Genomic DNA, 114,041 nt, shown 5'->3' on the forward strand with positions numbered 1-114,041 from the left:
GACTGCAGGCGATATCGCCGAGATCGTCCCGCAAAATCCGCCAGACCTGGTGGAGGCCTGGCTACGCCGGCACCAGCTGGACGGGGCACGCCTGATCGACGATCGCGCGTTGCGCGACTGGCTGGCCAGCGCACGACTCCCCGCCGACGGCGATGTGGCCAGCGGCGAGGCCGTCGCCAGCACCATCGACGCGCATGCGCTGGTCCGCAGCCTGGTGGCGCTACCGCATCGCGACTACTCGCTGGCGTCGATTCCGCAGCAGGGCCATGTCGAACTGCTGGTTCGCGAACACCGGCATGCCGATGGTGGGCTTGGCCTGGGCAGCGGCTGGCTCTGCACACATGCGCCATTGCATGCGCCGATCGCGCTGCGCATCCGCCGCAATCCCGGCTTCCATCCGCCGACACCGGATCGGCCGATGGTGCTGATCGGCAACGGCACCGGCATTGCCGGCCTGCGCGCACATCTGTGCGCACGCATTGCCGCCGGTGCGCACGACAACTGGCTGGTGTTTGGCGAACGCAACGCCGCGCACGACGCGCTGTACGCCGACGAACTGAGGCAATGGCAGCAGGACGGCCATATCGCGCGGCTGGACCTGGTGTACTCGCGCGACAGGGATCCAGCGCTACGCTACGTGCAACACGCGCTGGCCGCGGCCGCCGACACCCTGCGGCGCTGGATCGACCGAGGCGCCTGCCTCTATCTGTGCGGCAGCCTGCGCGGCATGGCTCCGGAGGTGGACAGGACGCTGGACCGCATTCTGGGCCCCGATGTCAGGCTGCAACTGCTGCGCAGCGGCCGGTATCGCCGCGATGTGTACTGAGCGCGGCTGAGGGCGCGTAGCGAACCGTCGTCGGGTGGGTGTGGACGGTGCGCTCAGAACCGGAGTATACGAGTGATACATGCCGATGCCGGGCACCGGCCACGCCCGCCTGACCACCGCACACAGGCAACGATAAAGGCAACCCATGCGACCGAGGCCGGCCTACGCCGGCAATGTTCCCGGATGCATCGGCGTTGTCTTGCCGCAGCGAGGTGCCGCCGGTAGCTCAGGCGAGCTGGCTCACCCGTATCGCCAGCAGCTCGCCGCCGCCATCGAGCAGGTATCGGGTGCGCGTGGATGCGCTCAGCCAGGCCGTGTCTCCGGCAGCCAGCGGCGGCAGCCCGCTATCGCGTCCGAAGCTGGCCTGCCCGGCTAGCAGATGGATGGCCCAGGCACTGTCCCGATCTGCAAAGAACATCATGCTGCCGACCAACGGCCGGTGCAGGAGCTCGGCCCGCAGCAGGTCGCGCCGCCACATCAGGTTGAAATCCTGTGTCGGGCCATCCAGCAGCGTGGCGCGCACCGTGTCTTCCCCGGCAAAACGCACCCGCTGATACGGCGGCAGCAATTCGACCCGGCGATCGCTGCCTGCTGCGCAAGCCGGCGCCGGGATGGCATGGCCAGCCGGATCCAGTGGGGCGCCGTCTTGCAGGCCGCCACCCTCACTGCCGGCAGCAGCGCCGAAGTCCAGGCGCATTCCGTTGCCCCGCAGCAGCACCAGTTCACGATCGACGTCCGGGAATGCGGAAAACGCGGCGTTCTGCTCGATCTCGGCGATCGACAGGCGCAACGCCCAGCGTTGCGCGTCGCCGAGTCGCAGGATTTCGCGGGTCCAACCCAATCGATTGCGCCAGCGCTCGCGGTGATATTCGATGGCCGGAATCACCCGGCTGCTCAGGTCTGTCAGCTGCATCGACACATTGTGCCTCAGCCGCAGCGCGCCACGCCGACATGCTGGCGTGCTGGCGTTGCGTCATCAGGGGCAGCCACTGCGTCACTGCCCGATGCATCAGGTCTCATCGCCACGGCATGCGACCCGTGGACACCGCTGTGCGGCGCATGCCGCGCCGGGCACGCTGCCACGCGACAGCAACAAGCGACAAGCGACAGTAACGTGCGCCAGGCGGCGCGAGGGGTGCATCGCTCGCCGCACGCAGTCGCGTCCGCTCGGATTCGGCCGAGCCAGGCCAGAGCAAGCCCGGCACCGCGCCTGCCAGACGCGCATGCCACAAACGAAAAACGCCCGGCTGCACGTCCAAGTGCAACACCGGGCGATTCCACGTCCTTGTCGGCTTCCAGCCATCCCCCGGACATCCTGTCCAGTTAGGTTGCGGCCACGCATCCTCGCGTCGAACCGTATCCCGGATCCGTTCCCCTCAACGCCGTCCCACCGGTTTCACCGCCGCCCCCTTGGCAGCCTTCTTGGCGGGCGCCATCGTGGCCCCCACTTCGATCAGGTCGCGATTCCGTTCGACCGTCTTGAGTCCGATGCCCTTGACCAGCGCCAGTTCCTCGGCGCTTTTGAAGGGACCGTTTGCCTGACGGTGCTCGACGATCGCCTCGGCTTTTGATCGCCCGACGTTCAGCAGCACCTTGTCCAATTCCTCAGCAGACGCGGTATTGATGTCCACCCTCTCCAGCGCGTACGCATTCGAGGACAGCAGCAATGCCAGCAGCAGGGACTTCAGGACTACGGTAAATGACTTCATTGCAACGCTCCTTGTGGCTTGGGTGATGGTTCCTGGCCGGCATTCTTGCCAGCGGAGCCAGTGTCCCGCGCCACATGCAGCCATCCTATCGCCGGCCGACTCTCCGAACAGCCGGTGAACTGCGCGCCGCCTTGTAGGAAAATTCCTACCCAGACGGCGGGCGTAGAATGTGCCATCACGTCTGCATTCGGAGCCTTCATGGACAGCGCCAAGATCGACCAGTTCGTCAGTGACACCTGGGACCGCGAAATCGTCCCGCAGCTGGTCGATTACATCCGTATCCCCAACAAGTCGCCAATGTTCGACGCCGACTGGGTGGCCAACGGCTACATGGAGCAGGCCGTGGGCCTGATGGAACGCTGGGCGCGCGCGCAGGCGATCGACGGCATGCAGGTCGAGGTGGTGCGCCTGCAAGGCCGCACGCCGTTGATCTTCATCGAGATTCCGGCCACTGGCACCGAGTCCGGCGACGACACCGTGCTGCTCTACGGCCACCTGGACAAGCAACCGGAAATGACCGGCTGGGATGCCGACCTTGGCCCCTGGGAGCCGGTGTTGCGCGAGGACAGGTTGTACGGCCGCGGTGGCGCCGACGACGGCTACGCGATCTTCGGGTCGCTGGCGGCGATCCTGGCGCTGCGTACCCAGGGCCTGCCGCATGCGCGCTGCGTGGTGCTGATCGAGGCCTGCGAAGAGTCCGGCAGCTACGATCTGCCCGCCTATGTGGATCATCTGGCCCAGCGCATCGGCAAGCCGTCGCTGGTGGTCTGCCTGGATTCGGGTTGCGGCAACTATGAGCAGCTGTGGTGCACCACCTCCTTGCGCGGCCTGACCGGCGGCAACCTCAGCGTGAAGGTGCTGGAGGAAGGCGTGCATTCCGGCGATGCCTCCGGCGTGGTGCCGTCCAGTTTCCGCCTGCTGCGCCAGCTGCTGTCGCGCATCGAAGACGCAACCACCGGCCGCATCCTGCTGGACGGCCTGCATGTGGAAGTGCCCGCTGAGCGGCTGACCCAGGCCAGGGCCGCTGCGGCCACGCTGGATACCGCGATCTTCGACAAGTTCCCGATGGTCGATGGCCTGGCGCCGATGCACGAGGATCTGACCGAGCTGGTGTTGAACCGGACCTGGCGCCCGGCGCTGTCGGTCACCGGGGTGGACGGCATGCCGCCGCTGGCCTCGGCCGGCAACGTGCTGCGCCCGCATACCGCGGTGAAGCTCTCGCTGCGGTTGCCGCCGACCGCCGACGGCAAGGCCTGTGGCGAACTGCTCAAGGCCGCCCTGCTGCGCGACCCGCCCAATGGCGCGCAGGTGAGCCTGGAGCTGGAAAAAGCCTCCTCCGGGTGGAATGCGCCGGAGATGGCGCCGTGGCTGGCTAAAGCCATCGACGATGCCAGCCAGGTGTTCTTCGCCAAGCCGGCGATGTACATGGGCGAAGGCGGCTCGATCCCGTTCATGGGCATGCTCGGCGAGAAGTTCCCGGGCGCGCAATTCATGATTACCGGCGTGCTGGGGCCGCATTCCAATGCACATGGGCCGAACGAGTTCCTGCACATCCCGATGGGCAAGCGGGTGACGGCCTGCGTGTCGAAGGTGATCGCCGAACATCACGCCGCCTGCCTGCGTGGGGAAACCAGCGGCTCGCCGGTGGCTGCCGATAGCGGCACCCGGCATGGTGGGCACGGCTGCTGCTGAGTCCTGGGATTGGCCCTTGCATGCGGTTGGGTGACAAGGTCATCGGACGGGCGGCGGTGTTCGGGGTCTGGGTGAGAGGCTGTCGATTGGGATTGCCTGATGATCCTCTCCTCGCCCCAACCCGTCTCCCGGCGGGAGAGGGGCTTTTTGTTGGTGCTGCGCTTCTTCCGTGCGGACCTCGCTGACTTCTCGCGGCTCGCGCCACCACGTTGCGGCTCATGCTCCACCAAGCCGCCGGCGTTGTGCGCGCAGCGCGAGTGGACAGCATCCGAGATGCTAGTCTGCCGATCCCGTTCGCTCTGGTGCTGCAATGAACACAGTGTTTGGTAGCGACAGCTGGCTCTACATCCTGCTGGTCGGGTTCGTGGTCGGGTTGCTGGCGCGCTTCATCACCCCGGGAACGCAGCGCCTGGGCTGTCTGCTGACCATCGTGCTGGGCATTGCCGGTGCGGTGGTGGCGAGCTGGTTCGGGCGCTACATGGGCTGGTACCGCCCGGGCGAGCCGGCCGGATTCCTGGGCGCGGTGCTCGGCGCCATCGCCATTCTCGCGCTGCTGCGGCTGTTCAGCGGCAGCAAGCGCTGAGCGCTGCCTCCATCACCTCACGAGACAGCCACCACAGATGACGTCTTCCCCTTCAGACACCGCGCGCGACGCGCTTCGCCTGCAGTGGGCGCGCCATGCGCTCGACGATCCGCACGCCACCTTGCAACGCGCCTCGGTCGATGCGGGATTCCGCAGCTATTGGCGCACCAACGGACACGGTGCGCAGCGCATCCTGATGGATGCGCCGCCGCAGCTGGAAAACGTGGCGCCGTGGTTGCGGATGCAGGCGCTGCTGGGCGTGCATGGCGTGCGCGTGCCGCAGGTAGTTGCGCAGGATCTGCAGACCGGCTTCCTGTTGCTGGAGGACCTTGGGGTACCAACCCTGGCTCAGGTGCTGACCGAGGCCAATGCCGACGCGTTGCTGGACGGTGCGGTTGCGCAACTGCTGTTGCTGCAGGCGATCCCGCCGCCTGCCGATAGCGGCAGCTTCGGCGAGGCCCTGCTGCAGCGCGATGCCGGATTGTTCGAGGAATGGTTCCTTGGCAAACATCTGGGCGTGCAGCTGGACTGCGCACATGCCGAGCAGTTGCAGCTGGTGCAACGCCGCTTGATGGACAACGCGCTGGCACAGCCGCAGGTGTTCACCCATCGCGATTTCATGCCGCGCAACCTGATGCCTGTACCCGATGGCCCGGCGGTGCTGGATTTCCAGGATTGCGTGATCGGCCCGATCGCCTACGACCCGATCAGCCTGTTCAAGGACACCTCGGTGAGCTGGCCGATCGCCCGCGTGGACGGCTGGCTGGCGCGCTACCACGCGCGCGCTAGTGCGGCAGGCTTGCCGGTTCCGCCGCTGGCGCAGTTCCTGCGCGATGCGGACTGGATGGGCGTGCAACGGCATCTGAAGAATCTGGGCATCTTCTCGCGCCTGAGCCATCGCGATGGCAAGCACTGGTATCTGGACAACGTACCGCACTTCATCGCCTATCTGGACGAGGTGCTGCCGCGCTACGCGGAGCTGGCGCCGTTGATCGATGTGCTGGAACAGGTCGTCAAGCCTGCCCTGGCCGCGCACACCGCGCAGGCCACGCCATGAAGGCGCTGATCTTTGCCGCAGGCTGGGGCGAGCGGATGCGTCCGCTGACCGAGCGCACGCCCAAGCCGTTGCTGGCGGTCGGCGACACTCCCCTGATCGTCTGGCATCTGCGCAAACTCGCCGCGCTGGGCGTGGACGAGGTGGTGGTCAATACCTCCTGGCTGGCCGAGCAGTTTCCGCAGGTCTTGGGAGACGGCAGTACGCTCGGCCTGCGCCTGCACTATTCCTTCGAGGGCGCTGCACCGTTGGAGACTGGCGGCGGCATGCTGCATGCGTTGCCGCTGCTGGGCGATGCGCCGTTCCTGCTGGTCAACGGCGATATCTGGAGCGACTTCGACTTTGCGCGCCTGTCGCGCGCACCGGCCGGGCTGGCGCAGTTGGTGCTGGTCGACAAGCCTGCCTATGCGGCCCACGCCGACTTCGCCCTACAGGCCGACGGCAAAGTACGTGCGGATCTGCCTGCCACCCACACGTACGCCGGTATTGGAGTGTTCCGGCCGGCACTGCTGCACGACTGGCAATCCGTGATCGGGCCATTGCCTGAGCAGGCCGGCGCGACGCCGCGGTTTGCGCTGGCGCCCATCCTGCGCGCGCAGATGGCGGCAGGCTTGATCGATGGCATCCTCCATTCCGGACGCTGGACCGATGTCGGCACGCCGCAGCGGCTGGCGGAACTGGATGCGCAGTTACTGCGTGACCGCGGCTGATCGCAACCACGCTGCTGCAACGCCGGCCGCGCACCGTGCATTGCTTGAATCACCCACACCGACCATCTCGATGGTCCTTGCAGCCAACTCAAGGGCCGTCACTCCGGCTCTTATCCATGCGCACCGACCATCCCGACGGGTCCTTGCCCGCCTACCGTCGCGGGACCTTACGCGGCATGGATGCCGCGTAAGAGCCTACAGGGACGTACTTGCGGCGTGTCCTGCGATGGTGGGCGGGCAAGGGCCTTGCAGCAGAGCCACAGACCAGCTGCTCTGCAAGCTCCAGACGATGTGCCATGAGCGCCTGGACACTGCGATAGGTGCGCGGATGGCAAGCGCTGAGCAGCTCGTGTCCGCGTAGCGGTGAGCGTGGCAACTCTGTCAGGTGCTCGAAGACCCGCGATCCTCCAGGACCCGCCGCAAAAACGGCACGGTGATGCGGCGCTTGGCGGCCAGCGATTCGCGATCAAGCCGTTCCAGCAAGGCCACTAGGCCGGCCAGTTCGCGCTCGCTGTGGGTCAGCAGCCAGTCGATCGCCGCGTCGTCCAGCGCGAGGCCACGTCGCTGTGCCCGGTCGCGCAGCACCGCCGCGCGCGCCGCGTCGTCGAGCACCGGTAATCCGATGCGGATGCACTGCGACAGCCGCGAGCGCAGATCGGGCAACACCAGCGCCAGCCCGTCGGGCATCTGCCGCGCGGTATAGAGCAAGGTACTGCCGGCCGCGCGCGCGCGGTTGTGGAAATCGAACAGGGCCACTTCGTCGTCGCGTTGCCCGGCGATGCTGTCCACCCCGTCCAGCGCCACCAGGCTGCGCCCTTCCAGCGCTTCAAGCGCATCGCGCAGGCGGCCGGCAGCGGCGTGCAGCGGCAGGTAGGCCGGCGCGCGCCCGGCCTGCTCGGCCGCCGCGCACAGCGCCAGCGCCAGATGCGTCTTGCCGGTGCCGGCGGGACCGGACAGATACAGCCAATCGCTCACCTGCCCGGCGGCCAGGGCCTGCAACTGGGCAAGCAGGCCGTCGGGCGCGGCGATGTAGCTGTCCAGGCGCTGGTCGGGTGGCGCACGCAACGCCAGCGGCAACTGCGGCACGCTCACGACCGATCTGCGTCCTTGGTCGGGTCGATGATGACGCTGCGTTCGGGCGTGGACTGCAGCACGATGCCGGCCCGCTGGCCCGCATACAGATCGCTGCGGGTGTACTGCTCGTGCGCGTAGCGCAGCAGCACGTTGGCCACCGCAGCCACCGGCAACGCCAGCAGCATGCCGAGGAAGCCGAACAGCTGGCCACCGGCCATCACCGCGAAGATCACCGCCACCGGGTGCAGGCCGATTTTGTCCCCGACGATGCGCGGGGTGAGCACGTAGCTCTCCAGCAACTGGCCGACGGTGAACACCACACCTACGCCGATCAGCAGTTTCAGGTCCAGCCCCTGCGCCTGCACGATGGCCGCCAGCAGCGCCAGCACGATGCCGGTGGTGGCGCCCAGATAGGGAATGAAGCTGATGAAGCCGGCGATGATGCCGATCAGCAGCCCCAGGTTGAGCCCGATGATGGACAGGCCGGTGGCGTAGATCGCCCCCAGCGCCAGCATCACCAGGAACTGTCCGCGGATGAAGCCGCCCAGCACGTCGTTGGATTCCAGCGCCAACCGGCTCACGGTACCGATGTAGGCGCGCGGGATGACTGCCGCCACCCGCTCCACCAGCCGGTCCCAGTCACGCAGGAAGTAGAACGCCAGGATCGGCAGCAGCGCCAGGTTGATCACCCAGGTCACCATCGCAAAGCCCGAACGCGAGACGTAGCCGAAGAAGGTCTTGGCTGCGCCGCCGGCCTGTTCCCAGTGGCTGCGGATCCAGTCGATCAGCCGCTCCGGATCCAGCCAGGCCATCAGCTGCACGCCGGTCTTCGCCTCAAGCCACGGAATGGCGGTGCCGATCGCCCAGTTGCGCATCTGCGGCAGCGCATCGATCAGGGTCATGATCTGGCGTTCGATCATCGGCACCAGGATCATCAACGCCAATACGAACAGCAGCGTCGCCAGCACGAACACCAACACCACCGCCACGTTGCGCGAACGCCCGGCCCGCTCGATGCGGTCCACCAGCGGGTCGCCCAGCCAGGCCAGCAGCAGCGCCAGCACGAACGGGGTCAGGATCGGGGCCAGCAGCGAGACCACCCACAGCACGCCGACGATCACCGCTGCCCATTTGAGGCGGCGCAGGAACAGGGCGATTTCGGCTTCGGGAGTCAAGGTCATTTCAGGCGGTACTCGGCGTGCTCGTTGTCGAGAATGATCGGGCCCTCGGTCGGTACCGAAACCGAGACCAGGGGACTGTTGTCGCCGAGCATACGGTTGAGCCCGGAAATGCCCGTGAGCAATTCCAGGTCCACTTCCATGCGGTCGCCATTAGCGCTGACCGGGCGGATGCTGCGCACCACCGACACGCCCTGTAGCGCAGCGGCCACCCGCAGATAGTCGTCGGCGCTGTGAATGCCGGTAATCACCGCGCGATACACGCCCGGCACGCCTGAATCCACCCGCTTGGCGTAGCGCTTGACCAGTGCATCGGCGGCGCCATCGGCACCGGCGGCGATGGCGCGGCGGGCGTCGCCATCGCTGCTGGTCCAGCTGGACAGCACGTTGCCGTTGTCCACGAACACCCAATCGGCGGTCCAGCCGGCATCGCTACGGTAGAGCTTGCCGATCAATTGCATCGGCGGGCTGTACTTGGCCGAAGCGCGCGCCACGGCGGCGGTGTCCTTGCGCCAGATCGCACCGGCCAGCGCCTGCTCGGCGGCGGCCCCGCCTGGCAGGCCGAGCCGATAGCCGCGCTCGATGGCATGGTCGAGCACGCTGCGCGCGGCATTGGCCTGCGCCACGCCGACCAAGCGCGGGCCGCTGCCATCGTCGATGGCCAGCCACAGCACCGGCTTGGGGCGCGGCAGCGGCCAGACCGGCAAGCCCAGCGCGGCGATCAAGCCATCCACGTCCGATTGCCGGAACCGCGCAACCAGGGTCGTGCGGAAGGTGGGCGCGCCAGTGCGCGAGGTGCCCTGATCCTGGCGGTAGTCGTAGTGTTCGACGTAGTTGGGCGCGTTACGCAGCGCCTGCGGCACGCCGGGGCGGCTCATGACGCTGCGGTCGCCGGAGACCTTGCCCAGCACCGCCCCCAGCGCGCGCGCCAGGGCACCGGGGCGATCGGACTCGCCCTGGCTGTTGACCGGCACTTCGGCATCGTAGGCGCTCTGCGCCTTGGCGACATCGCCTTCGGTGCGCAGGTCTGCCTGCGCAAAGGCCGGAACGACGGGCATGGCGACCACGAGGGCGAGAAAGAAAGCGAGACTGCGGCGCATCGACGGTTCCATGGCGTAAGCGTATCCGGGTGAATTGTTGCCCGAATGGGACGCTAGCGCCAACGTGGCTGTTAAAATCGCCGCCTTTACCGCCGAGCCACCCACGCCCGTGACCAGCCCAACGCCTCCCACTCCCTCGCCCATGACCTACCGCGATGCGGGCGTCGACATCGATGCCGGCAATGCCCTGGTCGAACGCATCAAACCGTTGGTCAAGCGCAGCTTCCGGCCGGAGGTGATGGGCGGCCTGGGTGGCTTCGGCGCGCTGTTCGACCTGTCCGGCAAGTACAAGGAGCCGGTACTGGTCTCCGGTACCGACGGCGTGGGCACCAAGCTCAAGCTGGCCCAGCAACTGGGCCGGCACGACACCATCGGCATCGATCTGGTGGGCATGTGCGTCAACGACGTGCTGGTGCAGGGCGCCGAGCCGCTGTTCTTCCTGGACTATTTCGCCACCGGCAAGCTGGATGTGGACACCGCCGCGGCGGTGGTGGGCGGCATCGCGCGTGGCTGCGAGCTTTCCGGCTGCGCATTGATCGGCGGCGAAACCGCCGAAATGCCGGACATGTACCCGCCGGGCGAATACGACCTGGCCGGCTTCACCGTCGGCGCAGTGGAAAAATCGCAGCTGCTGGATGGCGCGCGGGTGCGCGAAGGCGATCTGCTGATCGGCATTGCCTCGTCCGGCCCGCATTCCAACGGCTATTCGCTGATCCGCAAGATCTACGAGCGCGCCGGCGCCCCGGCCGAGCATGTGCTGGACGATGGCACCAAGCTGATCGACGCACTGATGGCGCCGACCGCGCTGTACGTCAAGCCGGTGCTGGCCCTGCTCAAGGCGCATGGCGAGGCGATCCACGCCATGGCCCACATCACCGGTGGCGGGTTGACCGAAAACATCATCCGCGTCGTTCCGGACGGCCTGGGGCTGGACATCGACGCCACCGCCTGGACGCTGCCGCCGGTCTTCGCCTGGCTGCAGCGCGAAGGCGCGGTGGCCGATGCCGAAATGTGGCGCACCTTCAACTGCGGCATCGGCTTCGTGCTGATCGCCTCGCCCGAGCAGGCCGCCACGCTGGAGCAGGCGCTGGCTGCGCAGTCGCTGGCGCACTGGCGTATTGGCCAGGTGGTCAATGCGCAGGGCAACGAACGCGTGCGGATCGGCTGAGAGAAGACCTGCATGGACGCGCCCCCGATCGCCACCCCTCCTGCTGCCGCTGCCAGCGCCGAAGACCTGCAGCAGCTCAAGCTGCTGTCGATCTTCCACTACGTGCTGGCCGGCATCACCGGGCTGTTTTCGTTGTTTCCGTTGATCCATCTGTTCATGGGCCTCGCCATCGTGACTGGCCATCTGCCCATGGAGAGCACCAGTCCGGACGCGCCGCCAATGGACCCGCGCTGGTTCGGCTGGTTTTTCGTGGTGTTCGCGGCAGCGTTCATCTGCTGCGGCCTGACGCTGGCAGGGTTCATCGCCTATGCCGGCCGTTGCATCGCCCAGCGCAGGCGGCATCTGTTGTGCCTGATCGTGGCCGGCATTTCCTGCTCGTTCATGCCGCTCGGTACCGTCGTCGGTGTGTTTACGCTGGTGGTGCTGCTGCGTCCGCAGGTCAAGGCGTTGTTCGGCGCCGCCGCACCCGCCGCCTGAGATCGACGTGAGCATACCTGCGTTGCGCAGTCCCAAGCGCGTTGCAGTGATCGCCACGGTCGCGGTGTTCGTGGTCAGCTGGATCGCGTTGCGGTGGCCGGTCGAACAGGCCTTGCATAGGTCACTGACGGTGTTTGGACTAATCGCGCTTGTCAGGCGGCCGAAGCCTATAACGGCCAGCAGGGCGATAGCTGGGACGCGCATACCGACATGCTGCTGGCAACACTCGGCAGCCTGGCGGCCTACCCTGTAGTGAGGACAGTGTTCAATGCACGCGACTGACCGGCGCTTGCGCCTTGCGGTACTGGCCTCCGGGCGCGGCAGCAACCTGCAGGCCATCCTGGATGCGATCGCCAGCGGGCGCCTGCATGCCGAGGTGGTCGGGGTGTTTTCCGATCGGCCGCAGGCACCGGCCCTGCACAAGGTCGATGAGGCGCTGCGCTGGAGCGCCAGCCCACGCGATTTTGCCGACCGCACCGCCTTCGATGCCGCGCTGGGCGATGCCATCGCCGCCGCGCGGCCGGACTGGGTGGTCTGCGCCGGCTACATGCGCATCCTGGGCGAGCCGCTGGTGCGCCGCTTTGCCGGGCGCATGCTCAACATCCATCCGTCGCTGCTGCCCAAGTACCGGGGGCTGCACACCCATGCGCGCGCGCTGGAGGCCGGCGCTACCGAGCACGGCGCCAGCGTGCACCTGGTGGTGCCGGAACTGGACGCCGGCCGCGTGATCGCGCAGGCGCGCGTGCCGGTGCTGCCCGGCGACAGCGCCGAGCAGCTGGCCGCCCGCGTGCTGGCGCGCGAACACCCGCTGCTGCTGGCCACCCTGGAATTGCTCGCCGCAGGCCGCGTGCAGATCCACGGCGATGCCGTCCATCTCGACGGTCAGTGCCTGTTTACACCGCTGCGACTAGAGTCCGCTGACACCGCATTGAGCTGAATGCGGAGACGCCTTCCTCATCCTGTCTCGGACATCCTTGCGGCCCCGTGCCTCCTATCAGCGCATGAACGTCATTCCGATCGCTACCGCGCTGTTGACCATTGCCCTGCTCGCCCCGGCCGGTAGCGGCCGCGCGCAGCAACCTCCCGCCGCGCCTGCGCCGACGGCGCCCGGAGCGGCTGCCGCACCCCAGGCAGCGCTGGTGCCCCCCGCCGCGCTGCCCGCCAGCCCCTGGACCCCGCCGCCACTGGAACCGTTCGTGGCCACCTACCAGGCGTTCTACCGCGGCAAGGAGGCCGGCGATGCCACCATGCAGGTCAGCCATGGCGAGGGTAGCCAGTGGCGCATCGACATGTCGGTGCGCGGCCGCAAGGGGTTCGCCAGCATCCTGGGCCTGAACCTGGAGCAGAGCACGGTGTTCCGTGTCGACGGCGACACCTATGTGCCGCTGAGCCAGAGCACGGTGCGCAAGGCCATGTTCTTCGGCAAGAAGGTCACCGGCGTGTACAACTGGCAGGCCGGCACCGCGCAGTGGGACGGCGACCTGAAGAAAGAACGTCAGCAACCGATCCCGTTGCAGCCCGGCGACCAGAGCGCGCTATCGCTGAACCTGTCGCTGATGCGCGATGCGCAGCCCGGCCGCAACCTCAGCTATCGCTACGTCGATGTGGGCCGGGTGCGCAAGTACGACTACCGCGCCGCCGACACCACCGAAGTGGTGCAGGTCGGCGACTTGAGTTATGACGCGTTGCGTGTGTACCGCGTCAACAGCGGCGACAACGAAACCATCCTGTGGATCGCCAACGGGGTTCCGACCCCGGTGCGCATCCTGCAACGTGACAAAAACGAGGATCAGGTCGATCTGCGCCTGGTCCAATACCAAGGAACCTGACCATGACTCTCCTCCCCCGCACCAGCGCCTTGATCGCCGCCGCCGCATTGGCCCTGGCCAGCCTGCCGGCGCTTGCCGTGCAGCCGTTCGAGGCCGATTATTCGGCCAACTACATGGGCATGCAGGCCAACGGCACCATGACCCTGGCATCGGCCGGCGCCAACCAGTGGCGCTACACGCTGACCATCCAGAACCAGCTGGCCAACCTGACCCAGAGCACGGTGTTCGAGGAAGCCGGTGGCCAGCTGCGCCCGGTCAGCAGCAACGACACCTCCTCGATGATGGTCAAGCGCCGCAATGTCACCGCCAACTACGACTGGAAGACCAGCCAGGCGACCTGGAGTGGCGATATCAAGCCGGACCGTCGTGGCCCGGTCAAGCTGCAGCCCGGCGACATGGACGCCTTGCTCATCAATCTGGCAATCACCCGCGACCTGGCCGCCGGCAAGCCGCTGGACTACCGCATGGTGGACGAAGGCCGCATCAAGCCGATGAGCTACAAGGTGGTCGGCAAGGACACCATCACCGTCAACGGCAAGCAGGAGCAAGCCACCAAGATCTCGCGCGTGGATGGCGACAAGGAACTGATCGCCTGGGTGGTCAAGGACCTGCCGGTACCGGCGCGCTTGCTGCAGAAGGAAAAGGGCCAGGACGCGCTGGACCTGACCATCAAGTCGCTGCGCTAAGCGATCTGTGCCTGACGGAGCGCGCTGAGTTGCGCTCCTGCGCACGCGTACAGCGTGGACAACCGTCAATAGCGGTTTAAGGCGTGGTGAGCCGAGTGCGCGGTGCCCTCACCGCTCGCGGGACACGCCGTGAATCCGTCCGTGGAGGCTCGGTGGCGGCATCCATGCCGCCACACGGTCCCGCAAGCGGCGAGGACACCGCACCAGACAGTTGGCTGGCTGCTTTGTTGAAAGCGAGAGCAGCAACGGCCGGTTGAGGGCACGGCGAGGACACCACGTCAAACCCCTTGCGTGCATCTCGATTAAAGAACCAAGACGCCATGCCAGAGCGCTGAGTGTTGTTTGGTTGAAGCTCTGCACACCGACCATCATCACTGGTCCTTGCCCGCTCACCGTCGCGGGACCTTTGGCGGCATGGATGCCGCCAAAGAGCTTACATGGACGTACTTGCAGCGTGTCCCGCGATGGTGAGCGGGCAAGGGCCCTGCAGAACATTCGCAAATCAGCCGCTCTGCGTGGACTATCGGTGTTCCGCCAACCTATCGCCTCTCAAGGCTTGCCAGCAGCCTTGTCATCGCCGGTCATGAACACCGTCCGGCAATCCACCCGGATCTGCTCGTCATTCTTGCGCCAATAAAAAAGGGTCTTCGCGGATCACTGTGGGTGCAATCGAGCATTTTCGGGTAGCGCGGGCAGGAAGCTGGCGATGATCTTGAGCCTCAGGAACTCCTCGTCGCGATAGCCGTAGGCGCTGCGCTGGATGACCCGGATCTTGTTGTTGAGCCCTTCCACCAGGCCGAGGCTGACCTTGTTCTCCGGCCTGCAGTACGCCGCGATGCCGTCCCAGTGCCGCTCGATCATCCCCACGAACGTCTGGTAGGGCGCAAGCCGCTGCCAGCGCAGACTCTGCTTCCAGCGCTCGAAGAACTCCCGTGCACCTCGCTCGGTGCGGTAGCTCCACAGCTGCCCGAAGGACTCTTTCAGCAGGTACGCCGTGTTCAGACGTTTGTTGGCCGCCAGCAACTTGGCGAGCGCCTTCCGACCGTCCAGGGTAAGGTTTTCGCGATTGCTCAGCAGGGTGTAACGCTGGCCCTTGATGTAACTGCGATCCTGGCCTTGAAGGCGCTTGTACTCGTCGCGCCGCACCTGATCGAGCGCGTCGGACAGGTGGCGCATGATGTGGAATTTGTCGAACACGATGCTGGCGTTGGGCGCGTTCTTGCCCACCGAGTTGCGAAACGGCCGCCACATGTCCATCACCGCCACGTCGATGCCAGCACTGCGTTTTGGGCCCAATTCGGCGAAGAACTGGTCGATGTCCGCCTCGGTGCGCCCACTGCCGCCGAACCAGATCGGTCGGCCGCGCTCCAGATCGCTGACCACAACGCGGTAGTCATGGCCCTTGTGGATCGCGATCTCGTCGATGCCGATGGCGCGCGGCGCCGGCGTCCCCGCCCGGCGCACCTGCTCGGCCATGTACAGCTTGGACAGCTCCTTGACCGTGCTGTCGTGCAGGCGCTCCAGCTCAGCCACGGCCTTGTGCGTCATGCTTCGGCACAGATTGCCCACATGTAGGGCGAATCGCTCGGTGTAGCGCGGATTCTTGGCCAGCCAGTCCAGCCGCTCTACGTGCACGCCGCCGCACCCCGGGCAATCGACCCGCCAGCGCTCGAACTCCACGAACAGCATCCAGCCGGCCGCCCGCAAGTCGCGGGCGCGGCACAGGCGCTTGTCGTAGCGGCTGCGACACCGATGGCCACAGTTGGAACACACGGCCGTTTTTTTCGGCGCCGCAAGGTCACGATCCGCGCCTTCGGGGCGCCGAACACGCCCTTGAGCGTGGACTCCGCCGCGAAGCCAGGGAAGGAAAACAACTCACTCAGCCGACGGCCCGTTTTCATGCAGAACACCGCGTCAAGAAGTCAGCACAGGATGTACCACCTTCTGGGACGGTGGAAAGGGCCTGTTTCCAAGGCTCAACGCAGATTCAGGGGCCTCAAGGCACCCACACGAATCCGCGATGAGCCATAAAAAAGATCGCAATGGCGCTTGCCTTCCACGGTCTTTTTCACCGCCACCGCATAGAACGACTGCGCGATCTCGTCGCGACTGGCAGTGCCGTCGCCGTTCCAGTCCATGTCCTTGAATTCCACGCCCTGGGTAATCGCCATGCCCACGCTCCAGGCATAGGCCAACCACGCCAGGATCAGCACGATCACCGCCAGCAGGATCTTGCGCCGGGTGGTGAAACGTCCGCGCAGGATCATGCGCTGCGCCGGATGGTCGCGCCCAGCGCCCCCAGCTTCTCCTCGATGTTCTCGTAGCCACGGTCCAGGTGGTAGATGCGGTCGATGGTGGTCTCGCCCTCGGCCACCAACCCGGCCAGGATCAACGACGCCGACGCGCGCAGATCGGTCGCCATCACCGGCGCGCCACTGAGGCGCTCGGCACCGCGCACGATGGCGGTATGGCCTTCGACCTGGATCTCCGCACCCAGACGTAGCAGTTCGTTGACGTGCATGAAGCGGTTTTCGAAGATGGTTTCGTTGATGACGCCCACGCCGTCGGCCACGCAGTTGAGCGCCATGAATTGCGCCTGCATGTCGGTGGGAAACGCCGGGTACGGCGCGGTGGTCAGGTTGACCGCGCGCGGGCGCTTGCCCTGCATGTCCAGTGTGATGCTGTCGCTGGTGGTGGTGATGCTGGCGCCGGCCTCGGTGAGCTTGTCCAGCACCGCATCCAGCGTGTCCGGGCGTGCGCGGCGCACGGTGACGCTGCCGCCGGTCATTGCCGCAGCGACCAGGAAGGTGCCGGTCTCGATGCGATCCGGCAGCACCACGTGGTGCCCGCCCCCCAGACGCTCCACGCCCTGCACCACGATGCGCGGGGTACCGGCGCCTTCGATCTGCGCGCCCAGCGCGATCAGGCAGTCGGCCAGGTCGGTGACTTCCGGCTCCATCGCCGCGTTTTCAAGCACCGTGGTGCCTTCGGCGAGCACCGCGGCCATCAGCACGTTCTCGGTGCCGGTGACGCTGACCATATCGAACACGTAGCGGCCACCCTTCAGGCGCCCGTTGCTGGTGGCCTTGATGTAGCCGTTCTCCACGCTGATCTCCGCGCCCAGCGCCTGCAGACCCTTGATGTGCTGGTCCACCGGGCGCGAGCCGATCGCGCAGCCGCCGGGCAGCGATACTTCGGCAGTGCCATAGCGCGCCAGCAGCGGACCCAGGACCAGGATCGAGGCGCGCATGGTCCTGACCAGCTCGTAGGGAGCGACCTGGTGGGTCACCGAGCGCGGATCGACCAGGATCGAGCGGCCCTTGGCCAGCGTGCCCTCGTCGATGGTGACCTCTGCGCCCAGTTCGCTGAGCAGCTTCACCGTGGTGATGACGTCATGCAGGTGCGGCACGTTGCTGATCTCCACCGGCGCATCGGCCAACAGCGTGGCGCACAGGATCGGCAGCACGGCGTTCTTGGCGCCGGAAATATTGACTTCGCCATGCAGCGCTTGGCCGCCGGTCACTACGATTTTTGCCATGGGAATCTGAGAAATCCGAAAGTAAAGGTATGTCGGGGAAAACAAGTGTGGGACATATCGGCCCTGATGCACGCGACGCGGCGTTGGACGGGGATCGCGCAGCGCCGGGGACGCGCTGGGCGCAGTCGCCAGGCCAGCATGGACGGAACCAGGCAGGCGAAGCGAGCAGATACCCACCGCTTGCCGATCATGCCCCTCAGCCCGGCCCGGCCCGCCTGGCGGCGAGCGCGACGGCCGCGCTCAGCCTTCCTCGGGCGTCAGGGTCTTCAGCTGCAGCGCGTGGATCGCCCCGCCCATCAACTCGCCCAGGGTCGCGTAGACCATGCGATGCCGTGCCAGCGGGGCCTTGCCGGCAAAGGCCGGGCTGACCACGGTGGCCTCGAAGTGCACGCCGTCGTCGCCGTGCACGTCGACGCGGGCTTCGGGCAAGCCGGATTCGATGAGTTTACGGATGGTTTCGGCGTCCAAAGGGCGTTTCCTCATAAAATGAGCGCACATTCTACTCTTCACCCGGGTCCCGCATGGCCGTCTCGCACCTGCCTCCTGCCACCGTCAGCGACACCAGCCTGGTCGCCAGCGGCCAGCGCGTGCTCCAGATCGAGCAGGACGCGCTGGCCAGCGTGGGCGCGCGCATCGGCAGCGACTTCGCCGCAGCCTGCCGGCTGGTGCTGGCCTCGCGCGGGCGGGTGGTCGCCACCGGCATGGGCAAGTCCGGCCATGTGGCGCGCAAGATCGCCGCCACCCTGGCCTCCACCGGCACCCCGGCCTTTTTCGTGCACCCCGGCGAGGCTGGCCATGGCGACCTGGGCATGATTACCGAAGCGGACATCGTACTGGCGCTGTCGTATTCGGGCGAATCGGACGAGGTACGCATGCTGCTGCCGGTGCTCAAGCGCCAGGGCAACCCGATCATCGCCATGACCGGCCGCGCGAGCTCCACCCTGGCGCAGGCCGCCGACGTGCACCTGGACGTCAGCGTGCCGGCCGAAGCCTGCCCGCTGCACCTGGCCCCCACCTCCAGCACCACCGCCTCGCTGGCGATGGGCGATGCGCTGGCGGTGGCGCTGCTCGATGCCCGCGGCTTCACCGCCGACGACTTCGCGCGCTCGCACCCGGCCGGCAGCCTGGGCCGGCGCCTGCTGCTGCACATCACCGACGTGATGCACGCCGGCGAGGACCTGCCGCGCGTGCGGGAAGATGCCAGCCTGAGCCAGGCGCTGATGGAAATGAGCCGCAAGCGACTGGGCATGACTGCGGTGGTCGATGGCGACGACCGCCTGATTGGTCTGTTCACCGACGGCGACCTGCGCCGCGCGCTGGACAGCGATATCGACGTGCGCAGCGCCGGCATCGCGCAGGTAATGACGCGCAACCCGCGCACCATCGGCGCCGACCAGCTCGCCGCCGAAGCCGCACGGCTGATGGAGGACTACAAGATCAATGGCCTGATCGTGGTGGACGCGCAGCAGCGCGCGGTGGGCGCATTGAACATTCACGACCTGTTGCGCGCCAAGGTGGTTTAACAGGTTCAGCTTTCAACCGCCGGACCCCGTTCTCACCGATTCGTGCCGATGCCCTACTCTCCCCTGCAGCACCTTCCCGCCGACCTGATCGAGCGCGCCGCGCGCATCCGCCTGGCCTGCTTCGACGTCGACGGCACCCTGACCGACGGGCGCCTGTACTACGACCATGCCGGCAACGAGAGCAAGGCGTTCAACGTGCTCGACGGCCAGGGCCTCAAACAGCTGGAACATGCCGGCATCCAGGTCGCGCTGATTACCGCCCGCGCCAGCCTGTCGGCGGAAAAGCGCGGCCAGGACCTCGGCCTGCACGTGCAGATCGGGGTCAAGAACAAGCGCCTGGCGGTGCTGGCGCTGTGCCAGGAGCATGGCCTGTCGCTGGACCAGGTGTTGTTCATGGGCGATGACCTGCCCGACCTGCCGGCGCTGCTGGCGGTCGGCCTGCCGGTGGCCCCGGCCAATGCGCACCCATGGATTGCCGAACGCGTGCAATGGCATACCCGCGCCCGTGGCGGCGAAGGCGCCGCCCGCGAGGTCTGCGATACGGTGCTGGCCGCACAAGGCCAGGTTGAAGGCATCATCGAAGGGTTCTGCGCATGAACTGGAACTGGCGAACCACGCTGGGCGTGGTGCTGTTCGTGGCGGCGGTGGTGTCCGGCTGGTCGGCATGGCAGCAGCGCGCGCGCCCGACAGCGGTGGCGGTGGACCAATCACAGGCCGACTACGTGCTGCGCGACTTCGAACTGATCGCGCTGGACAAGCAGACTGGCAAGGAGTCGGTGACACTGCGGGCGCCGGAGATGCACCGCAACCGTGCCGACCGCACCTCGGAGGTCACCACCCCGGTGTTCCTGCTGCCCGACAACGCCAACCAGCCGTGGACGCTACGCGCCAAGACCGGCTGGATCAGCCCCAAGGGCGACGAGCTGAGGCTGCGTGGCAATGTGGAGGGCGACAGCCCGACCACTGGCCCGACGCCCCCGACCACCTTCCGCAGCGAGAGCCTGGACGTGTTCCCGCAGCAGAACCTTGCCAAGACCGCTGCACCGGTGACCATGACCCGGCCGGGTATCATGCAGAGCGGAGTTGGCTTCGAAGCCGATCTCAAGTCACGCCAGTACAAGCTCCTTTCCCAGGTCAAGACCCGTTATGAACCGAATGCTGCCCGCTAAACTGGCGTTTGCCGTCCTGCTGCTGCCCGCGATGGCGCTGGCCAAGACCAGCGATCGCAACCAGCCGATGGCCATCGACTCCAACGCCAACGATTGCAACATGCTCGACGACAGCGGCAAATGCCGCTTCACCGGCAATGTGGTGATTACCCAGGGCACGCTGGAAATCCATGCCGACACCGCCGACATCTTCCAGAAGGACGGCCAGACCGAGCGGGTGGTCCTCACCGGCAAGCAGGCCACGCTCAAGCAGCAGATGGACGACGGCTCGATGATGAACGGCCAGGCCGACAACATCGAATACAAGGTCGCCGACGAAATCATCATCCTCACCGGCAACTACAAGGTCGATTCGCCCAAGGGCACCAACGCCGGCCAGCGCATGGTCTACAACACCAAGACCGGCAACATGCAAAGCGGCGGCGACGGCAGCCGCGTGCGCACCATCATCCAGCCGAAGAACGCCGCGCCTGCGGCACCAGCACCGGCGCCGGCCGCCAAACCTGCAGCCAGGCCGGCCACCAAGCCGCAGGGGAACAAGTAATGCTGGTCGCCACCGGTCTGCGCAAGAAGTACAAGCAGCGCGAAGTGGTCAGGGAGTTCGGGCTGACGCTGGAAGCCGGCGAAGTGGTTGGCCTGCTCGGCCCCAACGGCGCCGGCAAGACCACCTGCTTCTACATGATCGTGGGCCTGGTCGAGGCCGATGCCGGGCGCATTGAACTGGACGGACGGGACCTGACCACCGAGCCGATGTACGCCCGCGCCAAGCTGGGCGTGGGATATCTGCCGCAGGAACCCTCGATCTTCCGCAAGCTCACCGTGGCCGACAACATCCGCCTGGTGCTGGAGCTGCGCGAGGAACTCGATAACGCCGGCCGCGAGAAAGAACTGGTCTCGCTGCTGGAAGAATTGCAGATCACCCACGTGGCCGATCAGCTCGGCGCCAGCCTCTCCGGCGGCGAACGGCGGCGCTGCGAGATCGCGCGCGCACTTGCCGCAAAGCCACGCATGATGCTGCTGGATGAGCCGTTTGCCGGCGTGGACCCGATCTCGGTCGGCGAAATCCAGCGCATCATCACCCACCTCAAGGACCGCGGCATCGGCGTGTTGATTACCGATCACAATGTGCGCGAAACCTTGGGAATCTGCGACCGCGCGTATATCCTCGCCGAGGGAGGCGTGCTGGCGCAGGGGGCACCGGACGCGCTGCTCGCCAATCCCGACGTCCGTCGCGTCTATCTGGGGGAGACTTTCCGCCTTTGAGCGTGTCGCCGCGCCCACATCCCGTCCAGTCAGTGTCTGCATGAAAGCCAGGCTCCAGACATCGCTAGGACAGCAGTTGGTCATGACGCCGCAATTGCGTCAGGCGATCAAGCTATTGCAGATGTCCAGCACCGAGCTGGAGCTGGAACTGGCCGAAGCGGTGGAGACCAACCCGCTGCTGGAGTGGGCCGACGAAGCCGCGCACGCGGCCAGCCAGGCGCCGGCCGAATCCGCATCGTCCTCCAGCGACGATACCCGGCACGAAGACGCCGCCCCTGCCGAACGCGACGACGACTGGTCGCAGGACGAGCTGCAATGGACAGGTTCGGGAAGCGGCGGCAGCTTCGACGACGACGACTCCGGCGATGCCGTCGAACGCGTGGCCGACTCCGAGACACTGGCCGACCATCTGCTCTGGCAACTTCACCTGTCGCCGCTGTCGCCGCGCGACCGCCAGATCGGCGCGACCCTGATCGACGCGCTGGACGAGGACGGCTACCTGCGCGAACCGCTATCGACCATCCTCGAGACCCTGGCACTGGGCGCGGCGGTCGATGAGGCCGAAGTCCTCACCGTGCTGCACCAGATCCAGCGCTTCGACCCGGTCGGCGTGGGCGCCCGCACCCTGGGCGAGTGCCTGGCATTGCAGCTGGCGGTGCTCGACCCGGCCACCCCGGGCCGCGCGCTGGCGCTGCAGATCGTGGCCGGCCCGCTGGAACGGCTGCCGCGCAGCGGCGTGGCCGGCCTGGCGCACGAGCTCAAGCGCCCGGCTGCCGACGTGGAACAGGCGGTGCACCTGGTGCGCTCGCTGGACCCACGCCCGGGCAAGCAGATCGGCGAGCTATCCCAGGACACCTATGTGGTGCCCGACTGCGTGATCTGGCGCCAGCGTGGAGTCTGGCGCGCATCGCTGGCCGGCCGCTCGCAGCCCAAGGTCACCATTCACCGCGGTTACGAGAACCTGATCCGCAGCTGTGGCGAGTCCGACGCCGGCTATCTGCGCGGCCAACTGCAGGAAGCGCGCTGGCTGCTCAAGAGCCTGGAGGCGCGCGGCGAGACCTTGTTACGGGTGGTGCGCTGCCTGCTGCAGCACCAGGCCGGATTCCTGGAATTCGGTGCACAGGCACTGCGGCCATTGACCCTGCGCGAGATCGCCGGCGAACTCGGCCTGCATGAATCGACCATTTCCCGCGCCATTGCCCGCAAATACGTGCGCACCCCGCGCGGCACCATCGCGTTGCGCTCGTTCTTCGCCTCCGGCATCGACACCGACAGCGGCGGCGAAGCCTCCAGCACGGCCATCCAGGCCATGATCCGGCGCCTGATCGAGGCGGAAAACCCGCGCAAACCGCTATCTGACGCCAAGCTGGCCGAGCTGTTGAAGACTTCCGGCGTACCAGTGGCGCGGCGCACCGTTGCGAAGTATCGTGAGGCCATGAACATTTCCGCCTCCCACGAACGCGTGCGCATCGCCTGACGTTGCAATCACCGCAACGCCGGCGCGTGCCGGGTTTGCCGGAGTACCGGAACGGTTCATTGGCCCACCGACCAATGGAGGTATCCGATGCGTATCGAGACGTATGGCCACCAGCTTGAAGTGACCCCCGCCCTGCGGGAGTACGTGGCAAGCAAGCTGCAGCGACTGCAGCGCCATTTCGACCAGCACTGCGAAGTCCGAACGCAGCTGGCGGTCCAGAAACCGGACCATCACGTGGTCGCCACCGTCAACCTCCCCGGCCGCACCCTGCACGCCGACGCCAGCGGCTCCACCATGTATGCGGCCATCGACCTGCTGGTGGACAAGCTCGACCGGTTGGTGCTCAAGCACAAGGAAAAGAAATGTAACCACCACGCGCGCGAGGTGCGCGACAATCCCGCATGACGCTTCCCGCTTGATGCCCTCATGCCCTTAACCGATCTGATGGCGGCCGTGCGCACCGTGGTGTCGCCGGCCGCCGATCGCGACGCCCTGCTGCATACCGCCGCCGAGCTGCTGTCCTGCCGCCAGGCCGGCACCGACGAGCTCTACGCCAACCTGTGCGAGCGCGAGGCCTTGGGCAGCACCGCCATCGGCCATGGCATCGCCATTCCACATGGCCGATGCTCCAATCTCACCGAACCACGCGGCGCCCTGTTGCGACTGGAGACCCCAGTTGCCTTCGGTGGCGGCGAGCCGGTGGACCTGGTGTTTGCGATGGCGGTACCGGCGCACTACACCCACCAGCACCTGATGCTGCTGTCGGAACTGGCAGAATGCTTTTCCGACGCCGGTTTTCGCCAACGGCTACGCGATGCGCCCGATGCGCAGGCCCTGTTGGCCCTGCTCAACGACGCCCCGCTCGCACAAGCCGGCGCGGCATGAATTCCGCCATTACCGCACGCGAACTGTTCGACCAGCAGCGCGACAAGCTGGCGCTGCGCTGGGTGGCCGGCCTCAAGGGCGACCAGCGCCAGATCCAGGCCGGTAGCAACAATGCCCGCCGCCCCTCGCTGGCCGGCTATCTCAACGTGATCTACCCCAACAAGGTGCAGATCCTGGGCAGCGAGGAGTTGGCCTGGCTGGATTCGCTGGATGCGCGCCAGCGCTGGGAGACCATCGAGAAGATCATCCAGGTGCAGCCGCTGGCGCTGGCGATCAGCAAGAACCAGTCCTGCCCGGAGGATCTGCGCGCAGCCGCCGACGAATCCAATACGCCGCTGTGGATCTCGCCCAAGCGCGGCCACGAGCTGCTCAACCACCTCTCCTATCACCTGGCGCGCACGCTGGCGCCGCGGGTCACCCTGCATGGCGTGTTCATGGAGATCTATTCGATCGGCGTGCTCATCACCGGCGAGGCGGGCTCGGGCAAGAGCGAGCTGGCGCTGGAACTGCTCAGCCGTGGCCACCGTCTGGTGGCCGACGATGCCCCCGAATTCACCCAGATCGCGCCCGACGTGCTCGACGGCACTTGCCCTGAACTGCTGCAGGACCTGCTGGAAGTGCGCGGCCTGGGCGTGTTGAATGTGCGCGACATGTTCGGCGACACCGCCGTGAAGAAGAACAAGTACCTGCGCCTGATCGTGCACCTGACCCGGCCGATGACCGAGCCCACCCCGTCCGGCTACGAGCGCCTGACCGGCGATTCCGGCAGCCGCCATGTGCTGGACCTGGACGTGCCGCTGATGACCCTGCCGGTGATGCCCGGGCGCAACCTGGCGGTGCTGACCGAGGCGGCCACGCGGCTGCATATCCTGCGCACCAAGGGCATCGACCCGGCGGCGATGTTCATCGCCCGCCATAGCAACCTGCTGGAGCGCCGCATCCCATGAATACGGCGCCCTCCTCGCTGATGATCGTGAGCGGGCTGTCCGGCTCGGGCAAATCGGTCGCGCTGAAGACCTTCGAAGACCTGGACTACTACTGCTCGGACAACCTGCCGGTGGAGCTGCTGCCGGATTTCGTGAAGAGCCGCCTGCGCGGCAATCCGATCGGCGACCAGCGGCTGGCGGTGGGCATCGACGTGCGCAGCCGCAGCGACCTGACCCAGCTGGCACAGTGGCGCCAGGCCGCGCAGGAATACGGCATCGAGGCGCGCCTGCTGTTCTTCGAAGCCAGCGATGAAGCACTGGTCAAGCGCTACGCCGACACCCGCCGCCGTCATCCGCTGAGCCATCTTGGCCTGGCACTGCCGGAGGCGATCACCCGCGAGCGCCAGTTGACCGAGCCGCTGCGCACGCAGGCCGATGCCATCATCGACACCAGCGCGCTCAACGTGCACCAGTTGCGCCGCCGCGTGGTCACCGAATTCGCGCTCGGCTCCAACGACCGGCTGTCGCTGCTGTTCGAATCGTTCGCCTACAAGCGCGGCGTGCCGGCCGAAGCCGATTTCGTGTTCGATGCGCGCGTGCTGCCCAACCCGCATTGGGACCCGGTGCTGCGCCCGCTCACCGGCCGCGATGCCGGCGTGCGCGACTACCTGGACAACGAAGCGGACGTGCAGCGCTACAGCGCGCAGATCGTGGACCTGCTCGACACCTGGCTGCCGCGCCTGCGCAACGACACCCGCAGCTATGTAACCATCGCCTTCGGCTGCACCGGCGGCAAGCACCGTTCGGTCTACATGGCCGAACGCATGGCCCGGCATGCGCGCGAACAGGGCTGGCCGGAAGTGGCGACGTTTCATCGCGAGCAGGATTGAGGGGCTGGGAGTCGGGAATCGGGAATCGTAAGAGCGGTATCCGGGGGTCTATTGCTGCATGCGCTCGCGGAGAAGTCGCGGATGCCAGATCGTTTTTGAATCTGGTTGTTCGTGGGTGGCTTGGGTTGGGTGGGTGCTGTGGCAAGTCGCCGCGCTGCATCCGGCGCTGCTGGATTGCTGATCTGCCTGAAACGTTGCTTGGCGCTTTCGCGCTATTTGCTCGCGACGTTGCGTTCAAGGCCTGGCTGTGGCATCGGTCATGCGTCGCCCTACTCCCCTGCCCCTGTCGTAGGTACTGCAGCGCTCGCTTGCGAGTTGGTCTGCCTTGGCAATGCTGCCTACATCACGGATCGGTGCACCGCAGGCTGAAAAACGCGGTCGCTGCGCAGGGCCACACCGGTCGCTGCGATGGAGCTAAACGGCTATTCAGTTCGCAACACATCGGTGCGGGCAAACGCTATCGCGTAGTCATGCCGACCTGTTAACGTCTGGACATGGCCTGTGGCATTCTCCTCATTACTCATCCCGGCATCGGCGCAGCGTTGTTGAGCGTGGCGACGGGGCTGTTGCGGCATTTGCCGCTGAAGACCGAAGCGTTCGAGGTACCGTTCGATGCAGACCTGGACGCCTTGCTGCCCCAGGCCTCGTCGGCAATGCGACGGGTCGACAGCGGCGACGGCGTACTGGTCATGACCGACCTGTATGGCGCCAGCCCCAGCAATCTCGCCACCCGGTTGGCAAAGCTCGGCACGCCGGTTCGTCGCGTGTCCGCGCTGAGCCTGCCGATGCTGCTGCGGGTGATGAATTACCCCGAACAAGGTTTGCAGGAACTGCCCGCCACCGCGGCGGCAGGCACCCGCAACGGAGCGATCATCGACGATGCTTGAACGCGAACTCATAGTCTCCAACCGACTCGGACTGCATGCGCGGGCGACCGCCAAGCTGGTGCAGACGCTGTCGTCCTTTCGCAGCAATGCCACCCTGGCGGCCAAGGGCCGCGAAGTGAACGCCAAGAGCATCATGGGCGTGATGTTGCTGGCCGCCGGCCAGGGCACCAGCGTGGTGGTGCGGTTGGACGGCGAAGACGAAACCGAGGCCTTGCAGGCCCTGGTGGAGTTGTTCGAGCGCCGTTTCGACGAGGATAGCTGAGCATGCGCGGCGTCGGTGCCGTAGCGACCGACACGGCGCGGCTGCGCCAGGGCCACGCATGAGCCTGCGTTTGCGCGGGCACGCTGCCGCACGCGGCAATGCGCTCGGGCGCGCCCGTGTGCGCCAGAGCCACGCGCTGGAAGTGGCCGAGCAGCGCGTGCCGGCCAGCCAGGTGGAGGCGCAGTTGCAGCGCCTGCATACCGCCATCGAAGCGGCACGCGGCGAGATGCAGCAGTTGCGCGACCGCCTGCATGGCGCACTGGCACGCGAGGTGGGTGAATTCCTCGAACTGCATGCGCTGCTGCTGGACGACCCCGAGCTGTTGCAGGGGCTGGATGAGCTGATCCGCACCCATCGCTACAGCGCCGACTACGCCCTGCGCGTGCAACGCGACCGGCTGGCGGCGGTGTTCGACGGCATCGAGGACGCCTACCTCAAGAGCCGCATGGACGACCTGGACCATGTGATCGGGCGCATCCATGCGTTTCTGCATAAGCGCGCGCCGGATCTCAAGGGCGTGGCCGGCGAGATCCTGGTCTGCGACAACGTCGCCCCGTCCGAACTGGCGCAACTGCAGGCGCAAGGCGTGGTCGGCATCGTCACCACCGCCGGCAGCGCGTTGTCGCATAGCGCGATCCTGGCACGCAGCCTGCACCTGCCGCTGGTGGTGGGGGTTGGCGAGGCGTTGCAGCGGATCGACGATGGCGACGTGCTGATCGTCGATGCCGGCTCCGGCCAGGTGATCGTCGATCCCAAGCCCGAGCATTTGCGCGACTATCGCGAGCGCCTGCGCGCGCTGGCCAAGGAACAGCGCGAGCTGGGGCGGTTGCGCTCCAAGCCCACGCGCACGCGCGACAACGTCGACATTACCCTGCTGGCCAATGCCGAATCGCTGGAAGACGTGGCGCGCGCGCATGCGCTGGGTGCCAGCGGGCTGGGGCTGTATCGCACCGAATTCCTGTTCCTGCAGCGCAACGAACTGCCGGACGAAAACGAGCAATTCCAGGCCTACCGCGACACCGTGCTGGGCATGAGCGGCCGCCCGGTCACCATCCGCACCCTGGACCTGGGCGCCGACAAGGCCGACCGCACCGGGCTGACGCTGAGCGACGAGGACAACCCGGCGCTGGGCCTGCGCGGGGTGCGCCTGTCACTGGCCCGGCCGGCGGTGGCACAGACGCAGCTGCGCGCCATCCTGCGCGCCTCCGGCTACGGGCCGGTGCGCATCCTGGTGCCGATGGTCAGCGGCCGCGAAGAGATCCAGTTGCTGCGCAAGCAGCTGAAGAAGCTGAGCGTGCAGTTGCGTGCCGAAGGCCACGAGATCGCCGAGCACATTCCGCTGGGCGCGATGATCGAAGTGCCTGCCGCGGCGCTGGCGTTGGACTGCTTCATTGACGATATCGATTTCCTGTCGATCGGCACCAACGATCTGGTGCAGTACCTGCTGGCAGTGGACCGCAACAACGAGGCCCTGGGCGAGTTGTATTCGCCGTTGCATCCGGCGGTGCTGCGGCTGATCGCGCAAGTGATCGCCACCGGGCGTAGCTATGGCAAGCCGGTGGCGGTGTGCGGCGAAATCGCTGGCGATCCGCGCTTCGTGCCGATGCTGCTGGCGCTGGGGCTCACCGAGTTCAGCCTGCACCCGGCCACCTTGCTGGAAGTCCGCCGCGCCATTCGCGACATCCATCTGGGCGAGCTACGCGTGCATGGCGAAAAGTTGCTGCGCGCGCGCGACCGCAAGGGCATCGAGAAGTGGTTGGCGGCCATCGCACACGGCGGCAGCGGCAAAAGCAGCTAGCACAGCGCTGCTGCACCTCCTTCTCCCGCCTGCGGGAGAAGGTGCCCGCAGGGCGGATGGGGGGCCGCGCCGACACTGTATGTTTCGTCACCGTGTGCAAGCGATAATGCCGCGCTGACCCAGCACCGCGTCTTCCACTGACGCGTCCACTCTTCCGGGGAGCCGCGCATGGCCGAAGCCGTCCGCCACGACAAGACTGCGCGCCAGCTGCGATTGCTGTCCGACGCGCTGGACAGCGGACGCCTGGGGCCGGTGCGCCGGTTGGTCAATACGCTGGCGCCGGCGGAGATCGGCAACCTGCTCGAGTCGCTGCCGCCGGGCAAGCGCGAGGTGGTGTGGGGGCTGGTCGATCCGGAAGACGATGGCGAGGTGCTGCTGCACGTTGGCGACGAGGTGCGCGAAAGCCTGCTGGCCGACATGGACCCGGATGAAATCGTCGCTGCAGTCGAAGACCTGGACATCGACGACCTGGCCAACCTGGTCGAGGACCTGCCCGACACCGTCATCGACGAAGTGCTCAAGTCGATGGACCGCGAGAATCGCGAGCGACTCGAACAGGTGCTGTCGTATCCGGAAGACACTGCCGGGCGCCTGATGAATCCGGACGTGGTGACGGTGCGCGCCGACGTCAACGTCGATGTGGTGCTGCGCTACCTGCGCCTGCGCGGCGAGCTGCCCGACCACACCGACCACCTGTACGTGGTGAGCCGTCGCCACCAGTATCTGGGCCGCGTGCCATTGGCGGCGCTGGTCACCCACGAGGACAGCACCCCGGTCAACCGGCTGATCGACGACGAGCAGCCGGCCATCGACGTGGGCGACGGCTCGGACGAGGTGGCACGCCGCTTCTCCGACCACGACTGGATCTCCGCGCCGGTGGTGGACGACAACAACATCCTGCTCGGCCGCATCACCATCGACGACGTGGTCGACATCATCCGCGAGCAGGCCGAGCACCAGGCGTTGAGCGCCGCCGGCCTGGACGAGGACGAGGACATGTTCAGCCCGGCACGGCGTGCGTTCCGGCGCCGCCTGATCTGGCTGGGCATCAACCTGTGCACCGCCTTCCTGGCCTCCAGCGTGGTCAGCCAGTTCGAAGGCACCATCGAAAAATTGGTGGCGCTGGCAGCGCTGATGCCGATCGTGGCCGGCATGGGCGGCAACGCCGGCACCCAGGTGCTGGCGCTGATGGTGCGGGGCCTGGCCCTGGGGCAGATCGGCTCGTCCAACGTGATGACGCTGCTCAAGAAAGAACTCACCGTTGCACTGATTAACGGCCTGTGCCTGGGGATCGGGCTGGGCCTGATCGTGCTGGTGTGGTTCCGCCAGCCGATGCTGTCGCTAGTGATCGGCACCGCATTGACGGTGAACATGCTGACCGCCGCCTTCGGTGGCGTGCTGGTGCCGGTGACGCTCAAGCGCCTGGGCTTCGATCCGGCACTGGCCGGCGGGGTGATCCTGACCACGCTGACCGATGTGATGGGCTTTTTAAGCTTCCTGGGCCTTGCAACGCTGATCCTGCTGCGCTGACCGCGTGCAGCAGCGCGCCTGCCTGCCGGCATCGGCCATCTTGGCGATCGCATGAATCGACGGCAGCCACCGCCGCCGCGTGACGTGCCAGCACACGCGCATGCGGTAATACTGCAGGCCTGTATTCGAGGGAGAGTCGTGCGTGATCTTACGTTGCGTCGTACTTGGACTGCTTGCGTTGATGCTTGCCGGCTGCTCCAGCATGGGTGAGCGTCGGCAGGATGGCCGCAGCGGCCACTTCGTCAGCCGCACCCTGCAGATGGAAGGCCGGCTGTATCGCTACCAGGTATTCGTCCCGGCTGCCAAGGCCGCGCGGCCGTTGCCAATTGTATTGTTCCTGCATGGCTCCGGCGAACGCGGGGACAACGGACGCGACCAGGCCGAGGTCGGGCTGGGTCCGTACCTGAGTGCGCATGCCGATCGGTTTCCCGCATTGGTGGTGCTGCCGCAGGTTCCCGAGAACGAAGAATGGCTGGGGGTCAATGCGCGCATGGCGATCGCCGCGCTGGATGCGGCCAGTGCCGAATTCGCGGCCGATCCGCAACGCACCTACCTCACCGGCATGTCGATGGGCGGTTACGGCGCCTGGGAGATCGGGCTGATGCAGCCGCAGCGCTTTGCCGCGATCGTGCCCATCTGCGGTGCGCTGAAGGCGCCACGCGAGGAGCGCCGCACGCTCTACGTCAGCCTGGTTGCCAAGGAAGCCGACCCGTACACCGCAGCGGCCACCCAACTCAAGCAGGTGCCGATCTGGATGTTCCATGGGGCCAATGACGATTCGGTGCCGCCACACGACGACCGCGCGCTGTACCGCGCGGCCAAGGGCGTCGGCGCGAACGTGCGCTACAGCGAATATCCCGACGGCAACCACAATGCCTGGGACGTGACCTACGCGGACCCGGCGATGTGGGAGTGGATGTTCAAGCAGCGCCTGCGCTGAGCGTCGGCAATCAATGGTGATAGCCGGTGTCGGCGGTGATCTTGCCGCGGAACACGCGGTACGACCACACCGTGTAGCCCAGGATCAGCGGCAGCAACATCACCAGCCCCACCATCGCGAACAGCTGCGAGGACGGCGGCGCGGCAGCCTGCCAAATGGTATAGATCGGCGGCACCAGATACGGCCACATGCCCAGCACCAGGCCGAGGAAGCCGAGCACGAACAAGCCCATTGCCAGCAGGAACGGCGGCGTGTCCGCTCGCCCTGGCTCGCTTGCGCGCCACAGCGCATAGCCCACCACGGCCACCAGCACCGGCACCGGCATCAACCACAGGTAATGCGCATCGGTGAACCAGCGTTCCATCACATGCGATTGCAGCGACGGTAGCCAGGCGCTGACCAGCCCGATGAAGACCAGCACGCTGAGCGTGAGTGGCCGGGTCAGTTGCCGCGCCAGCTGCTGCACATGGCCTTCGGTCTTGAGGATCAACCAGGTGCTGCCAAGCAATGCGTAGCCGAACACCAGCGCCGCACCGGTCAGCATCGCGAACGGGCTGAACCAGCCCCAGATACCGCCGACATAGCGGTCGTTCTCGATCGGCAGGCCCTGCACCAGCGCGCCCAGGATCACGCCCTGCGCAAAGGTGGCCAGGATCGACCCGGCGGCGAAGGCATTGCTCCACAGCCGCCGCGAGCGCTGCGCCTTGAAGCGGAACTCGAACGCCACCCCGCGGAACACCAGCGCCATCACCATCAACAGCACCGGCAGATACAGCGCCGACAGGATCACCGCATACGCCTTGGGAAACGCCGCCAGCAGCCCTGCCCCGCCCAGCACCAGCCAGGTTTCGTTGCCGTCCCAGATCGGCGCGGCGGTGTTCATCATCAGGTCCAGCTGCGCCTCGTCGCGGCGGAACGGCGCCAGGATGCCGATGCCGAGCACGAAGCCGTCCAGCACCACGTACATCAGCACGCCGAAGCCGATCACCGCGAACCACGCCACCGGCAGGAGAGTCGTCATGTCCATCAGGCAGCTCCATCGATCGGTTCGTCTGCGGCCGACAGCGGCCGTGCGGGCGTGTGTTCGCCGTGGTCCAACTGCGGTGCATCGTGCGGGGTCGGTCCGATCTTGCCGATCTTGACCAGGTACCAGATGCCCCAGCCGAACACGAACGCATAGCCGGCGACGTATACCGTCAGCGAGATCGCCGTCATCAGCGCCGACTGCGGGCCCACCGCATCGGCCGTGCGCAGCAGCCCGTAGACCACGTACGGCTGCCGCCCGATCTCGGTGACGAACCAGCCCGAGATCAGCGCAATGAAGCCGCTCGGCAGCATCCAGCGCCAGATCGCCAGCAACCAGCGCCACTGCACCAGCGTGCCGCGCCACAACGCAAACACCGACACCCAGGCCACCAGCAGCATCAGCGAGCCAATCCCGACCATGATGCGGAAGGCAAAGAACACCGGCGTCACCGGGGGGCGCTCGGCGGCCGGCACCGAGGTCAGCGGCGCGATGCTGCCCTCCAGACTGTGGGTCAGGATCAGGCTACCCAGGCGCGGGATCGCCAGCTCGTAATCGTTGCGCTCGGCCTGCGCGTTGGGCAATGCGAACACCACCAGCGGGACGCCCTTGCCCGCCTCCTCGGCATGCCAGTGCGCTTCCATCGCGGCGATCTTCATCGGCTGATGCTTGAGCGTATTCAAGCCATGCAGGTCGCCGACGACGATCTGCAACGGCACGGTGATGGCCGCGAACACCACCGCCAGCTTGAGCATGCGCAGGCCAGCCTCGCGATGCACGCCACGGTGCAGATACCAGGCCCCCACGGCCCCCACCACGAAGCAAGTGGTGATGAACGCGCCCAGTGCCATATGCGCCAGACGATACGGGAACGAGGGATTGAAGATGATCTTCAGCCACTCCACCGGATGCACGATGCCGTCGATGACCTCGTATCCAGCCGGTGTCTGCAGCCAGCTGTTGGAGGACAGGATCCAGAACGTGGAAAACAGCGTGCCCAGTGCCACCATGCAGGTGGCGAAGAAATGCAGGCGCTCGGAAATGCGGCCCCAGCCAAACATCATCACGCCCAGGAAGCTCGCTTCCAGGAAGAACGCGGTGAGGACCTCGTAGCTCAGCAGCGGGCCGATCACGCTGCCGGCGATCCGGCTCAGTTCCGGCCAGTTGGCGCCAAACTGGAAGGCCATCACGATGCCACTGACCACGCCCATGCCGAAGGACACGGCAAAGATCTTCTGCCAGAAGAAATACAGCTCGCGCCAGACCGGCAGGCGGGTGCGCAGCCAGCGCCATTCCAGAAACGCCAGCAGGCTGGACAGCCCGATGGTGAACGCAGGAAACAGCACGTGGAAGGCGATGACGAATCCGAACTGGATCCGCGACAACAGCAAGGCATCCATGGAGAAACCTCCAGGCAAATGGGAAGGCCACACGCGCGTCAGGTGCAGGGCGATGACCGCCATTGACGGCGGCAGTCGATCGCGACCGCTTGCACGACACCATGATGATAGTGACGCTTGAGCACGTTCCCGATGCGACACGGCGTCGCAGATGCGACAAACCGCCGTGCCTGGGGTGAACGCACACGGCAGGGACAACGCATGCATGGCCATCTGCAGGAGCGTGCCTGCGCGCGATGAGGCTTTCCCGGTAGCGCCTTGTCGCGCGCAGGCACGCCCCTACGGAGTAGGGTGTCGCTACTTGACTGGCGCTGGCGCTCAGCGCAGGCGGCGCATCCTGCGCGCGAGTTCGCTGACGATCGCAATGCCGGCAGTCAACGCCACCATCGACAGGAACTGCGTGCGCGTTTCGGCCGAGCTGGCCAGCAGCACGAAGATCACCGCCAGGATCGCCAACGCCAGGACAGTCAGAAATGGATAGCCGCGCATCCGGAACGGCAATACGGTGCCGGCGCGATCGGCGCGGGCGCGCAGGATCAGCTGCGACAGTAGCGAGATCGTCCACACCAGCAGGCAGGTGGCGCCGACGATATTGAGCAGCACCGGCAACACCTTGTTGGGATACAGCAGCTCCAGTGCAGCGGCCGCAAAGCCGAACAACACGCTGGCGATCACCGCCGTCCACGGCACCTGCTCGCGGCTGGTCTTGCCGAGCACGCGCGGCGCCTCGCCGCGTTGGGCCAGCGAGAAGATCATGCGCGACGCGCCGTACAGGTTGGCGTTGAGCGCCGACAGCAGTGCCACCACCGCCACCAAGGTGATCGCGGTGGCCGCGCAGGGAATGCGCGCCACTTCCAGCACCGCGGCGAATGGCGAGCTGAGCGCCTTGCTGGTCCACGGCACCACCGCCACGATCACGCTGATCGAACCGATGTAGAACACCAGGATGCGCCAGGCCACGGTACGGATGGTGCGCGCCAGGCTGCGCCCCGGGTCAGCGGTTTCGGCCGCCGCCACCGCTACGATCTCGGTGCCGCCAAAGGCGAACACCACCACCAGCAAGGCGGCGCCGACGCCGGCCAGGCCATTGGGCGCAAACCCGCCATTGCCGGTGAAGTTGGACATTCCCGGCGAGGCCACGCCGGGCAGCCAGCCGGCCAGCAACACAAACCCGATCAGCAGGAACACCACGATCGCCACCACCTTGAGAATGGCGAACCAGAATTCGAATTCACCAAAGTTGCGCACGCCCAGCAGGTTGATTGCGGTGAAGGTCGCCATGAACAACAGCGCCAGCAAGGGCACCGGCAACGCCGGCCAGACGGTCGCGAGCAGGCCGGCGGCGCCGACCGCTTCGGCCGCGATCACCACCACCACCTGGAACCACCATAGCCACCCCACCGTGGCGCCGGCGGTCGGGCCCATCGCATCGGCCGCATACACCGAGAAAGCGCCGCTGGCCGGCTTGGCGGCCGCCATCTCGCCCAGCGCGTTCATCACGATAATCACCAGGGCACCGGCGATCAGGTAGGACACCAGCACCGCCGGCCCGGCCGCCTGAATGCCGACGCCCGACCCCAGGAACAGCCCGGCACCGATGGCGGTGCCCAGGCCCATCATCATCAACTGCCGTGGCTTGAGGGCATGCCGCAATGCGGGCGCAGCGGTCGAAGCGTTCTGGGCAACAGGATCGGTCGGAAGCGACATGGACGGCATCGGGATAGGTAATAGCGCGACACGATACCGCGTCGCGGCGCCGGCCGCGCCTCTTGACGCCGATGCCTCGGCCAGGATGACGGGGCACGGCCGCGCAGTTGCGCATGCCGCTCGCACGCGTGCGATGACGCCAGGCCGCGCCAGCAACACGCTGTGGTGCGCTGCACACCAACCCGCGCAAATACCTCTGCCAGGCGATGCAACTGCCCCGCCTGGTGAACGGGCAACGCGACAGCGGGGCGCACCAGTCAGATGGGCCGGTGCTCGCGGCCACGTCCGCATGCACCGCGTCCTGCCAAAACGCGGGCGGGTATGCCGAGGGCACGCAGCGACCAGGTTGCCGCGCATGAAGATCCCCGGCGTGCCGGGGATCCATGGCGTGGCCGCTGCGCTGACGATTACTCCGCCAGGTTCTTGCCCGCACCTGCGGTGGCGATCACCTTGGCCTTGACCTGCGCGGCCGGGGTGACGGTGTAGATGTAGCCCAGCGGTTCCGGGAACACCTTGGAGCTGACTCAGTTGGTGGCATTGGCGTACGGCTTGCTGCCGTCTGGCGTGCTCCAGGTGATGCCGCTGCCGACGTAGTTGTTGATGAGGTCCCAGTAACCGATCTCGCTGCTGTCGCGCGAGGTCACCGGGTTCTTGATGTTCTCGAAGTGGTTGGACTCGATCTTCGCCACTCCGCCCATGCGCACGTTGATGCCGGAGGTGGTGACGTTGTTGAAGTAATTGTTGTAGATATGGCTCAGGCCACGACGCTGCAACGGCACGCGCGATTCCACGTTCTCGAAGCGGTTGTGGTGATAGGTGGTGCGCGCGGCCGCGTTCTGGGTGTCGCTGTCGCTGAAGCCGTTGAGCGCGACCTTCTGGTAATTGGGCTCATCGCGGATTCGTGTGGGTGCCTTGAGGCCCCTGAATCTGCGTTGAGCCTTGGAAACAGGCCCTTTCCACCGTCCCAGAAGGTGGTACATCCTGTGCTGACTTCTTGACGCGGTGTTCTGCATGAAAACGGGCCGTCGGCTGAGTGAGTTGTTTTCCTTCCCTGGCTTCGCGGCGGAGTCCACGCTCAAGGGCGTGTTCGGCGCCCCGAAGGCGCGGATCGTGACCTTGCGGCGCCGAAAAAAACGGCCGTGTGTTCCAACTGTGGCCATCGGTGTCGCAGCCGCTACGACAAGCGCCTGTGCCGCGCCCGCGACTTGCGGGCGGCCGGCTGGATGCTGTTCGTGGAGTTCGAGCGCTGGCGGGTCGATTGCCCGGGGTGCGGCGGCGTGCACGTAGAGCGGCTGGACTGGCTGGCCAAGAATCCGCGCTACACCGAGCGATTCGCCCTGCATGTGGGCAATCTGTGCCGGAGCATGACGCACAAGGCCGTGGCTGAGCTGGAGCGCCTGCACGACAGCACGGTCAAGGAGCTGTCCAAGCTGTACATGGCCGAGCAGGTGCGCCGGGCGGGGACGCCGGCGCCGCGCGCCATCGGCATCGACGAGATCGCGATCCACAAGGGCCATGACTACCGCGTTGTGGTCAGCGATCTGGAGCGCGGCCGACCGATCTGGTTCGGCGGCAGTGGGCGCACCGAGGCGGACATCGACCAGTTCTTCGCCGAATTGGGCCCAAAACGTAGCGCCGGCATCGACGTGGCGGTGATGGACATGTGGCGGCCGTTTCGCAACTCGGTGGGCAAGAACGCGCCCAACGCCAGCATCGTGTTCGACAAATTCCACATCATGCGCCACCTGTCCGACGCGCTCGATCAGGTGCGGCGCGACGAGTACAAGCGCCTTCAAGGCCAGGATCGCAGTTACATCAAGGGCCAGCGTTACACCCTGCTGAGCAATCGCGAAAACCTTACCCTGGACGGTCGAAAGGCGCTCGCCAAGTTGCTGGCGGCCAACAAACGTCTGAACACGGCGTACCTGCTGAAAGAGTCCTTCGGGCAGCTGTGGAGCTACCGCACCGAGCGAGGTGCACGGGAGTTCTTCGAGCGCTGGAAGCAGAGTCTGCGCTGGCAGCGGCTTGTGCCCTACCAGACGTTCGTGGGGATGATCGAGCGGCACTGGGACGGCATCGCGGCGTACTGCAGGCCGGAGAACAAGGTCAGCCTCGGCCTGGTGGAAGGGCTCAACAACAAGATCCGGGTCATCCAGCGCAGCGCCTACGGCTATCGCGACGAGGAGTTCCTGAGGCTCAAGATCATCGCCAGCTTCCTGCCCGCGCTACCCGAAAATGCTCGATTGCACCCACAGTGATCCGCGAAGACCCGGTAATTGTAGACATGGTTGTAGGACACGGTGACGTGATGCACGCCCTTCTTCATGTCGATACCGCCGTCGAAGGAGGCGTCGCCGGCACCGGAGCACTTGGTCAGCGAGGCAAACACGGTGTTGTGGTCCACCCAGATCCTGGACGGCTCACCGCTGGAATTGCCTTCCAGCGAAATGGAATCGGCATCCTCGCCACCGGGCAGCAGGCCGATGGTCATGTTCTGGATGATGACGTTGTGTGCGTTGCCCACCACGCGCACACCGAAGTTTGCCGCCGAGCCGTTCGCACCCTTGATGGTGACATTGCTCTTGTTCTTGATCTGTACGGTCTTGGCCGGCAGCTTCCATTGCGCGCAGACGTCCTTGATGGTGCCGAAGTCGAACTTGCCGGTGTAGTTGAGCACCAGTCCGCCGCTACCGGAATAACTGTCGATCGCCGCCTGCATCGCTTCGAAGCTGGCCACATTGACCGGTGTCTTGTTACCGCCGCCAGTGGTGGCGGCACCGTATCCAACCGGGCCTGCGATCGCGCCCGCGGCGCAGGCGGACAGTGCGAGCGCAATGGCGCCCTGAAGCATCTTGCTGGTCATGCAGCCTCTCCCAAAGAAGTCGATGAGCGACGCGTGGCACCTGCGCGATGGCAATGGCGACAGCGACGCGTTACGTGGGGGGCTGCATTCTTCGCGCGATTTAAAACATAAAACAATTATCCATCTCTGAAACTTTTACACACCCCGGTGTTCTCCTTGCAGGACATGCAAAAGAGACAGCACGGGACAGCGGGGACAGGACACCGGTACAACGCGTGCTCAAGCACGCCGCCGCACGCGCACGGCCTTATGCACGACCACGGCATGCTTCGTCCGGATGCGCAAGCGTCCGCTGCGATACACGCGCACGCGAACACACTGCACGCGCAATGGCATTGCCCGGCATCGATGCGATGTGCATGGCCACCATGGCCGATCCGTCAGCGACCGCCGCCCTGTGGTGGATTCGTCTGCAAGATGCCAGCCGGGCGCATCAGCACGTCACCGGCTGCACCGGCGCTTACCGCCTCCTGTCACGGCGGGATGCGTGCATCCCGCACGCGCCGTCGATGCGCGGTGACACGCTCGCCGCCCGCGCGCCTGCAGGACGCAGGCGACCGGGCGCTCAGACCGCGCGGCTGGCCGATGCCAACGCGCCGATCGGCGTGCCGCCTGGGCGTGGCGTGTGCCCATCGAGAAAATCGCCGACCAGGCGCATACAGGCCGTACGTTCTTCCACATGCGGCATGTGGCTGGACTGGGCGAAGACGTGCCAACGCGCATCGGGAATCAGCCGCGCATAAGGCTCGACGGTTTCCGGCGTGGCTTCGTCGTACTTGCCCGACAGCACCAGCGTGGGCACCATGATGCGATGCAGGCGTTCGACGATGCTCCAGTTGCGCAGGCTACCCACCACATGGAATTCGGTGGGGCCGTTCATGGCGTGGTAGACGGTGGGGTCGGCGTCGATGGCGGCGAAGATCCGCGCCACCTCGTCGGGCCAGGGCAGCACGCGGCAGACGTGGCGTGCGTAGAACACCTGGCTGGCAGCGCGATAGTCCGGATGGTCCAACGTGCCCGCCGCCTCGTGATGGTCCAGGACCGCCTGCACCTGCTCGGGCAGCTCGGCGCGCAGCCGCAGCGCAGCAGCCCGCCACAATCCCATCGACGCAGGCGAGTTGGCGATCACCAACGCGCGCAGTCCGGCCGGACGCCGCACTGCGTGCTCGGCCGCCAGCATGCCGCCCCACGACTGCCCCAGCAGCGCGTACCGTGCCAGCCCCAGGTGCGCGATCAAGGCCTGCAGCTCGTCCAGGAACAGGCCAACCGTCCAGAACCCAGGATCGACATCGGTCAGATGCGTGGAACGGCCGTTGCCGAGCTGGTCGTAATGGATCACCGCGCGGCCGCTGGCCGCCAGGTCCTTGAAGCTGTCGACATAGTCGTGCGTGCAACCGGGCCCGCCGTGCAACACCACCAACGGACAGGTATCGCTGCGCAGATCGCCGGTGATGCGGTACCAGGTGCGGTAGCCGCGGAATGGGACATGACCTTCGATGGACTGCATGACCTGCGCCTGCTCTGCGGCAATGATGAGCGCCGAGCCTAGCGGGCATGGCGCGCGGCGGGAACTGGCAAATGTCCCAGGTTGGCACGCCTTGCCGCCGTGGGCCGGTGCCGCAGCACGCACGCCGGCCTACGGCTCCAGCAAGCGATAGTGCATGCTGCGTACCACCGCCTCGACGCGGTTGCGCGCACCAAGCTTGCGTGCAGCCGAATTTAGGTGCAGGTTCACCGTGGCCGTGGATCGGTTCAGCGCGGCGGCAATGCCTTTGGCGGTGAGGCCCTTGGCAGCGTGATGCAGGCATTCGCGCTCGCGTCGGGTCAGCACGATGTGGTGGCAGCGGCGGTCCTGCGGGTCCATCAGCTCCTGGGCACGCGCCTGGAAGGCGTGGGCAAGCAACAGCAAGGGCGACCGCTGCGCCTCGGCCAGACATGGCGCCTCGGCGGCCGGCGCGCTGATAACGGCGCTGAAGGTCGCGAATGCGCCGCCCGGCAAGTGCAATGGCACGGTGATACCGGTGGCCATGCCGTTCTCGCACAGGTACCGCGTCACCTGGCGATGCTGGCCGCCCACGTATTCCATCCCGTGCACAGGACCATCGTTGCAATAGGACCACACGAACGATGCGCTGCGCCCGGTCGCGCGTCGCTGCACTGGATCGTGCTGGTAGTAGCCGTGTTCGCACCACACGTGCTGCATGTCGCCAGGTGCGTTGCGCTGCATGAACACCGTCGGCGTCATCAGCGCGCCCTCCACGCTCAACGGGACCGGCGCGTAGTCGTACACCAGCGACTGGAAGCCCAGCGCGCAGACCTCGTCGAAGACCCGGTCCAGGCAGGCGTCCAGCGTGTGCCGTGCCTGCAGGTCGTAGCCAAGACGGATCAGGGAATCGAACATGGCGGTCCTCGGGGCAGCGCGCTGTACAGGAAGGCATCCAGCCCGGGAAACCTAGCACTTTTACCAATGGATGGATGCAGCGGCCACATTATCGTCACACTACCGGCGGCGCAGTCAGCGGGCTTCGTCCGCGCGGCCGCATGCGCCGGGCACCATCACTCCTTACAGCGGACACCTGCATGACCGACACCCCACGCCGCGACGAGGCGGCCGCACTGGAACGCTTTGGCTATGCGCAGGAACTCAAGCGCCAGCTCACGCTCAAGGACCTGCTGGTCTACGGGCTGGTGTTCATGGTGCCGACTGCGCCGTTCTCGATCTTCGGCGGCGTGTTCGACATCAGCGCGGGCATGGTGCCGCTGACCTACGTGGTGGGCTTCGTGGCGATGCTGTTCACCGCGCTGAGCTACCAGCAGATGTCGCAGGCGTTTCCGGTAGCCGGCTCGGTATACACCTATGTCGGGCGTGGATTGAGCAGCGGCATGGGGTTCCTGGCCGGCTGGGCGATCCTGCTGGACTACCTGCTGGTGCCCACCCTGCTGTACGTGGTCGGCTCCAATGCAATGCACAACGTGCTGCCGGCTGTGCCGCAACCGGCGTGGATCGCGTTCTTCGTGGTACTCAACACGGTGGTCAATCTGCGCGGGATCGAAACCACCGCGCGGGCCAACCGGGTGTTCCTGTCTGCGCAGCTGGTGGTGCTGGCGGTGTTCGTGGTGCTGGCGACGCTGGCGATTCAGCGCGGCGTCAATGGCGCGCACTGGTCGCTGCGCCCGTTCTACAACCCGCAGGCATTTTCGCCGCAGTTGATCTTCAGCGCACTGTCGGTGGCGGTGGTGTCGTTCCTGGGCTTCGACGCAATCTCCACGCTGTCGGAAGAAACCCGTGGCGGCAATCGCGTGGTGGGCCGCGCGACCTTGCTGGCGCTGGTGCTGGTGGCTGGCCTGTTCGTGCTGCAGACCTGGTTGGCGGCCTTGCTGCAGCCCAACCTGCAACGCTACGTCGATGCGCAGGCATCCAATGATGCCTTCTTCGAGATCGGGCGGTTGATCGCCGGGCCGTGGCTGCAGATTGTCATCGCGTTGACGGTGGCCATCAGCGCGGCGATCGCCAACTCGTTGGTGGCGCAGGCAGCGACCTCGCGGCTGTTGTTCGCCATGGCCCGCGACGGGCAGATGCCGGCATTCCTGCGCCATATCCACCCGCGCACCGCAGTGCCGCAGCGTGCGATCCTGCTGGTGGCGGCGCTGAGCATGTTGCTGGGGCAAGTGTTCGTTGGCCAGATCGCACTGCTGTCTTCGCTCTGCAATGTCGGCGCATTGAGCGCCTTTGTGTTGCTGCACATTGCGGTGCTGTGGCATTTCCGTGCGCAGGCCCGCATCGTGCTGCACGGGCTGGTCCCGTTGATCGGCATCGTCATCCTGACCTATGTCGTGATCAACGCCGACCGGCATGCGCAACTCGGCGGCATGGCGTGGATGGGCATCGGGCTGACGGTGCTGGCATTGCTCAAGCGCAGCGGCCGCTCCACCCACTTCCGCGCCGGCGACACACGCGAGTAACCCTCGCCCACATGCCAGGCGCGTGAATCGGCAAACCGGCGCAATCCGGCACAGCCGCACGCCTGCAGCACCATCGCCGGCGATATCTGCACGCACCCGATCGCTACGGCGCCCGGGCTGCGACGCCTATGCGTTTCACTGCTTGGCGACGCCTTCATTCCGTCATGCATCGTGCACTCACCCGATGCGACGCGACGCGTTGCTGCGCCTGCATCAATGCGCCGCACGGCCGAGCGGTACGGTCACGCTACCGGTGAGCGTCATCGCTGCCATCGCGCAACGCGTTCGGTGACAACTTCATCCATTAACGAGATAGTTGGCACATATTCATCTTTGAAAATTGGTTAGCCTAACCGGGCGCCACCGTTGGCGCTGCGGAGCGCGGCCCCCGCCGCAACCCGCCATCCCCTGACGAAAAGGATGACCCATGAATCGCAAGAATGCGTTGTACCTGGCGCTGTTTTCGGCTGTTTCCGGTTCCGCGCTGGCAGTGCCGCCTACCGAAATGGATGCTGCGCCAGTGAGCTCGACACCACAGGCGGCCAGACTTGGCGCTGCGGTCCTCCAGTCGGCAACGCTGCGGGGCGGCATCCTGCCGACACGCGTGGCGCGCCTGGCGGCGCCCACCAGCCAGGAACTTGGCCGTGTCCGTGAACGGCGGATCGCACAGGTCAAACATGGCCAGCCGCTGCAGATCGGCTTCTCGCGTGCGCTGAAGCAGCCGTCGGTGAACCTGGCCAAGCTGGATTGGCAGATGGCCGGCGACGGTTCGCGTGTTGCCACCCTTGAGCTCAGCTCCGCGCAGGCCGCTTCGCTGCGTGCGGCGCTGGTGCTGCGCGGCACTGGCGCAACGCCCGGCGACCCGTCCAGGGTGACGTTGCGGTTTGCCGGCAACGACGGCCGTGTGTTCGAGCAGTCCGGCGCCAGCTTCATGACCGCCGGCGATGCCATCGGCTGGTCGCCGACGGTCAATGGCGACACGCTGTTGGTGGAACTCTCGTTGCCAGCAGGCCTGTATCCGGAAAACTTCAGCCTGAGCGTGCCGCAGCTCTCGCACCTGGACATCAGCCCCACCGCCAGCACGCGCGACATGATGACCATTGCCATCGGCGAAAGTGATTCCTGCCAGAACGACGTGGCGTGCCGCGCCAATCCCACCGCCGGCTTCACCAGCGCAACCAAGGCCGTGGCACGCATGGTATTCACTACCAGCCAAGGCTCGTTTCTGTGCACTGGCACCTTGCTCAACAACACCAATACGCCCAAGCGCAACCTGTTCTGGACTGCGGCGCATTGCATCAACACGCAGACCGTGGCCAATACGCTGCAGACCTATTGGTTCTACGACGCTGCACAATGCAACGGCAACACGGTCAGCTCGCAAGCGACCACGCTCAGCGGCGGCGCGTTCCTGCGCCATGCCAACACTACCCGCGACACTGCCCTGCTGGAACTGAAGACCGCACCACCCAGCGGCGCGTTCTACGCGGCCTGGAACAGCGCGGCGATCGGCTCCACCAACACCTCGATCGTGGGCATCCATCATCCGTCAGGCGACGTCAAGAAGTATTCGTTGGGCACGGTCAACGCGCTCAACGCGTCCATCGACGGCAAGAGCCCGCTGTATCGCGTGGTCTGGAACGATGGCGTCACCGAGGGCGGCTCCTCCGGCTCGGGTCTGTTCACCATTGCCAGTGGCGGCGCCTACCAGCTACGTGGCGGCCTGTACGGCGGCATGTCGTTCTGCACCGCGCAAAGCGATCCGGATTACTACTCGCGCTTCTCGGACGTGTATCCCTCGATCTCCAGCTTCTTCGGGCAATAAGCGCCCATGCACGTGGCAGGCGATCACCTCGCCTGCCATTTGCGATCGCACCCGCGCGCCGGTGCCCTGGCGCCAGCCGCGCAGCCGCTGGCGACAATCTGCTAGCGGGCCATGACCGGCGTGCGCGCTCCCCACACTTCCGGCCTTGCCTTGCAATAGCGTTCGATGAAGGCCTGCTGCGAGGGGAACTGTTCCACCGCGTGTTGGATCGGCTGGGCGATGCCGTCCAGCAGGCGTTGTAGGTCCTGGTCGGAAAACGCGCGTGTCAGCGGGTGATGGTGTTCCGGCATCAGGCCCTGCCCCATCAGCACGTGCGTCCAGGAATCGACACGAAACAATTCGTCCGCCGCCTGCCAGGCGTGCGCACGCTCGCGCCAGGCGCGCAGGCGCACGGCCAGCGACTCCGGCAGCTCTATCGCGCGGCATTGCCGCCACAGCGGTTCCTCGCGCTGGGTGGCGTGGTAGTGCAAGGTGACGAAATCGCGCACGTGCTCCATCTCGGCGCGGCTGACATCGTTGAACAGCTGCACCTGCGAGGGAGCGATGCCCTGCGCCGGGAACAGCGTCAGCAGCCGTACCACCGCCGAGATGGTAAGGTGGATGCTGATGGATTCCAGCGGCTCGATGAAGCCGCTGGCCAGGCCCAGCGACACCACGTTCTTGTTCCAGGCCTTGAGCCGGCGGCCGGTGCGGAATGGCACCATCCAGGGGTCTTTCACCGCGGGGGCGGCCACGTCGCGCAGCAGCTTGGCATGCGCCTCGTCGTCGGACAGGTGCCGGCTGGAAAACACCAGGCCGTTGCCCACCCGGTGCTGTAGCGGAATATGCCAGCGCCAGCCGGCTTCGTGCGCGATGGCGCGCGTATACGGCACCGGCGGGCCAAGCGCCTCGGTCTGCACCGCCACGGCGCGGTCGCACGGCAGCCAATGGCTCCAGTCTTCATAACCGGTATGCAGGGTCTGCTCGATCAACAACCCGCGGAAACCGCTGCAATCGATGAACAGATCGCCGGCGATCACCTGCCCGTCTTCCAGCACCAGGCTGGCGACATCGCCGCTGTCGGGCTGCAGCGTCACCTGCTGGACCGGCCCTCGATGCGCGTGACGCCACAGGCCTCGCTGCGCGCGCGCAGGAAGCGCGCGTACAGCGCGGCATCCAGGTGGTAGGCATAATTGACTGCCGGCTCGCGCGGCAAGGCGAAGCGGTCCACGCGCGAGGCCGCCGTTTCCAGGCAGTAATCGCCAAAGCTGCCGCCCATGCCGCGGCGCTGGCTCTCCAACCATAGATGATGGAACGCGCACACCAGCGTGCTCTGCCCGGTGATGCCGAACGGATGGATATAGCGATCGCCCTGGCGCAACCAGTGCTCGAAGGAGATCGAAAGCTTGAAGGTACCCGCTACCTCGCGCAGGAACTCCTGCTCGTCGATCTGCAGGAACCGGTGAAAGGTGCGGATCGGCGGCACCGTCGATTCGCCGACACCCACCGTGCCGATCTGCTCGGACTCCACCAGGGTAATGTCGAGCAAGTCGCGAAACTGGTGCGAGAGCGCGCAGGCGGCGATCCAGCCAGCCGTGCCACCGCCGGCGATGACCACCTTGCGAATCTGAGCCTGAGTCACTGCGAACTCCCATGGACTGGATGTGGAATGGCGGCTGCCATGTGCGGCGATCCTGTTCGGGACTGCAAAAGGGTTGCACGTACATCAATGCCAACATGGCCTGACGGCGCGCTGCCATGCGTCCTTCCAATGGACGGCGCAGTCATCCGGCAATCCGCATTGAACGCACTGCGTCCATCAGCGATTGAGCCTGCCGATCAGCATGGCGCGAAGCTGGCGCGCAAGGACGGGATCGATCGGTCCCAGCGCCTGTCGCGCCGGTTCGGGCAGATGCGCGCCGGCACGCTCGGCCGGGCCGAACACGTAGTAATCGAACAAGGCACGCCACGCGTCCTTCTCCGCCGCCGGGCGGTCGCGGATGGCCCACAGCGCGTGATACAGCGCCGGCATCGCCGCCGGTAATTGCGCCGGCGCCGTGCTCCACCAGTAATTGACCAGCACGTTGAACGGCTGCAGCGACTGCACGTGGTGCCACCACATGCTCGGGATGAACAGCGCATCGCCCGGCTCCAGCACGGCGCTGCGTGCATGCGGCTGGGCCTGTGCGAATCGCGGGTAGCGCTGCAGGTCGGGAGTGGCGATATCCACCATGCTCACCACCTGCCCGCCCGGCGTGGGATCCAGCGGCCCGGGGTAGAGATTGGCCACCTGCTCCGGGGGAAACAGCGTGAAGCGCCGCTGCCCAACCGCGCAGCACGCCAGGTTGTTGGGCGCATCGTAGTGGCAGGACGCGGTGACGCGATTGCCGATCCAGATGCTGGGCTGCACGTTGACGCCGCTGGCCGCCAGGTCCAGATCGTTGTGCGCACGCAGGCCCGGCAAGCCATCGTCGACAGGCAGCGAGGCCAGGTAGTAGGTCGGCGGCTGCAGGTCGTCGCGATGCGCGGCGATCGCGTCCAGCAAGCTGCCCAGGCTGCCGCGCTGCACCTCGAAATTCAGCGCGCTGCAGTCCTCGGTGTAGAACGGGCGGCCGGCGATTGCCGGCCCGCCATAGGAGTACTGCAAGGCACGCCCAGTGTCGTGCGCGCGCAGCTGGTGCATCGCCTCATCCTGGCTCCGCAGGCCGGCCTGCACCAGCGACCAATCGCGTGCGATTCCGCGCAACACCACCGGCTCGGCCGCCTCACAGAGTTCGGCCAGTGGCAGCGCCTGGGACCGGCAATCGGTGCGCTCGGCAATCGCGGTAGCAGCAGGGCCAGAATGTGCGGGTGCGGCCATACGATCAGGCATGGGCAGCGGCAGGCGCAGTGCGCGCGTGTTGCAGGCGGCGCTGCTTTTCGGCCATCAGGCGGCGCACGTTATGCAGCGATGCCAGCATCAGGAAGGCGCCTTCCAGATAGCCCGCCTGGTGCAATTGCTGCAGGGGCTGCGCGTGGAGTGCGGCAAGCCGCTCGCGGTCGATGGCGAACAGGCCGTCCAGGTGGGCGGCATGGGTGGCATCCAGCGCCACATCCAGGCGCACCGGCTGGATCAGGCCCAGGGCATCGAAAGCCGCCGCCATGGCCTGCCCTGCATCCATGCCCTCCCGAATGCCGCGCAGCACGCTGATGATGTGTTTCAGATACGGGCTGTGGCCGCCCTGCGGCAGGAACACGGCCTCGCCCTCGCTGCGGCTGACGCGCGGATGCTCCAGGTCGATATGGATCACCGGCTCCTGCACCAGCGCACCGTCGATCTGCTGTTCCTGGAAGCCGATCAGAAATGGCCCCTTGGCGACGATGCCGGGCAGATAGTTGGCGCTCCAGCGGCCCTCGTGCAGGAACAGGTTTTCATCCTGGGCAAAACCCAGCAAGGCCACCGATTGGTAGCGACCGGTGGCAGGTTCCTTGCGGAAGAACAGCGGGTATTCGCGCTGCAGGTCGGCGTACTCGGTCACGAACGCAGGCACCAGCCCGACCGCATCGCCGAACTCGGCAGCGAAGCGAAGGACCACGCGCACATCGTGGTGCGCCACGTTGTTGAGCACTGCATATCGCGTCATCTACGACTCCAGCAGGCATCCCCGGTGGGCGTCTGCACTGAAAGATTGGCGTGCGACTCACCCGCTGCACGCAACAGCCACCGAGCATTGCCAAAAAAACCCAGGCCGGCAAGCGGCAGGGCAGCATGCGCGTCGCGTCGGCGTCGCGGATTGCCCGGCACCTGCAGGCCCTGCCTGGTTGGAACGCGCAGCACCGCGATGTCTGCACGCCTGGCCAAGCGTGCGAATGACTTCGCACGGCGGTCGGGCCGGTTGCATCCGCCACCAGCAGGTGGCGGCCGCAACCGTTTGCGGCCTGCGGCGAACAAAGCAATTGCATGCGCCAGGCAGTCGTCGGCCGAGCGACGACCCGCCGACCGATGACCACGGTCGCGCCCGCCTGGCGGCGGACGCCATTGCCTTGCCACCGTCCCTAGAACGCGTAGCGCACACCCAGGGTATAGCGTGGCTGCTGGTCGATCAGGCGCACGATCTGCTTCTCCGAACGCCCATGCCAGCGCACGTCCTCGCCGGTCAGGTTGATCGCCTCGAAACCCACCGACAGCTGCTTGTTGAGCGCATAGCTGACGCTCAGATCGAACTGCTGGTAAGCCTCCACGTAGTACGGGTTGCGGTTGGAGGCATCCTGGTTGGCCGCGATCAGGTACTCGTCGCGCCAGTTCCAGGCCAGGCGTGCACTCCAACCGTATTTTTCGAACATCAGCATGACGTTGGCGGTGTCGCTCAGGCCGAGCAGCGCGAACTGGTCGCGGTCGATGACATTGTTGTCGAACGCCACGTCGCCTTTGACGATGGTGTAGTTGGCGTAGATGCCGAACCCGCTGCTGCCGAAGAAGTACTGCCCGCCCAGCTCCCAGCCGTGGATGTTGGCCTTGTTCTGGTTGATCGGCCGCGTGACATCGAATTGGTACAAGGGGTCGGCCGCCGTGCCGACCAGGTCGTAGGTGTTTTCAAGCGCCAGACTCTGCGCTGAGCTGCCGTTGTAGGCAGCCAGGCCACCGGTGGCGGCCGCATTGCGCAGCAGCGCGGTAGCGGCGAACAGCGAAGTGTCATTGGCCGAGCACGCCGCGGCCACGTCGTTGCCGGCCGCACCGACCTGCGCGGCGCACGCACCGCTCCGCAGGAACGCCAGCGCTGCCTGTGCATCCGGACCGGAGGTGGGGTCGGTCAGCCCATACAGGGTTTCACGCGAGACGGTGCTGCCGATGAAGTTGCTGACACGCTTGTTCCAGAACGTGGCCGACACGTAACTGGCATCGGCGAAATACCATTCCAGCGCCAGGTCGAGATTGTCCGATTCCAGCGGCGCCAGGGTCGGTGTCTGTGCATCGCCGCTGGCGCGGTTGGACGGGTTGATGAGGATCGAGCCGGCAGGCGTGTTGGGCGTCGGGCCAGCGAGCAGGTTGTTGTAAGGGGCGCGCGCAATGGTCTGGCCGAACGAGGCGCGGCCCTTCAGCTGGTCGGTGATATCGATGCTGAAGTCCAGGTTCGGCAGGATGTAGTTGTAACTGGTCTTCTCGCTGAAGGGCTGCTGCTCGGTGGAACGCAGCAGCTGGAAATCGTTGTTGGCCTGCCATTGCAACGCGACCGGTGTGGCTACCTGCGACGTGGATTCCACGTCGGTGCGCTCATAGCGCAGGCCCAGGCGCGTACTGGTGGTCATGCCGGAAATATCGCCGGTGAGTTCCAGCTGCACGTAGGCCGCACGGGTCTTTTCTTCGACCTGGTTGTTGGCGCTGTAGAGCGGGTTGTAGCGCGTGGCCGCACCGTACTGACTGCCGCCCCACAATGCCAGCTGGCTGGCGTCGCCGCGCCAGGCGTTGCGGGCAGCGCCGTTGGCATTGAAATCATCGAACATGCCGACGATGCTCACCGGCCGCAGCAATGCCGTCATGCCCGGCTCGTTGCCCGCGTTGGCCACGCCCCAGTCGCCCAGCGTGGAATAGTTGTCGCTGGTGAGGCGATGCATGGTGGTGTTGGAGGAGCTGACACCAAACTGGAAGCGGCCGTCGTCGAAGTCGAAGGTGCCGTCCAGGCGACCTTCCTTGGTCTCGGTCACCTGCTTCTGGTAGTAGATCCGCTGCACCTGCGAGCCGAGATTGTTGGTGGTGAAATCCGGGTTGACCACGCCGTTGGTGCCGGCCAGCGAATCGGCGACGCTGGGATACCAGGTGCGCGCGCCGATCGGCAAGGAATTATTGAACCACAGCTCCTGCGCCCATTGCCCACCGCAGGACGGGCCGTTGACGCAGTTGTTGGTGCCGGCGAAGCTGAAATAGGTCGCGCTGCCACCGGTCATCGGATCGTTCGGCAGGCTCTGGGTCTTGGAATTGTGCGCATCGAAGGCCAACTGGAAGCGGTCGCTCACCTGCCAGTCTGCATTGAAACCCAGCGAGCCAAGCGTGTACTTCTGCTCGTTGCGCTGTTGCTCCATGCCGAAGTCCTTGGCGCCATTGGGTACATCGCGCAGGTACACCGGCGTGGCCACGGTCTGGCCGGTATCAAAGGTCAGATTGGTGAAACTGTTGGCGCGTTGCAGCCAGATGCCCTGCTCGCCGCGGTCCTCGCGGATTTCGTTGGACGAGTACGTGTAATCCAGGGTCAGGGTCAGGCTGTCGCTGGGCGCGAATTGCATCACCGCCTGGCCGTTGATGCGCTCGCGCTGGAAGTCGGCGAAGGCGTAGCGCAGGTCGTTGGGCATGCCGTACAGCTGGCCGATCGCTGGCGCATTGGTCACCACCGTATCCGGCCGCAAGGCGGGGTCGGTGCCGGTCCAGCGCTGGATATTCCAGCGATTCTCGGTGGCCTGTACCGAGCCGCCATGACGCTTCTGGTAGCTGGCGCTCAAACCGATGCCGAAGGTCTTGTCCGGGTTGGTGTAGCTGAAGATGCCCGACAGTTCCGGCGTGAGCGAGTCGCCGAAGGGTTCGGAGCGGTCGGACATCATCTTGGCACCGGCATTGGCCACCACGCCCTCGTGGTTGAAGGGCTTGTCGGTCTGGATGTTGATGGTGGCGCCGATACCGCCGCTGAGCGCGGTGGCACGGCTGGTCTTGAACACCTCGATGCCGGTGATGGCTTCGGAGGCAAGCTGGGCAAAGTTGAACGCGCGCGTGCCTACGTCCACGCCGCCGATCGGCGTCTGCCCGGGCGCTCCGAAGGCATCGGCACCGGGAATCAGGCGGCCGTTGAGGGTGACGGTGTTGAACTGCGGGCCGAAGCCGCGCGCAGTGACCTGCGCGCCTTCACCATCGCGGCGTTCGATCGAGATGCCGGTAATGCGTTGCAGCGATTCGGCCAGGTTGGTATCGGGAAACTTGCCGATGTCTTCGGCGCTGATCGCATCCACCACACCGGCAGCGTCGCGCTTGATGCCCATCGACTGATCCAGGCTACTGCGGATACCGGTCACCGTCACGGTGTCGAGTGTGGTGGCGGCATCGCTGCTGGACTGCGACGCCGCAACGGGCGGAGCGACATCCTGCGCAAACGCGGGGTTGATGACGAGCAAGCCACCAACGAAGGTGAACATGGCCTTCGACTTGAAGCTGTTCAACGAACGACGCATCGATGTGTACTCGGGAGTGGAGTCCAACCGCCTACAGCCGTTATCGCGACATGCGACACGGCAGCATCCTGTCCACCGCCCGGAGGGCCGTGGCGAACGGTACTGCAGCACTTCAGTTCAATCCCCTAGCACGCTGGCCGACGACCGCCCCTTCGAGCATCGACCTGCGGTGTGCAGTAAGCGGCGACGATGGCAAGCGCTCGTCCCGCGAAGGCGCTGGCGCCCTGCAGACGTGTCAGCCAGTGATAGCGCTACCACGCGCTGCAGCCTAGTCACCCACAAAAGCGCTTGTCACCGTGCGTTGCAGCATAGTGATGCGCCTGCACGGTTACAGTGGAAATGACAGTCGCTAGAGCTCGTCAGGGGGCTCCAAGCGCAGCGCGGTTGTAAGCGTTACCACCCGATCGCGCGCAGCAGGACGTTGCGGGCAGTGAACGTTGCACGCTGCGACGCCCTGTGCAGCTGCGTGCGCGGCGACTGCGCAAACGCGGAGTGATCCAGACGCGCCATGCATCGCTGGGCACTGCGCGTACCGGGGCGCGCGGCAGCCACCAGGGCACCCTCCGAGGTGGGTGGAGTGCTACCGGGGCATTGCTGACGAGGCCGCTGGCCAGGGGAATCTCTCTTCCACCTTGCCCTGCCGCCGGGCAATGCAGGGGGAAGTGCGCCCGTCACACCGGGTGATCCGCTCCAGGGACCCGGCGCTACTGCAGTGCCTGCTCCGGCCCGGGCGCAGGCACTGCCACCGGGTCCATGATGCGGCTTTTCAGTACGCTGTCCTTGAAGAACCAGTTCTTTTCGCAGCGGATCGGCTTGCTGCCTTCAAAGAACAGCAACTCATCATCACCGGGCAGCTCCTTGATTTCCTGCGGCAGCATCAGTGCACGGCGTTCTTCGGTATAGCTGTAGGACACGTTGCTTGCGCCACCGCCGCTGCTGGTGGAGCGGTGCTGCCTGCCGATGGTTGCATAGCCCAGCATGTCGCTGTAGGCATTGGCATCTTCCTGCTCGCGCGGGGTGAACACGATGCTGGCCGCATGGTTGGTGATGAAGTTCTTCGCATCGTCGGCGCCATAGGTTGCACGCAACTGCGATTGACTCTGGATGATGCACAAATCGCGCACGCCGTAGCTAGGGATTGTCTGATCAACGCAGCCAGGAGACGGAAAAAGCCGTCCTGGGTCGCGTAAAACTCGTTCAGACCCTCGATTTTCGCCGTTTTCAGCGCATTTCCGAGGGTTTCCCCGGATTACAGACGCAACTCGGCCATCGCAGGCAATAAGTGCTTTCGCTTCTGCCACAGGTTCGACAGCGCAAACAGCGTCAACACCTGCGCGGTGTTCTTCGCCAAACCGCGATAGCGCACCTTGACGTAGCCGAACTGGCGTTTGATAACGCGGAACGGATGCTCCACCTTCGCCCGCAGGCTGGCCTTGGTGTGCTCCCAACGCTTTGCCCGCTTCAACGCGCGTTTGTTCTTGATCTGCTTCAACTTCGAGCGCTTTTCTGCGATCAGGTAGCGCAGCTTGCGCTTGCTCGCCATCTCTTCGCGCTTGTCCAGTCCGGTGTAGCCGCTGTCCCCGCTCACCGTGTCTTCCTTGCCGTGCAGCAGTTTGTGCGCCTGCGTGATGTCCGCCGCGTTGGCTGCCGTGCATTCCACGTGGTGCACCAACCCGGACTCATCATCCACGCCAATGTGCGCTTTCATCCCGAAGTAGTACTGGTTGCCCTTCTTGGTCTGGTGCATTTCCGGATCGCGTTCGCCCTGCTTGTTCTTGGTCGAACTGGGCGCAGCAATGATCGTGGCATCCACGATCGTGCCACCACGCAAGCTCTGGCCCTTGCGTGACAGATGCGCGTTCACTCGATCAAACAGCTTGCGTGCCAAGTCGTGCTGTTCCAGCAGATGCCGAAAGTTGAGAATCGTGGTCTCATCCGGCACCCCATCCAGGCCGCCGATCTTCGCAAAACGCCGCATCGACAACGTGTCGTACAACGCCTCTTCTGCCCCAGGGTCGCTCAGCGCATACCACTGCTGCAGAAAGTGAATCCGCAGCATCGTCTCCAGTCGATACGGCTGTCGACCAGGCTGGCCCGACTTGGGATAGTGCGGTTCGATCAGCGCCAGCAAGGCCTTCCAAGGCACCACCTGATCCATCTCGGCCAGGAACACCTCCCGCCGTGTTCGCTTGCGCTTGCCGTTGTACTCCGCGTCGCCAAAGCTCAGTTGCATCGAAATCGTCCGCTTGGATCGTCGGTCAATTGTCGCAGATCAGGCTGCTTTGTTCAGAGCGTCCCTAGCCGAGATCGAGATGCGCTTGGCCCAGACATCGACCCGACCCATGGCGGTGAATTCATCCATGAGCATCAGCATCTGATACTTGATGGCAGGATCTTCGTTGAGCTGCTTATCGAGATTATTTCCGATGACGGAGCTGAAGAAGATATTCAACAGCTTGCTGCTTTCATCCAGTTTCTGGGTGGGGATGATGACGTAGACGGTGGTGAGCCGTTTGCGGATCGCAGTGACGTCGATGTCGGTGGCATTGGTGGCGGCCGCCAGGATCGGGCTCAAGAACTGCTGCAACGGGGCCTGCATGGTGGCCATGACCGAGAAGAAGGTCTGTTCGGCCAACCCTGCGAGCGCGCTGAAGGTAGAGCGGGTCTGTGGGCTGAGGTAACTGTAGTTTTTATCGGTGAGTAGCATTTTCAACAGATCGTTGGTGCTCTCACCACCATCACCGCCCGTGGACAAGCGCAGTAGGCGCTCCAGGCTTGGAAAGAACGGGCCCTGGTTGGGATCGTCCACGCTATCGAAGCCCCGGCTGCGCATGGTGTCCCATCGCTCGAACATGAAACAAGCGAACGCCACGAATGCGGCGCGTGACTGGGTGACCCAGAAGCTATCCTTACCCGGTTCGTCCGGATACAGGATCGCGGCCATGGTCTGGATGGACGCGATGCGCTCGCGCGGATCGTCCGGCACCAGCGTCAGTGGGTTGAAGCGATGCGTTCTGCCATCGGTGGCGTACGGCGCCCAGACGTAGATCGCTTGCCCTTGCGAGGCCCGGTAGCCGCTGGTGGCCTTGAACAGTTCGCCCTTCAGATCGAGCACCACCATGGACTGCTGGTAGGTCAGCAGCACCGGGATGGCAATGGAGGTGGTCTTGCCCGAGCGGGTGGGGGCCACCACGATGACATGCAGCGCACCGTTGATGTAGATGGAGCGGCCCTTGAGCTTGCCGACCAGGATGCTCTCCGGCTTCTTATCGAGCATGCCGGCCTTTTGCAGATCCGCGACCGTGGCAAAACTGGCTTCCCCATGTAGGGATTGCTGCTTGCTCCTGAGCATCGGGATCAGCAGCAGCGCCCATCCGAGCAGGGGTAGGCCAAAGCCGAGGATGCCGGCGATCTTGATGCGAAGAACGTACGGTTTCACTTGCGGCAGGTCTAGCCCCCGCCAATATTCCAAGTAGGTCGTTGCTTTCAGCGGCACCTGCAGCTTCAGCAGCGCCAAAGTGATAAAGCCGGATAAATACAACCCGGCGACCAGTGCAAGGATCAACAAGATCGCTGCAACGCCCGCCTTTGCCTTGCTACTCATGCGCCCATCTCCGTATGTCGTTGCAGGCAGCGGTTGGACGCGTCGCGTGCCAGAGCCGGCAGGCGCGCACCCGCCGTATCACATGCCCATGCCGGGCTGCGACTGTGCTTGCGATTGGGCTTGCAGGCGGTCCTGGGCGATGATCTGATTGATGCGTGCATGCTCCAGATCGCCGGCCTGCGCCACCTGCATCGAGGCCTGAATCGACGGTGCCGGCTCGTGTATCGGCAGACACGCCAATCCCAGGGGATGGTCGTAACTGGCCGCATACACCGTGTCGCGCGCCACATAGAACTCGCCCTTCCAGCCGGGCTTGAAGTAGGACTCGTTCAGCGCTGCGGTGATCTGAGTCAGGCGCTCTTCCGAAAAATCGTGGCCCTGCTTCTGCATCCGCTCTTGCACGTCCGCATAAAGTGCATGCCGGGGATGGGCGGGGTCGCTGTAGGGCAGCAAATCTGGCGAGGGAGGCGCGCGCTCGCCGTTCTCGGTGGCGGTGGCCACCTGTGCCTCTTCGCGTTGCGCTTCGCGGGTTTTCTCGTCCTCGGCGCGTTTCTCTCGCTGCTGTTGCTGCAAGAGCTGCAGTTGCGATTGCTGCTCCTGCTGCAATTGCCACTGGCGTTGCTGTTCCATCGCTTGCGGGTGCATGTCCTGCTGCTGGCTGGATTGCGCGCTGGCAGGCGCCCTCGGCGCTGGCCGCGCAGACCCATCGTGCATGATGGGCACCTGGGCCTGGCGCTGCTGAGCATCCTGCGATGGCGCCTGCGCCTGATGGCGTGCCTCCACCTCGCCAAGTGCCTGTTGGATGTCGTCGGTACTGGTGGTTGCCGCAACACGCACCGCACCATCGGCGTCCCGCTTCAGATGCTGGATGGGACTGTCCACCGAGTATTGACCGGTCGCATCACGCTCCAATGCCAAAGAGCTGGTCGCTGCATCGATCTCGTTTGCCTCACGTGTACGTTGCACCGCTAGCTGGATTGCGCCTGCGGTCTGGGCATTGGGCGCAACGCCATAGGCGACATAGGTCGCCTCGGTATTGGCCTGATCTTGCTGCTGCAGGGTTGGCGTCTGCCGCGAGGGCATCTGTGCCATTGCCTGCATATGCTGCTCCAATGCCGGTTGCAAGCGCTCACGCGTCGCGTTGAGCTCCAGCGGGACATTGCCTTCGGCAGCAACACCGTCGTGCAGCCACTGACCCTGCGTATCGCGCTCATATTGCCTGCCGTCCGATGCTTGAAGCGAATCCGGGTTCAAGGCCGCCTGCACGGCAGCTGGCACTGGACCGAAATCGTTCCAGCCATTGCGCTGATGGGCAGCCTGATAGGTCGCTGCAATCGCAGCCGGACCTCGGGTGATATTCGCGTCCACCACTTGGGCTGCTTGTTGGTCAAGCGCAGCACTGCGCTCGGGGCTTGCCGGATCAACCGTCCAGACAGGTCGATCGTTCCTATCGACTTCGTCAGCGATCATCCGTGACCACCGGCCATTCGTCGGGTCATGCCGCCAATCCCGCGCGTAGAGATGCGCAGTATCTACCTCACTGTACGGCTGCACATAGGGATTACTGGATTGCACCTTGCCCAGCGCCTGCTCGGTCGCTTCGCTACTGGCGTAATAGTTCAGCTCGCGCGCTTTCTCGGGCAGTGCGAACATGGCCTGCTTCTGCAGCGAATCGACGCCGTCGTTTGGCAGGTTGGCCTTCTCTTGTCGAAGCCACTGGTTGCCATTGAACTCCCAGCTCACGCCCTGCTTGTCAGTCTGTGCATAGATCTGGCGGTTGTCCCACAGGGTCGCGGCCTTGTCGGCAGCGGCACTGAACAGATAGCCATCAGCCACCACCAGCGTGACCGGTCCTGCACCGGTTGTGCCAACAACCGCAGCGGCGGCGGCGCCTCCCGCCCAGCCGCCCACGCCTCGGGAAGCAAAGTGCAGTGCTTCCGAGCGCGCAGCGGTGAGGTTGTCTTGTGCCAAGAGTGTGCCAACACGCTCCCCGGCTTGTAATGCGTCGTAAGCGGTCGCGGCAACGCCCAAACCCGCAAGCCCTGCTGTCATCCCGACACGACGCAAGCCTGGGATTTCAGGTTCCGGCGTGGTTTGGGTATTGCGTCCCTGCCATTCATCCCAGCGTTGCTGACCCGCCAGGGCATGCTCGGTTGGCGGATTCATACGCTGACTGAGCGGAAGCGTGCTTTGGTCCAACGCCTTTGACGTCCCCTCAATCGACGTTCCCCGAAAATACTCCCTGTTATCAAGCCTCAGGACTTTGTTATCGCGTAGCGCATCATCACTGGCAGGGATGCGCAACATGCCTTCGTGTTCACGCGCACGGGCCACGATCAGCTCAAAGGCAGCTTGCTGACCGAGCCGATCTTTGACACCAACCAGCGCCTCACGCGGAAGCCCCTCAATCGAGGTGACGTTCGGATTGGCAAGAATGCGAGGCACTTCAATTTCGCCAAAGACACGGCTTGGCTGAGCGTCGCCTACGATGGCACGAACCTCACCCACGGTTGCATCGGCAAACCGTCCAGACGCGTCTGCCCAAGGACCTTGCGTGGGGTGGTAAAGCCACTCTGTGGCGGGTCCGCGATGAGATCCCTCTATCAGCTCACGAGGCGAAATTTCGTGGATGTCAGCGAGCGCGGTGTAGAACTCGCGGGAATTAAGAAATTTCGATGCCTGACTTTTATCGATAACCCGGATATCTTCCCCAGAATCGACCATCGATCCAATGACATCAGTCGACCAGATATCCTTCGCTGCTGGACCGCTGTAGAGAACAGTGACCTGGCCTGGAGCATTTGCATCCACATGTGCGGCAAGCGACCGCAGCGATTCTGGTGTTTGGTAATCGCCGGGGTTCTGACGAATCCTCTCGATTGCGTCCTGGGCAGATATTGTGTCATTCACACCGAGCACCCCTCATCTACTTCAAAAACGACGTGGTAGCCCGTATTTCTGGAATGGACGCCAAAATCCTTGTATGCGAGCAAGGCATCTTGGAGGTCAGCTATGAATTGGCCCTTGTCAACCTTAAGATGCGCGGGCAGTCCTTTCCCGTCATTGATCCACATCAGTCTCCAATGGGACCATCCGGACTGATCTCGCGCACCTCCACCGCCGATCAAATCCAGTCTCAGCGTTAAAATCTCGCCATGCCAATGGAATGAGAATTTTGTCTGGTTTCTGATTTCAATTTCAGCGCCCGCCCCATTTGCAACATTGCGAAGATACATATTGCGGTCACGGTCGATTGTCCAGTCTCTTGCATTGGTGCCACCGACCACGAAGTCCCTGTCGATCGCTTCCAGGTTATATTTAACAACATCCGACTCAGGAATAAACTCATTCAAAAATGGCATTTTTACTTCCCGACAATGGCTTGGAATTTTTCGTCAACAGCTAATTTCACCAGCTCTGAAGAGCGAAAGACAGCGTCTTAGTTTCGACCCTCGGCAGCAGCCGTTTAGTAAAGCAATTATCTTCGAAAGAATGATCTTCTCGCAGAGAACCGGGCTTGAGATCCTTCATAGAGAAAAACTTCCTTGTCAAAATACATCACTTTCCGCTCCTGCGGCAGCATCGATGCGCGGCGCTTGCCTGTCTCAGAGTGCGACACGCCGCTTTTTTTGCAACTCGTGTGCGACCGTGGTGTGGTGTGGCCGAGCACATATGAGTATTCACTTGCGTCTTTCTGCTCGCGACGGGCATAGGAGGCTTGTAAGGCATGGCCGTCTCAAGAGTCAAGTACAACTGCTGATTTGAATACTGCGATTTCTGCCTCCATCGCTTCCGCTGCGCTGACGCGGTGCGCTGATCGTAGGTGACGTTGATAACCACCGGCATCTTGATCCGTTCGTTGATCCCCAGCTGAATCAGGCTGGCCTGCAGCGCCAGTACCTCGGCACCACGGTCGCCGGGTTGCAGGTGTCCCTGATCGCTGGGCACAAAATTGGTTGGTACTCCTGCGATAGTAGACGAGCCGTTGTCAGTGCGTAGCGCTGGCGGTGTAACCGAAGGTCCGGTAGCCGGGATGGCTGGCGCAGACGCGTTGTCGACTCCGGGTGCACGCACGTTGACGGTGGCGAGCGTGGCAATCTCGGGCGCCGCGTGCGGCGGGACCTGCTGGGCGTTAGGCTGCGAGGGCTGCGCGGCCAATTGCGGCGGCGTGCTTTCAGCGTCAGTCGCCAATCCCTGCCCGCGCAGCTGTACCTCACGCAACGCCTGACGAATGTCCTCACTGCTGGTCACTGCGGCAACACGGTCCACCCCATCGGCATCGCGTTGCAGATGCGCAATCGGACTATCGGCGCCAAACGTGCCGGCCGGGCCACGTTGGAGTTTCATGGCGCCATCGCCGGTGAGTCCATGCGCTGCGCGCGTGCGCTGGGTCGCCAATTCGATGGCTTGCTGCCAATCCGGTTTGAGCTCGGTGCCCGTGATGCGATAGCGGTACAACGTTTCCTCGCGCTGTTGATCCTGCGGCGAGGGCCGCGATTGCGCGATGGCCGCAACGACCTGTGCATGCTCGGCCAGGGCCGGCTGCAGCAGGCGGAGCGTGGTCTCCAGTTCCAGCGCCACATTGCCGACGGCAACGCCACCCTCACCGGACCAGTGGCCCTCCGCATCGCGGTGATAGGCGTGGTCATCCGATGCGGTCAACGCATCTGGATTCGGCAGGGCCTGCCGGAGTGTGTCCGACAATGGCAAACCGGCGGGGGCCCAGCCGCTGCGCTGATAAGCCAATTCATAGCGCGCCGCAATTGCGCCTGGGCTGTTGGCGATGTTCCCGGCGATCACTTGCTGCGCTTGTGCGTCCAGTTCCGCTGCGCGCGCTGGCGCGGCGATATCGGTGCGATACACCGCGCTATCGGCGTCTGCGACCACACCGCTTTGCAGCGTGCGCCGCCATTGCCCATCGTTGGGATCGCGCGCCCAGTCGGCCGTGCTCAGGCTGGGCGGATCGGTGGTGTTGGCCGGCAAACGGTACGGATCCTGCGGTGCTGGAGCATCTTTCAGCGCCAGCGCGGCAGCGGCGTTGGTAGCCTGATAATTGAGTTCGCGAGCTTTGGCGTAGCTGGCCACGATCTGCGTGGAAGTGGGATTGTCCACGCCATCATCGGTGGTATCGGCCTTGCCCTCGCGCGCCCACGCGGTGCCGTTGAACGACCACCGCGTCCCCTGGCGATCGGTCTGGGTGTAGATGGCGCGGTTGTCGAGCAACTCGGCGGCTTTCTCCCCCGCCTTGCTCATGAAATACGCATCGACGGCGATCAAGGCCATCGGCCCGATTGCGGCGCTACTCAAAACTGGCGGGACGTCGGCGCACCCAATCGCAGCGCGCCGTCGCCATCGTCGGCCAATCGATCGTTCGGATTGCTCAACCGGCAACGCCGCAGCGAGAGACAGCCGCAGCCGATGCAATCGGTGAGCTGGTCGCGCAAGGCCTGCAGTTCGCCGATGCGTGCATCCAGCTGCTCGCGCCAGCGTGCGGACATGCGCGCCCACTCCGCGCGTGTGGGCGTGCGCTGATCCGGCAAGACCGAGAAGGCGTCCAGCACCTGCTGCAACGGCACACCTAACCGTTGCGCCACGCGGATCACTGCAATCCGCCGCAGCACATCGCGCGCATAACGCCGCTGATTGCCCGCGGTGCGCAGGCTGCGGATCAGCCCCTTGCGCTCGTAGAAATGCAGCGCCGATACCGCCACGCCGCTGCGCTTGGCCACCTCGCCCACCGACAACTCCCGCTGCATTGCCTTGACCTCAACCTTGGTTGAGGCAGGATGCTGCGCGGCCATGACCGATGCAAGCAGCACGGTTCTGCTCATGCCCACCCGCCCTGGATGTTCGATGCCCACCAATACCGCACCGCCCGCCGCACCGCTGCACGACACGCACCCCACTTCGATCCTGGCAGCGCCGTATCGCGCCGCCACGCTCGGCATGGTGGCGCTGGTTTCGCTCAATGCCTTCGAATCGCTGGCGGTGGCCGCCGCCATGCCGACCGTGGCGCGCGAATTGAACGGCTTGCCGCTGTACGCGCTGGCGTTCGGCGGCACGCTGGCCACCAGCGTGGTGGGCATGACTGCGGCCGGGCGCTGGAGCGACCGTCGCGGCCCCGGTGGCGCACTGGGCGCCGGGCTGCTGTGCTTCGTGCTCGGCCTGTTGATCGCCGGCCTGGCGCCGAGCATGCCGCTGTTGATCGCCGGCCGGCTGCTGCAGGGGTTGGGCGCCGGTGCCTATTCGGTGGCGCTGTATGTCCTGGTCGGGCGGCTGTATCCCGAACACCTGCGGCCGCGGGTGTTCTCGGCGTTTTCTGCAGGCTGGGTGGTGCCGTCGTTGATCGGGCCGAGCATCAGCGGCTTGATCGTGCAGCACGCCGGCTGGCGCTGGGTATTCCTGTCGGTCCCGCTGCTGGCGATTCCAGCCGGGCTGATGCTGTGGCCGGCCTTGCGCGGGCGCACCTGGTCGAACACCACCGCCACCGAATCGAATGCGGTCTTGGGCTGGGCGATCGGCGCGGCCACCGGCGTGCTCGGTGTGTACCTAGGTGGGCAACTGCACGGCATGCGTGCGCCGGTGGCGATGCTGCCGGCGCTGCTGCTCACGGTGTATTGCGCCTGGCAGTTGTTGCCGGCCGGCAGCTTGCGGCTGGCGCGTGGCCTGCCCAGCGTGATCGCACTGCGCGGTATCGCGGCGGCGGCGTTCTTCGGCTTCGAAGCGTTCCTGCCGCTGCTGCTGTCGCGTGAGCGCGGGTTGTCGCCATTGCTGGCCGGTGTCGCACTGAGCGTGGGTGCGTTGGGCTGGTTCAGTGGCTCGTGGTACCAAGGCCATAGCCGTGCCGGCTGGCCGCGACCGCGCCTGCTCCAGGCTGGAGCAGTGTTGATGATGGTGGGGATCGCGATCGGCGCAGGCGCGGTGTGGCCGGCCTTTCCGGTGCCACTGGCGATTGCCGGTTGGGCCTTGACCGGGCTGGGCATGGGGCTGCTGTATCCCAGCCTGTCGGTGTTGACCCTGTCACTGTCGCCGCCCGATCGGCAAGGAGCCAACAGCTCGGCGATGCAGTTGAGCGAAGCCATTGCGGTGGCCGGCATGCTGGCGCTGGCGGGCGCGTTGTTCGCCGCGCTGCTGGCATCGGCCACCATGGCCGCCTATCTGAGCGTGTTCGTGCTGGCCTGGCTGCTGGCGGTGCTCAGCCTGGTGGTGGCGCGGCGGGTCTGAGGCGCCACGCATGCGTGGTGGCGCACTTCTCCGCAACGGAAGGCGGGAGACTGACGCCCTGTTGATCGTGGCGTGCGGATGGCGCTGCCGCACTGTCGCCGCCGTTCGATGGGCATCGCGTGCATCGCCTGCACCGTTGCCCCAACCGACGATCTGATGCGCCCTCTCCTGCCGGCCCCGCATGCGACGCATCGATACGCGCGGGACCAGCGAAGACTTTGCCGATCTTGCCGGCATTGCCTCAATCAGCACGGCGGATACGTCACCGCAACTGATTGGTCATTTTTTCGCCACCCATCTTGACAGCGTTGCGGGCCGGGGCCTGCCGGCACTTGTCCACAGCCTTGTGCAACGTCCATCCACAGGGGGTGTGGAAAACCCGCACTGCCTCGCAGATCCACAGCGACTTGCCTGCGGTTGCGGGATGTGCGAGGCACCACCCTCAATCCAGGATCACATGCGGCACGAAACGCGAGGTGTCGCGCGTGATCGGGCCATCGTCGTCGCGCATGCCCAGCCCGGCCGGGCGGTCGGCCACCACCCAGCTGCCCACCAGCGCATGACGGCCATCGAACACCGGCAATGGATGGTGCGCCTGCAGGATCGCCGGCCCGTCCACATACGGCCCGTCGGTCTGTGCGGTCTCGCCCTGTGCGGTCACCAGGGAGATATTGGCGCCCTCGCGCGACAGCAGCGGCTTGCGCACCCAACCGGCGCTTGCCGCTTCGTTTGCCTGCGCGAAACGCGCGGGCAGCAGATTCGGATGGCCCTGGTGCCGTTCCCACAGCAGCGGCAGGATGCCTTTGTTGCTCAATACCGATTTCCAGGCCGGCTCGATCAGGCGCACGCGGTTGGCGATCAACGCCGGCCCAAAGCGCTCTTCCATCATGAATTCCAGCGGGTAGAGCTTGAACAAGGTCTGGATCACGCGGTCCTGCTCGTCGGTGAACCAGCCCTCAGCGCTCAGGCCGATGTCTTCGATGGCGACTTCTTCGGTCGCGATGCCCACCTGGTGCGCGCAGTCGCGCAGGTAACGCACCGTAGCGCGGTCTTCCAGCGATTCGCGCACGGCGGCGAAGTGCATTTGTGCGCCGACCGCGCCCTCCATCGCCAGCGCGCCCAGCGTTTCGCACAGCAGGTCCTGGATCAGGTTGTACTGGTCGCTGCCCTTGGGCAACGCCCCGGCGGCGATCTGCTGCTCCAGCCACAACCACTGGAAGTAGGCTGCCTCGTACAACGCGGTGGGCGTGTCGTAATTGAGTTCATACAGCTTGGCCGGGCCATCGCCGGAGTAGGCCAGGTCCATGCGGCCGTACAAATGCGGGTCGCGGTCGTTCCAGGAGCCGGCAATCCAGTCCCAATAGAACGGCGGGATGGCCAGCCTGGTCAGCAACTCCTCCGAGCCGACCACCTCACCCACCAACTGCATCGCCATGTCGTGCAAGTCCTGGGTGGGCGCTTCGATGTCGTCTTCGATCTGCCGCAACGAAAATGCGTAGTACGCGCGCTCGTCCCAGTACGGCTCGCCATCGATGGTGTGGAAATGGAAGCCGAGCGACTCGGCCTGGGTGCGCCAATCCGGGCGTTCGGCGATGGCGATGCGTTGCATGTCAGCCGCCGAACCCCGAACTGCGCCCGCCGCTGCCGAACGAGCTGCGTGCCGCTGCGCTGGAGCCGAAACCCGAGCGCGACACGGTGATCGCGCGCGTCGGCATGTCGATGCTGCCGCTGCGCCCGCGCACCGTACCGATGCGATTGCTAGCCAGGTCGCCATTGGGCTTGTAGAAACCGCCGCTACGGTAATCGCGATACAACGGAATTGCACCGCCATAGCGATAACCGCCACCACCGCTCATATTGCCCAGCGCATAGCCCAGCAGGAATCCGCCCATCGGCGGAACCCAGCTCTGCTGGCCCTGGTTCTGTATCGCAGTGCAACTGCCGAATTGTTCGTCGCACTCGTAGCGGGTATTGAAACGCGGCGCGGTCTGCTGGTGTTTGGCAGCCGCCTCATCGTAGGCCTTGAGGCATTGTTCGATGCTGCCCTGTTCCTGTTTGATCTGGTAACAGTCCGATGCCGATTGCAGCACTACCCCGGTTTCTGGCTCCGAGCCGCAGCCGGTGGCCAAGGCTGCCGGCAAGGCGGCCATCAGGGTGAGCTTGAGGTTGCGTGATCGCTTCATGGCGCAGGCTCCGTTACGGCGTGATCGCCGCGGCGTTGATCAGGCCCACAGCGATCGACACGCCGGCAGAAAAGATGCCCGCGGCGGTGACGTTGTCGGTGATCTGGCGCGAAATGCGCCCGGCCACCAGATTGGCCAGCAGATACGCCACCACCTGAATACCGCAGGCCACCAGGCCCCAGATCAAGGCATCGATCAGGCTCACCGAATGGGTGATGGCCGAATGCAGCGGCAGCGCCACGCCGATCAGGTTGCCGGCCAGCGCGGTGGCAGCGGCCACGTTGCCCTGCCGCAGCAAGGTGAAATCCTTGTGCGGGGTGACCAGGGTCACCAGCACCACCGAGACGATCAGCACGCCCAGGCCGGTGCCGAAGTAGGAAAGAAATGCCAGAAAGCTTTGCAGGTTGATCGGGTTCATGACAGGACCGGTTGAGGAAGGGGCGAGCGCTGGCTCAGGTGATGTCCAGATCGGCAACGGTGACGTCGATCCCGACCGCATAGGTAACGCAGAACTCGTTGGGGCCAGAATCCTCGCCGGTGACCAGCAGGAATTCCTCGCGCTGCAGCTCCGGTACCTGGCGGCTGTAGAGCATGGCGTAGTGGGTCAGGTCGCCGTCGCGACGCGGCGGCTGGTAGCGGTACAGCACTTCGTCGTAGGCGATCGGCGGAATGCGCGCGGCCTCGTCGGTAGACTGGGTGGCACGCTGCCAGCGCTTGCCGGCGTACTCGATCTGCGCCGCGCCCAGGTGCGGGTGCTGCATCACGAACTCCTGGAACGCCTGCTTGCTGGGCGGGTTCACCGTTTCGCAATACACGAACGCCTTCATCGCTTCCAGATCGCCGCCCACGGTGGTGACCTGCAGGAACGCATCGTCATCCAGATAGAAGCGGTGCAGCGAATACCCATCGCCCAGATCGACATGGCCGTAGCACGGAATGCCCTGGTTTCCGCCGGGGAGTTCGGCAATCATCGCGTCCGGCGCCATGCGGTACAGCGTGGTGTCGATGGCGACCTGCCCGCCCACGCGCAGCCCCAACGGCAGCGCATGCCCGATCGCGCCGGTGCCGGCGGTCGGCAATGCCGGTGGTTGTGGTTGGCCGAACAACTTGCTGAAAAAACTCATCGTCAGAGACCTTGTGGCGATGCAGGAAAGGAGGATTCGGCACGCAGCGCGGCCCATGCAATTGCCTGTGCAGGCACGCGCTGCTCTGCCAGGTAGTACAGCATGGCACCGGCGGCGACAGCGGTGCGTGCTGGCGGGTTCAAGCACAGCGCGCCGTCTGGCGCACGCAGGCCGAGCAGCAAGGCGCCACGTTGGCTGAAATCGGCCGCAAGCCGGCTGTAATCAAGCATCTGGACATGGGCTGGCACGGCCAGGCTGAACTGGGTGGGGCCATCGTCCACCGACAGCAGTTCGGCGGTGATCGCCGCGCTGCCGGGGTCCTGCGCGGCGCGGGCCAGGAGTTCGGCGGTCATCGGCCGCGTGCATTCGATCGACGGATAATGGCAGTTGACCAGCCGCGCAGCGCTGGCCGAATCGAAATGCGCCACCACATGTGCAGTCGGCGCGTGCGCCATCAACGCGAACACCGCCGCCAGGGTCTGGTCATCGGACGGCGGGTTGACGATGACCCGCGCCGCGCCGGCGATGCCGGCACGCAGATACACCTCGGTATGCGTGTAGGACTCGGCCGCGACGAAACGCATATGGTCGGGCATGGGGTTTTCGGCGATGCCTTCGGCCACCAGCACCACGCCCTCGTCGTCGGTGGCGGTATCGGACAGCAACAATTCCAGCAAACGGGTGGACGCCGCGCCCTGCCAGCCGATCAGGATGGTGTGCCCGCGCAACGCGTCGTAGGCCATCTTGCCCATGGAATGACGCCTCCAGAAGGTGATGAGCACTGCGCTGGTCTTGGCCAGCACCGTGGCGAACAACGCCACCGCGCCCGGCATCAGCACGAACGCGGCAACATAGCGCCCGGCCACCGACCCCGGCGACAGGTCGCCATAGCCGATGGTGGTGGCAGTGGTCATGTAGTAATACGGAAACGCGTCCAGGCCGACGAGCTTGTGCTCGCCGGCCAGCAGCAACAACACCCAGCTCAGGCCCATGTGCGCGAGCAATGCCAGCGCCACCATCCCCCAGCTGACGCGGCGCACATGGCGCCGCAAGACCCGGAACAACCGTCCGACAAGAATCATGGCGCGTCCTGTGCCCGGCGGGTGGGATCAGCTGTCGCTGCGCGGAACCTGCTGCACGTCGCGGACCTGGCCGACCAAGGGCGTAGTCCCGCTGGCATTGTCGTGGCCCAGTTGCGCGGCCGGCTTCTTGAAACGGGCCAGCACCGCAGCGGCATTAGATTCGCCTTCCATCAGACCAGCCGCGGCCAGGCGCCGGTTCAGATCGCCATCGCCGCTGGAGGCTTCGAGTTCTTCGGCCGACTCGATCCGCGCAGAGGTTTCCGCCTGCCGCGCCTTGATGCGTTCCAGAGACTCCAGCGCCGACCCCATCTTGCTGCTGGCACCGGAATGGCGCGCGGCGATGGCGGCCTGCGCCTTTTGCACGGCATCGGTGGCCTTGACCGTATCGATCTGCTGGCGCATGCCGCGCAGCTGGTTCTCGGTTTTCTGGATGGTGGCCTTGAGCGTGACCACCGACTGGTCGAGCGCGCTCTTGGAAGACTTGTCGCCGGCATCCTCGCTTTCCAGCGCGGCCAGCTTGGCGGCCACGTCGTGCGCCAGCGCTTCGTCGTTCTTGGCCAGCGCACCTTCGATATAGCGCGTGTACTCGGCCATCTTGCCGGCGCGCGCGTCGATCTTCTGCTGGGCGAGCTTGCTCTGCGCCATCAGCTTGGTCAGCTCCTCGCGCGAACGCGTGAGCTGGGCGCCGGCATCGCGCATTTCCTGGTCCAGGATGCGCAAGGCATTGGCGTCCACGGCCTTCTGGCCGGTTTCGTGTGCGGTCCCACGCAGCAGCGTGATCAGCTTGGAAAAGATACTCATGACAACGCCTTTATGAAAAAAACGGCTTGAGAGATTCGGCGGCATCCAGTGTATTGGCCGCCAGGGTCTGGATTTCCTCGTCGATCTGCTCGAGCGTGGACGAGGCCGACAGCTCGCCGAACACCACGTAGCTGTCCTTGCCCTCGACCTGGACCAGGCCCAGGTTGGAGAGTGGATTGAGCGGATTGAGCCGCAGGCAGGCGTCGTTGAACGCGGCCCGGTCGCTCACCTGCTCGGCATGCGCCAGCAACGTGGAGACGAAGATCTGCGAGCCGGAGGCGGCGACCTGGATCTGCATGTCGCCGTGATCGGCCAGGGTGAGGTTGATCGCCGGCTCCAGGCCGTCGATCAGTTCGACCTCGATCGGCTGTCCGCGGTAGCGCTCGGCCAACAGGCCGTGCAGGTCGACGGTGGTGTACTGCGTCATACGGTGTCCTGTCCTTTAGTCATGCAACCGTGGTCATGCGATGGGCAGACATACTACAGACTGTTCGCGACCGGCAGAAAGGCCCGCCCGGCCCGGCCATCCCGTGCCCGGCACCTGGATTGCGCGCACCACGGCACCGCCGTCGATGCCACCGGGCGCGACCGCCTCACGGATACAGCATCCGCTTGGTCCAGTGGCTGGCCGCGTCGGCCTCATAGCGCCAGCGCTCGTGCAGGCGGAAGCTGGCGCCGTACCAGAACTCGAACGCTTGCGGCACCACCCGAAAGCCTCCCCAGCCATCCGGGCGCGGTACGTCACGGCCTTCAAAGGTGGCTTCGACCTTGGCGATCGCCGCATCGAATTCGGCACGCGAGCCCAGCGTCTGCGATTGCAGCGACGCCCAGGCCCCGATCTGGCTCATGCGCGGACGCGAGGCGAAATAGGCATCGGCTTCGCCCGCGCTCACCAGCTGCACGCCGCCCTCGATGCGCACCTGGACGCCGGCCTCGCGCAGGCTGCGCCACAGGAACAGCAACGCTGCCTGTGGATGGGTCTGCAGGTCGCGCCCCTTGGCACTGTCCAGGTGCGTGTAGAACACGAAGCCGCGGGCATCGAAGGCCTTGAGCAGAACCGTGCGCGCGCTCGGCCGCCCATCCACGTTGGCGGTGGCCACGGTCATGGCGCTGGCTTCCAGCTCGGCGCTGTCGTGCGCCTCGGCGTAGAGCGCGGTGAAGGTGGCAAGGGCTTCGGCGTACAGATCGGGCATGACGGTGCGTGGCAGCCAGGTGGGTGCCCATTGTGGGCGCATCGTGGGCACTTGTCCCGGGCTTGACGACCGCGGCCTGCTGTTGCGGGCGCAGCGGAGCGATCCGCAACGCGGCAACGGCCGGCGCGGCGTGGCCGGGAGGATTTCAGCGCGCATCCATTGGCCCGGCACACGAGCGTGAATGCTAGGATCGCGGTGCATGAATCCCGCTCCCAATCTCGTGATGGTCGGCCCGATGGGCGCCGGAAAAAGCTGCATCGGCCGCCGCCTGGCCGAGCGCTTCGGGCTGGACTTCGTGGATGTGGACCAGGCCATCGTCGAGCAGGCCGGCAGCAGCATCCCGGCCATCTTCGAACAGCACGGCGAAGCGCGCTTCCGGCAGCTGGAAGCAGACACCCTGCAGGCGCTGCTGCAGCAACACAACAAGCTGGTCTCCACCGGTGGTGGCGCAGTGCTGGATACACGCAACCGGCAGCACATCCGCGAGCGCGGCTTCGTGGTCTACCTGCATGTCAGCGTGCCAGCCCAACTCACACGGCTGGCACGCGATCGCAACCGCCCGCTGCTGCAGCGCGCCGATCGCACGCAGGTGCTGCACGCGATGGCCGCCCAGCGCACTCCGTTGTACCAGGAGGTCGCCGACCTCACGCTGGAAACCGATCATTTCTCTCCCGCCGAGGCCACTGCGCAGCTGGTGCTGCGGCTGGCCGCGCAATGGCGCATGTCGAGTCCCCCCGCATGACACTTCCCCGTTCCTCGCGCAGCGTCGATGTCGACGGCGCAACCCCCTACACCATCACCATCGCCCCGGGCCTGCTGGCCGACGGCGCGCGCCTGGCCAGCCACGTCCGCGGCCGCCACGCGCTGCTGCTCAGCGACACCCAGGTGGCCCCGCATTACGCGGCCGGCGTGCGCCGTGCGCTGCTGCAGGCACGCCCGGAATTGCTGCTGGGCGAGCTGGTGATCGCCGCCGGCGAAGCCTCCAAGACCCTGGACAACTTCGGCGCGAGCATTGCGGCGCTGGCCGAGCTGGGCGCCACCCGCGACGCCTGCGTGTTCGCGCTCGGCGGCGGCGTGGTCGGCGACCTGGCCGGTTTCGCCGCTGCCTGCTGGATGCGCGGGGTGGATTGCGTGCAACTGCCCACCAGCCTGCTGGCCATGGTGGATTCGTCGGTGGGGGGCAAGACCGCCGTGGACATCCCGCAGGGCAAGAACCTGGTCGGTGCATTTCATCCGCCGCGTGCGGTGATCGCCGATACCGATACCTTGCGCACCCTGCCCGCGCGCGAACTGCGCGCCGGCCTGGCCGAAGTCATCAAGTACGGCGCCATCCGCGACCCGCTGTTCTTCCAGTGGCTGCACGCCGAACGCCGCGCCTTGCTGGACGGCGATGCGGCCGCGCTGGCGCAGGCGATCGCCCGCAGTTGCGAGCACAAGGCCGAGATCGTGGCGCGCGACCCGCTGGAAAAAGGCGAACGCGCCCTGCTCAACCTGGGCCACACCTTCGGCCACGCCATCGAAACCGAACAGGGCTACGGCGCGCCGGGCAACGACAATCTCAACCACGGCGAAGCGGTGGCGGTGGGCATGGTGCTGGCCGCCCACCTGTCGGCGGCGCTGGGCATGAGCACCCCGCAGGACACCGAAGCGCTGCGCGCCCTGCTGCGCGACTTCGACCTGCCGACCGAAATCCCGGCCGGCCTGGCGCCCGAGGCCTTGCTCGGGCGCATGCGGCTGGACAAGAAAAACCTGGCCGGACGCCTGCGACTGGTGCTGTGGCGCGGCATTGGCAAGGCCGAAGTGGTGCCTGACGTGGACGAGGCCGTGGTGCTGGAGATCCTGGCTGGCTAGGGCCTGCCCCGGCCAGCGATGGCAACGGAGGTGCGATGGGCACTCAGGCGCCTGGTAGGAGCGCGACCGAGCGCGACAGGCGTTCCCGGTAAAGCGCCATCGCGCGCAGGCACGCTCCTACGCGTCATGGGTTCCGAATTGATCGCCTCGTCCTGCTGCGCATCAACCGCCGCCTGACCACACACGCCATCACCATCCCGCCCCGTAGGAGCGCGCCCGAGCGCGATGGGCATTCCCGGGAAAGCACCGTCGCGCGCAGGCACGCTCCTACGCGTCCATGTGCTCCGAATCGATCGCCTCGCCCTGCTGCGCACCAACCGCCGCCTGACCACACACGCCATCACCATCCCGCCCCGTAGCAGCGCGACCGAGCGCGACAGGCATTCCCGGTAAAGCGCCATCGCGCGCAGGCACGCTCCTACGCGTCATGTGTTCCGAATCGATCGCCTTGCCCTGCTGCGCATCAACCGCCGCCTGACCACACACGCCATCACCATCCCGACCCGTAGGAGCGCGCCCGAGCGCGACAGGCATTCCCGGTAAAGCACCGTCGCGCGCAGGCACGCTCCTACGCGTCCATGTGCTCCGAATCGATCACCTCGCCCTGCTGCGCACTAGCCGCCGCCTGACCGCACACACCATCACCATCCCGACCCGTAGCAGCGCGACCGAGCGCGACAGGCGTTCCCGGGAAAGCCTCGTCGCGCGCAGGCACGCTCCTACGCGTCATGTGTTCCGAATCGATCGCCTTGCCCTGCTGCGCATCAACCGCCGCCTGACCACACACGCCATCACCATCCCGCCCCGTAGGAGCGCGCCCGAGCGCGACAGGCGTTCCCGATACGGCACCCACCTCGGTGCGAAACCTTCGCGCCCGGAGCGGTCGCACCGCCTCCGGCCCATGCCGCCTTCAGCAGTGCCCGGCTACAATCGGCGACATGCGCATCCTCCTGCAACACGATTCCGGCGGTCACCAGCCGCTTCGCTACGTCCAGCTGACCCTGCAACCGGATCTGTTCGGTGGCTGGGAACTGCTGCGCGAAAGCGGCCAGATCGGTGGGCGCACGCAGCTACGACGCGATCAATACCTGCTGCAGCACGAGGCCGACCGGGCATTCGAAAAGGCCCGCGACACCCAGCTCAAACGCGGCTTCCAACTCATTAACGGCGGCGCCGACGCGGCGCTTTGAGGACACCTGTGCTCATGCTCAAGAACGATCGTCTGCTGCGCGCGCTCAACCGCCAGCCCGTGGACCGCACCCCCGTGTGGCTGATGCGCCAGGCCGGCCGCTATCTGCCGGAGTACCGCGCCACCCGCGCACGCGCCGGCAGTTTCCTGGGGATGGCCAAGAACCCGGAGATCGCCTGCGAGGTGACCCTGCAGCCGCTGCAGCGCTTTCCGCTGGATGCGGCGATCCTGTTTTCCGACATCCTGACCATCCCCGATGCGATGGGCCTGGAGCTGTACTTCGTCGAAGGCGAAGGTCCCAAGTTCCGTCACCCGGTGCGCGATGCCGCCGCCATCGCCCGCCTGGGCGTGCCGGACATGGAAACCGAGCTGCGCTACGTGATGGATGCGGTGCGGCTGATCCGCCGCGAGCTGGACGGCGCGGTGCCGCTGATCGGCTTCTCCGGCAGCCCGTGGACGCTGGCCTGCTACATGATCGAAGGCGGCGGCAGCAAGGAATACGCGCGCATCAAGGCGATGGCCTTCAACGCACCAGACGTGCTGCACCATCTGCTCGGCACCGTCACCGATGCAGTGATCGCCTACCTGTCTGCGCAGCGCGCAGCCGGCGCGCAGGCATTGCAGGTGTTCGACACCTGGGGCGGCGTGCTGTCGCCAGCGATGTACCGCGAGTTCTCGCTGCCGTACCTGACCCGCATCGCGCGTGAGCTGGAGCGTGGCAACGGTGCCGAACGCACCCCGCTGGTGCTGTTCGGCAAGGGCAATGGCGCCTACGTGAGCGAGCTGGCCGCCAGCGGCGCCGAAGCGGTGGGTGTGGACTGGACCATCGCGCTGGCCGACGCCGCCCAGCGCGCCGGCGGCCGTGTCGCCCTGCAAGGCAACCTGGACCCGGCCACCTTGTACGGCTCGCCCGAAGCGATCCGCACCGAAGTCGGCAAGACCCTAGACAGCTACGCGCAAGGCAACGGCGGCTCGCGCGAAGGCCACGTCTTCAATCTCGGCCACGGCATGTCGCCGGACATGAATCCGGAGCACGTCGGCGTGCTGGTCGAAGCAGTGCAGACCTTGAGCAAGCGGTAACGCAGGATCCGGCCAGCAGCGCCCGAGCGTTGCTGGCCAGCGGCGGTGCGGGAGACGCACGCAGCAGACACCGCGCTGCGCCTGCCGACGGGGTTCGACTGCACGCATGCCATGAACACCGCATCACCCAGCGCATCCAGTGGGGCCACCGGTCGCAGGTGTCCTCGACCGCGCGCACGCCACGCAACGCCACATCACCGCCACTGACCGGCGCGGCCCGACGTCCAGGCACACAAGCCCGCGCGCCGCAGTCACTGCCGCATGCGCCAGCACCACGCAGCCACGCGGGCCGCGAAGGCCTGCCGCTCGCAACCACTCCCGCAAGCACCGCCGGCCCGCCCCGGCCGGGCATCGATGGCATCTCAGCCGCCACCGGCCGCCGCAGAGGCTTGCCCAAGCAAACGCGAGCTGCCAGCCCGGCCCCGACACGCACACCGACCGGCGCATTGCGCAGGGTGTTTGTGCAAACCCGGTTGCGATTGGCCAATGAATCGCCCGCACCACGTTCCAGATCACGGTGGTAATCGGCATATCGCTCTCAAGCAATGGCGGCGTTGCGTCGATAAGCCCGGCATTGCCGTCGTTTGAACCAATCCTGCGACGCGGAAGCGATCTACTGTTGATCCACGGTGATGCGGCGCCACCGCAACATATCTCCAGACCGGCAGGCTGCTTGCGGGACCTCGACACCGTCACGTTTGTTCAAGCGCTACACCCATCCGCCAACCAGGGAGTAACAGCATGGCATTTCCAACCGCCGTCAACGACCAGATCACCGACTCCGTCACACAAGCCAACACCAAGGTGCTGGGCGATGCCCCCGCCATCGCCATGGGCAACCTGTACCAGGCCACCGCACAGGCGCTGGCCAATGCAGCCCACAACGCCACCAATGCGCAGCAGCAGAGTTACGTCACCGCGCAATCGGCCACCACCATGGGCGTGGCCACGCTCTACTCCATCGATACCGCCACCACCGGGGTGGCGACCAAGCAGATTCTGAGCACAGGCGTGCCGGGGCTGACGTCGCGCTGATTCCAACTTTTTAGGAGAAACCAATGGCATTTCCCACCGCCGTCAACAACCAGATCACCGACTCCGTCACCCAGGTCAATACCAAGGTGCTCGGCGACGCCCCGGCCATCGCCATGGGCAACCTGTACCAGGCCACTGCGCAGGCGCTGGCCAATGCGGCGCACAACGCGACCAATGCGCAGCAGCAGAGCTATGTCACCGCGCAATCGGCCACCACCATGGGCGTGGCCACGCTGTACTCCATCGACACCGCCACTACCGGCGTGGTCACCAAGCAGATCCTGGGCGTCTGACCAACCGGCTGACGCCAAGGACACCCGCCAATGGCATTTCCCACCGCCGTCAACGATCAGATCACCGATTCGGTCACCCAAGCCAATCTGCAGGTCCTGGGCAGCGCTCCAGCTGCGGCCATGGGCAATCTGTACCAGGCCACCGCGCAAGCGCTGGCCAATGCAGCCCATAACGCAACGCTGGCGCAACAACAGATGTACGTCACCGCACAGGCAGCAACCACGATGGGCGTCTCGCTGCTGTATTCGCTCGATACAGGCACCCTCGGTGCCACCACCAAGAAGATTCTCGGCTAACCACGCCAACGCCGCAGGTTCTTCGTTCTTCCATCACATCAAGGAGCTATCACCATGGCCTTTCCGACTGCCGTCAACAGCCAGATCACCGATTCCGTTTCCCAGGTCAACACCAAGGTCCTCGGCGATGCGCCGGCGATCGCAATGGGCAACCTGTTCGTCGCCACCAGCCAGGCGCTGTCCAACGCCGCGCACAATGCCACCAACAACCAGCAGCAGTCCTACGTGACGATGCAGGCGTCCACCACCCAGGGCGTGTCCACCCTGTACTCGATCGACACCGCCTCCGACGGCGTGGCCACCCGCGAAATCCTCAGCGCCGGGCTGAAATGATCGGCGGCCAGGCGCCGCTGCCGCCGCGCGGGCGGCGCCTGGTTCGACATGCGATGCCACTCCCTCCTCGCATTTCGCTGGTTGACTCCAGAAAGGACGCATCATGTTGCACCTCCATCATGTCTCCACCTCCAACACCCTGGATGTGGTGGTGAGGCTCATCCGGGGCCGCACCATCGTGGCGACGTTCGCACCGCACCAGAAAGCAGTGATGAATGTCGAATTCGACGGCATCCTGCCGGTGATTCCCGGAGCTCAGCCCTTGGTGTATCGCCAGGCACGCAATGGCGTGATCGACGTGCCGCGCGACAATGTCGCCTACCTGGAACGCCTGCCCAACGGCGTGGCCCTTCAATACGCATGCAGGCACGCGCCGCAGAACACCGTGCTGTTTTCGGCCTCGGCCGGCATTGCCCAACCTAGGCCGTCCCTGGCCTAGGGCGCCACCACCCCGCCATGCAGCGCAGTGCACGCACAGCGGGCGTTACCAGCCTGATCGGTACCGCCGCCACCGGCACGGCAATGGCCATCGGACACGCGCCGGCCTTTGCGATGGGCGCGACCTATCTGGCGCTGGCGGACTCCATCGCGCTGGCGATGGAAAACGCCGTCGCCAGCCAGCAACGCGGACAGGTGCTCGCCGAGGCCGCGCTCACCCAGATCCTTGCCTCAATCATCCAGAAAGGAGCGACTTCGCCATGATCGACGACAGTACCGTGAACAGCCAGATCGTCGACGCTGTCAGCAGCGTCGTGACGCTGACCACGGGCCAGGCGCCCGCGCACGCGTTGGGCATGCTCGATGCCGTGATGCTGGAGACCTTGGGCATGGCGATGCACAACGCGGTCAACCGGCAGCAGGGCGCCGGCATGATTAATGCTGCCGCGATCACCGCCGCCTGCGCCAAGATGATCTCCGCGCCGTTTCCGTTTACCCCACCGCCTCTGCCCGCCCCACCCGGCCCCGCACCGACGGTCGCGCCACTGCCTGGTCCGCCGCCGGCACCGTCTCCTCCGGCGGCGCTGATCGCCGCGGCTACGGCAGAGGCCAAGACGGCAGTCGATGTGCTGAAGACCCAGGCGCAAGGCGCATCCACCGACGCAGCCACCGCCACTGCAGACCTCATGGAACTACATGCGCTGAGCGTGCCGCCGCCGCTGCCGGCCACTCCCCCTCCCGTCCCCGGCGCTGGCCCCGATCATGCTGCCACTCCTGACCCTCCTGCTGCTCCACCCTCCGTTTCAGCCGCCACCGCAGCTGCTGACGCACCCCATGCTGCACCTGCACCTGCTGCTCCTGCTGCACCTGCATCTGCATCTGTGCCTGCACCTGCATCTCCACCTGCGCCTGCAACGCCGCCTCCGCCATAAGGCGCCTGCATAGCCGACGCGTTTGACAACCAGGCCTGATTGCCAGGCCGCAGATCATTTCATGGGAGCCGAGATGGAACCGACGAAGGTCAATGCCCAGGTCATCGACGTCATCAACCAGACGCAGATGGCCACCATGAGTCCACAGGTCGTCCTGACCAGCGGGGCCGGAAAGGCCTACCAATCGGTGGCGCAATCGACGGCCATTGCCGTGCAGGACGCCACCGACGCGCTACGCAATGTCTCGACCATCGCAACCACCGCGGTCGGCGTGGCGATGGCGCAATACCTGGCCACCGGCGACGAAAAGTACGTGACCGCACTCACCCAGGCGCAGGCGCTGATGCAGGGCGCCACCGACGACTTTGCCAGGATCGGTTCGGCGGCGGGCCTGGTATTGAAGAATTTCCCCGCAGGTTGAGTTCACAAGGAGTCACACCATGTCCGTTTCGATCGCAGGCCGCACCATCTCGATGCCGACGATGTTGTCGACACTGGCCAGGCAATGCCTGGCGTTCGTCGATGGAGGCACGCAATGGCTGGCGTGGGCGATCCGATCGCCCAACTTGCGCTACGACTTTCCCGACGAAAGCAGCTTGCTGGGCGACGTGCAGCAGGGGCTGCATGGCTCGCGTTTGTCCTGGTTGCCGCAACTAGAGCTGAAGGTCAGCCCGATCAAGTTGATGACCCTGAACTCCACCGATCTGGGCGCGCTGATACAGGCTGAATCAGGCGATACCGGCTCGGTGGTCAAGGCGCAAGTGCAGCGTATTTTTCGCGAAAACGCCCTGTTCGCGGCCAGCGACCTGGCCGCCGGCCCCAGCCTGCTGACGCAGTTGAAAATCGATGGCGCGGGCCTGTTCCAGTCGCTGGACCTGGAAGAAAGCCTGGCGCTACGCCAGCTGGCCGCCGAAGCGCCGCCGGCCAACGTCACACCGGCACTGCAGCAGGAAGCGGCAGCATTCGCCGTGGAGCAGGCACGCACACCGCTGGAATTCTGTGATTACTACCGGTTCTATCTGACCTGCACCCAGGCGATCGCCGCTGCGGACGACCGCGCGCAGGCGGCCGCCTCGGCACTGCAGACGCTGCTGCCGCTGCTGTTCGGCACCCTGGATTGCCCGCAGGTCCAGGGACTGCCCTCGCCCACCGAGGTCGAACGCAGCGTTACGGAATGGCTGATGCACGGTCGCCAGATCGGCTTTGCACGGCTCTCGCTGGCCGCCCAGCAAATCGTCCAGCACACCCGCTACCGAGGCGACGGCAGCGACCAGGCGGCAAGCGACGCGATCCATCTCTACGTGTCGTCTGCGCAGGCATTCCTGGCGGCCCACCGGCCCACCCGTGGCGTGCTGGGCCAGACTGGCAACAGCTGCCTGTTCGCCATCCAGAACGACAGTCTGGCAGCGCTGCTGCAGGTCAACGACGGCATCATCTCGCTACGCGACTTCGGTGCCGCCCCCGCCCCTACGCCTACGCCTGCGCCTGCGAGCGCACCGAATGAAGCGGAGGCACCGGAGTGAACGCACAGACGCCGCTCCCCGAAGCCGCCGAGCAGGCTCCGCCTGCGACTAGTGCCGCCGACGCCGTGCGCGAGGCGGTGCAGGCAGGTCGCGCAGCCGCACTGGCGGCCGCACGCCAGGGCATGACGCAAGCCGAACACGCGTTGGGCGAGATGCTGCGCAATCTCGCAGCGCAACGCCCGGCCGAAACCGCACCACCCACCGCGCCGACGCAGCGCTCGCGCAGCGATGCCGTTGCTTGGCGCCCCCCCGCTGCAACTCCCGGAGAAACCAGCATGTCCGACGATACCCTGCCTCCCCCTCAAGCCCAGACCACCGGCGCCGGCGCCACGCCTGCGCAAACGCCCGCCTTGTCGCAGGCGGAGGCCGCACTGCAGGCGGCGCAGGCCCAGATCGATCAGGCCATGGCGGCCAGCGACGTGGCTGTGCAGGAGGCCATGCAGGCAGCAACCGCCGCGACTGCTGCTGCCGGCAATAACCAGGCTGTCGATAGCGCAACGCAGGCACTGCAGCAGGCCGACCAGGCTGCCGCCGCTGCGGTCGCCGCTGCGCAGCAACAGGCCGAGCAGGCGATGAACGCCACAGCCTCGACGAATCCGAACGCCGGCAACGGTGCCGGCGATTGACGAATCGATGCACTTCGGTGCAGCGCTGGCGCCGGTATTCACAGTGAATTTCCCACGTCCTGCGGGGAACGAGCGCCAGCGCCTGTGCCACCCAGGCAATCCCATCGCGCAGCCACACCGCCGTCGCCCCGACAATCTCGACCGGGTCCAGCCAACACTCGACCCGAAGGAGTTTCGACATGACGTTCTACGCAGGCTTGGACACCGATCAATTCCCAGGACTTCCTTCGCTGCACTGGCTCAAGACCCAGACCAGCCTGGCATGGTGCGGCTATTACCTGGCACCAGCGCCCAGTCATGCCGATGCCGGATGGATGGGCCAACGCGCCGCGCTGACCGCGCAAGGCTGGGGCCTGGCACCGGTCTACCTTGGCCAGCAGACCACCGGCCCCGGCTCGCACGACGTCACCGCCCGACAAGGCAGCATCGACGGCGCGCAGGCTGCAGCGCTGGCGCGCAACGAAGGCTTTCCCGAAGGCGCGGTGGTCTATCTCGACTGGGAAGATGGCGGCAGCCCGCCCCAGGCCGCCATCGACTACATCCGCATGTGGATCGCCGCGCTGGTGGAGCATGGCTACTCGCCAGGCCTGTACTGCTCTCACGCACGCGCGGTGGAATTGCTGTCGCGGATCGGCCCCGGCCCATCCCCGCGCGTCTGGGCCTGGCGGGTTTCGACCGCAGGGCGTCATCGCTACGCCGGCGATATCCAGCACCTACAGCCCGCCGACCCGGCCGGCTGCGGCTATTCCCAGGCGATGCTCTGGCAATACGAACAGGATGCCGTGTTGTCGCTTCCCGGCACGCCCTGCGATGGGCTGGAAGTTGACCTTAGCTATTCGAGCCTAGCTGATCCGAGCGTGCAGTGACTACACACGCTCGTCCGTTCTCAGGCAACCGTTGAAATTGAAGACTCCTGGCATGAACGCGGCATATTTCGTGCCACTGGCCAACTGCTTACCCCGCTAATCAACAACGCCAGGCAACATCCGCCAGCCGCTTTGCTGTCATCGAAAATCCGATGCAGATGAATCGCTGCCTTGGCAGCATCGACATTGAATCACAAGCATGTCAGGCAACGATTGAAAATCCCGCCATCCATTACATCGCCCTCTCAGAATTATAAGTGATGGGCGCGGGATCAACTCAAAATCGTCACGATCATCACCAGAAAGGGAAACCAGCAATGAGCAAGAGAGAAGCAAAAATGTTGACGGATTATGGCAGGTATTGGTGGGTCAACGTGTGGGGAGGTGCCGACGCAGTAAAAAGAAATGAATGTCGACAGGAATTGATCGATCATGTCAACACTCAGCTGGAGCCGATAGGGTTCACGCTTGGCCGAGGCTGGCAAGATTACGACCCGGTCATCAGAGCAAAGGGGCGCAAGCCATCCAGCTACGTAGCCATCGCGGACTGGGCTTGGAAGCAGCCAAATCAGGGAAGAGACCTTGCCCGGCAATTTCTCCTATGGGCTACTGGGGACGTCATTCTCCTGACGGACCTCCCTAACCAACTCCTTGAACTGGCAATTGTCACACACCTGGCAGAATGCGGTCGCGGCTATCACCTATCAAACCCTGAAAATCTATACCCGCTGATGAAAGATATCGCGAATGGAAAAAAAACGTGGGGTGATATCAAGGATTACCCACCGGCCTTGACGTACAAGGAGGATGCGGCGGATTGGCTCCCGGAATAGAAAAGTGGCTCATCGCGGATTCGTGTGGGTGCCTTGAGGCCCCTGAATCTGCGTTGAGCCTTGGAAACAGGCCCTTTCCACCGTCCCAGAAGGTGGTACATCCTGTGCTGACTTCTTGACGCGGTGTTCTGCATGAAAACGGGCCGTCGGCTGAGTGAGTTGTTTTCCTTCCCTGGCTTCGCGGCGGAGTCCACGCTCAAGGGCGTGTTCGGCGCCCCGAAGGCGCGGATCGTGACCTTGCGGCGCCGAAAAAAACGGCCGTGTGTTCCAACTGTGGCCATCGGTGTCGCAGCCGCTACGACAAGCGCCTGTGCCGCGCCCGCGACTTGCGGGCGGCCGGCTGGATGCTGTTCGTGGAGTTCGAGCGCTGGCGTGTCGATTGTCCGGGGTGCGGCGGCGTGCACGTAGAGCGGCTGGACTGGCTGGCCAAAAATCCGCGCTACACCGAGCGATTCGCCCTGCATGTGGGCAATCTGTGCCGAAGCATGACGCACAAGGCCGTGGCTGAGCTGGAGCGCCTGCACGACAGCACGGTCAAGGAGCTGTCCAAGCTGTACATGGCCGAGCAGGTGCGCCGGGCGGGGACGCCGGCGCCGCGCGCCATCGGCATCGACGAGATCGCGATCCACAAGGGCCATGACTACCGCGTTGTGGTCAGCGATCTGGAGCGCGGCCGACCGATCTGGTTCGGCGGCAGTGGGCGCACCGAGGCGGACATCGACCAGTTCTTCGCCGAATTGGGCCCAAAACGTAGCGCCGGCATCGACGTGGCGGTGATGGACATGTGGCGGCCGTTTCGCAACTCGGTGGGCAAGAACGCGCCCAACGCCAGCATCGTGTTCGACAAATTTCACATCATGCGCCACCTGTCCGACGCGCTCGATCAGGTGCGGCGCGACGAGTACAAGCGCCTTCAAGGCCAGGATCGCAGTTACATCAAGGGCCAGCGTTACACCCTGCTGAGCAATCGCGAAAACCTTACCCTGGACGGTCGAAAGGCGCTCGCCAAGTTGCTGGCGACCAACAAACGTCTGAACACGGCGTACCTGCTGAAAGAGTCCTTCGGGCAGCTGTGGAGCTACCGCACCGAGCGAGGTGCACGGGAGTTCTTCGAGCGCTGGAAGCAGAGTCTGCGCTGGCAGCGGCTTGTGCCCTACCAGACGTTCGTGGGGATGATCGAGCGGCACTGGGACGGCATCGCGGCGTACTGCAGGCCGGAGAACAAGGTCAGCCTCGGCCTGGTGGAAGGGCTCAACAACAAGATCCGGGTCATCCAGCGCAGCGCCTACGGCTATCGCGACGAGGAGTTCCTGAGGCTCAAGATCATCGCCAGCTTCCTGCCCGCGCTACCCGAAAATGCTCGATTGCACCCACAGTGATCCGCGAAGACCCAGAAAAGTAGAGATAGGGCGAACTCACGAATCAAACACAGCCAACGACCTGGAAGTACCAATCCTTTTCACCATCACGCTATTTTCTTTCAGCCCAGCATTGTTCCTGGGTCCGTCCTCAATCGAAGCGCGGCGCAATTGAAAAAAGATGTAGATTAAATTTATCTCACTTGAAAGCTCCCTGCCACTTCCGAATCTCGGCTCGCTAGCGAGTCCGCCCCCACTGCTTGGCTGATCCATTGAACGCAGCGCTCGCGTGAACGATATCGACAAGCTCAAGGCGTCACGAGGCCGCCTATCTTGCCTCGCAGCATTGAAGGAAATACACCATGGCCACCACCGTGAAGCAAGTCCCGGGCTTCAGTACGGTCGCAACCGGCAGCAACATACAAGTCCAGGCCGGCAATCCCACTCAATATCTCGTTGCGCAGATAGCGCCCTACCCCAATGACGACCTGGTCGTTGGCAACACCTACAACATCTCAGACCCAAATCATGCGGCCGGGATTGTCGTAGAGCTGGTGGTCGCGCCTGGCGGTGGAATGCGGACTGCCACCTTCCAGCAGCAAACGTAAGATTCCCCCAAGTCCGCCTCGCCAATTCAAACGGCGGATAGCCATCGACTGTACGACATACAGCACTTCGTGCTGGGCCATCGCATTGACCCAGCACGAAGCTTCTGAGAACGTTACATCCCGGGATTAGTCGATCCCACCTGCTCTATCGGCGTTGCGAAACTCACGCGGACTCACCCCCACCAGCCGCCGGAAGCTCTTTTCGAAATGGCTCAGGTCGCCAAAACCGACCTTCAATGCCACTTCGGTGATGCGCAGCTTGCGTTGCTGATGCAACAGCTCCTTGGCTTTTTCGATGCGCAACTGCTGCAGTAGCGGTTTGAAGGTGCTGCCGAGCTCTTCACGAAACAGAAAACCCAGATGCGACTGGCTGACGTGCGCCTGGCGGGCCAGATCGCTCAGGGTCAGCGGCTGGGCGTAGTGTTCGCCCAGATACACCAGGGCGCGCCGCAATGCGTCGTGCAGGGTGGACAGGCGTTGTCCGGGGCGATGTGGTAGGCCGTCGATCCAGTCGGCGGGCGCTTGCGATGTCGCCGGCGTAGTTGCATCAGTGTCGGGCTGGCCTGTCTCCGGGCCCACGGCCTGCGCGTGGCCTTCCAGCAGACGCGGTGCATGGCGATGGATGTCCGCGCTTGCGATCGGCCTGCCGGCAGCCATGACCGCCAGGCGCAGTACCACCCGCTCCAGTTCCTGGAGATTTTCCGGCCACGGATAGTGCAGCAACGCATCCATCAGCACGTCGGTGACCTGCTGGGCATGATCCAGGCCATGCCGATCCAGCACGCGCTCGACATGCAGCCCGATGTCTGCACGCCGCTTGCGCAATGGGGCGAGCTCGATCGACAGGACGTCCAGTTGCGAAAGCAACGCCCGCGAAAAGCGTCCCGCGCGCACGCGGCGCGACAGATCGGCGGTCGTGGAGGCGATCACCCGCGGCATGGCCCGGCCGCCCGACGCCGACCGTGGCCCCTGACAGCCGCGAAGATGCCCAGGCAGCTGGCGCTGCAACGCCTCGTCGAGTTCATCCACGCCCTGCAGGAACAGCGTGCCGCCGGCTGCACGCTCGAACCATGCGGCAGGTGCGTCGCCAGGCGCGGTGCAATCGACCGTGACGAACGGCCCCTCCCACCGGGGTGCGGCCGCATGCAGCAGGATCGCCACCTCCTCTTTCTCGGTGCCGAACTCGCCGTGCACGATGATCGGCAAGTCACTGTCTGCGGCCTGCTCGATGAATTCGTCGATCATCCAGGTCTCTTCGCAAAGGCCTGCGATCAGCAAGCTGCGATCCAGCCGGTCTTGCGCCAAGGCGCACGCTGCATCGCGCTTGATGAGGTACGCACAACACTTTGCGATTTGCCGGCACCGCATCATCGCCGCCACGCTCATGCCATCCGCAGCCGGCGTGACCTGCAGTGCCCCTAGCACCTGCCGGGCATACTGGACGGGAAAACAGCGTGTGACTCCGAGCGGGGTGGCCGTGCGATCCGCAGGCGGCACACCGCCATCCTCCACCCCAATGAACGCGCAGACCGCGCCTTCCAGAACGTCGCTTTGCGACAGTTGTGCAGCGATCCTGCCGAGCGTCGTCGCCAACCGATCCCCCGGGCGATAGACGCGCCGTAATGCATCAATGACCTGCTGTTCCATGGAATCTCCAACCTGTTCACCGGCGCGCTCGAAAGGCGGCCATACCCAAGTCGCGCCGTCCCTGACCAGACCGTCGGCGAGGCTGCAAGCTTGAGTTCAGCGCTTTGGAGTCCATGCCCTCATTGCCTGTCGCCTGGTCGATCCACCGCAACCTGAGGTGCCCTCGTTTGCATTGGTCAACGTGAGGCAGGCGCATGGGATCCGCGAGCGAATCAATGCTTGTTGCACGCCAGCTCGGGCAGTAACACGCGGCCAGTGGCGTTTCCCGACGGTTCGTTCCCTGTGATCGTTCTGCAGCGCAATTGAGGGAGGAACTTCTGCCCGAGGTCGGCGCGATGGTATGACGCCTCGCCGATCGCCGTGCCTATCGAGGCCAGCGATGACGCCCCTGTGCATCCGGCGCGGGGATAATGTGCTGTCTTCCCGATGGCGATGCCCATGCCTCACACCGCCCCCGTGCCCGCCGCGCGCGCCTACGCCACGATCAAGCCGCTGCTGTGGCTGGTGTCGCTGGCGATCTTCATGCAGATGCTGGATGCCACCATCGTCAACACGGCGCTGCCATCGATGGCGCGCAGCCTGCACGAGAGCCCGCTGCAGATGCAGTCGGTGGTGTTCAGCTACGCGCTGGCGGTGGCGATGTTCATCCCGGCCTCGGGCTGGATCGCGGACCGCTTCGGGACGCGCCGCACCTTTCTGGCGGCGATCATCGTGTTCACCCTGGGTTCGCTGCTGTGCGCGGCTGCGCAACAGTTGCCGCAGCTGGTGGCCGCGCGAGTGGTGCAAGGGTTCGGCGGGGCGATGCTGTTGCCGGTAGGCAGATTGGCGGTGCTTAAGACGGTTGCGCGCGAGGACTTCCTGCGGGCGATGAGCTTCATCGCGATCCCCGCGCTGATCGGCCCGCTGGTCGGCCCCACACTGGGCGGCTGGTTGGTCGAAGTGGCGTCATGGCACTGGGTGTTCCTCATCAACCTGCCGATCGGGATCGTCGGCTTTGTCGCCGCGCTCAGGATCATGCCGGACCACTACGGCGATGCACGCAAACGCTTCGACCTGGTCGGTTATCTGATGCTGGCGTTCGGCATGGTGGGATTGTCGCTGGCGCTCGATGGCATCGCCGAACCCGGAATGCGGCATGCCCTGGTGATGCTGCTGACGATCGGCGGGCTGGCCGCGCTGGCCGGCTACTGGCTGCATGCCGGTACGACCGCCAATGCATTGTTTCCCCTGGCGCTGTTCAAGGTGGCCAGTTACCGCATCGGCATCCTCGGCAACCTGTTCGCGCGGGTGGGCAGCGGTTCGATGCCGCTGCTGATTCCGTTGCTGCTGCAGGTGGGCCTGGGCATGAGTCCGATGCATGCCGGATTGCTGATGATTCCAGTGGCGCTGGCCGGCATGGCCGCCAAGCGCGCTGCGGTGGTACTGGTCGGCCGCTTCGGCTATCGCAATACGCTGATGGTCAATACCGTGCTGGTGGGCCTGGCGATGGGCAGCTTCGCGCTGGTCGAGCCGGGCCAGCCGTGGTGGCTGCGGCTGCTGCAACTGACCTGCTTCGGCGGGGTGAATTCGCTGCAATTCACCGTCATGAATACCGTGACCCTGCGCGACCTGGATCCCGCCCAGGCCAGCCCCGGCAACAGCCTGCTGTCGATGGTGATGATGCTGTCCACCGGTTTCGGCGCGGCGGCGGCCGGCAGCCTGCTGGCGGCATTCGATACCCACCTGGGCAATAGCCACGGTGTCACCGCCGCGCTGCATGCCACCTTCCTGTGCGTGGGTGCCATCACGCTGACCTCCACGCTGATCTTCTGGCAACTGGCCGATACCCGGCCGCATCCCAGGGACGTGGAGTCAGTGGCCGAGTAGCCTGCGTTGCAAGCCACCGCCGCACGGATCCCGTGGTTGACCAGGGCTAGCGGTCCTCGCGCGGGCGAGCGCTGCGCAAGGCGTCGGCCATGGTCTCGGCCAGCATGTCGCCGGTGAGCGGCTTGCGCAGGAAACTGTCGAAGCCGGCCTCCCGCGCGGCCGGCTCGGCCGCTTCGTCCGAGCGCGCCGTCACCGCGATCAGCGGCATGTCGTAGCCAAACACGCGCAGTTGCCGGGCCAGCGCAAAGCCGTCCAGCCCGGGCAGGTCCAGGTCCAGCAACGCCAGGTCGAACGTGCCGTCGGCCGCTTCGGTCAACGCGGCCAGGCCGTGCGGTGCATGCACCACCGAATGCCGCTGTGCCCGCAGCAGGCCCACGATGACCTCGGCGATGGTGGAGTCGTCTTCGACCAGCAGGATGCGCTGCGGTGGGAGGTTGGCGCTGGCACGCGGCGCTTCGTCCCCCGGCGCGACATTGGCACTCACCCAGCGTAGCGGCAGGTCCACGACGAAGCGCGTGCCTGCGCCGAGCCGGCTGATGACTTCGATATGCCCGCCCATGGCCAGCGCCAGTTCCTGGCAGATCGCCAATCCCAGCCCGCTGCCCCCATAGCGCGAGGTGGTCCGGGCACCGTCGCCCTGCTCGAAGCGCTGGAACAACCGTTCCTTCTGATCGGCGTTGATGCCCGGCCCGGTATCGGCCACTTCGAAGCGCAGCCCCTGATACGAGCCCAGGGTGGTCAGCTTGAGGCCCACCACGCCATGCTCGGTGAACTTGATCGCGTTGCTGAGCAGGTTGAGCAGGATCTGGCGGATGCGGGTGGGATCGCCGCTGGCGGTGATATCGCCCAGCAGCCCGACCTCCAGGCTGAAGTGCAGGCCGCGTTCGCGGGCCAGTGGCGCCATCAGCGCTTCCACCTCGGCCACCAGCTGGCGCACCGAGAACGGCTGCAGGTCCAGTTCCAGGCGTCCGGATTCGATCCGCGCCAGATCCAGCGCATCGTTGACAAGGCGCAGCAGATGCGCGCCCGCGCGACGGATGGATTCGGTATAGCCGCGCTGCTGGGAATCCAGCGCGGTCTTGAGCAACAGCTCGCTCATGCCCAGTACACCGGTCATCGGCGTGCGTACCTCGTGGCCGAGCGTGGCCAGGAAACGGGTCTTGGCACGCGAGGCCTGTTCGGCCAGTTCCTGCTTGTGCACCGCCAACTGCCACGCATTCAGGCGGCGCAGGCGCCGACGGTACAGCAACAACGCGGCGGCCACGATGCACAACGCCAGCAGGCACAGCGCGATCAGACCCCAAGGCGCCAGCCACCAGGGCGGCCGCACCTGGAAGTGCAATTTCTGGCTCTCCGACCACAGACCGTCGGCGGTCCGCCCCTGCACTTCCAGGGTGTAATGCCCGGAGGGCAGGCGCGAGAACAGGCGTTCGCCGCTGGGGCCCACGTCGATCCAGTCCGGATCGTAGCCACTCAGACGGAAGCGGTAACTGTTGGATTCGGAGTCGGCAAAGCTGAGCAGCCGCGCCACGAAGTGCAGGTCGCGATCGCCGTCCTGCACCACCAGCGGCTGGAGATGGCTTACATCCAGCCCGCGCTCGCCACGCCGCAGGCCCACCCGTTCGATGACCAGCGGTACCCGATGGTCCTTGGGCTTGAGCTGGGCCGGGTCGAAGATCACCAACCCGTCCGGGGTGGCGCCCACGATCATGCCCTTGGACGACTGCGACAACGAATGCGGCACGAACTGCGGGTTGGGCAGGCCATCATGCACACCGAACACGCGCACGCCACGCGTGGCCGGATCGACCCGGATCAGGCCGCGCATGCTCGACAGCCAGGCCACGCCGTCACGATCGATCACCAGGCCCTGCGCGGCGAGCATGGGAAACTCCTGTTCGGCGCCCACCGTATCCAGGTGCCGCAAGAGGCCATCCTTCCAGAGGTAGCGGTGCAGCTCCCCCATGCCGGCAAACCAGGCCACTTCGTTGTCGCTGAAGCGAAAGTCGAAGATCTGCTCCGTCGGCGCACCGGCGATGGGGGCAAAGCGCTCGCTGGCCGCATTCCAGCGCAGCAGGCCGTGGTTGCCGGCCAGCCACAACGCACCATCCGGCCCCCGCTGGAGACGGTGCATCACCAGATCGTGCGCCAGACCGTGAGTACCTCGTTGCAGGTTGCGCAGGACGTGGCCGTCCTCATCGCGCTCCTGCAACGCCGCCGGTGTCTGGATCCAGAGATGTCCATCGGCGGTCTGCGTCAGGCTGTCGATGGTGGCATCCGACGCGGAATCCCGTGCAGCTGCAGGCGAGCGGTCATCGGCCGACGTCCACTGCCGCAACGCTCCGTTGGCGGGGTCGTAGCGCGTCAGCTGGCCGAAACTCCCCACCCACACCCGGCCCTTGCGATCTTCGAGCACGCTGAACGACCAGCTTTGCGTCCCCAGTGACGGCACCACCAGCTCGATCCGGCCTTGCACAGGATCGACGCGCTCCAGCGCGCCGGAACTGCCCACCAGCCAGAAGCGCCCATCGCGGGATCTGGCGGTGGCCTGAAACGCCAGGTTGCCGCCCTGCTCGCCTGCGTCCTTGTGGTTCACCACCACCGCGAACCGCCGCCAGTTCGATGGCAGATGCCAGAGACCGCCGAGGGGGCTGGCGAACCACACCCCACCCTCGCGATCCTGGTAGGCCGCCTCCCAGTTGGGGCGCACGCGGCCATGCGTGGACGCGTTGTAGAGCGGGACGTCGTGCACCTGGCTGTCGGTGGCATGCCCCAGGCCGGCTGCGGTATCGAGCCAGTAGCTGCCGTCTTGGTCGCGCAGCAGCACCCCCAGCACCGGATACCGGGCCGGTGCCTGCCAGCCGTGCGGACGCAGGCCACCCTGTTGGTCGCGCCGTAACAAGGTGTCGTCGCTGGTGCCGATCCAGAGACTGCCGTCGGGGTCGGCGGTCACTTGGGTGATGATCTGCGCGGTTCCCCGGGGCAACGGCTGACGCTCGAAGTCCTTGCCGGTCCAGCGCGCCAGGCCGTTGGCCGTTCCCACCCACAGCGTTCCGCGAGTATCGACGACCAGCTGGTAGATGGCCTCGTCGGGCAGGCTGCGCGGATCATCGGCGCGATGCGCGAAGTGCTCCAGCGTGCCGTTGGCCCGCAACCTGAACAGCCCGCTGCTCTCGGTGCCGAACCAGATGCTGCCGTCACCGGTGGAGACGATGTTCCAGATCACCGCGCCACGCAGCGCCGGATAGCGGCTGCCGTCGTAGAAGGTAAATCCATGACGCGCTGCATCCAGCATGGCCAGGCCAGCCATGCCGGTCCCGATCCAGACCTGGTTACGCTTGTCGACGTGCACCGCCCACACCTGGTTGTCGCGCAGTCCGTCCTCGACTCGCCAGATACGGAAGTTGCGGCCGTCGTAGCGTGCCAGCCCATCGCTGCTGGCCAACCAAAGATAGCCATTGGCATCCTCTTCGAGCCCGTACACGATGTTGGACGGCAGCCCGTCGGCCACCGTCAACTGACGCGGTTGCGGCAGTTCCGGCAACGCGCCGAACCCCGATGCCGGCCATCCGCACAGGGCCAGCAGGCACCACAGCAACCGGGACCGCGCCATCGCCACGGTCATCGGCCTGCGCGGGGAAAGAGATCTGGCTTGCAACGCGGGTCCTTGTTTGCTTTGCACGCATAGTGCGCACCGCATCGCAGGCTGGCAACACACGGGGCCGCAGGCTGCAGCAGCGCAGACTGGGCCACCTCGCAGGGCGGCGTCCCGGCACGCGATGCTGTCGCGATCACGCGGCAGGCGCGTCGCCAGCGCCAGGCGACCGATCGCCCCGGCCGCGTGGCCCCTAACACGCAGCGCCGGCGCGTTGTGCGTGCGCCGGGCACGCGGCGCAGCGTGCTGGCGGCACGTTCCCGGCCGCCTATCCAGCCGCGCCCTCGCCCGCCGCATCGGTGGCAGTGGCAAGTGCCTGCGCCAACGCCTGCGCCAGCAAGTCGCCGGTCACCGGCTTGCGCAGGAACCCATTGCAACCGGCAGCCATTGCCTGTGGCTGGGCGTCGGCGTCGGCACGCGCAGTCACCGCCACGATGGGGAAGTGCACGCCGCGCGAGCGCAGCTGCGCGACCAGGGCGGCGCCGTCGATGCCGGGCAGGTCCAGGTCGCACAGGCCGGCATCGAAGCGCTGGGTGCTCACCTCGGCCAGCGCCGCCAGCCCATGCAGCACGTGGGTCACTGCGTGTCCATGCGCCTGCAGCAAGCCGATCATCACCTGCGCCACGGTGGGGTCGTCTTCGACCAGCAGCAACCGCAACGGCGCCTGTTCCCGCGCCGCGCTCGCCGCGACCGCACCAGGTGCGACCACGGGCAGGGTCATCACCCACCGCAACGGCAACTCGACGACGAAGCACGCGCCCTGGCCCAGTTCGCTGCGGACCTCCACCACGCCGCCCATCGCCGCCGCCAGCTCGCGGCAGATCGCCAGGCCCAGCCCGCTGCCACCATGCCGGGCCAGCGTGAGTGCGCCCTCGGCCTGTTCGAAGCGCTGGAACAGGCGCCCGCGCTGCTCGGCGCTCATCCCCGGACCGGTATCGCGCACCTCCACCCGGATGCCTTGCGTATCGGAGTGCGGCAACGCCAAGACCCGCAACTGCACGCTGCCACGCTCGGTGAACTTGACCGCGTTGAACAGCAGGTTCAGCAGGATCTGCTGGACCCGGCTGGCGTCGCCATGCAATGCCGGCGGCAGCACGTCGTCCAGTTCGCAGTCGAAGCGCAGCTGCTTCTGCTCGGCGCTGGGACGCACCAGCTCGACCACCTGGCGGATCGCCTGGCGCAGATCGAAATCGCGGTCGTCCAGCGGAAACTTGCCGGCCTCGATCCGGGCCAGGTCCAGCGCATCGTTGACCAGCCGCAACAAATGCTTGCCGGCGGACTGGATCGCACCGGCATAGCCGCGCTGGCGCGTATCCAGCGGCGTCTGCAACAGCAATTCGCTCATGCCCAGGACACCGGTCATCGGCGTACGCACCTCGTGCCCCAGGGTTGCCAGGAATCGCGTCTTGGCCAGGGACGCCTGCTCGGCCAGCTCGCGCTTGTGCTGGGCCAGCTGCCATTGCGCCCGCATGCGGACACGGCGGCGGTAGAGCGCGGCCAACAGCGCAGCCAGCACCATCCCGAGCAGACAGATCAGCGCGATGCCCGGCCCGCTCCGCCACCACGGCGGCCGCACCGAAAACTGCAGCAAGCGCACTGGCGAACGATTGCCCGACGGGTCCACGCCCTGCAATGCGAGCTCGTAGTTGCCGGCGGGCAGGCTGGTAAATTCGCGTATCCCAGTGGTGCTGAAGGCCTGCCACTCCGTATCGAAGCCCTTCAGAAAGCTGCGGTAGCGGTTGGACACCGGATCGGTATACGACAGCAACCGGCCGACGATCTGCAATTGCCGGTCCCCGGGCCCGAGTTCGAACGGACGATGCATCGGCAACGCGATACGGGCGCCATTGCGCAGCACGCTGACGTGTTCGAGCTGCAGGGCCGGAACCACCGGCGCGCTGTCGGGCATGGCCGTGTCCAGCAGCACCGTCGAACCGTCACTGGTCGCGCCGATCAAGGTATCGCCGGCCATCAGCAGGCAGTGTTGGACGAACTCCTGGCTGGTCAGGCCATCACGCGTACCGATATTGCGCACGCGCGCCGGAGTGACCGACGGATCGATTCGCCACAATCCGCGCAGGCTGGAAATCCACACCCGCCCGCGCGGGTCGATCTGCATTGCAGCAGCGTCGAACCCTGACAACCCCTCTTTCTCTCCCACCTGTTGCACGCGCGTCCAGCGACCTTTGGTCAGTGCCCATTGCTCTGCACCGGTGGCACGGTAGGCCCAGAACTGCTGCGCAGATTGGCTGGCGAATGCCTGGATCTGTGCGCCTTGCAGACCCGCCACCGGCACGAAGCGCCGCAAGGCCGACTCCCACGCGAACATGCCACCCTCGCCCGCCACCCAGATGCGGCCATCGGGCCCCAGCGCCAACTGCTGCACGTCGATGTCGCGCAGCCCGCGCAGGTCCTGCGCGGTGATGCGCTGCAGTACCCGGCCGCTGCGCAGATCGCGTTGTTGCAGCATGTCCATGAACACCATCCAGACGGTATCGCCATCCTCGACGATCCATTCCGGCGGCGAGAGCGCCGATGCCGGCTCGGGACCGTCCGATGGCCAGTGGACCAGCTCGCCAGTGCGCAGGTCCATGCGCGACAGGCCGAAACCGAGGTTGCCCAGCCACACGCGCTGAAAGCGGTCCTCCAAGGCCGACACCAGCTCCATCTCCTTGAGATGCGGCGACTGCAGGCCGGTTTGGAACTTGTCGCCGCTACTCAGGTCCACGCGCAGCAGGCGGCCTTCGGCATCCACCTGCCACAGGCCGCCGGATCGGGTCGCCGGGGCCAGGTTGCAGTAGATCGCATCGCCAGTCGGCACGGCGGGCTTGATGACCGCCGTGCGCTTCCAGTCGGCAGGCAGATAACCGAGCCCGGTACCGTGCATCGGAACCCACAGCCCGCCATCGGCCGCCCCCATCAGACCGACGACATTGCGCCGCGATAACGGCCCTTCCCCGTTGAAGACGGGCACCGGTGGCAGCTTGCCACGTGTGCGCCACAAGCCACGCCCGCTGCCCAGCCAAAACTCCCCATCCGGGGCGGCGACCGCGCCCCACAGCTCATTGCCGACACCGAACATGCCCGCCCAGGACAGCGCTTGCCATTGATCTCCCGGCCCGCGCACATGCAGGCCCGCATCGCTCCCCAGCCATAGCCGATCCCCCGTCCATTGCAGACCGAAGATGGCCGCCTGCGGATTCTCCTCACCCGGCACGTATTCGCGATGCAGCCGTTTTCCGTCGTAGTAGGCCAACCCATTGCTGGTGCCGATCCACAGCCGGTGCCGGGTATCGACAGCCAGGTTCATCACCATGGACTGGTCGAGCTTGCCCTCGACCGTGCCCAGGTCGATCGCCGACATCCCACCTGCGGCATCGATGCGCACCAGCGCGCCGCTGGTGGTCCCGACCCAGATGGCGCCATCGAAGGCGGCGATGCTGAAGATCTGGCCATCCTTCAGCAACGGATAGTCGGCCGCGCGATAATGCCGAAAACGGCTGCGGCTGGCGTTCATGACGCTCAATGTCTTGCCGCATCCGATCCACAGCCTGTCCAGCGTATCGATGTACAGCGCCTGGATCGCATTGCAGGGCAACGACCTGGGATCGGCCGGATCGTGACGCCAGGTCCTGAAGCCGGCGCCGTCGTAGCGCACCAGGCCATCCAGCGTGGCAAGCCACAGGTACCCCGCACGATCCTGCGCGATGGCCACCACCATGGTCGATGGAAGCCCATCGCCGGGGCCCACCACCCGGAAGCGGGGCACTTCCGGGATCCTGGCCGCACACGGCAGCACACCCAGCAGCACGGCCAGCACCACGATCAGCACACGCATGGGGGAATCCCTTCCTCGTCCAGCCCGCATGCTCGCAATGGATCGTTGCAAGTGCAAGCCACCCGCGGCGTGGCGGGATATGTCTAGAATCCGTCCATGACCCCGCTCGCCCGCCTGTTGCTGCTTCCCGCCCTGGCCTTGACCAGCCTGGCCGCCACCGCCGCACCGGTGCGCTACGCGCTGGATCCGGTGCATACCCGGGTGCTGTTCGCGGTCGAGCATGCCGGCTTTTCCAAGGCATTGGGCACGGTGTCCGGCAGTACCGGCAGCCTGGTCTTCGACCCGGACGACTGGGCATCGGCGCGGCTCGATGTCAGCGTGCCGCTGCAGCGCGCCGACCTGGGCGATGCCAAGTGGAACCAGGCCACCCTGGCACACAACCTACTCGACGCCGAGCACTTTCCCGACGCACATTTCATCTCCACGCGCGTGGAGGCCACGGGCGAGAACCGCGCCAGGGTCACCGGCAACCTCACCCTGCGCGGCGTCACCCGCCCGGTCACCCTGGAGGTGACCCTCAACGCGCTCAAGCGCCATCCGCTGCCGCCGTTTCGCCGCACCGCCGGGTTCTCCGCCACCGCCACGCTGAGCCGGGCCGAGTTCGGCATCGATGCCTGGAAATCGATGATCGGCGACAGCGTGAAATTGCGCATCGAAGCCGAAGCGGTGCGCGAAGGCCGCGCCGACGACGAGGCCGCCCCGCCGCAAGCCGCACCCACCCCGCCGGACACCGCCGCCAGCCAGGAATCGGGAACATGAGCCTGAAGAACACCGACCGCTGGGGCGGCGTCAGCCAGACCCTGCACTGGTTGATCGCGCTGCTGATCCTGGCACTGGGCATCGTCGGCCTGACCATGGGCGAGCTGCCCAAGACACCAAAGTATTTCTGGGTCTACACCGCGCACAAGTCGGTAGGGCTGAGCGTGCTGGCGCTGGTGATCGTGCGGCTGGGCTGGCGGATCCATGCGGGCGCCCCGCCACCGGTGGCCGGCACGCCGCGCTGGCAGGAACGCATTGCCGGGCTCACCCATTGGCTGCTGTACGCGATGATCTTCGCCATGCCGCTGTCGGGCTGGCTGTACGACTCCACCAGCGGCCTGCGGCAGTTCCGCTGGTTCGGCCTGTTCGACGTGCCCAAGCTCAGCCCGCCGGACGAACACCTGCGCGCCATCGCGCACTTCATCCACGAATGGGGCTTCTGGCTGCTGATTGCGGTGGTGCTGGCACATGCCGGCGCCGCGTTCTACCACCACCTGTTCCAGCGTGACGCTACCCTGGCGCGGATGTTGCCACGCGGCTGGCTTTCTTCCAGACCCTAAGGATTCCCCATGTCGTCCAAGCTGTCCGCCTCTCCCCTGCTGGTCGCCGCGTCGTTGGTGGCCACTCTTGCGGCTGCCCCGGTGCTGGCCGCCGACTATGTCCAGGCCCCCGGCTCCACGCTGGCGTTCGCCAGCAAATACGACGGCGAAGTGTTCACCGGCAAGTTCCCCGGCTTCGATACCACGCTGAGTTTCGATCCGGCCAACCTGGCCGGCGCCAGACTCGACGTGCGCATTCCACTGGCCAGCGCGGTCAGCGGCAACAACGACCGCGACTCGACCCTGCAGGGTCCGGACTTCTTCAACGTCGCCAAGTTCGCCACGGCGCGGTATCGCGCCGATAAATTCCGTGCCCTGGGCGGCAACCAGTACGCCGCCGACGGCACCCTGGAGCTGCGCGGGGTCAGCAAGCCGGTCACGCTGACCTTCACCTGGACCCCCGGCGCGCAGCCAGTGCTGGCCGGCAAGGCCGTGGTGAAGCGGCTGGACTTCGGCGTGGGCGGTGGTGACTGGGCCGACACCAAGACCATTCCCAACGAAACCGCGATCAGCACCAAGGTCGTGTTGAAGGCGAAGTAACGCCACAGGCCGCAACCGGACGCGGCCACTGAGCGGCGGACACCCTCGTCGGGTCCGCCGCTTTTTTGTGCCTGTAGTATGGAATGACACCGTAGGACAGCTACACTGGGGGCTGACTTCGAGGACGCGAACGATGCGCACACACGGAACGTTGACCCGCTTCAATGCCGACCGAGGCTTTGGCTTCATCACTCCGGCGGGGCAGGGCGAGGAGGTGTTCGTACACATCTCGGCCTTCGAACGCGGCGCGCAGGCGCCGCGCATTGGCGAGCTGATCTCGTTTGAGACCGAAGCCGGTCCGGACGGGCGCCTGCGGGCGATCCGCATCATCCGCGCCGGTGCGCAGGCCGGCAGGCATGCGCCCTCCCCCCATCGCCGCGCACTGCGCGCGGCGACCAGTGGCTTCCAACTCGGGCTGGGCCGGGTGATGCTGCTGATGCTGCTGACCGGTGGCGCGGCGTTCGCCTATCAGCAACGCGATGCACTGAGCGCAGCGCTCACCCCCAATGCCGAGGCCGAGCCGGCACCGCCGCTGGCACACCAGACAGCAACGCCCGCTGCCACCCCGGCCTCCCCCCGCTGCGATGGCCGTACCCATTGTTCGCAAATGCATTCTTGTGCCGACGCCACCTACGTGTTGCAGCACTGCCCCAATACCCAGATGGATGGCGATCGCGACGGCGTGCCTTGCGAGCAGCAGTGGTGCCGCTGATCTAAGGCGACCACCCCACCTACCCGACCTGGGCGCGACCTTGCTGCAACCAGGCACTCAGCCGCTGACCATCGAACGGCCAATCCAGCTCCCGCCCCTGCGCATCGCGCAGCACCGGCACCCTTGGGCCATAGGCGGCCTCCAGTGCGTCGTCGTCATCGATGAACACGCTGCAGAAGTCGCCCGCACGCACCTGCGCCAGTACGGCGATGGCCTGATCGCACAGGTGGCAGTCGTCGCGCTGGTACAGGGTCAGGGCCATGTGGAGGTCTCATGCTGCGCTGCAGCCGTGCCGCAATCGCCGAACGACTAGAATAGCCGCCTTTACGCTCACCTTACGGCACCCATGGCTGTCAGCACGTTCGACCTCTTCAAGATCGGTATCGGCCCCAGTTCTTCCCACACCGTGGGGCCGATGCGTGCCGCCGAGCGCTTCGTGCACCGTTGGTTGCTCGACGCGGGCCGCCTGCACGAGGTGGTGCGCATCCGCGCCGAAGTGTTCGGCTCGCTGGCGCTCACCGGCCGTGGCCATGGCACCGACAAGGCGGTGTTGCTCGGGCTGGAAGGCCACCGCCCCAACCTGATCGACCCGGACATCATCCCGGCCACGCTGGAGCGCATCCGCGCCAGCAAGCGCCTCACCCTGATGGGCCAGCACGCCATCGGCTTCGACGAAAAACGCGACCTGCCGATGAACAAGCGGCAGAAGCTGCCGTACCACACCAATGGCATGCGCTTCACCGCCTACGACGCCAATGAAGCGGTGATCGCCACGCGCGATTACTACTCGGTCGGCGGCGGCTTCGTGGTCAACCAGGACGATGCGGCCGACGACCGCATCGTGGCCGATGAAACGCCACTGCCGTATCCGTTCCTCAGCGGCGACGAACTGCTGGCGCAATGCGCGCGCAGCGGCTTGAGCATTGCCGCGCTGATGTTCGAGAACGAAAAGAGCTGGCGCAGCGAAGAAGAGATCCGTCATGGCCTGCGCGAACTCTGGAATGCGATGCAGTCCTGCGTGACGCGCGGCATCCGCGAGGAAGGCACCCTACCCGGCGGCCTGAACGTCTCGCGGCGTGCGCCGGCGCTGTATCGCGAGCTCTCGTCCAAGCCGGAAGCGGCCATGCGCGACCCACTGACCACGCTGGACTGGGTCAATCTGTACGCATTGGCGGTCAACGAAGAGAACGCCGCCGGTGGCCGCGTGGTTACCGCGCCCACCAACGGCGCGGCCGGCATCATTCCGGCGGTGTTGCATTACTTCGACCGCTTCTGCGCAGGCGCATCGGAAGAGCGCATCTTCGACTTCCTACTCACCGCCGCAGCCATCGGCATTCTCTACAAGGAAAACGCCTCGATCTCCGGCGCCGAAGTCGGCTGCCAGGGCGAAGTGGGCGTGGCCTGCTCAATGGCCGCCGGCGGCCTGGTCGCCGCGCTCGGCGGCAACCCGGGCCAGATCGAAAATGCTGCGGAAATCGGCATGGAACACAACCTCGGCCTGACCTGCGACCCGATCGGCGGGCTGGTGCAGATTCCGTGCATCGAACGCAATGCGATGGGCGCGGTCAAGGCCATCAATGCCAGCCGCATGGCCATGCGCGGCGACGGCAAGCACAAGGTCTCGCTGGACAAGGTCATCAAGACCATGCGCGACACCGGCCGCGACATGCAGGACAAGTACAAGGAAACCAGCCGCGGCGGGCTGGCGGTGAACGTCATCGAGTGCTGAGCCAATCGCGTGAGCACGCACGGATGCACTGCCCTTCTCCCGCGTGTGGGAGAAGGTGCGCAAAGCGCGGATGAGGGCAACACCCAACGCGAATGATGCACTGCCCTTCTCCCGCATGCGGGAGAAGGTGCGCGAAGCGCGGATGAGGGCAACAGGGGCCGGCGCACTGCAACTTGGTCACCCACGCAATCGCCAGCAACGCGCCTGCAGCGCCCGTTCAACCTCGCCCGGCTGTACGCCCCCACCACATCGGTGGCGGTACCGTCAGCGTCTGGATCTGGATGGACATCACGATGCGAAAGCGCGCTTTCACCCTCACGCTCGCCCTGGCCTGCAGTCCGCTGATGGCGCAGGAAACCAATTACGGCCCGCGCCTGGAAGGTTTCGATTACCCGTACCCAGTCAAGAGCTATGCGTTCACCTCGCAACAGCAGGCGCTGGAAATGGCCTACCTGGATGTCGCGCCGACCGGCACGCCCAACGGGCGCACCGTGGTGTTGCTGCACGGCAAGAACTTCTGCGCCGCCACCTGGCAAGACAGCATCGCCGCGCTGAGCAAAGCCGGCTACCGGGTCATCGCGCCAGACCAGATCGGCTTCTGCAAATCCAGCAAGCCGGCCGCCTACCAGTTCTCGGTCGCACAACTGGCCGACAACACGCATGCATTGCTGAAAAAGCTCGGCATCGAACGTGCGGTGGTGGTCGGCCATTCCATGGGCGGCATGCTGGCGATCCGCTATGCGCTACTGTACCCGCACGCCACCGAACAGCTGGCCCTGGTCGCTCCCATCGGCCTGGAAGACTGGAAGGCCGAAGGCGTCCCGTGGCGCAGCGTGGATGCCTGGTACGCCAACGAGCTGAAAACCAGCTTCGAACGGATCAAGAAGTACCAGATGGAGGTGTACTACGGCGGCCAATGGACACCGCAGTTCGAACGCTGGGCGCGCATGCAGGCCGGCATGTCATTGGGCAAGGGCAAGCAGGCAGTGGCGTGGAATCAGGCACTGGCCTCGGACATGCTATTCAACCAGCCAGTGGTCTACGAACTGCCCAAACTGACCGTACCGACCACGCTGTTCATCGGTCTCAAGGACCGCACCGCCATCGGCAAGGACAGCGCACCGCCTGAGGTCAAGGCACGCGTGGGCGATTACACCCAGCTAGGCAAGCGCGCGGCAGCCGCGATTCCGAATGCGAAACTGATCGAATTCGCCGACCTGGGACATTCACCGCAGGTACAAGACCCGGCACGCTTCAATGCGGCGCTGTTGAAGGCGATTGCGCAGTAACTCCTGCATGGCGATGCGGGACGACTCAGGTCATTGCGCATCGCCACAGCACCCACTTCCGAACGGTGGCCCAACTCCATGCCGGGCCGATCACCCAGCCACGATCCGCAACACATCGTCCAGCAATGCAGCAGCGGTGACTTCGGCGCCCGCACCCGGCCCCTGGATCAGCAAGGGCTGCGTGCGATAGCGGTCGCTGCCGATCGCCACGCGGTTGTCGGTCCCGGCACCGCCGGCCAGGGGATGGTCCAGCGCCAGCTCACGCAATCCCACGCTTGCACCATGGGCATCCACGCGCCCAACGAACCGCAGGCAACGTCCGGCAGCCCGTGCCTGTTGCCAACGCGCACCGACCACGGCATCCAGCGCGCCCAGCTGCGGCTCCACTGCGTCAAGCGGTAGCCGCGCGATGCGCTCGGGCACCAGCGATTCCACATGCACCTGTTCGGACTCCAGTTGCCAACCCGCCGCACGCGCCAGGATCAGCAGCTTGCGCCGCACGTCCTCACCGGACAGATCGATGCGCGGATCCGGCTCGGTATAGCCCGCCGCCACTGCCTCGCGCACACAGTCCGAAAAGGCAACGCTCCCGTCATAACGATGGAACAACCATGCCAACGATCCGGACAACACGCCTTCGATCGAATGGATATGGTCGCCACCGGCGACCAGCGCACGCACGCTGCTCAGCACCGGCAACCCGGCGCCCACGGTGGCACTGTCGCCGTACTGCGCGCCACTGGCATGGCGCGCCGCATGCAAGGCCTGCGACCGCGACAACGCAGTGCCCTGCCCCAGTTTGTTGGCCGTGACCACGTGCACCCCACGCAACAGCCATTCCACATGCCAATCGGCTACGACATCGCTGGCAGTTGCATCCACCAACACATCACCGGCACGCAGCGCGGTGGTTTCTGCCCAGGGCTGCAATACCGCCTGGCCGCGCGGGGCGGCATTGGCCTGTTGCAGCGCCTGTTCCGCACTGACGCCACAGTCGTGCGCAATGCGCGAATTCGCCAGCCAATCAAAGCGCGGCAACCGCAGTTGACGCTCCTGTAGCGCGGTATAGCGCGTTACAAAAGCGCGCCCCACGGTGCCAGTGCCCAGCAAGGCCAGCCGCGGCGTGGGCCTCACCGCAGCGACCGGAGCGCGGCGCGAAACAGGCAGCACAGTGCTCACGCGTCGACCTGTTTGCGGTTGGCTGTGGTCAGGGTGGCTGCTGCGCGGGCCAGACCGGCACGCAGATCGATCAGCAGATCCTCGGTCGATTCGATGCCGATCGACAGCCGCAGCAAACCATCGGAAATCCCGGCCGCCGCGCGTGCTTCGGCGGTCATCGCCGCATGCGTCATCGAGGCCGGATGCGCGATCAGGCTCTCCACGCCGCCCAACGATTCGGCCAGGGTGAAGTAGCGCAGGCCATCGACGAAGGCCCGCACCGCCGCTTCGCCACCGTGCAACTCGAAACTCATCATCGCCCCGAAACCCTTCTGCTGGCGCGCGGCCAGGGCATGGCCCGGGTGCGAGGCCAGCCCCGGGAAATACACCTGGTTGACCGCTGCATGCCCGTCCAGCAGCGCAGCGATGGCATCGGCGTTTTCCTGGTGCACGCGCAGGCGCGCATCCAGCGTGCGCAGCCCGCGCAAGGTGAGGAAGGCGTCGAACGGCGAACCGGTCAGGCCCAGCGCGTTGGCCCACCACACCAACTGCTGATGCAACTGCGCATCGCGCGCCACCACCGCACCGCCCACCACGTCGCTGTGGCCGTTGATGTACTTGGTCGTGGAATGCAGTACCAGATCAGCGCCGAAGTCCAGCGGCTTCTGCAGCGCCGGCGACAGGAACGTGTTGTCGACCACGGTCAGCGCGCCCACCTTCTTCGCCGCTTCGATGACGAAGCGCAGGTCGGTGATGCGCAGCAGCGGGTTGGACGGGGTTTCGATCAGTACCAGCTTGGGCGACTGCGCCAACGCATCGGCCAGCGAACGCGGGTCGGTGAGATCGGCGGTGACCAGTGCAAAATGGCCTTTCTTGGCCAACGCATTGAACAGCCGCCAGCTGCCACCGTAGGCATCGTGCGGCACCACCAGCGTGTCACCCGGCTGCAGCACCGCATTGAGCACCAGATTGATCGCGCCCATGCCGGTGGAGGTGATGACCCCGCCGGCACCGCCTTCCAGTTCGGCCAGCGCTTCGCCGAGCAGGTCGCGGGTGGGGTTGCCGCTGCGGGTGTAGTCGTACTGGCGCTTGTTGCCGAACCCGTCGAACGAGAAGTTCGACGACAGCACGATCGGCGGAGTCACCGCGCCGTAGGCGGTATCGCGGTCGATACCGGCGCGCACGGCGGCAGTGGCGGCAGTACAGGGGGCGTCGGCAGGGTCACGAAAGCTCATGCGGTTTCTCCGGTGATGCGAAGGGCAGTGGTCAGGATCGCGTCGATGCGATCGATTTCTTTCAGGAAGGCGTCATGGCCATACGGCGAGCGCAGCACGCGCAGGCTGCCGCGCGGGCCCAGCCCTTCGACCAGGCCGACCATGTCGGCCAGCGGCACCAAACGGTCGCCCTCCACCGCCACCACCACGGTGGGCACGCCCACCTGCGCGGGGTCGATGCGGTGCAGGTCGATGGATTCGGACAGACGCAGGTAGGCAGCCACCGGCGTGCGCGCCACGTACTGCGCGCCGGCGGCATCCAGATAGTCTTCGGCCGCTACCCGCACGCGGCCATTGATGACTTCCGGCGGCGCGTCGAAGCGCTCGCTGAATTCTTCCGGCGTGCGGTAGCTGAGCATGGCGAACTGACGCGCCAGCGCCAGGCCGTGATGTTCCGCGCATTGCAGCTGGCCCAGCGCCACCGCGCGGCGCTGCAGGGCGCGCCACGCTGCCGCATACGGATGCGCGCGGTGCGCACCGCTGACGGCGACCAAGGTGCCGACGCGGCCGGCATGGCGGGTGGCCAATTGCAGCCCGACCAACGCGCCATAGGAATAGCCGACAAAGCCGTGCAGGCGGGTGATGCCCAGCGCATCCAGCAATGCAGCGATCGCGTCGGCCTGGTCGGCGGTATCGATCGGCGCATCCAGGGTGCCGTCGGCGCCCAGGAAATCGAACGCCAGCAGGCGACGCGATGCCGGATCCAGCGCGCGGCCGGCGCCCACCAGGCCATCCACCCAGCCCTTCTCGGGATACACGGCGTTGGCGGCCAGATGCCGGTGCGCAGAGATGCCGCCGGCCACGAACACGACCGGCGCGTTGGCGGCTCCGACCAGCTCGTAGCGCAGCCGCAGCGTGCGCAGCCCGGCGTGTCGCATCGGCAGCGACACCACCAGTTCGCCGCGCACGGCAGCGGGGCCGGCGGTTTCGGCGGCGCGTGTTGCAAGGTCATCAGACGTGGTGGGCGATGCTGTGGTCACGAGGCTCATGGCGATATCCGGGGTGGATCGGCCATCGAGCTTCGCGGGAGCTCGCGTTCGACGTGCGCAAGGCACGAGTCGAACCATCTTTCGGCGGACGCGTGGTCCCCGCAGGATTTGGCACCAAACGCGGGCGCTTGCGCGCTCCGCTGGCTGCCCCGGCATCAAAGGGCCTGTCCCTCCGCCGGTCTCGATGGTGAGGCTAAGATGCCACCCCACTTCCGGGATGTCAATCGCTTCATGCGGATGGAAAGATATATTTTCATCCGATACCACCGCCCGGCGTGCCCGGCCGCATACTTGCGCCCTCTCGCCCGGCTCGATCGCGTGTCCCATCCTCTGTTTCGCCGCCGCATTTGCGCGATCTGCGCCACGCTTGCCGTCGTGCTGCCGATCTGCGCGGCCACTGCCGCTGCGCAACTGCACTGGCACTGGCCCGGCCCGGCCGCAGTGCCTTCCGCATCCACCGCCACCCAACCGCTCCCCACCGCGACCGACGCCGGCCCGGCGCTGCAGCTGGAATGGCAGGCACCGGTCTATCTGGTCTGGGTCAGCAATCCGCTGGCCGGGCCGGCACAGGTTCGGCTGAGCGCGCCATCCAGCGAGGACTACCGCGCGGTGCCGCCGTTGCCGCTGACGGTGCTGCTGGCGGCACACGAACGCCGCCTGCTTGCCCGGCTCTATCCGGCCAGCAGCCAGCGCACACTCGCCGGGCTTAACCTCAGGCTGGAGCTGGTGGCTGGCGATCCGCAGGCCCAGCCGCAGCCGGTGCACTACCAGCTGCCCTTCCGCGACCAGCCGGTGCAGGTGGATCAGGGCTACGGCGGCCACTTCAGCCATACCGACCTGGCCAACTGGTATGCGGTGGACTTCGCGCTGCCACAGGGCACGCCGGTACTGGCCGCGCGCGCGGGCGTGGTGATGGAGCTGCGCCAGGACGTGACCGCCGGCAGCGCCGACGACCCGGCTGCCGGCGGCGGCAACCTGGTGCGGCTGCTGCACGCCGACGGCAGCATGGCGCTGTACGCCCACCTGGCGCCGGGCGGAATGGCGGTGCGGCTCGGCCAGTGGGTTGGCACCGGCGAGCGGCTCGGCGCCTCCGGCAATACCGGCTATAGCACCGCGGCGCACCTGCATTTCTCGGTCCAGCGCAATGCCGGCCTGCAGCTGGTCTCGCTGCCGTTCCGCATGCTGGGGCCGCAGGGCGAACTGCAGTTTCCCTCGCCAGCTCCTTAGGGCGGCGGCGGCCAGGCCGCGCAGGCCCGGCCGGCAGCCAGCAAAGGCCTGCCCCGCCGAAGCCGCTATAATCACCGGCTTCCTCAGTTTCTGCAGGCGTCCGACCGGGCGCGCACCGCCCATGTCCGAAGTCTCCAACGAAGCCGCGCGCCGGCGCACCTTCGCCATCATTTCCCACCCCGACGCAGGCAAGACCACGTTGACCGAAAAGCTGCTGTTGTTCGGCGGTGCGATCCAGATGGCCGGCTCGGTGAAGGGCCGCAAGGCCGCCCGCCATGCCACCTCGGACTGGATGGCGCTGGAAAAGGAGCGCGGCATCTCGGTGACCTCCTCGGTGATGCAGTTCCCGTACGAGGACAAGATCGTCAACCTGCTCGATACGCCCGGCCACGCCGACTTCGGCGAGGACACCTACCGCGTGCTCACCGCGGTGGACTCGGCGCTGATGGTGATCGACGTGGCCAAGGGCGTGGAAGAACGCACCATCAAGTTGATGGAAGTCTGCCGCCTGCGCGACACCCCCATCATGACCTTCATCAACAAGCTCGATCGCGAAGGCAAGAACCCGATCGATCTGCTGGACGAAGTGGAAACCGTGCTCGGCATCCAGTGCGCGCCGGTCACCTGGCCGATCGGCATGGGCCAGCGCCTGAAGGGCGTGGTACACCTCATCACCGGCGAAGTGCATCTGTACGAACAGGGCCGCAACTTCACCCGCCAGGACTCGACCATCTTCCCGTCGCTGGATGCACCTGGCCTGGCTGCCAAGATCGGCGAGCAGATGTTGGCCGAATTGCGCGACGAGCTGGAGCTGGTGCAGGGCGCCAGCAATCCGTTCGACCTGCAGGCCTATCGCGCCGGCCAGCAGACCCCGGTGTTCTTCGGCTCGGGCGTCAACAACTTCGGTGTGCAGCCGCTGCTGGATTTCTTCGTGCAACACGCACCGCCGCCGCAGGCGCGCGACACCACCGGCCGCCGTGTCGAAGCCACCGAGCCAAAATTGAGCGGCTTCGTGTTCAAGATCCAGGCCAACATGGACCCGCAGCACCGCGACCGCGTGGCATTCATGCGTGTGTGTTCGGGCAAGTTCACTGCCGGCATGAAGGCGCTGCACGTGCGCAGTGGCAAGGAGGTCAAGCTGGCCAACGCGCTGACCTTCATGGCCTCCGACCGCGAGATCGCCGCCGAAGCCTGGCCGGGCGATGTGATCGGCATCCACAACCACGGCACCATCTCCATCGGCGACACCTTCACCGAAGGCGAATCGCTGTCGTTCACCGGCATTCCCAACTTCGCACCGGAACTGTTCCGCCGCGCGCGCCTGCGCGACCCGCTCAAGCTCAAGCAACTGCAGAAGGGTCTGGCGCAGCTGTCCGAAGAAGGCGCCACGCAGTTCTTCCGCCCCTTGATGAGCAACGATCTGATCCTGGGTGCGGTAGGCGTGCTGCAGTTCGACGTGGTGGCCTACCGGCTCAAGGACGAATACGGCGTGGATGCGATCTTCGAGCCGGTCAGCGTGACCACCGCGCGCTGGGTGCATTGCGAGAACGCGAAGAAGCTGGAGGAATTTCGCGAAAAGAATGCCGGCAACCTGGGCATCGACGCGGCCGGCGAACTGGTCTACCTGGCACCGACCCGCGTGAACCTGCAACTGGCGCAGGAACGCGCGCCGGATGTGCGCTTCTCGGCCACCCGCGAACACGCGCATGCCAGGGCCGTCGATTGACCCGCGCTTGAACCGCAATAGGCACACGTCACTGCCGGCAATGCGAATTGCTCGCAGTTGCGGTACCTTTTTGGAATGAACGCAGACGCTTCCCCCTCCACCGACCTGCGCGACGAAATTGCCAGTGCCGTGACCCACGGCCTGGGTGCCATCGCCGCCCTGGCCGGCGGTTCGGTGCTGATTACATTGGCCGCCATCTACGGCGATGGCTGGCAGCTGGCTACCTCCATCGTGTTCAGTGCCACGCTGGTGTTGCTCTACGTCGCCTCCACGCTGTTCCATGCCATCCCGCATCCGGGCGCCAAGGCGCGCCTGCAGGTGCTGGATCACTGCGCGATCTATCTATTGATCGCCGGCACCTACACCCCGTTTACGCTGGTCAACCTGCGCGGCCCGTGGGGCTGGGGCTTGTTCGCCGCCATCTGGACCATCGCTGCGGCCGGGGTGATCTTCAAGCTGTTCTTCACCGGCCGCTTTCGCCTGCTGTCGACCGGGCTGTATCTGGGCATGGGCTGGCTCATCATCGTGGCGATCCAGCCGCTGCTACGCTCGGTCGACACCTGGTCGCTGTGCTGGCTGCTGGCGGGTGGGCTGTTCTATACGCTGGGCACCTACTTCTATCAGCGCGATACGCAGCGTTACTTCCATGCGATCTGGCACCTGTTCGTGCTTGCCGGTAGCGCCTGCCACTTCGTTGCGGTGATCGAGCAAGTGATGTGAGGGAGGATGGTGCGGGCGTTCGCGCGCCCTGCACGAGCGATCGCCAACCATGCGCACGTGACCAACGTGCCTCAGACCGCCAATCCTCGCGCCTCCCACCCACTGCGTCGGCGACGCTGGCTGATCGGGCTCGGCACCGTTGCCGTCCTTGTGATCGTCTTCCTGATCCTGTTCGACTGGAACTGGCTGCGTGGCCCGGTCGAGCGTGCGGTCAGCGCCAAGACTGGCCGCCAATTCCATCTGGGTCATCTGGACGTGGATCTGGGCCGCACCATCACCATCCGCGGCCAAGCCCTGCAGCTTGGCAATGCGGACTGGTCCAAGCGCGGCGCGATGGCGACGTTGAACGCGGCCGAGATCGATGTGGAGCTGTGGCCGCTGCTGCGCGGCGAGGTCCGCCTGCCGGAGATTCGTCTGGAGCATCCGAGCGTACTGCTGGAAGCCGGCAACGACCGTCACCCCGGCAACTGGGTGTTGGACACCAGCGGCGGCGACGGCAGCATGCCGCGCCTGGGCCGGTTGCTGGTGCGCAATGGGCGGCTGCGCTACATCGACGACACCGGCCGCTCGGATATCGATGTGACGATCAACAGCCTGGCGCCGCCGCGCAGTGACCAACGCGCTGCGCCGATCAGCATCCAGGGCAGCGGCCGCTGGACAGGCGCGCCCTTCAGCGTGAAGGGCGCCACGGCGTCGCCACTGGAGCTGAGCCAGAGCGAACACCCCTTCCGCATCGATCTGCGCGCCCGTGCCGGTGCCACGCGCGCGCATGTGCGCGGCACCCTGACCAACCCGTTCCAGTTCCGCGTGTTCGACCTGCAGATGGCGCTCAGTGGCCAGGACATGCAGGACCTGTATCCGTTGACCGGCGTGGCCATCCCGTCCACGCCTCCCTACACGCTGGATGGCCGCTTGCGGCGCAATGGCGATGTATGGCGCTACGAAAAGTTCACCGGCACTGCCGGCGACAGCGACCTGTCCGGCTCCGCGGAAATCGACCTACGCAACAAGCGCCCGTTCCTGCGCGCAGACCTGGCGTCCAAACGCCTGGATTTCGACGATCTGGCCGGTTTTGTCGGCGCATCGCCCAAGACCGGGGGCAACGAATCGGCCAATGCCGAACAGAAGAAGCAGGCCAGCCAGCTTGCCGCCAGCGCGCGCATCCTGCCCGCCACACCATATGACCTGTCCAAGCTACGCGCCATGGATGCGCAGGTGCGCTGGCGTGCCCAGCGCATCGATGCGCCGTCCTGGCCGCTGGATGACATGGATGCCTCGCTGAACCTCAAGGACGGGCTGCTGCAGCTGGAGCCACTCAACTTCGGCGTGGCCGGCGGCGATATCCGCTCCACCATCCGCATGGATGCGCGCAACGCGGTCATCGCCACCCATCTGAAAGCCGGCATCCGCGGCATCCGGCTGGACCGGCTGTTTCCCGATGTCACGCTCGCCAAGCAGGCCTCCGGCGCCATCGGCGGAGACCTGGATCTGCGCGGGCGCGGCAATTCGATCGCCGCGATGCTGGGCAGCGCGGATGGCTCGATCGGCGTGGGCATGGGCCGCGGCCATGTCGGCAACCTGATCATGGAGCTGGCCGGGCTGGACATCGCCGAGTCGCTGAAATACCTCATCACCAAGGACCGGCAGATTCCGGTGCGCTGCATCTTCGGCGACTTCGGCGTGCAGGACGGAATGATGCAATCGCGCGCGCTGGCCTTCGACAGCACCGATACCATCATCGTCGGCGAAGGCAACATCAGCCTGAAGAATGAAACCCTGGATCTGTTGCTCCGCCCACGCCCGAAGGACCGCAGCATCCTGAGCCTGCGCTCGCCGCTGCGCATTGCCGGGACATTCAAGGACCCCTCGTTCCGGCCGGACTTCAAGGCCCTGGGCATCCGCGGCGCCATCGCGGTGGCGCTGGGCAGCATCGCACCGCCGGCAGCCCTGCTGGCCACCTTTGAACCCGGCACGGGCAAGGACAGCGATTGCGGCGGCAAGTACGCGCAGTGAACGTGGTCCGCCTCCCGGAGTGCGACAGGCCAACGGGCCCGCAGACCGCCTAGCCCGCTGCGCGCGTGGTCTGGTGCCGCCCGGCCAGGTCCACGGCAGCACCGCACTGGGTATCGACCAGATACAACGGGCGTTGCTTGGCTTCGTCGTACAGCCTGCCCAGGTATTCGCCGATCAGGCCCAGCGCGATCAACTGGATGCCGCCCAGGAACAGGATCACCGACATCATCGTCGGCCACCCGGCCACCGGATCGCCCACCAATGCGGCCTTGACGACCACCCAGGTACCGAATACGAAGGCCACTGCCGCCGTCAGCAGGCCCAGATACGTCGCCGCCCGCAGCGGCACCGTGGAAAAGCTGGTAATGCCGTCCAGCGCGAAATTCCACAAGCGCCAGACGCTGAACTTGCTGCGTCCGGATAAGCGTGGCGCGCGCCGGTAGGGAAGTGCCACCTGCCGGAATCCCACCCAGCCGAACAGCCCCTTCATGAAACGGTGGCGCTCACGCAGTTGCTGCAAGGCCTGCACGACCCGTGGCGACAGCAGGCGAAAATCGCCGGTATCGGCCGGGATCGGCGTGCGCGACAGCCGCCGGATCACCCGATAGAAGGCATGCGCGGCACTGCGCTTGAGCCAACTTTCTCCTTCGCGAAAGACCCGCGTACCGAAGATGTTGTCGTAGCCGGCACGCCATAGCGCGACGAATTCGGGAATCAGTTCCGGCGGGTCCTGGCCGTCGGCGTCAAGCAAGACCACCGCGCCAGGCAATACATGGTCCAGGCCCGCAGACACCGCCACTTCCTTGCCGAAATTGCGCGACAAGCGCAGCGCACTCACCTGCGGATCGGCCTGCGCCAGCGCCTGCACCACCTCCCAGGTGGCATCGGTGCTGCCGTCGTCGACATACAGCACCTGCGTGTGCACGCCGGCCAGGCCTGCCAGCACTGCGCACAGACGTGGATGCAGCAACGGAATGCTGGTCTCTTCGTTGTAGGCCGCGATCACCACCGTCAGGCGTTCGGTCGTCACCGGCACCACCTCGTCGCACGCTTGCATGCTCACTTCGCCTGCAGGTAGGCAGCGCCGCCCAACTGGCGTGCCTGCCGCTGGATCCACGCCGTGCGCCGCTGCACATAGGCGCCGGGGCGGCGCGCGTCATAACGGCGTGGCGATGGCAGCACCGCGGCCAGACGCGCCGACTCGGCCGGCGACAGCCCGGCCGCGTCCTTGCCCCAGAACTGCCGGGCAGCCGCCTGCGCGCCATACACGCCGTCGCCGAACTCGGCCACGTTGAGATACATCTCCAAGATGCGCTGCTTGGGCCAGAACAGCTCGATCAGCACCGTGTACCAGGCCTCCAGGCCCTTGCGCAGCCAGCTGCGGCCCTGCCACAGGAACACGTTCTTGGCGACCTGCTGGCTGATCGTGCTCGCACCACGCACCCGCCCGCCGCGCGCATTGTGGTCGCGCGCCTTTTCGATGGCCTGCAGATCGAACCCATGATGCATCGGGAACTGCTGATCCTCTGCCGCCACCACCGAGATCGGCAGGCTGGCGGCGATCTTTTCGTAGTCGCGCCATTGCTGCTGCAGGGAAAACCCGACGTCGCCCTCGCCCCACGCTTCCAGATAGCGCCCCACCATCATGCTGCTGATCGGCGGATCGACCACCCGCAGCACCAGCACCTGCAACACGCTCGCGGCGGCAAACAGCAGCGGTGCGGCCAATAGCCAGCGCAGCCAGCGTCTGCGCCGCGGTGGCGTCCCCTGCTTGCCATCCAATGCATCCGTCCCCATTAGTTCGCTTCGACCTTCAATCCCGATGCCTGCCGCATTATCCGGCAACCGGCGTCCCTTACGTCCGGTGTCTCCATGACCGATCTCGATCAGCTTTCCCGTTTCCTGCTGCCTGCCGCCGGCGTGCGCGGAGTCCACGTGCGTCTGACCCAGGCCTGGCAGGACATTCAGGGCGCCGCCGACTATCCGCCAGCCGCCCGCCAGCTGCTCGGCGAAGCTGCGGTGGCGGCCGCGCTGTTCACCGGCCACACCAAGGTGGACGGGCGCCTGTCCGTACAGCTGCGCGGCAACGACACGCTGCGCACCCTGTTCGCCGAATGCACTGCCGCCGGCACCTTGCGCGGCATCGTGCAGCTAGCCGACGGCGCCGACGCACCGACCGACCTGCGCGAGCTGGGCGAGGCCGCCCTGCTGGCGATCACCATCGAAAACCCCGGCCTGGACCCGCGCGAGCCGCAGCGCTACCAGAGCCTGGTCGGCATGCAGGCTGCGGACCTGGCGGAAGCCTTCGAGACCTACTTCCAGCAGTCCGAACAGCTGCCGACCCGCCTGTTGCTGGCGGCCGGCCCGGACCAGGCCGCCGGCCTGTTGCTGCAGAAGCTACCCGGCGACGAAGGCGACAGCGACGGCTGGACCCGCATCGGCGCCCTGTTCGACACGCTCGGCGCGCCGGAGCTGCTGTCGGTCGCCAGCGCCGACCTGCTGCACCGCCTGTTCCACGAAGAAGATACCCAGCTGATGGGCAGCAAGCCGCTCCGTTTCGGCTGCTCCTGCTCGCGCGAACGGGTCGCCTCGATGCTGCAGTCGCTGGGCGAAGAAGAGGCGCGCGCCGCCGCAGAACAGACCGGCAGCGTGGAGGTGCGCTGCGAATTCTGCGGCCGTGAGTATCACTTTCCGTTGACCGATCTGGCCGTACTTTTCAGCGCAGCGCGGCCCTCCCAGCAGGCACCGGAACGGTTGCAATAGATAGCATTGCGGGGTGTTTCGGGGGCTGCGAGCACTTGTTAAATAATCATAAACCCCCTAGCATCCTCCAGTGCCCGCTTTCGGGAACTTAACAACTGCCCCTGGGTCTGACCTCCCGTATGCGACACCTCTTGCGCCTATCGTTCGCTTTGCTGGTTGCCCTTGCGGCATCCACGGGCCTGCATGCGCAGCAGGTCCGCGAAAGCACGATCCTGCCGGTGTGGAACAAGGGCAGCGGCAAGGTGGAAGCGTTCCTGTATCTGGAGCCCACCGGCGAGCAGAAGGCGGGTGCGCGCTGGCACTTCGGTCGCAACTCGCTGGATGCAGCGTTCGGCCTGACCTCGGGCGACTCGCTGGGCCTGCTATGCAACAGCAGCCGTGGCACCAACATCAGTGGACTGGCCAGCCATTGCCTGCTCGCCGGCATCGGCGATGAGGAAGAAGACAGCGCTGCGGCGTCGCGCCGAGTCACCGGCACGCTGGGCTTCAATCGTGGCAGCGGCCGTGTTGGAGTCACCGCCGGCAGCGGGCGCGATACCCTCCCCGCCTGGCTGAACGGCACCGGCAAGGCGCCGCTGACCCGGGTCGAACAGAACGACCTGACCGTCTTCGGCCAGAAGAACATCGGCCGCGAGGGCTTCGTCTCGATCGGCGGCACCTACGCCCGCGCAAGGCTGGTTCCGCTGGCGGACGTCTCCCCGGCAATCGCCGACCAGTGGGACAGCAAGACCTTGAGCGTCGGCGGCGGCTACGGCGCCTTCAGCGCCAATGTCATTGGCCGTGTCGTGGACGTCCCTGGCCAGCCCGAGAAATGGGAAGGCCTGGGCCTGGGCCTGACCTGGCGCACCCCCTGGAGCGGCCAACTCACCGTGGGTGCCGAGAACGTGATCTCGCGCGGCAAGAATCCCTTCGCGCCCAACAACGACAGCAATAGCGACGGTACGGTTCCGTACGTTCGGTACGAGCAGGACCTGTAACCGCCCCACCGGTACTGTGAAGACAACGCCACCGCCGCCAGCGGTGGCGTTTTCATTTCGGAAATACCTCCGCTTAACGTCACTTTAATTCTTTCTCCGGCTCATATACCATCGGTTCACCCTGACGCCTTGGACCTGCACTTTCAGATCCGCCTGCCAGGCAAAACCCCCGTTCCGTTTTCGGAGAGAGAGCCCATGAAGTGCACGTCAAGCAAACTGCGTGATGCCGTCGTCCTTGCGCTTGTTGTCGGAGGAGCCTATTCGCCGGCAGCCTTCGCACAGGACGCATCGGCCAGCGCCACCACCAATCTCGACAAGATCGAAGTCACCGGTTCGCGCATCAAGCGCGCCGACCTGGAGACCGCCAGCCCGGTGTTCGTGATCGACCGCCAGACCATCCAGAGTTCCGGCGCCGCCACCGTTGGCGAATTCCTCCAGCGCACGCCCGCGATCGCCGGCGCCGCGACCAACCCCCAGGTGAACAATGGCGGCGGCGCCGGTGCGGCTACCGTGGATCTGCGCGGATTGGGCGTCAACCGGTCGCTGGTGCTGGTGGACGGGCGCCGCTGGATCGGCACGGTCAGCAATGCCAACGGCGCAGTGGACATCAACTCGATTCCGCTGGGCCTGATCGAACGCGTGGAAGTGCTCAAGGACGGCGCCTCGGCGATCTACGGATCCGACGCCATCGGCGGCGTGGTCAACTTCATCATCCGCAAGAACTTCGACGGCGTCGAGGCGAGCGCGTATTACGGCACTTCGTCGCGCGGCGACGCGGCGACCGAGCGCTACGATGCCGTCTTCGGCATGACCAATGATCGTGGCAGCCTGATCCTGGGCGCAAGCTACGACAAGGCCGACGAGGTGCGCGCCGCCGATCGTGCCTATTCCAGCCAGCCCTTGCAGCTGTATGCCGGCGAAAAGGGCATCGGCGGTACCAGCCGGATTCTGACCGGCCGTTACGTGGTACCGCGCGGCAACGCCACCGGCGTCAACCTGAGCGATCCCAACTGCGGCACCGGCGCCAACGTCACCCTGACGCGTATCGACGGTCGTTCCGGCTCCACGCCGTCGGACTTCCGCTGCTTTAACCAGCAAACCGATGTCTACAACTTCCAGGCCGACGGCAACCTGACGCTGACCCCGCAAGAGCGCACCAGCATGTTCCTGAACGGGAACTACAAGCTCAGCGACAACGTCGAGGCCTTCGTGCTCGGCTCCTGGATGCGGACCGACTCCTCCTTCGCCCTGGCACCGCTGCCGTTCGACGGCAGGCCGGCGGTGGACAATGTTCCGATCAGCGCAGACAGCCTCTATAACCCGTTCGGGGTAAACATCACCGACGCACGCCTGCGTCTGCGCGATTTCATTCCCACGCGCACCACCCGCTTCATCACCGAGACCTACCAGATCACCGGCGGCCTGCGCGGCGCGTTCGGCGACAGCAGCTGGAGCTGGGATGCGTCGTACGGCTACGGGCGTTCGCCGCAGTCGTCTTCGGTGAAGGGCTATCTGTTCAGCCCGGGCCTGGCCGCCGCGCTTGGCCCGTCGATGATCGATCCGGCCACCGGCAATCCGATCTGCGTGCGTACACCAGGCAATCCGGCTACCGCAATCAATGGTTGCTTGCCGGTCAATTTCCTCGGCCCTGCCCCGAACCCGAATACCCCGGCCGGACAGGCGCAGTTGAACGCCCTCAGCCTGATCAATCCCACGATCACCAACACCAACGAAAACACGCTCAAGGTCTACAACGCCAATGCAACCGGCGACCTGTTCGATGTTCCGGCAGGAACGGTCTCGCTGGCAGTCGGCATTGAGCGCCGCGAAGAATCCGCCAGCTCCACCAGCGACTTCCTCACCATCATCCCGCCAGGCGAAACCGTCTGCCTGACCACGCAGGAAGCGTGTACGTTCGGCAATATCTCCGGCGAATTCAACGTCAACGAAGTGTACGCCGAAGCATTGGTGCCACTGTTGGCCGATGTGCCCTTCGCCGAAAAGCTGAACCTGACGCTGGGAACGCGCTACTCCGACTATTCGAACTTCGGTGGAACCACCAACTCCAAGATCGGCGTGGAATGGAAGCCGTTCTCCGATCTTCTGATCCGTGGCACCTATGCGGACGTGTTCCGCGCGCCCACGATCGGCAATCTCTTCTCGCCGACCGTGCCTAGCGCTAACAGCTACGTCGATCCTTGCAACGGCTACTCGGGCCAGGCAACCGCCGACCCGCGCGCCTGCGCCGGCGTCGCTCCTGACGGCTCGTTCCGCCAGAGCAACAACCAGGTGACTTCGTTCCAGGTCGCCAATCCCAACCTTCAGCCAGAAGAAGGCGACGTCTTCACCTACGGCTTCGTCTACAGCCCGAGCTGGCTGGAAGGCTTCAGCGTGACCGCCGACTACTGGCGCGTGAGCCTGGATCAGTTCATCACCCGACTGCCGGAAACGGTGATGTTGAATCAGTGCTTCCAGTTCGGGCGCTACTGCGACACCTTCACCCGCGATGAAGCAGGTGACGTGGCCCAGATGACCAATGCCATCGGCAACTTCGGCGAGCTGCGCACCAGCGGCGTGGACCTGGGTTTCCGCTATAACACGCAGGAAGCGGCCTGGGGCAAGCTGTCGTGGAACCTGGACACCACCTATATCCGCCAATATGACGTTCGCCTGCTGTCCGGCGATCCAAGCAGCGATGTGGGCGCGTTCCCGGGCATTCCGCAGAGCAAGGGCCTGGCAGGCACCTTCGTGGATTCCGCATCGTCGGGCTTTGGCAACATTGCGCGCTGGCGTGCGCTCAACGACCTGACCTGGACCTTCGGCAATCTCAACGCGAGCCTGACCACCCGCTACGTCCATCATGTCAATGAAGCACCGGACGTCGCCGAAGTGGGCACCGACGGCTACGTGGCCAAGCGCCAGGTTCCGTCCTACACCCAGACCGACTTCCAGCTGGGGTAT

The 114,041-nt window shown here is 65.7% G+C and carries 100 protein-coding genes, 1 other RNA gene, 9 pseudogenes and 1 riboswitch (2 of these 111 only partly in view); of the genes and pseudogenes, 63 read left to right on the forward strand and 47 right to left on the reverse strand.

What is annotated here, in order from left to right; all coding sequences use genetic code 11:
• Window positions 1-826: the 3' portion of a sulfite reductase subunit alpha gene (locus tag ACCQ13_RS13065; protein WP_104603983.1), read on the forward strand. 800 nt of this gene lie to the left of the window's left edge; 826 of the gene's 1,626 nt are visible here — the last part of the coding sequence; its start codon lies beyond the left edge, outside the window; it ends in the stop codon at window positions 824-826.
• A gap of 4 nt (window positions 827-830) precedes the next feature.
• On the opposite strand, the gene ACCQ13_RS13070 is transcribed toward ACCQ13_RS13065, so the two are convergent.
• The 3 genes from ACCQ13_RS13070 to ACCQ13_RS13080 form a co-directional block, all read right to left on the reverse strand.
• A non-coding RNA gene (locus ACCQ13_RS13070) (sX9 sRNA) lies at window positions 831-907 on the reverse strand.
• A 145-nt stretch (window positions 908-1,052) separates the two neighbouring features.
• Window positions 1,053-1,739 (reverse strand): HutD/Ves family protein, encoded by a 687-nt coding sequence (locus ACCQ13_RS13075; RefSeq protein ID WP_104603982.1) that lies wholly within the window; start codon window positions 1,737-1,739, stop codon window positions 1,053-1,055.
• A gap of 463 nt (window positions 1,740-2,202) precedes the next feature.
• Window positions 2,203-2,535, reverse strand: coding sequence for a ComEA family DNA-binding protein (locus tag ACCQ13_RS13080; protein ID WP_104603981.1), 333 nt, complete (start codon window positions 2,533-2,535; stop codon window positions 2,203-2,205).
• A gap of 198 nt (window positions 2,536-2,733) precedes the next feature.
• Here ACCQ13_RS13080 and ACCQ13_RS13085 point away from each other — a divergent pair, with 198 nt between their 5' ends.
• From ACCQ13_RS13085 to murU, 4 genes are all read left to right on the forward strand, one after another.
• The gene (locus tag ACCQ13_RS13085) at window positions 2,734-4,227 is read left to right on the forward strand and encodes a M20 family metallopeptidase (RefSeq protein ID WP_159407317.1); all 1,494 of its coding nucleotides are present in this window, start codon (window positions 2,734-2,736) and stop codon (window positions 4,225-4,227) included.
• A gap of 310 nt (window positions 4,228-4,537) precedes the next feature.
• Window positions 4,538-4,810, forward strand: a complete 273-nt coding sequence (locus tag ACCQ13_RS13090; RefSeq protein WP_104603979.1) for a GlsB/YeaQ/YmgE family stress response membrane protein — start codon at window positions 4,538-4,540, stop codon at window positions 4,808-4,810.
• Window positions 4,811-4,847: 37 nt separating this feature from the next.
• Complete coding sequence (locus ACCQ13_RS13095; RefSeq protein ID WP_104603978.1) at window positions 4,848-5,867, forward strand: aminoglycoside phosphotransferase family protein; 1,020 nt, start codon at window positions 4,848-4,850, stop codon at window positions 5,865-5,867.
• The gene (murU, locus tag ACCQ13_RS13100; protein ID WP_372372154.1) at window positions 5,864-6,574 is read left to right on the forward strand and encodes an N-acetylmuramate alpha-1-phosphate uridylyltransferase MurU; all 711 of its coding nucleotides are present in this window, start codon (window positions 5,864-5,866) and stop codon (window positions 6,572-6,574) included. The genes ACCQ13_RS13095 and murU overlap by 4 nt, the downstream gene beginning before the upstream one ends.
• A gap of 381 nt (window positions 6,575-6,955) precedes the next feature.
• Here the strand turns inward: murU and hda are convergent, their stop codons facing one another.
• From hda to ACCQ13_RS13115, 3 genes are read right to left on the reverse strand one after another with little or no spacing between them, the layout of a single operon-like run.
• Complete coding sequence (hda, locus tag ACCQ13_RS13105) at window positions 6,956-7,666, reverse strand: DnaA regulatory inactivator Hda (RefSeq protein ID WP_104603976.1); 711 nt, start codon at window positions 7,664-7,666, stop codon at window positions 6,956-6,958.
• Window positions 7,663-8,829, reverse strand: coding sequence for an AI-2E family transporter (locus tag ACCQ13_RS13110; RefSeq protein ID WP_104603975.1), 1,167 nt, complete (start codon window positions 8,827-8,829; stop codon window positions 7,663-7,665). The genes hda and ACCQ13_RS13110 overlap by 4 nt, the downstream gene beginning before the upstream one ends.
• The gene (locus ACCQ13_RS13115) at window positions 8,826-9,938 is read right to left on the reverse strand and encodes a DUF2066 domain-containing protein (RefSeq protein WP_167526917.1); all 1,113 of its coding nucleotides are present in this window, start codon (window positions 9,936-9,938) and stop codon (window positions 8,826-8,828) included. The genes ACCQ13_RS13110 and ACCQ13_RS13115 overlap by 4 nt, the downstream gene beginning before the upstream one ends.
• 22 nt (window positions 9,939-9,960) lie before the next feature.
• Between ACCQ13_RS13115 and purM the strand changes: the two genes are divergently transcribed.
• The 6 genes and pseudogenes from purM to ACCQ13_RS13145 all read left to right on the forward strand — a co-directional run bounded on the left by purM (window position 9,961) and on the right by ACCQ13_RS13145 (window position 14,086).
• The gene (gene purM, locus ACCQ13_RS13120) at window positions 9,961-11,094 is read left to right on the forward strand and encodes a phosphoribosylformylglycinamidine cyclo-ligase (RefSeq protein WP_208800372.1); all 1,134 of its coding nucleotides are present in this window, start codon (window positions 9,961-9,963) and stop codon (window positions 11,092-11,094) included.
• Between the two features lie 12 nt (window positions 11,095-11,106).
• Window positions 11,107-11,571, forward strand: a complete 465-nt coding sequence (locus tag ACCQ13_RS13125; protein ID WP_104603972.1) for a hypothetical protein — start codon at window positions 11,107-11,109, stop codon at window positions 11,569-11,571.
• Window positions 11,572-11,724: 153 nt separating this feature from the next.
• Window positions 11,725-11,853 (forward strand): annotated as a pseudogene (locus tag ACCQ13_RS13130) (DUF2238 domain-containing protein); the annotation flags it as partial.
• Entirely contained in the window at window positions 11,840-12,508 is a 669-nt protein-coding gene (gene purN / locus ACCQ13_RS13135; protein WP_159407318.1) for a phosphoribosylglycinamide formyltransferase, read from the forward strand. The pseudogene ACCQ13_RS13130 and the gene purN, both read left to right, overlap by 14 nt.
• A gap of 64 nt (window positions 12,509-12,572) precedes the next feature.
• Window positions 12,573-13,400, forward strand: coding sequence for a DUF3108 domain-containing protein (locus tag ACCQ13_RS13140; protein WP_104603970.1), 828 nt, complete (start codon window positions 12,573-12,575; stop codon window positions 13,398-13,400).
• Between the two features lie 2 nt (window positions 13,401-13,402).
• The gene (locus tag ACCQ13_RS13145) at window positions 13,403-14,086 is read left to right on the forward strand and encodes a DUF3108 domain-containing protein (protein WP_104603969.1); all 684 of its coding nucleotides are present in this window, start codon (window positions 13,403-13,405) and stop codon (window positions 14,084-14,086) included.
• A gap of 549 nt (window positions 14,087-14,635) precedes the next feature.
• On the opposite strand, the pseudogene ACCQ13_RS13150 reads toward ACCQ13_RS13145, so the two are convergent.
• The 5 genes and pseudogenes from ACCQ13_RS13150 to ACCQ13_RS13170 all read right to left on the reverse strand — a co-directional run.
• Window positions 14,636-14,728: pseudogene (locus tag ACCQ13_RS13150) on the reverse strand (EF-hand domain-containing protein); the annotation flags it as partial.
• Window positions 14,729-14,740: 12 nt separating this feature from the next.
• Window positions 14,741-15,859, reverse strand: a complete 1,119-nt coding sequence (locus ACCQ13_RS13155) for an ISL3 family transposase (protein ID WP_159406429.1) — start codon at window positions 15,857-15,859, stop codon at window positions 14,741-14,743.
• Between the two features lie 203 nt (window positions 15,860-16,062).
• Window positions 16,063-16,353, reverse strand: a complete 291-nt coding sequence (locus tag ACCQ13_RS13160; RefSeq protein WP_372372156.1) for an EF-hand domain-containing protein — start codon at window positions 16,351-16,353, stop codon at window positions 16,063-16,065.
• Entirely contained in the window at window positions 16,350-17,624 is a 1,275-nt protein-coding gene (gene murA / locus ACCQ13_RS13165; RefSeq protein WP_159407320.1) for a UDP-N-acetylglucosamine 1-carboxyvinyltransferase, read from the reverse strand. The genes ACCQ13_RS13160 and murA overlap by 4 nt, the downstream gene beginning before the upstream one ends.
• A 240-nt stretch (window positions 17,625-17,864) precedes the next feature.
• Complete coding sequence (locus tag ACCQ13_RS13170; RefSeq protein ID WP_046964476.1) at window positions 17,865-18,092, reverse strand: BolA family protein; 228 nt, start codon at window positions 18,090-18,092, stop codon at window positions 17,865-17,867.
• A gap of 53 nt (window positions 18,093-18,145) precedes the next feature.
• On the opposite strand from ACCQ13_RS13170, the gene ACCQ13_RS13175 reads away from it, so the two are divergent.
• From ACCQ13_RS13175 to ACCQ13_RS13245, 15 genes are all read left to right on the forward strand, one after another.
• Window positions 18,146-19,147 (forward strand): KpsF/GutQ family sugar-phosphate isomerase, encoded by a 1,002-nt coding sequence (locus ACCQ13_RS13175; protein ID WP_104603966.1) that lies wholly within the window; start codon window positions 18,146-18,148, stop codon window positions 19,145-19,147.
• A 48-nt stretch (window positions 19,148-19,195) separates the two neighbouring features.
• On the forward strand, window positions 19,196-19,744 hold the full coding sequence (locus ACCQ13_RS13180) for a KdsC family phosphatase (protein WP_159407321.1): 549 nt from the start codon (window positions 19,196-19,198) through the stop codon (window positions 19,742-19,744).
• Window positions 19,741-20,316, forward strand: coding sequence for an LPS export ABC transporter periplasmic protein LptC (gene lptC / locus ACCQ13_RS13185; protein WP_104603964.1), 576 nt, complete (start codon window positions 19,741-19,743; stop codon window positions 20,314-20,316). The genes ACCQ13_RS13180 and lptC overlap by 4 nt, the downstream gene beginning before the upstream one ends.
• Window positions 20,294-20,860, forward strand: a complete 567-nt coding sequence (lptA, locus tag ACCQ13_RS13190) for a lipopolysaccharide transport periplasmic protein LptA (protein WP_104603963.1) — start codon at window positions 20,294-20,296, stop codon at window positions 20,858-20,860. Before lptC ends, lptA begins: the two co-directional genes overlap by 23 nt.
• Entirely contained in the window at window positions 20,860-21,579 is a 720-nt protein-coding gene (gene lptB, locus ACCQ13_RS13195; protein ID WP_104603962.1) for an LPS export ABC transporter ATP-binding protein, read from the forward strand. The genes lptA and lptB overlap by 1 nt, the downstream gene beginning before the upstream one ends.
• A gap of 40 nt (window positions 21,580-21,619) precedes the next feature.
• On the forward strand, window positions 21,620-23,056 hold the full coding sequence (locus ACCQ13_RS13200; RefSeq protein WP_159407322.1) for an RNA polymerase factor sigma-54: 1,437 nt from the start codon (window positions 21,620-21,622) through the stop codon (window positions 23,054-23,056).
• An 87-nt stretch (window positions 23,057-23,143) separates the two neighbouring features.
• The gene (hpf, locus tag ACCQ13_RS13205) at window positions 23,144-23,461 is read left to right on the forward strand and encodes a ribosome hibernation-promoting factor, HPF/YfiA family (protein ID WP_104603960.1); all 318 of its coding nucleotides are present in this window, start codon (window positions 23,144-23,146) and stop codon (window positions 23,459-23,461) included.
• Window positions 23,462-23,482: 21 nt separating this feature from the next.
• Window positions 23,483-23,941 (forward strand): PTS sugar transporter subunit IIA, encoded by a 459-nt coding sequence (locus tag ACCQ13_RS13210; RefSeq protein ID WP_104603959.1) that lies wholly within the window; start codon window positions 23,483-23,485, stop codon window positions 23,939-23,941.
• The gene (hprK, locus tag ACCQ13_RS13215; protein ID WP_159407323.1) at window positions 23,938-24,888 is read left to right on the forward strand and encodes an HPr(Ser) kinase/phosphatase; all 951 of its coding nucleotides are present in this window, start codon (window positions 23,938-23,940) and stop codon (window positions 24,886-24,888) included. Before ACCQ13_RS13210 ends, hprK begins: the two co-directional genes overlap by 4 nt.
• Entirely contained in the window at window positions 24,885-25,757 is an 873-nt protein-coding gene (rapZ, locus tag ACCQ13_RS13220; RefSeq protein ID WP_167526918.1) for an RNase adapter RapZ, read from the forward strand. Before hprK ends, rapZ begins: the two co-directional genes overlap by 4 nt.
• Window positions 25,758-26,251: 494 nt before the next feature.
• Entirely contained in the window at window positions 26,252-26,644 is a 393-nt protein-coding gene (locus ACCQ13_RS13225) for a PTS sugar transporter subunit IIA (protein WP_104603957.1), read from the forward strand.
• Window positions 26,637-26,906: an HPr family phosphocarrier protein gene (locus ACCQ13_RS13230; protein ID WP_104541854.1), complete on the forward strand. Its 270-nt coding sequence runs from the start codon at window positions 26,637-26,639 to the stop codon at window positions 26,904-26,906. The genes ACCQ13_RS13225 and ACCQ13_RS13230 overlap by 8 nt, the downstream gene beginning before the upstream one ends.
• 58 nt (window positions 26,907-26,964) lie before the next feature.
• A complete protein-coding gene (gene ptsP, locus ACCQ13_RS13235; RefSeq protein WP_104603956.1) occupies window positions 26,965-28,704 on the forward strand; it encodes a phosphoenolpyruvate--protein phosphotransferase in 1,740 nt (579 codons plus the stop codon).
• 168 nt (window positions 28,705-28,872) lie between these two features.
• The gene (gene mgtE, locus ACCQ13_RS13240) at window positions 28,873-30,234 is read left to right on the forward strand and encodes a magnesium transporter (RefSeq protein ID WP_104603955.1); all 1,362 of its coding nucleotides are present in this window, start codon (window positions 28,873-28,875) and stop codon (window positions 30,232-30,234) included.
• Window positions 30,235-30,415: 181 nt separating this feature from the next.
• Entirely contained in the window at window positions 30,416-31,174 is a 759-nt protein-coding gene (locus ACCQ13_RS13245) for a carboxylesterase family protein (protein WP_167527013.1), read from the forward strand.
• Window positions 31,175-31,184: 10 nt separating this feature from the next.
• Here ACCQ13_RS13245 and cydB read toward each other — a convergent pair whose 3' ends face one another.
• From cydB to ACCQ13_RS13265, 4 genes and pseudogenes are all read right to left on the reverse strand, one after another.
• Window positions 31,185-32,201, reverse strand: coding sequence for a cytochrome d ubiquinol oxidase subunit II (gene cydB, locus ACCQ13_RS13250; RefSeq protein WP_104603954.1), 1,017 nt, complete (start codon window positions 32,199-32,201; stop codon window positions 31,185-31,187).
• Window positions 32,201-33,598 (reverse strand): cytochrome ubiquinol oxidase subunit I, encoded by a 1,398-nt coding sequence (locus tag ACCQ13_RS13255; RefSeq protein WP_104603953.1) that lies wholly within the window; start codon window positions 33,596-33,598, stop codon window positions 32,201-32,203. The genes cydB and ACCQ13_RS13255 overlap by 1 nt, the downstream gene beginning before the upstream one ends.
• Window positions 33,599-33,916: 318 nt before the next feature.
• Window positions 33,917-35,305: an amino acid permease gene (locus tag ACCQ13_RS13260; RefSeq protein WP_159407324.1), complete on the reverse strand. Its 1,389-nt coding sequence runs from the start codon at window positions 35,303-35,305 to the stop codon at window positions 33,917-33,919.
• Window positions 35,306-35,712: 407 nt separating this feature from the next.
• Window positions 35,713-36,189, reverse strand: a pseudogene (locus ACCQ13_RS13265) (pectate lyase family protein); the annotation flags it as partial.
• 255 nt (window positions 36,190-36,444) lie between these two features.
• Here ACCQ13_RS13265 and ACCQ13_RS13270 point away from each other — a divergent pair.
• On the forward strand, window positions 36,445-37,563 hold the full coding sequence (locus ACCQ13_RS13270; RefSeq protein ID WP_159406496.1) for an ISL3 family transposase: 1,119 nt from the start codon (window positions 36,445-36,447) through the stop codon (window positions 37,561-37,563).
• A 2-nt stretch (window positions 37,564-37,565) separates the two neighbouring features.
• On the opposite strand, the pseudogene ACCQ13_RS13275 reads toward ACCQ13_RS13270, so the two are convergent.
• The 3 genes and pseudogenes from ACCQ13_RS13275 to ACCQ13_RS13285 all read right to left on the reverse strand — a co-directional run.
• Window positions 37,566-38,168: pseudogene (locus ACCQ13_RS13275) on the reverse strand (pectate lyase family protein); the annotation flags it as partial.
• Between the two features lie 565 nt (window positions 38,169-38,733).
• Window positions 38,734-39,675, reverse strand: a complete 942-nt coding sequence (locus ACCQ13_RS13280) for a proline iminopeptidase-family hydrolase (protein WP_104603951.1) — start codon at window positions 39,673-39,675, stop codon at window positions 38,734-38,736.
• 129 nt (window positions 39,676-39,804) lie between these two features.
• On the reverse strand, window positions 39,805-40,569 hold the full coding sequence (locus ACCQ13_RS13285) for a LuxR family transcriptional regulator (protein ID WP_104603950.1): 765 nt from the start codon (window positions 40,567-40,569) through the stop codon (window positions 39,805-39,807).
• Window positions 40,570-40,748: 179 nt separating this feature from the next.
• On the opposite strand from ACCQ13_RS13285, the gene ACCQ13_RS13290 reads away from it, so the two are divergent.
• Together ACCQ13_RS13290 and ACCQ13_RS13295 are read left to right on the forward strand one after the other, a co-directional pair.
• Window positions 40,749-42,131, forward strand: coding sequence for an APC family permease (locus ACCQ13_RS13290; protein ID WP_104603949.1), 1,383 nt, complete (start codon window positions 40,749-40,751; stop codon window positions 42,129-42,131).
• Window positions 42,132-42,558: 427 nt separating this feature from the next.
• Window positions 42,559-43,956 carry a trypsin-like serine peptidase gene (locus ACCQ13_RS13295; protein WP_104603948.1) on the forward strand — a complete coding sequence of 466 codons (1,398 nt, stop codon included), beginning with the start codon at window positions 42,559-42,561 and terminating at the stop codon, window positions 43,954-43,956.
• A gap of 101 nt (window positions 43,957-44,057) precedes the next feature.
• On the opposite strand, the pseudogene ACCQ13_RS13300 reads toward ACCQ13_RS13295, so the two are convergent.
• The 12 genes and pseudogenes from ACCQ13_RS13300 to soxR form a co-directional block, all read right to left on the reverse strand.
• A pseudogene (locus tag ACCQ13_RS13300) lies at window positions 44,058-45,577 on the reverse strand (tryptophan halogenase family protein).
• A 177-nt stretch (window positions 45,578-45,754) separates the two neighbouring features.
• Window positions 45,755-46,795 carry a cupin-like domain-containing protein gene (locus ACCQ13_RS13305; RefSeq protein ID WP_104603947.1) on the reverse strand — a complete coding sequence of 347 codons (1,041 nt, stop codon included), beginning with the start codon at window positions 46,793-46,795 and terminating at the stop codon, window positions 45,755-45,757.
• Between the two features lie 4 nt (window positions 46,796-46,799).
• Window positions 46,800-47,558, reverse strand: a complete 759-nt coding sequence (locus ACCQ13_RS13310) for a SapC family protein (protein ID WP_104603946.1) — start codon at window positions 47,556-47,558, stop codon at window positions 46,800-46,802.
• Window positions 47,559-47,970: 412 nt separating this feature from the next.
• Window positions 47,971-51,126, reverse strand: a complete 3,156-nt coding sequence (locus ACCQ13_RS13315; RefSeq protein WP_167526919.1) for a TonB-dependent receptor — start codon at window positions 51,124-51,126, stop codon at window positions 47,971-47,973.
• A gap of 704 nt (window positions 51,127-51,830) precedes the next feature.
• A complete protein-coding gene (locus ACCQ13_RS13320) occupies window positions 51,831-52,214 on the reverse strand; it encodes a type IV secretory system conjugative DNA transfer family protein (protein ID WP_274391963.1) in 384 nt (127 codons plus the stop codon).
• Window positions 52,215-52,375: 161 nt separating this feature from the next.
• Window positions 52,376-53,359, reverse strand: coding sequence for an IS5 family transposase (locus tag ACCQ13_RS13325; RefSeq protein WP_159406471.1), 984 nt, complete (start codon window positions 53,357-53,359; stop codon window positions 52,376-52,378).
• Between the two features lie 39 nt (window positions 53,360-53,398).
• Entirely contained in the window at window positions 53,399-54,730 is a 1,332-nt protein-coding gene (locus ACCQ13_RS13330) for a type IV secretory system conjugative DNA transfer family protein (RefSeq protein WP_223214328.1), read from the reverse strand.
• A gap of 78 nt (window positions 54,731-54,808) precedes the next feature.
• The gene (locus ACCQ13_RS13335; RefSeq protein ID WP_425510986.1) at window positions 54,809-56,896 is read right to left on the reverse strand and encodes a hypothetical protein; all 2,088 of its coding nucleotides are present in this window, start codon (window positions 56,894-56,896) and stop codon (window positions 54,809-54,811) included.
• Window positions 56,897-57,636: 740 nt separating this feature from the next.
• Window positions 57,637-58,092, reverse strand: coding sequence for a hypothetical protein (locus tag ACCQ13_RS13340; protein WP_159407326.1), 456 nt, complete (start codon window positions 58,090-58,092; stop codon window positions 57,637-57,639).
• A gap of 46 nt (window positions 58,093-58,138) precedes the next feature.
• Window positions 58,139-58,460 (reverse strand): annotated as a pseudogene (locus tag ACCQ13_RS13345) (type IV secretory system conjugative DNA transfer family protein); the annotation flags it as partial.
• A gap of 470 nt (window positions 58,461-58,930) precedes the next feature.
• Window positions 58,931-60,037, reverse strand: a pseudogene (locus ACCQ13_RS13350) (hypothetical protein); the annotation flags it as partial.
• Window positions 60,034-60,486 carry a redox-sensitive transcriptional activator SoxR gene (gene soxR, locus ACCQ13_RS13355; RefSeq protein ID WP_159407997.1) on the reverse strand — a complete coding sequence of 151 codons (453 nt, stop codon included), beginning with the start codon at window positions 60,484-60,486 and terminating at the stop codon, window positions 60,034-60,036. The gene soxR and the pseudogene ACCQ13_RS13350, both read right to left, overlap by 4 nt.
• A gap of 97 nt (window positions 60,487-60,583) precedes the next feature.
• On the opposite strand from soxR, the gene ACCQ13_RS13360 reads away from it, so the two are divergent.
• Window positions 60,584-61,954, forward strand: a complete 1,371-nt coding sequence (locus tag ACCQ13_RS13360) for an MFS transporter (RefSeq protein WP_159407327.1) — start codon at window positions 60,584-60,586, stop codon at window positions 61,952-61,954.
• A gap of 442 nt (window positions 61,955-62,396) precedes the next feature.
• On the opposite strand, the gene ACCQ13_RS13365 is transcribed toward ACCQ13_RS13360, so the two are convergent.
• The 8 genes from ACCQ13_RS13365 to pdxH form a co-directional block, all read right to left on the reverse strand.
• Complete coding sequence (locus tag ACCQ13_RS13365) at window positions 62,397-63,563, reverse strand: glutathionylspermidine synthase family protein (protein ID WP_104603100.1); 1,167 nt, start codon at window positions 63,561-63,563, stop codon at window positions 62,397-62,399.
• Window position 63,564: 1 nt separating this feature from the next.
• Window positions 63,565-64,137, reverse strand: a complete 573-nt coding sequence (locus tag ACCQ13_RS13370) for a DUF1190 domain-containing protein (protein ID WP_104603099.1) — start codon at window positions 64,135-64,137, stop codon at window positions 63,565-63,567.
• A gap of 13 nt (window positions 64,138-64,150) precedes the next feature.
• Window positions 64,151-64,555 (reverse strand): DUF350 domain-containing protein, encoded by a 405-nt coding sequence (locus ACCQ13_RS13375; protein ID WP_104603098.1) that lies wholly within the window; start codon window positions 64,553-64,555, stop codon window positions 64,151-64,153.
• Between the two features lie 34 nt (window positions 64,556-64,589).
• Window positions 64,590-65,267: a YjfK family protein gene (locus ACCQ13_RS13380; protein ID WP_208800661.1), complete on the reverse strand. Its 678-nt coding sequence runs from the start codon at window positions 65,265-65,267 to the stop codon at window positions 64,590-64,592.
• Window positions 65,264-66,343, reverse strand: coding sequence for a potassium channel family protein (locus tag ACCQ13_RS13385; protein ID WP_159407329.1), 1,080 nt, complete (start codon window positions 66,341-66,343; stop codon window positions 65,264-65,266). Before ACCQ13_RS13385 ends, ACCQ13_RS13380 begins: the two co-directional genes overlap by 4 nt.
• 27 nt (window positions 66,344-66,370) lie before the next feature.
• Window positions 66,371-67,144, reverse strand: coding sequence for a PspA/IM30 family protein (locus tag ACCQ13_RS13390; protein WP_104603095.1), 774 nt, complete (start codon window positions 67,142-67,144; stop codon window positions 66,371-66,373).
• A gap of 10 nt (window positions 67,145-67,154) precedes the next feature.
• The gene (locus tag ACCQ13_RS13395; RefSeq protein WP_104603094.1) at window positions 67,155-67,571 is read right to left on the reverse strand and encodes a YjfI family protein; all 417 of its coding nucleotides are present in this window, start codon (window positions 67,569-67,571) and stop codon (window positions 67,155-67,157) included.
• A 166-nt stretch (window positions 67,572-67,737) separates the two neighbouring features.
• The gene (pdxH, locus tag ACCQ13_RS13400; protein ID WP_104603105.1) at window positions 67,738-68,337 is read right to left on the reverse strand and encodes a pyridoxamine 5'-phosphate oxidase; all 600 of its coding nucleotides are present in this window, start codon (window positions 68,335-68,337) and stop codon (window positions 67,738-67,740) included.
• Between the two features lie 199 nt (window positions 68,338-68,536).
• Here pdxH and ACCQ13_RS13405 point away from each other — a divergent pair, with 199 nt between their 5' ends.
• The 19 genes and pseudogenes from ACCQ13_RS13405 to ACCQ13_RS13495 all read left to right on the forward strand — a co-directional run bounded on the left by ACCQ13_RS13405 (window position 68,537) and on the right by ACCQ13_RS13495 (window position 81,599).
• Complete coding sequence (locus tag ACCQ13_RS13405) at window positions 68,537-69,079, forward strand: shikimate kinase (RefSeq protein WP_104603093.1); 543 nt, start codon at window positions 68,537-68,539, stop codon at window positions 69,077-69,079.
• Entirely contained in the window at window positions 69,076-70,188 is a 1,113-nt protein-coding gene (aroB, locus tag ACCQ13_RS13410; RefSeq protein ID WP_104603092.1) for a 3-dehydroquinate synthase, read from the forward strand. Before ACCQ13_RS13405 ends, aroB begins: the two co-directional genes overlap by 4 nt.
• A gap of 938 nt (window positions 70,189-71,126) precedes the next feature.
• Complete coding sequence (locus ACCQ13_RS13415; RefSeq protein ID WP_104603089.1) at window positions 71,127-71,378, forward strand: WGR domain-containing protein; 252 nt, start codon at window positions 71,127-71,129, stop codon at window positions 71,376-71,378.
• A 14-nt stretch (window positions 71,379-71,392) separates the two neighbouring features.
• Window positions 71,393-72,457, forward strand: a complete 1,065-nt coding sequence (gene hemE, locus ACCQ13_RS13420) for a uroporphyrinogen decarboxylase (RefSeq protein ID WP_159407330.1) — start codon at window positions 71,393-71,395, stop codon at window positions 72,455-72,457.
• A 741-nt stretch (window positions 72,458-73,198) separates the two neighbouring features.
• Window positions 73,199-73,492, forward strand: coding sequence for a RebB family R body protein (locus ACCQ13_RS13425; protein ID WP_104603087.1), 294 nt, complete (start codon window positions 73,199-73,201; stop codon window positions 73,490-73,492).
• A gap of 23 nt (window positions 73,493-73,515) precedes the next feature.
• Window positions 73,516-73,785, forward strand: coding sequence for a RebB family R body protein (locus ACCQ13_RS13430; protein ID WP_022973269.1), 270 nt, complete (start codon window positions 73,516-73,518; stop codon window positions 73,783-73,785).
• A gap of 30 nt (window positions 73,786-73,815) precedes the next feature.
• Entirely contained in the window at window positions 73,816-74,082 is a 267-nt protein-coding gene (locus tag ACCQ13_RS13435; RefSeq protein ID WP_104603086.1) for a RebB family R body protein, read from the forward strand.
• 54 nt (window positions 74,083-74,136) lie between these two features.
• Window positions 74,137-74,415: a RebB family R body protein gene (locus tag ACCQ13_RS13440; protein ID WP_159407331.1), complete on the forward strand. Its 279-nt coding sequence runs from the start codon at window positions 74,137-74,139 to the stop codon at window positions 74,413-74,415.
• Window positions 74,416-74,518: 103 nt separating this feature from the next.
• Complete coding sequence (locus ACCQ13_RS13445; RefSeq protein WP_104603084.1) at window positions 74,519-74,854, forward strand: hypothetical protein; 336 nt, start codon at window positions 74,519-74,521, stop codon at window positions 74,852-74,854.
• Between the two features lie 17 nt (window positions 74,855-74,871).
• Complete coding sequence (locus ACCQ13_RS13450; protein WP_104603083.1) at window positions 74,872-75,117, forward strand: RebB family R body protein; 246 nt, start codon at window positions 74,872-74,874, stop codon at window positions 75,115-75,117.
• Window positions 75,114-75,275 (forward strand): annotated as a pseudogene (locus tag ACCQ13_RS13455) (RebB family R body protein); the annotation flags it as partial. The gene ACCQ13_RS13450 and the pseudogene ACCQ13_RS13455, both read left to right, overlap by 4 nt.
• Window positions 75,276-75,615: 340 nt before the next feature.
• The gene (locus ACCQ13_RS13460; RefSeq protein ID WP_223214481.1) at window positions 75,616-75,798 is read left to right on the forward strand and encodes a hypothetical protein; all 183 of its coding nucleotides are present in this window, start codon (window positions 75,616-75,618) and stop codon (window positions 75,796-75,798) included.
• 60 nt (window positions 75,799-75,858) lie between these two features.
• Window positions 75,859-76,206: a hypothetical protein gene (locus ACCQ13_RS13465; protein WP_104603081.1), complete on the forward strand. Its 348-nt coding sequence runs from the start codon at window positions 75,859-75,861 to the stop codon at window positions 76,204-76,206.
• A 19-nt stretch (window positions 76,207-76,225) separates the two neighbouring features.
• Window positions 76,226-77,308, forward strand: coding sequence for a hypothetical protein (locus tag ACCQ13_RS13470; RefSeq protein WP_159407332.1), 1,083 nt, complete (start codon window positions 76,226-76,228; stop codon window positions 77,306-77,308).
• Complete coding sequence (locus tag ACCQ13_RS13475) at window positions 77,305-77,934, forward strand: hypothetical protein (protein WP_159407333.1); 630 nt, start codon at window positions 77,305-77,307, stop codon at window positions 77,932-77,934. The genes ACCQ13_RS13470 and ACCQ13_RS13475 overlap by 4 nt, the downstream gene beginning before the upstream one ends.
• Window positions 77,935-78,113: 179 nt before the next feature.
• Window positions 78,114-78,800: a glycoside hydrolase domain-containing protein gene (locus ACCQ13_RS13480; RefSeq protein WP_104603078.1), complete on the forward strand. Its 687-nt coding sequence runs from the start codon at window positions 78,114-78,116 to the stop codon at window positions 78,798-78,800.
• Window positions 78,801-79,117: 317 nt separating this feature from the next.
• The gene (locus ACCQ13_RS13485; RefSeq protein ID WP_146090314.1) at window positions 79,118-79,633 is read left to right on the forward strand and encodes a hypothetical protein; all 516 of its coding nucleotides are present in this window, start codon (window positions 79,118-79,120) and stop codon (window positions 79,631-79,633) included.
• Between the two features lie 260 nt (window positions 79,634-79,893).
• Window positions 79,894-81,012 (forward strand): ISL3 family transposase, encoded by a 1,119-nt coding sequence (locus tag ACCQ13_RS13490; RefSeq protein ID WP_159406523.1) that lies wholly within the window; start codon window positions 79,894-79,896, stop codon window positions 81,010-81,012.
• A 341-nt stretch (window positions 81,013-81,353) separates the two neighbouring features.
• A complete protein-coding gene (locus tag ACCQ13_RS13495) occupies window positions 81,354-81,599 on the forward strand; it encodes an SRPBCC family protein (protein ID WP_104603076.1) in 246 nt (81 codons plus the stop codon).
• A gap of 126 nt (window positions 81,600-81,725) precedes the next feature.
• Here ACCQ13_RS13495 and ACCQ13_RS13500 read toward each other — a convergent pair whose 3' ends face one another.
• Window positions 81,726-82,844 (reverse strand): AraC family transcriptional regulator, encoded by a 1,119-nt coding sequence (locus tag ACCQ13_RS13500; protein WP_249027628.1) that lies wholly within the window; start codon window positions 82,842-82,844, stop codon window positions 81,726-81,728.
• 840 nt (window positions 82,845-83,684) lie between these two features.
• Here ACCQ13_RS13500 and mdtD point away from each other — a divergent pair.
• A complete protein-coding gene (gene mdtD / locus ACCQ13_RS13505) occupies window positions 83,685-85,112 on the forward strand; it encodes a multidrug transporter subunit MdtD (protein ID WP_104603074.1) in 1,428 nt (475 codons plus the stop codon).
• A 46-nt stretch (window positions 85,113-85,158) separates the two neighbouring features.
• On the opposite strand, the gene ACCQ13_RS13510 is transcribed toward mdtD, so the two are convergent.
• Both ACCQ13_RS13510 and ACCQ13_RS13515 read right to left on the reverse strand, forming a co-directional pair.
• Window positions 85,159-88,725, reverse strand: coding sequence for a hybrid sensor histidine kinase/response regulator (locus ACCQ13_RS13510; protein WP_223214329.1), 3,567 nt, complete (start codon window positions 88,723-88,725; stop codon window positions 85,159-85,161).
• Window positions 88,726-89,035: 310 nt separating this feature from the next.
• A complete protein-coding gene (locus ACCQ13_RS13515; RefSeq protein ID WP_104603072.1) occupies window positions 89,036-92,605 on the reverse strand; it encodes a hybrid sensor histidine kinase/response regulator in 3,570 nt (1,189 codons plus the stop codon).
• A 96-nt stretch (window positions 92,606-92,701) separates the two neighbouring features.
• Here ACCQ13_RS13515 and ACCQ13_RS13520 point away from each other — a divergent pair, with 96 nt between their 5' ends.
• From ACCQ13_RS13520 to ACCQ13_RS13535, 4 genes are all read left to right on the forward strand, one after another.
• On the forward strand, window positions 92,702-93,364 hold the full coding sequence (locus tag ACCQ13_RS13520) for a YceI family protein (RefSeq protein ID WP_159407336.1): 663 nt from the start codon (window positions 92,702-92,704) through the stop codon (window positions 93,362-93,364).
• Entirely contained in the window at window positions 93,361-93,924 is a 564-nt protein-coding gene (locus ACCQ13_RS13525) for a cytochrome b (RefSeq protein WP_159407337.1), read from the forward strand. Before ACCQ13_RS13520 ends, ACCQ13_RS13525 begins: the two co-directional genes overlap by 4 nt.
• A gap of 9 nt (window positions 93,925-93,933) precedes the next feature.
• Window positions 93,934-94,503 (forward strand): YceI family protein, encoded by a 570-nt coding sequence (locus tag ACCQ13_RS13530; protein ID WP_104603069.1) that lies wholly within the window; start codon window positions 93,934-93,936, stop codon window positions 94,501-94,503.
• Between the two features lie 133 nt (window positions 94,504-94,636).
• Window positions 94,637-95,215: a cold shock domain-containing protein gene (locus ACCQ13_RS13535; RefSeq protein WP_159407338.1), complete on the forward strand. Its 579-nt coding sequence runs from the start codon at window positions 94,637-94,639 to the stop codon at window positions 95,213-95,215.
• Window positions 95,216-95,234: 19 nt separating this feature from the next.
• Here the strand turns inward: ACCQ13_RS13535 and ACCQ13_RS13540 are convergent, their stop codons facing one another.
• Window positions 95,235-95,477: a glutaredoxin family protein gene (locus ACCQ13_RS13540; RefSeq protein WP_159407339.1), complete on the reverse strand. Its 243-nt coding sequence runs from the start codon at window positions 95,475-95,477 to the stop codon at window positions 95,235-95,237.
• Window positions 95,478-95,561: 84 nt separating this feature from the next.
• Between ACCQ13_RS13540 and ACCQ13_RS13545 the strand changes: the two genes are divergently transcribed.
• Window positions 95,562-96,944: an L-serine ammonia-lyase gene (locus ACCQ13_RS13545; protein WP_104603066.1), complete on the forward strand. Its 1,383-nt coding sequence runs from the start codon at window positions 95,562-95,564 to the stop codon at window positions 96,942-96,944.
• A 281-nt stretch (window positions 96,945-97,225) separates the two neighbouring features.
• Complete coding sequence (locus tag ACCQ13_RS13550) at window positions 97,226-98,233, forward strand: alpha/beta fold hydrolase (protein ID WP_104603065.1); 1,008 nt, start codon at window positions 97,226-97,228, stop codon at window positions 98,231-98,233.
• A gap of 90 nt (window positions 98,234-98,323) precedes the next feature.
• On the opposite strand, the gene ACCQ13_RS13555 is transcribed toward ACCQ13_RS13550, so the two are convergent.
• From ACCQ13_RS13555 to metX, 3 genes are read right to left on the reverse strand one after another with little or no spacing between them, the layout of a single operon-like run.
• Complete coding sequence (locus tag ACCQ13_RS13555) at window positions 98,324-99,412, reverse strand: homoserine dehydrogenase family protein (protein ID WP_167526920.1); 1,089 nt, start codon at window positions 99,410-99,412, stop codon at window positions 98,324-98,326.
• Window positions 99,409-100,626 (reverse strand): O-succinylhomoserine (thiol)-lyase, encoded by a 1,218-nt coding sequence (locus tag ACCQ13_RS13560; protein WP_104603063.1) that lies wholly within the window; start codon window positions 100,624-100,626, stop codon window positions 99,409-99,411. The genes ACCQ13_RS13555 and ACCQ13_RS13560 overlap by 4 nt, the downstream gene beginning before the upstream one ends.
• Window positions 100,623-101,654, reverse strand: coding sequence for a homoserine O-succinyltransferase MetX (gene metX / locus ACCQ13_RS13565; RefSeq protein WP_104603062.1), 1,032 nt, complete (start codon window positions 101,652-101,654; stop codon window positions 100,623-100,625). Before metX ends, ACCQ13_RS13560 begins: the two co-directional genes overlap by 4 nt.
• Window positions 101,655-101,725: 71 nt before the next feature.
• Window positions 101,726-101,845: riboswitch (SAM riboswitch) on the reverse strand.
• A 156-nt stretch (window positions 101,846-102,001) separates the two neighbouring features.
• On the opposite strand from metX, the pseudogene ACCQ13_RS13570 reads away from it, so the two are divergent.
• From ACCQ13_RS13570 to ACCQ13_RS13585, 4 genes and pseudogenes are all read left to right on the forward strand, one after another.
• Window positions 102,002-102,881: pseudogene (locus ACCQ13_RS13570) on the forward strand (M23 family metallopeptidase).
• A gap of 121 nt (window positions 102,882-103,002) precedes the next feature.
• Entirely contained in the window at window positions 103,003-104,607 is a 1,605-nt protein-coding gene (locus ACCQ13_RS13575) for a peptide chain release factor 3 (protein WP_104603060.1), read from the forward strand.
• A gap of 75 nt (window positions 104,608-104,682) precedes the next feature.
• Entirely contained in the window at window positions 104,683-105,327 is a 645-nt protein-coding gene (gene trhA, locus ACCQ13_RS13580; RefSeq protein ID WP_104603059.1) for a PAQR family membrane homeostasis protein TrhA, read from the forward strand.
• A gap of 120 nt (window positions 105,328-105,447) precedes the next feature.
• Window positions 105,448-107,340, forward strand: a complete 1,893-nt coding sequence (locus tag ACCQ13_RS13585) for an AsmA family protein (protein ID WP_223214459.1) — start codon at window positions 105,448-105,450, stop codon at window positions 107,338-107,340.
• Between the two features lie 49 nt (window positions 107,341-107,389).
• On the opposite strand, the gene ACCQ13_RS13590 is transcribed toward ACCQ13_RS13585, so the two are convergent.
• Complete coding sequence (locus tag ACCQ13_RS13590; RefSeq protein ID WP_104603057.1) at window positions 107,390-108,397, reverse strand: glycosyltransferase family 2 protein; 1,008 nt, start codon at window positions 108,395-108,397, stop codon at window positions 107,390-107,392.
• A 2-nt stretch (window positions 108,398-108,399) separates the two neighbouring features.
• Window positions 108,400-109,137 (reverse strand): monofunctional biosynthetic peptidoglycan transglycosylase, encoded by a 738-nt coding sequence (mtgA, locus tag ACCQ13_RS13595; RefSeq protein WP_159407341.1) that lies wholly within the window; start codon window positions 109,135-109,137, stop codon window positions 108,400-108,402.
• 75 nt (window positions 109,138-109,212) lie between these two features.
• On the opposite strand from mtgA, the gene hslO reads away from it, so the two are divergent.
• The 3 genes from hslO to ACCQ13_RS13610 form a co-directional block, all read left to right on the forward strand.
• Window positions 109,213-110,103 carry an Hsp33 family molecular chaperone HslO gene (gene hslO / locus ACCQ13_RS13600; RefSeq protein ID WP_159407342.1) on the forward strand — a complete coding sequence of 297 codons (891 nt, stop codon included), beginning with the start codon at window positions 109,213-109,215 and terminating at the stop codon, window positions 110,101-110,103.
• A gap of 152 nt (window positions 110,104-110,255) precedes the next feature.
• The gene (locus ACCQ13_RS13605) at window positions 110,256-111,080 is read left to right on the forward strand and encodes an XOO1806 family protein (RefSeq protein ID WP_208800663.1); all 825 of its coding nucleotides are present in this window, start codon (window positions 110,256-110,258) and stop codon (window positions 111,078-111,080) included.
• A gap of 195 nt (window positions 111,081-111,275) precedes the next feature.
• On the forward strand, window positions 111,276-114,041 hold the 5' portion of the coding sequence (locus ACCQ13_RS13610) for a TonB-dependent receptor plug domain-containing protein (RefSeq protein WP_159407344.1). It continues 162 nt past the right edge of the window; the window shows 2,766 of its 2,928 coding nt (coding positions 1-2,766); it begins with the start codon at window positions 111,276-111,278; its stop codon lies off the right edge, out of view.

This window comes from Xanthomonas sp. NCPPB 1638 (assembly GCF_041475635.2).
Classification (GTDB): domain Bacteria; phylum Pseudomonadota; class Gammaproteobacteria; order Xanthomonadales; family Xanthomonadaceae; genus Xanthomonas; species Xanthomonas cucurbitae.

What these genes read in the sequence shown, in the direction of transcription:
- ACCQ13_RS13075 (WP_104603982.1), bottom strand. Translation starts at nt 1,739, where the DNA reads ATGCAGCTGACAGACCTGAGCAGCCGGGTGATTCCGGCCATCGAATAT.
- ACCQ13_RS13080 (WP_104603981.1), bottom strand. Translation starts at nt 2,535, where the DNA reads ATGAAGTCATTTACCGTAGTCCTGAAGTCCCTGCTGCTGGCATTGCTG.
- ACCQ13_RS13085 (WP_159407317.1), top strand. Translation starts at nt 2,734, where the DNA reads ATGGACAGCGCCAAGATCGACCAGTTCGTCAGTGACACCTGGGACCGC.
- ACCQ13_RS13090 (WP_104603979.1), top strand. Translation starts at nt 4,538, where the DNA reads ATGAACACAGTGTTTGGTAGCGACAGCTGGCTCTACATCCTGCTGGTC.
- ACCQ13_RS13095 (WP_104603978.1), top strand. Translation starts at nt 4,848, where the DNA reads ATGACGTCTTCCCCTTCAGACACCGCGCGCGACGCGCTTCGCCTGCAG.
- murU (WP_372372154.1), top strand. Translation starts at nt 5,864, where the DNA reads ATGAAGGCGCTGATCTTTGCCGCAGGCTGGGGCGAGCGGATGCGTCCG.
- ACCQ13_RS13110 (WP_104603975.1), bottom strand. Translation starts at nt 8,829, where the DNA reads ATGACCTTGACTCCCGAAGCCGAAATCGCCCTGTTCCTGCGCCGCCTC.
- ACCQ13_RS13115 (WP_167526917.1), bottom strand. Translation starts at nt 9,938, where the DNA reads ATGGAACCGTCGATGCGCCGCAGTCTCGCTTTCTTTCTCGCCCTCGTG.
- ACCQ13_RS13125 (WP_104603972.1), top strand. Translation starts at nt 11,107, where the DNA reads ATGGACGCGCCCCCGATCGCCACCCCTCCTGCTGCCGCTGCCAGCGCC.
- purN (WP_159407318.1), top strand. Translation starts at nt 11,840, where the DNA reads ATGCACGCGACTGACCGGCGCTTGCGCCTTGCGGTACTGGCCTCCGGG.
- ACCQ13_RS13140 (WP_104603970.1), top strand. Translation starts at nt 12,573, where the DNA reads ATGAACGTCATTCCGATCGCTACCGCGCTGTTGACCATTGCCCTGCTC.
- ACCQ13_RS13145 (WP_104603969.1), top strand. Translation starts at nt 13,403, where the DNA reads ATGACTCTCCTCCCCCGCACCAGCGCCTTGATCGCCGCCGCCGCATTG.
- ACCQ13_RS13160 (WP_372372156.1), bottom strand. Translation starts at nt 16,353, where the DNA reads ATGATCCTGCGCGGACGTTTCACCACCCGGCGCAAGATCCTGCTGGCG.
- murA (WP_159407320.1), bottom strand. Translation starts at nt 17,624, where the DNA reads ATGGCAAAAATCGTAGTGACCGGCGGCCAAGCGCTGCATGGCGAAGTC.
- ACCQ13_RS13175 (WP_104603966.1), top strand. Translation starts at nt 18,146, where the DNA reads ATGGCCGTCTCGCACCTGCCTCCTGCCACCGTCAGCGACACCAGCCTG.
- ACCQ13_RS13180 (WP_159407321.1), top strand. Translation starts at nt 19,196, where the DNA reads ATGCCCTACTCTCCCCTGCAGCACCTTCCCGCCGACCTGATCGAGCGC.
- lptC (WP_104603964.1), top strand. Translation starts at nt 19,741, where the DNA reads ATGAACTGGAACTGGCGAACCACGCTGGGCGTGGTGCTGTTCGTGGCG.
- lptA (WP_104603963.1), top strand. Translation starts at nt 20,294, where the DNA reads ATGAACCGAATGCTGCCCGCTAAACTGGCGTTTGCCGTCCTGCTGCTG.
- lptB (WP_104603962.1), top strand. Translation starts at nt 20,860, where the DNA reads ATGCTGGTCGCCACCGGTCTGCGCAAGAAGTACAAGCAGCGCGAAGTG.
- ACCQ13_RS13200 (WP_159407322.1), top strand. Translation starts at nt 21,620, where the DNA reads ATGAAAGCCAGGCTCCAGACATCGCTAGGACAGCAGTTGGTCATGACG.
- hpf (WP_104603960.1), top strand. Translation starts at nt 23,144, where the DNA reads ATGCGTATCGAGACGTATGGCCACCAGCTTGAAGTGACCCCCGCCCTG.
- ACCQ13_RS13210 (WP_104603959.1), top strand. Translation starts at nt 23,483, where the DNA reads ATGCCCTTAACCGATCTGATGGCGGCCGTGCGCACCGTGGTGTCGCCG.
- hprK (WP_159407323.1), top strand. Translation starts at nt 23,938, where the DNA reads ATGAATTCCGCCATTACCGCACGCGAACTGTTCGACCAGCAGCGCGAC.
- rapZ (WP_167526918.1), top strand. Translation starts at nt 24,885, where the DNA reads ATGAATACGGCGCCCTCCTCGCTGATGATCGTGAGCGGGCTGTCCGGC.
- ACCQ13_RS13225 (WP_104603957.1), top strand. Translation starts at nt 26,252, where the DNA reads ATGGCCTGTGGCATTCTCCTCATTACTCATCCCGGCATCGGCGCAGCG.
- ACCQ13_RS13230 (WP_104541854.1), top strand. Translation starts at nt 26,637, where the DNA reads ATGCTTGAACGCGAACTCATAGTCTCCAACCGACTCGGACTGCATGCG.
- ptsP (WP_104603956.1), top strand. Translation starts at nt 26,965, where the DNA reads ATGAGCCTGCGTTTGCGCGGGCACGCTGCCGCACGCGGCAATGCGCTC.
- mgtE (WP_104603955.1), top strand. Translation starts at nt 28,873, where the DNA reads ATGGCCGAAGCCGTCCGCCACGACAAGACTGCGCGCCAGCTGCGATTG.
- ACCQ13_RS13245 (WP_167527013.1), top strand. Translation starts at nt 30,416, where the DNA reads ATGCTTGCCGGCTGCTCCAGCATGGGTGAGCGTCGGCAGGATGGCCGC.
- cydB (WP_104603954.1), bottom strand. Translation starts at nt 32,201, where the DNA reads ATGGACATGACGACTCTCCTGCCGGTGGCGTGGTTCGCGGTGATCGGC.
- ACCQ13_RS13255 (WP_104603953.1), bottom strand. Translation starts at nt 33,598, where the DNA reads ATGGATGCCTTGCTGTTGTCGCGGATCCAGTTCGGATTCGTCATCGCC.
- ACCQ13_RS13260 (WP_159407324.1), bottom strand. Translation starts at nt 35,305, where the DNA reads ATGTCGCTTCCGACCGATCCTGTTGCCCAGAACGCTTCGACCGCTGCG.
- ACCQ13_RS13280 (WP_104603951.1), bottom strand. Translation starts at nt 39,675, where the DNA reads ATGCAGTCCATCGAAGGTCATGTCCCATTCCGCGGCTACCGCACCTGG.
- ACCQ13_RS13285 (WP_104603950.1), bottom strand. Translation starts at nt 40,569, where the DNA reads ATGTTCGATTCCCTGATCCGTCTTGGCTACGACCTGCAGGCACGGCAC.
- ACCQ13_RS13290 (WP_104603949.1), top strand. Translation starts at nt 40,749, where the DNA reads ATGACCGACACCCCACGCCGCGACGAGGCGGCCGCACTGGAACGCTTT.
- ACCQ13_RS13295 (WP_104603948.1), top strand. Translation starts at nt 42,559, where the DNA reads ATGAATCGCAAGAATGCGTTGTACCTGGCGCTGTTTTCGGCTGTTTCC.
- ACCQ13_RS13305 (WP_104603947.1), bottom strand. Translation starts at nt 46,795, where the DNA reads ATGGCCGCACCCGCACATTCTGGCCCTGCTGCTACCGCGATTGCCGAG.
- ACCQ13_RS13310 (WP_104603946.1), bottom strand. Translation starts at nt 47,558, where the DNA reads ATGACGCGATATGCAGTGCTCAACAACGTGGCGCACCACGATGTGCGC.
- ACCQ13_RS13315 (WP_167526919.1), bottom strand. Translation starts at nt 51,126, where the DNA reads ATGCGTCGTTCGTTGAACAGCTTCAAGTCGAAGGCCATGTTCACCTTC.
- ACCQ13_RS13325 (WP_159406471.1), bottom strand. Translation starts at nt 53,359, where the DNA reads ATGCAACTGAGCTTTGGCGACGCGGAGTACAACGGCAAGCGCAAGCGA.
- ACCQ13_RS13330 (WP_223214328.1), bottom strand. Translation starts at nt 54,730, where the DNA reads ATGAGTAGCAAGGCAAAGGCGGGCGTTGCAGCGATCTTGTTGATCCTT.
- ACCQ13_RS13335 (WP_425510986.1), bottom strand. Translation starts at nt 56,896, where the DNA reads ATGAATCCGCCAACCGAGCATGCCCTGGCGGGTCAGCAACGCTGGGAT.
- ACCQ13_RS13340 (WP_159407326.1), bottom strand. Translation starts at nt 58,092, where the DNA reads ATGCCATTTTTGAATGAGTTTATTCCTGAGTCGGATGTTGTTAAATAT.
- soxR (WP_159407997.1), bottom strand. Translation starts at nt 60,486, where the DNA reads ATGCAGCGGGAGTTGTCGGTGGGCGAGGTGGCCAAGCGCAGCGGCGTG.
- ACCQ13_RS13360 (WP_159407327.1), top strand. Translation starts at nt 60,584, where the DNA reads ATGCCCACCAATACCGCACCGCCCGCCGCACCGCTGCACGACACGCAC.
- ACCQ13_RS13365 (WP_104603100.1), bottom strand. Translation starts at nt 63,563, where the DNA reads ATGCAACGCATCGCCATCGCCGAACGCCCGGATTGGCGCACCCAGGCC.
- ACCQ13_RS13370 (WP_104603099.1), bottom strand. Translation starts at nt 64,137, where the DNA reads ATGAAGCGATCACGCAACCTCAAGCTCACCCTGATGGCCGCCTTGCCG.
- ACCQ13_RS13375 (WP_104603098.1), bottom strand. Translation starts at nt 64,555, where the DNA reads ATGAACCCGATCAACCTGCAAAGCTTTCTGGCATTTCTTTCCTACTTC.
- ACCQ13_RS13385 (WP_159407329.1), bottom strand. Translation starts at nt 66,343, where the DNA reads ATGATTCTTGTCGGACGGTTGTTCCGGGTCTTGCGGCGCCATGTGCGC.
- ACCQ13_RS13390 (WP_104603095.1), bottom strand. Translation starts at nt 67,144, where the DNA reads ATGAGTATCTTTTCCAAGCTGATCACGCTGCTGCGTGGGACCGCACAC.
- ACCQ13_RS13395 (WP_104603094.1), bottom strand. Translation starts at nt 67,571, where the DNA reads ATGACGCAGTACACCACCGTCGACCTGCACGGCCTGTTGGCCGAGCGC.
- pdxH (WP_104603105.1), bottom strand. Translation starts at nt 68,337, where the DNA reads ATGCCCGATCTGTACGCCGAAGCCCTTGCCACCTTCACCGCGCTCTAC.
- ACCQ13_RS13405 (WP_104603093.1), top strand. Translation starts at nt 68,537, where the DNA reads ATGAATCCCGCTCCCAATCTCGTGATGGTCGGCCCGATGGGCGCCGGA.
- aroB (WP_104603092.1), top strand. Translation starts at nt 69,076, where the DNA reads ATGACACTTCCCCGTTCCTCGCGCAGCGTCGATGTCGACGGCGCAACC.
- ACCQ13_RS13415 (WP_104603089.1), top strand. Translation starts at nt 71,127, where the DNA reads ATGCGCATCCTCCTGCAACACGATTCCGGCGGTCACCAGCCGCTTCGC.
- hemE (WP_159407330.1), top strand. Translation starts at nt 71,393, where the DNA reads ATGCTCAAGAACGATCGTCTGCTGCGCGCGCTCAACCGCCAGCCCGTG.
- ACCQ13_RS13425 (WP_104603087.1), top strand. Translation starts at nt 73,199, where the DNA reads ATGGCATTTCCAACCGCCGTCAACGACCAGATCACCGACTCCGTCACA.
- ACCQ13_RS13430 (WP_022973269.1), top strand. Translation starts at nt 73,516, where the DNA reads ATGGCATTTCCCACCGCCGTCAACAACCAGATCACCGACTCCGTCACC.
- ACCQ13_RS13435 (WP_104603086.1), top strand. Translation starts at nt 73,816, where the DNA reads ATGGCATTTCCCACCGCCGTCAACGATCAGATCACCGATTCGGTCACC.
- ACCQ13_RS13440 (WP_159407331.1), top strand. Translation starts at nt 74,137, where the DNA reads ATGGCCTTTCCGACTGCCGTCAACAGCCAGATCACCGATTCCGTTTCC.
- ACCQ13_RS13445 (WP_104603084.1), top strand. Translation starts at nt 74,519, where the DNA reads ATGTTGCACCTCCATCATGTCTCCACCTCCAACACCCTGGATGTGGTG.
- ACCQ13_RS13450 (WP_104603083.1), top strand. Translation starts at nt 74,872, where the DNA reads ATGCAGCGCAGTGCACGCACAGCGGGCGTTACCAGCCTGATCGGTACC.
- ACCQ13_RS13460 (WP_223214481.1), top strand. Translation starts at nt 75,616, where the DNA reads ATGCTGCCACTCCTGACCCTCCTGCTGCTCCACCCTCCGTTTCAGCCG.
- ACCQ13_RS13465 (WP_104603081.1), top strand. Translation starts at nt 75,859, where the DNA reads ATGGAACCGACGAAGGTCAATGCCCAGGTCATCGACGTCATCAACCAG.
- ACCQ13_RS13470 (WP_159407332.1), top strand. Translation starts at nt 76,226, where the DNA reads ATGTCCGTTTCGATCGCAGGCCGCACCATCTCGATGCCGACGATGTTG.
- ACCQ13_RS13480 (WP_104603078.1), top strand. Translation starts at nt 78,114, where the DNA reads ATGACGTTCTACGCAGGCTTGGACACCGATCAATTCCCAGGACTTCCT.
- ACCQ13_RS13485 (WP_146090314.1), top strand. Translation starts at nt 79,118, where the DNA reads ATGAGCAAGAGAGAAGCAAAAATGTTGACGGATTATGGCAGGTATTGG.
- ACCQ13_RS13495 (WP_104603076.1), top strand. Translation starts at nt 81,354, where the DNA reads ATGGCCACCACCGTGAAGCAAGTCCCGGGCTTCAGTACGGTCGCAACC.
- ACCQ13_RS13500 (WP_249027628.1), bottom strand. Translation starts at nt 82,844, where the DNA reads ATGATCGACGAATTCATCGAGCAGGCCGCAGACAGTGACTTGCCGATC.
- mdtD (WP_104603074.1), top strand. Translation starts at nt 83,685, where the DNA reads ATGCCTCACACCGCCCCCGTGCCCGCCGCGCGCGCCTACGCCACGATC.
- ACCQ13_RS13510 (WP_223214329.1), bottom strand. Translation starts at nt 88,725, where the DNA reads ATGGCGCGGTCCCGGTTGCTGTGGTGCCTGCTGGCCCTGTGCGGATGG.
- ACCQ13_RS13515 (WP_104603072.1), bottom strand. Translation starts at nt 92,605, where the DNA reads ATGCGTGTGCTGATCGTGGTGCTGGCCGTGCTGCTGGGTGTGCTGCCG.
- ACCQ13_RS13520 (WP_159407336.1), top strand. Translation starts at nt 92,702, where the DNA reads ATGACCCCGCTCGCCCGCCTGTTGCTGCTTCCCGCCCTGGCCTTGACC.
- ACCQ13_RS13525 (WP_159407337.1), top strand. Translation starts at nt 93,361, where the DNA reads ATGAGCCTGAAGAACACCGACCGCTGGGGCGGCGTCAGCCAGACCCTG.
- ACCQ13_RS13530 (WP_104603069.1), top strand. Translation starts at nt 93,934, where the DNA reads ATGTCGTCCAAGCTGTCCGCCTCTCCCCTGCTGGTCGCCGCGTCGTTG.
- ACCQ13_RS13535 (WP_159407338.1), top strand. Translation starts at nt 94,637, where the DNA reads ATGCGCACACACGGAACGTTGACCCGCTTCAATGCCGACCGAGGCTTT.
- ACCQ13_RS13540 (WP_159407339.1), bottom strand. Translation starts at nt 95,477, where the DNA reads ATGGCCCTGACCCTGTACCAGCGCGACGACTGCCACCTGTGCGATCAG.
- ACCQ13_RS13545 (WP_104603066.1), top strand. Translation starts at nt 95,562, where the DNA reads ATGGCTGTCAGCACGTTCGACCTCTTCAAGATCGGTATCGGCCCCAGT.
- ACCQ13_RS13550 (WP_104603065.1), top strand. Translation starts at nt 97,226, where the DNA reads ATGGACATCACGATGCGAAAGCGCGCTTTCACCCTCACGCTCGCCCTG.
- ACCQ13_RS13560 (WP_104603063.1), bottom strand. Translation starts at nt 100,626, where the DNA reads ATGAGCTTTCGTGACCCTGCCGACGCCCCCTGTACTGCCGCCACTGCC.
- metX (WP_104603062.1), bottom strand. Translation starts at nt 101,654, where the DNA reads ATGAGCCTCGTGACCACAGCATCGCCCACCACGTCTGATGACCTTGCA.
- ACCQ13_RS13575 (WP_104603060.1), top strand. Translation starts at nt 103,003, where the DNA reads ATGTCCGAAGTCTCCAACGAAGCCGCGCGCCGGCGCACCTTCGCCATC.
- trhA (WP_104603059.1), top strand. Translation starts at nt 104,683, where the DNA reads ATGAACGCAGACGCTTCCCCCTCCACCGACCTGCGCGACGAAATTGCC.
- ACCQ13_RS13590 (WP_104603057.1), bottom strand. Translation starts at nt 108,397, where the DNA reads ATGCAAGCGTGCGACGAGGTGGTGCCGGTGACGACCGAACGCCTGACG.
- mtgA (WP_159407341.1), bottom strand. Translation starts at nt 109,137, where the DNA reads ATGGGGACGGATGCATTGGATGGCAAGCAGGGGACGCCACCGCGGCGC.
- hslO (WP_159407342.1), top strand. Translation starts at nt 109,213, where the DNA reads ATGACCGATCTCGATCAGCTTTCCCGTTTCCTGCTGCCTGCCGCCGGC.